The sequence below is a fragment of the Chitinophagales bacterium genome, assembly GCA_013816805.1.
Taxonomy (GTDB): domain Bacteria; phylum Bacteroidota; class Bacteroidia; order Chitinophagales; family UBA10324; genus MGR-bin340.
Genome location: JACDDS010000007.1, coordinates 1 through 115,343, shown reverse-complemented (window position 1 = coordinate 115,343; position 115,343 = coordinate 1). Strand labels below are relative to the sequence as shown.

The 115,343-nt window shown below is 38.5% G+C and carries 92 protein-coding genes, 1 tRNA gene and 2 pseudogenes (1 of these 95 running past the window's edge); 39 read left to right on the top strand and 56 right to left on the bottom strand.

Annotated features, from left to right (window positions below):
- The 6 genes from H0W62_07705 to H0W62_07680 all read right to left on the bottom strand — a co-directional run.
- Window positions 1-131 carry the beginning of a 16S rRNA (uracil(1498)-N(3))-methyltransferase gene (locus H0W62_07705; protein MBA3648419.1) on the bottom strand. 574 nt of this gene lie to the left of the window's left edge, so 131 of the gene's 705 nt are visible here — the first part of the coding sequence; it begins with the start codon at window positions 129-131; its stop codon lies off the left edge, out of view.
- Between the two features lie 19 nt (window positions 132-150).
- Complete coding sequence (pckA, locus tag H0W62_07700; protein ID MBA3648418.1) at window positions 151-1,770, bottom strand: phosphoenolpyruvate carboxykinase (ATP); 1,620 nt, start codon at window positions 1,768-1,770, stop codon at window positions 151-153.
- A 188-nt stretch (window positions 1,771-1,958) separates the two neighbouring features.
- Window positions 1,959-3,245, bottom strand: coding sequence for an Ig-like domain-containing protein (locus H0W62_07695; protein MBA3648417.1), 1,287 nt, complete (start codon window positions 3,243-3,245; stop codon window positions 1,959-1,961).
- Window positions 3,246-3,298: 53 nt separating this feature from the next.
- Window positions 3,299-4,798 (bottom strand): RagB/SusD family nutrient uptake outer membrane protein, encoded by a 1,500-nt coding sequence (locus H0W62_07690; GenBank protein MBA3648416.1) that lies wholly within the window; start codon window positions 4,796-4,798, stop codon window positions 3,299-3,301.
- 18 nt (window positions 4,799-4,816) lie between these two features.
- Window positions 4,817-7,789, bottom strand: coding sequence for a TonB-dependent receptor (locus H0W62_07685; protein MBA3648415.1), 2,973 nt, complete (start codon window positions 7,787-7,789; stop codon window positions 4,817-4,819).
- Between the two features lie 398 nt (window positions 7,790-8,187).
- Window positions 8,188-8,460 (bottom strand): SemiSWEET transporter, encoded by a 273-nt coding sequence (locus H0W62_07680; GenBank protein ID MBA3648414.1) that lies wholly within the window; start codon window positions 8,458-8,460, stop codon window positions 8,188-8,190.
- Window positions 8,461-8,578: 118 nt separating this feature from the next.
- Here H0W62_07680 and H0W62_07675 point away from each other — a divergent pair, with 118 nt between their 5' ends.
- Window positions 8,579-9,001, top strand: a complete 423-nt coding sequence (locus H0W62_07675) for a pyridoxamine 5'-phosphate oxidase family protein (GenBank protein ID MBA3648413.1) — start codon at window positions 8,579-8,581, stop codon at window positions 8,999-9,001.
- A gap of 31 nt (window positions 9,002-9,032) precedes the next feature.
- Here the strand turns inward: H0W62_07675 and H0W62_07670 are convergent, their stop codons facing one another.
- Window positions 9,033-9,875, bottom strand: coding sequence for a neutral zinc metallopeptidase (locus H0W62_07670; GenBank protein MBA3648412.1), 843 nt, complete (start codon window positions 9,873-9,875; stop codon window positions 9,033-9,035).
- A 161-nt stretch (window positions 9,876-10,036) separates the two neighbouring features.
- On the opposite strand from H0W62_07670, the gene H0W62_07665 reads away from it, so the two are divergent.
- The gene (locus H0W62_07665; protein ID MBA3648411.1) at window positions 10,037-10,663 is read left to right on the top strand and encodes a metallophosphoesterase; all 627 of its coding nucleotides are present in this window, start codon (window positions 10,037-10,039) and stop codon (window positions 10,661-10,663) included.
- 15 nt (window positions 10,664-10,678) lie between these two features.
- On the opposite strand, the gene H0W62_07660 is transcribed toward H0W62_07665, so the two are convergent.
- The 5 genes from H0W62_07660 to ligD form a co-directional block, all read right to left on the bottom strand.
- Window positions 10,679-10,873, bottom strand: coding sequence for a hypothetical protein (locus tag H0W62_07660; protein ID MBA3648410.1), 195 nt, complete (start codon window positions 10,871-10,873; stop codon window positions 10,679-10,681).
- A 148-nt stretch (window positions 10,874-11,021) separates the two neighbouring features.
- Window positions 11,022-11,216, bottom strand: coding sequence for a hypothetical protein (locus H0W62_07655; protein ID MBA3648409.1), 195 nt, complete (start codon window positions 11,214-11,216; stop codon window positions 11,022-11,024).
- A 157-nt stretch (window positions 11,217-11,373) separates the two neighbouring features.
- Window positions 11,374-11,916 carry a ferritin-like domain-containing protein gene (locus H0W62_07650; GenBank protein MBA3648408.1) on the bottom strand — a complete coding sequence of 181 codons (543 nt, stop codon included), beginning with the start codon at window positions 11,914-11,916 and terminating at the stop codon, window positions 11,374-11,376.
- Between the two features lie 51 nt (window positions 11,917-11,967).
- Window positions 11,968-13,059 carry a hypothetical protein gene (locus H0W62_07645; GenBank protein MBA3648407.1) on the bottom strand — a complete coding sequence of 364 codons (1,092 nt, stop codon included), beginning with the start codon at window positions 13,057-13,059 and terminating at the stop codon, window positions 11,968-11,970.
- Window positions 13,060-13,339: 280 nt separating this feature from the next.
- A complete protein-coding gene (gene ligD, locus H0W62_07640; protein ID MBA3648406.1) occupies window positions 13,340-16,039 on the bottom strand; it encodes a DNA ligase D in 2,700 nt (899 codons plus the stop codon).
- A gap of 144 nt (window positions 16,040-16,183) precedes the next feature.
- Between ligD and H0W62_07635 the strand changes: the two genes are divergently transcribed.
- Window positions 16,184-17,143: an MBL fold metallo-hydrolase gene (locus H0W62_07635; protein ID MBA3648405.1), complete on the top strand. Its 960-nt coding sequence runs from the start codon at window positions 16,184-16,186 to the stop codon at window positions 17,141-17,143.
- Between the two features lies 1 nt (window position 17,144).
- Here H0W62_07635 and H0W62_07630 read toward each other — a convergent pair whose 3' ends face one another.
- From H0W62_07630 to H0W62_07605, 6 genes and pseudogenes are all read right to left on the bottom strand, one after another.
- Complete coding sequence (locus H0W62_07630) at window positions 17,145-17,519, bottom strand: hypothetical protein (GenBank protein ID MBA3648404.1); 375 nt, start codon at window positions 17,517-17,519, stop codon at window positions 17,145-17,147.
- A 38-nt stretch (window positions 17,520-17,557) separates the two neighbouring features.
- A complete protein-coding gene (locus H0W62_07625) occupies window positions 17,558-18,835 on the bottom strand; it encodes a glucose-1-phosphate adenylyltransferase (GenBank protein ID MBA3648403.1) in 1,278 nt (425 codons plus the stop codon).
- A gap of 89 nt (window positions 18,836-18,924) precedes the next feature.
- Window positions 18,925-20,352: a glycogen/starch synthase gene (locus H0W62_07620; GenBank protein MBA3648402.1), complete on the bottom strand. Its 1,428-nt coding sequence runs from the start codon at window positions 20,350-20,352 to the stop codon at window positions 18,925-18,927.
- 39 nt (window positions 20,353-20,391) lie between these two features.
- The gene (locus H0W62_07615) at window positions 20,392-21,789 is read right to left on the bottom strand and encodes a Tat pathway signal protein (GenBank protein MBA3648401.1); all 1,398 of its coding nucleotides are present in this window, start codon (window positions 21,787-21,789) and stop codon (window positions 20,392-20,394) included.
- 114 nt (window positions 21,790-21,903) lie between these two features.
- Window positions 21,904-22,469 (bottom strand): annotated as a pseudogene (locus H0W62_07610) (MarC family protein).
- A 225-nt stretch (window positions 22,470-22,694) separates the two neighbouring features.
- Entirely contained in the window at window positions 22,695-22,841 is a 147-nt protein-coding gene (locus H0W62_07605; protein ID MBA3648400.1) for a hypothetical protein, read from the bottom strand.
- Window positions 22,842-22,927: 86 nt separating this feature from the next.
- Here H0W62_07605 and H0W62_07600 point away from each other — a divergent pair, with 86 nt between their 5' ends.
- The 3 genes from H0W62_07600 to H0W62_07590 all read left to right on the top strand — a co-directional run bounded on the left by H0W62_07600 (window position 22,928) and on the right by H0W62_07590 (window position 25,953).
- The gene (locus tag H0W62_07600; protein MBA3648399.1) at window positions 22,928-24,292 is read left to right on the top strand and encodes a peptidoglycan synthetase; all 1,365 of its coding nucleotides are present in this window, start codon (window positions 22,928-22,930) and stop codon (window positions 24,290-24,292) included.
- 6 nt (window positions 24,293-24,298) lie between these two features.
- Complete coding sequence (locus H0W62_07595; GenBank protein ID MBA3648398.1) at window positions 24,299-25,069, top strand: 3'-5' exonuclease; 771 nt, start codon at window positions 24,299-24,301, stop codon at window positions 25,067-25,069.
- A gap of 146 nt (window positions 25,070-25,215) precedes the next feature.
- Window positions 25,216-25,953 carry a polyprenol monophosphomannose synthase gene (locus H0W62_07590; GenBank protein MBA3648397.1) on the top strand — a complete coding sequence of 246 codons (738 nt, stop codon included), beginning with the start codon at window positions 25,216-25,218 and terminating at the stop codon, window positions 25,951-25,953.
- Window positions 25,954-25,964: 11 nt separating this feature from the next.
- On the opposite strand, the gene H0W62_07585 is transcribed toward H0W62_07590, so the two are convergent.
- Window positions 25,965-26,609, bottom strand: a complete 645-nt coding sequence (locus H0W62_07585) for a hypothetical protein (protein ID MBA3648396.1) — start codon at window positions 26,607-26,609, stop codon at window positions 25,965-25,967.
- A gap of 167 nt (window positions 26,610-26,776) precedes the next feature.
- Between H0W62_07585 and H0W62_07580 the strand changes: the two genes are divergently transcribed.
- The 3 genes from H0W62_07580 (at window position 26,777) to H0W62_07570 (ending at window position 34,945) form a co-directional block, all read left to right on the top strand.
- Complete coding sequence (locus H0W62_07580) at window positions 26,777-27,370, top strand: NAD(P)H-dependent oxidoreductase (protein ID MBA3648395.1); 594 nt, start codon at window positions 26,777-26,779, stop codon at window positions 27,368-27,370.
- A 390-nt stretch (window positions 27,371-27,760) separates the two neighbouring features.
- Entirely contained in the window at window positions 27,761-32,602 is a 4,842-nt protein-coding gene (locus H0W62_07575) for a translocation/assembly module TamB (protein ID MBA3648394.1), read from the top strand.
- A 27-nt stretch (window positions 32,603-32,629) separates the two neighbouring features.
- Complete coding sequence (locus H0W62_07570) at window positions 32,630-34,945, top strand: BamA/TamA family outer membrane protein (protein ID MBA3648393.1); 2,316 nt, start codon at window positions 32,630-32,632, stop codon at window positions 34,943-34,945.
- 49 nt (window positions 34,946-34,994) lie between these two features.
- On the opposite strand, the gene H0W62_07565 is transcribed toward H0W62_07570, so the two are convergent.
- Window positions 34,995-36,368 (bottom strand): dipeptidase, encoded by a 1,374-nt coding sequence (locus H0W62_07565; GenBank protein MBA3648392.1) that lies wholly within the window; start codon window positions 36,366-36,368, stop codon window positions 34,995-34,997.
- A 103-nt stretch (window positions 36,369-36,471) separates the two neighbouring features.
- Between H0W62_07565 and H0W62_07560 the strand changes: the two genes are divergently transcribed.
- Window positions 36,472-36,545: transfer RNA gene (locus tag H0W62_07560), tRNA-Ala, on the top strand.
- Between the two features lie 14 nt (window positions 36,546-36,559).
- Here H0W62_07560 and lpxB read toward each other — a convergent pair.
- The 3 genes from lpxB to surE are packed head-to-tail and all read right to left on the bottom strand — an operon-like array spanning window position 36,560 to window position 38,746.
- Complete coding sequence (gene lpxB, locus H0W62_07555) at window positions 36,560-37,660, bottom strand: lipid-A-disaccharide synthase (protein ID MBA3648391.1); 1,101 nt, start codon at window positions 37,658-37,660, stop codon at window positions 36,560-36,562.
- Window positions 37,660-37,971 carry a hypothetical protein gene (locus H0W62_07550; protein ID MBA3648390.1) on the bottom strand — a complete coding sequence of 104 codons (312 nt, stop codon included), beginning with the start codon at window positions 37,969-37,971 and terminating at the stop codon, window positions 37,660-37,662. Before H0W62_07550 ends, lpxB begins: the two co-directional genes overlap by 1 nt.
- The gene (surE, locus tag H0W62_07545) at window positions 37,955-38,746 is read right to left on the bottom strand and encodes a 5'/3'-nucleotidase SurE (GenBank protein ID MBA3648389.1); all 792 of its coding nucleotides are present in this window, start codon (window positions 38,744-38,746) and stop codon (window positions 37,955-37,957) included. The genes H0W62_07550 and surE overlap by 17 nt, the downstream gene beginning before the upstream one ends.
- A gap of 181 nt (window positions 38,747-38,927) precedes the next feature.
- Between surE and H0W62_07540 the strand changes: the two genes are divergently transcribed.
- Entirely contained in the window at window positions 38,928-39,569 is a 642-nt protein-coding gene (locus tag H0W62_07540; protein MBA3648388.1) for a sterol desaturase family protein, read from the top strand.
- Between the two features lie 269 nt (window positions 39,570-39,838).
- Complete coding sequence (locus H0W62_07535) at window positions 39,839-40,270, top strand: YqaE/Pmp3 family membrane protein (protein MBA3648387.1); 432 nt, start codon at window positions 39,839-39,841, stop codon at window positions 40,268-40,270.
- A 66-nt stretch (window positions 40,271-40,336) separates the two neighbouring features.
- Here H0W62_07535 and H0W62_07530 read toward each other — a convergent pair whose 3' ends face one another.
- Together H0W62_07530 and H0W62_07525 are read right to left on the bottom strand one after the other, a co-directional pair.
- A complete protein-coding gene (locus H0W62_07530; GenBank protein MBA3648386.1) occupies window positions 40,337-41,101 on the bottom strand; it encodes a leucine-rich repeat domain-containing protein in 765 nt (254 codons plus the stop codon).
- Window positions 41,102-41,223: 122 nt separating this feature from the next.
- Complete coding sequence (locus H0W62_07525; GenBank protein ID MBA3648385.1) at window positions 41,224-43,521, bottom strand: OmpA family protein; 2,298 nt, start codon at window positions 43,519-43,521, stop codon at window positions 41,224-41,226.
- 340 nt (window positions 43,522-43,861) lie between these two features.
- Between H0W62_07525 and H0W62_07520 the strand changes: the two genes are divergently transcribed.
- Complete coding sequence (locus tag H0W62_07520; GenBank protein ID MBA3648384.1) at window positions 43,862-45,904, top strand: thioredoxin domain-containing protein; 2,043 nt, start codon at window positions 43,862-43,864, stop codon at window positions 45,902-45,904.
- 187 nt (window positions 45,905-46,091) lie between these two features.
- Here H0W62_07520 and H0W62_07515 read toward each other — a convergent pair whose 3' ends face one another.
- From H0W62_07515 to tsaE, 5 genes are all read right to left on the bottom strand, one after another.
- The gene (locus H0W62_07515) at window positions 46,092-46,271 is read right to left on the bottom strand and encodes a PrsW family intramembrane metalloprotease (protein MBA3648383.1); all 180 of its coding nucleotides are present in this window, start codon (window positions 46,269-46,271) and stop codon (window positions 46,092-46,094) included.
- A 74-nt stretch (window positions 46,272-46,345) separates the two neighbouring features.
- Window positions 46,346-46,846 carry an RNA polymerase sigma factor gene (locus tag H0W62_07510; GenBank protein MBA3648382.1) on the bottom strand — a complete coding sequence of 167 codons (501 nt, stop codon included), beginning with the start codon at window positions 46,844-46,846 and terminating at the stop codon, window positions 46,346-46,348.
- 205 nt (window positions 46,847-47,051) lie between these two features.
- Window positions 47,052-47,945, bottom strand: a complete 894-nt coding sequence (locus H0W62_07505) for a MerR family transcriptional regulator (GenBank protein MBA3648381.1) — start codon at window positions 47,943-47,945, stop codon at window positions 47,052-47,054.
- A gap of 221 nt (window positions 47,946-48,166) precedes the next feature.
- On the bottom strand, window positions 48,167-49,396 hold the full coding sequence (locus H0W62_07500; protein MBA3648380.1) for an alanine dehydrogenase: 1,230 nt from the start codon (window positions 49,394-49,396) through the stop codon (window positions 48,167-48,169).
- Entirely contained in the window at window positions 49,393-49,809 is a 417-nt protein-coding gene (tsaE, locus tag H0W62_07495; GenBank protein ID MBA3648379.1) for a tRNA (adenosine(37)-N6)-threonylcarbamoyltransferase complex ATPase subunit type 1 TsaE, read from the bottom strand. Before tsaE ends, H0W62_07500 begins: the two co-directional genes overlap by 4 nt.
- A 160-nt stretch (window positions 49,810-49,969) precedes the next feature.
- Between tsaE and H0W62_07490 the strand changes: the two genes are divergently transcribed.
- Window positions 49,970-51,244, top strand: a complete 1,275-nt coding sequence (locus tag H0W62_07490; GenBank protein MBA3648378.1) for a DUF5103 domain-containing protein — start codon at window positions 49,970-49,972, stop codon at window positions 51,242-51,244.
- Window positions 51,245-51,322: 78 nt separating this feature from the next.
- Here H0W62_07490 and H0W62_07485 read toward each other — a convergent pair whose 3' ends face one another.
- From H0W62_07485 to H0W62_07465, 5 genes are all read right to left on the bottom strand, one after another.
- On the bottom strand, window positions 51,323-52,405 hold the full coding sequence (locus tag H0W62_07485; protein ID MBA3648377.1) for a PorT family protein: 1,083 nt from the start codon (window positions 52,403-52,405) through the stop codon (window positions 51,323-51,325).
- Between the two features lie 72 nt (window positions 52,406-52,477).
- Window positions 52,478-53,035, bottom strand: a complete 558-nt coding sequence (locus H0W62_07480) for a hypothetical protein (protein MBA3648376.1) — start codon at window positions 53,033-53,035, stop codon at window positions 52,478-52,480.
- Window positions 53,036-53,045: 10 nt separating this feature from the next.
- On the bottom strand, window positions 53,046-54,236 hold the full coding sequence (locus tag H0W62_07475) for a hypothetical protein (protein ID MBA3648375.1): 1,191 nt from the start codon (window positions 54,234-54,236) through the stop codon (window positions 53,046-53,048).
- A gap of 20 nt (window positions 54,237-54,256) precedes the next feature.
- Window positions 54,257-54,742, bottom strand: a complete 486-nt coding sequence (locus H0W62_07470) for a sigma-70 family RNA polymerase sigma factor (protein MBA3648374.1) — start codon at window positions 54,740-54,742, stop codon at window positions 54,257-54,259.
- Between the two features lie 125 nt (window positions 54,743-54,867).
- Window positions 54,868-55,191, bottom strand: a complete 324-nt coding sequence (locus H0W62_07465; GenBank protein ID MBA3648373.1) for a hypothetical protein — start codon at window positions 55,189-55,191, stop codon at window positions 54,868-54,870.
- 333 nt (window positions 55,192-55,524) lie between these two features.
- Here H0W62_07465 and H0W62_07460 point away from each other — a divergent pair, with 333 nt between their 5' ends.
- From H0W62_07460 to H0W62_07440, 5 genes are all read left to right on the top strand, one after another.
- The gene (locus H0W62_07460; GenBank protein MBA3648372.1) at window positions 55,525-55,833 is read left to right on the top strand and encodes an STAS domain-containing protein; all 309 of its coding nucleotides are present in this window, start codon (window positions 55,525-55,527) and stop codon (window positions 55,831-55,833) included.
- Between the two features lie 53 nt (window positions 55,834-55,886).
- Window positions 55,887-57,149, top strand: a complete 1,263-nt coding sequence (locus H0W62_07455) for an adenylosuccinate synthase (protein ID MBA3648371.1) — start codon at window positions 55,887-55,889, stop codon at window positions 57,147-57,149.
- Window positions 57,150-57,293: 144 nt separating this feature from the next.
- Entirely contained in the window at window positions 57,294-57,797 is a 504-nt protein-coding gene (locus H0W62_07450) for a hypothetical protein (GenBank protein ID MBA3648370.1), read from the top strand.
- Window positions 57,798-58,344: 547 nt separating this feature from the next.
- Window positions 58,345-58,857, top strand: a complete 513-nt coding sequence (locus tag H0W62_07445) for an inorganic diphosphatase (protein MBA3648369.1) — start codon at window positions 58,345-58,347, stop codon at window positions 58,855-58,857.
- 21 nt (window positions 58,858-58,878) lie between these two features.
- The gene (locus H0W62_07440) at window positions 58,879-59,508 is read left to right on the top strand and encodes a hypothetical protein (protein MBA3648368.1); all 630 of its coding nucleotides are present in this window, start codon (window positions 58,879-58,881) and stop codon (window positions 59,506-59,508) included.
- An 83-nt stretch (window positions 59,509-59,591) separates the two neighbouring features.
- On the opposite strand, the gene dprA is transcribed toward H0W62_07440, so the two are convergent.
- The gene (dprA, locus tag H0W62_07435; GenBank protein ID MBA3648367.1) at window positions 59,592-60,695 is read right to left on the bottom strand and encodes a DNA-protecting protein DprA; all 1,104 of its coding nucleotides are present in this window, start codon (window positions 60,693-60,695) and stop codon (window positions 59,592-59,594) included.
- Window positions 60,696-60,801: 106 nt separating this feature from the next.
- Here dprA and H0W62_07430 point away from each other — a divergent pair, with 106 nt between their 5' ends.
- Entirely contained in the window at window positions 60,802-64,041 is a 3,240-nt protein-coding gene (locus H0W62_07430) for a M1 family metallopeptidase (GenBank protein MBA3648366.1), read from the top strand.
- Here the strand turns inward: H0W62_07430 and rsmG are convergent.
- Genes rsmG through H0W62_07415 form a run of 3 tightly spaced genes read right to left on the bottom strand, consistent with a single transcriptional unit; the run spans window position 64,038 to window position 66,417 of the window.
- Entirely contained in the window at window positions 64,038-64,691 is a 654-nt protein-coding gene (gene rsmG, locus H0W62_07425) for a 16S rRNA (guanine(527)-N(7))-methyltransferase RsmG (GenBank protein ID MBA3648365.1), read from the bottom strand. The two genes, H0W62_07430 and rsmG, sit on opposite strands and share 4 nt — an antisense overlap.
- 26 nt (window positions 64,692-64,717) lie before the next feature.
- Window positions 64,718-65,323, bottom strand: a complete 606-nt coding sequence (locus H0W62_07420; protein ID MBA3648364.1) for a sigma-70 family RNA polymerase sigma factor — start codon at window positions 65,321-65,323, stop codon at window positions 64,718-64,720.
- Window positions 65,314-66,417: a glycosyltransferase gene (locus H0W62_07415; protein MBA3648363.1), complete on the bottom strand. Its 1,104-nt coding sequence runs from the start codon at window positions 66,415-66,417 to the stop codon at window positions 65,314-65,316. The genes H0W62_07420 and H0W62_07415 overlap by 10 nt, the downstream gene beginning before the upstream one ends.
- A 190-nt stretch (window positions 66,418-66,607) precedes the next feature.
- On the opposite strand from H0W62_07415, the gene tgt reads away from it, so the two are divergent.
- Complete coding sequence (gene tgt / locus H0W62_07410; protein MBA3648362.1) at window positions 66,608-67,735, top strand: tRNA guanosine(34) transglycosylase Tgt; 1,128 nt, start codon at window positions 66,608-66,610, stop codon at window positions 67,733-67,735.
- Between the two features lie 113 nt (window positions 67,736-67,848).
- Window positions 67,849-68,931 (top strand): LptF/LptG family permease, encoded by a 1,083-nt coding sequence (locus H0W62_07405; GenBank protein MBA3648361.1) that lies wholly within the window; start codon window positions 67,849-67,851, stop codon window positions 68,929-68,931.
- Between the two features lie 23 nt (window positions 68,932-68,954).
- Here the strand turns inward: H0W62_07405 and dnaB are convergent, their stop codons facing one another.
- Both dnaB and H0W62_07395 read right to left on the bottom strand, forming a co-directional pair.
- Window positions 68,955-70,484 (bottom strand): replicative DNA helicase, encoded by a 1,530-nt coding sequence (gene dnaB, locus H0W62_07400; GenBank protein ID MBA3648360.1) that lies wholly within the window; start codon window positions 70,482-70,484, stop codon window positions 68,955-68,957.
- A gap of 176 nt (window positions 70,485-70,660) precedes the next feature.
- Window positions 70,661-71,914, bottom strand: coding sequence for an ABC transporter permease (locus tag H0W62_07395; protein MBA3648359.1), 1,254 nt, complete (start codon window positions 71,912-71,914; stop codon window positions 70,661-70,663).
- Window positions 71,915-72,135: 221 nt separating this feature from the next.
- On the opposite strand from H0W62_07395, the gene queA reads away from it, so the two are divergent.
- Together queA and H0W62_07385 are read left to right on the top strand one after the other, a co-directional pair.
- Entirely contained in the window at window positions 72,136-73,185 is a 1,050-nt protein-coding gene (gene queA, locus H0W62_07390) for a tRNA preQ1(34) S-adenosylmethionine ribosyltransferase-isomerase QueA (GenBank protein MBA3648358.1), read from the top strand.
- 69 nt (window positions 73,186-73,254) lie between these two features.
- On the top strand, window positions 73,255-73,947 hold the full coding sequence (locus H0W62_07385; GenBank protein ID MBA3648357.1) for a 2-C-methyl-D-erythritol 4-phosphate cytidylyltransferase: 693 nt from the start codon (window positions 73,255-73,257) through the stop codon (window positions 73,945-73,947).
- A 99-nt stretch (window positions 73,948-74,046) separates the two neighbouring features.
- Here H0W62_07385 and H0W62_07380 read toward each other — a convergent pair whose 3' ends face one another.
- Complete coding sequence (locus H0W62_07380) at window positions 74,047-74,268, bottom strand: DUF2795 domain-containing protein (protein MBA3648356.1); 222 nt, start codon at window positions 74,266-74,268, stop codon at window positions 74,047-74,049.
- A 104-nt stretch (window positions 74,269-74,372) separates the two neighbouring features.
- The gene (locus H0W62_07375) at window positions 74,373-74,921 is read right to left on the bottom strand and encodes a cob(I)yrinic acid a,c-diamide adenosyltransferase (protein ID MBA3648355.1); all 549 of its coding nucleotides are present in this window, start codon (window positions 74,919-74,921) and stop codon (window positions 74,373-74,375) included.
- Window positions 74,922-74,992: 71 nt separating this feature from the next.
- Here H0W62_07375 and H0W62_07370 point away from each other — a divergent pair, with 71 nt between their 5' ends.
- Window positions 74,993-75,388, top strand: a complete 396-nt coding sequence (locus H0W62_07370; protein MBA3648354.1) for a DUF423 domain-containing protein — start codon at window positions 74,993-74,995, stop codon at window positions 75,386-75,388.
- A gap of 83 nt (window positions 75,389-75,471) precedes the next feature.
- On the opposite strand, the gene H0W62_07365 is transcribed toward H0W62_07370, so the two are convergent.
- The 3 genes from H0W62_07365 to H0W62_07355 all read right to left on the bottom strand — a co-directional run bounded on the left by H0W62_07365 (window position 75,472) and on the right by H0W62_07355 (window position 80,253).
- The gene (locus H0W62_07365) at window positions 75,472-77,451 is read right to left on the bottom strand and encodes an OmpA family protein (GenBank protein MBA3648353.1); all 1,980 of its coding nucleotides are present in this window, start codon (window positions 77,449-77,451) and stop codon (window positions 75,472-75,474) included.
- 103 nt (window positions 77,452-77,554) lie between these two features.
- On the bottom strand, window positions 77,555-78,556 hold the full coding sequence (locus H0W62_07360; GenBank protein ID MBA3648352.1) for a PorP/SprF family type IX secretion system membrane protein: 1,002 nt from the start codon (window positions 78,554-78,556) through the stop codon (window positions 77,555-77,557).
- A gap of 212 nt (window positions 78,557-78,768) precedes the next feature.
- Window positions 78,769-80,253, bottom strand: coding sequence for a lipopolysaccharide biosynthesis protein (locus tag H0W62_07355; GenBank protein ID MBA3648351.1), 1,485 nt, complete (start codon window positions 80,251-80,253; stop codon window positions 78,769-78,771).
- Window positions 80,254-80,439: 186 nt separating this feature from the next.
- Here H0W62_07355 and H0W62_07350 point away from each other — a divergent pair, with 186 nt between their 5' ends.
- Genes H0W62_07350 through H0W62_07340 form a run of 3 tightly spaced genes read left to right on the top strand, consistent with a single transcriptional unit; the run spans window position 80,440 to window position 83,192 of the window.
- Window positions 80,440-81,039, top strand: a complete 600-nt coding sequence (locus H0W62_07350; GenBank protein ID MBA3648350.1) for a methyltransferase domain-containing protein — start codon at window positions 80,440-80,442, stop codon at window positions 81,037-81,039.
- Between the two features lie 6 nt (window positions 81,040-81,045).
- Window positions 81,046-82,065 carry a glycosyltransferase gene (locus H0W62_07345; protein MBA3648349.1) on the top strand — a complete coding sequence of 340 codons (1,020 nt, stop codon included), beginning with the start codon at window positions 81,046-81,048 and terminating at the stop codon, window positions 82,063-82,065.
- Window positions 82,066-82,070: 5 nt separating this feature from the next.
- Window positions 82,071-83,192: a glycosyltransferase gene (locus tag H0W62_07340; protein MBA3648348.1), complete on the top strand. Its 1,122-nt coding sequence runs from the start codon at window positions 82,071-82,073 to the stop codon at window positions 83,190-83,192.
- A 19-nt stretch (window positions 83,193-83,211) separates the two neighbouring features.
- Here H0W62_07340 and H0W62_07335 read toward each other — a convergent pair whose 3' ends face one another.
- Both H0W62_07335 and H0W62_07330 read right to left on the bottom strand, forming a co-directional pair.
- The gene (locus tag H0W62_07335) at window positions 83,212-84,522 is read right to left on the bottom strand and encodes a glycosyltransferase family 4 protein (GenBank protein MBA3648347.1); all 1,311 of its coding nucleotides are present in this window, start codon (window positions 84,520-84,522) and stop codon (window positions 83,212-83,214) included.
- Window positions 84,523-84,598: 76 nt separating this feature from the next.
- Window positions 84,599-87,136, bottom strand: coding sequence for a YfhO family protein (locus tag H0W62_07330; protein ID MBA3648346.1), 2,538 nt, complete (start codon window positions 87,134-87,136; stop codon window positions 84,599-84,601).
- A 178-nt stretch (window positions 87,137-87,314) separates the two neighbouring features.
- Between H0W62_07330 and H0W62_07325 the strand changes: the two genes are divergently transcribed.
- Window positions 87,315-88,247 (top strand): NAD-dependent epimerase/dehydratase family protein, encoded by a 933-nt coding sequence (locus H0W62_07325; protein MBA3648345.1) that lies wholly within the window; start codon window positions 87,315-87,317, stop codon window positions 88,245-88,247.
- Between the two features lie 182 nt (window positions 88,248-88,429).
- Window positions 88,430-90,457, top strand: coding sequence for a carboxy terminal-processing peptidase (locus H0W62_07320; protein ID MBA3648344.1), 2,028 nt, complete (start codon window positions 88,430-88,432; stop codon window positions 90,455-90,457).
- Window positions 90,458-90,552: 95 nt separating this feature from the next.
- Here the strand turns inward: H0W62_07320 and H0W62_07315 are convergent.
- Window positions 90,553-90,957 (bottom strand): annotated as a pseudogene (locus tag H0W62_07315) (DUF3052 domain-containing protein).
- A gap of 188 nt (window positions 90,958-91,145) precedes the next feature.
- Between H0W62_07315 and secDF the strand changes: the two are divergent.
- Window positions 91,146-94,298, top strand: a complete 3,153-nt coding sequence (gene secDF / locus H0W62_07310; protein MBA3648343.1) for a protein translocase subunit SecDF — start codon at window positions 91,146-91,148, stop codon at window positions 94,296-94,298.
- Window positions 94,299-94,561: 263 nt separating this feature from the next.
- Here the strand turns inward: secDF and floA are convergent, their stop codons facing one another.
- Window positions 94,562-95,536 carry a flotillin-like protein FloA gene (gene floA, locus H0W62_07305; GenBank protein MBA3648342.1) on the bottom strand — a complete coding sequence of 325 codons (975 nt, stop codon included), beginning with the start codon at window positions 95,534-95,536 and terminating at the stop codon, window positions 94,562-94,564.
- A 3-nt stretch (window positions 95,537-95,539) separates the two neighbouring features.
- Window positions 95,540-96,007: a hypothetical protein gene (locus H0W62_07300; protein ID MBA3648341.1), complete on the bottom strand. Its 468-nt coding sequence runs from the start codon at window positions 96,005-96,007 to the stop codon at window positions 95,540-95,542.
- Between the two features lie 76 nt (window positions 96,008-96,083).
- On the opposite strand from H0W62_07300, the gene H0W62_07295 reads away from it, so the two are divergent.
- The 4 genes from H0W62_07295 to H0W62_07280 are packed head-to-tail and all read left to right on the top strand — an operon-like array spanning window position 96,084 to window position 99,810.
- Complete coding sequence (locus H0W62_07295) at window positions 96,084-96,545, top strand: 23S rRNA (pseudouridine(1915)-N(3))-methyltransferase RlmH (GenBank protein ID MBA3648340.1); 462 nt, start codon at window positions 96,084-96,086, stop codon at window positions 96,543-96,545.
- Window positions 96,546-96,601: 56 nt separating this feature from the next.
- Window positions 96,602-97,219, top strand: coding sequence for a rhomboid family intramembrane serine protease (locus tag H0W62_07290; GenBank protein ID MBA3648339.1), 618 nt, complete (start codon window positions 96,602-96,604; stop codon window positions 97,217-97,219).
- Window positions 97,220-97,271: 52 nt separating this feature from the next.
- Entirely contained in the window at window positions 97,272-98,291 is a 1,020-nt protein-coding gene (locus tag H0W62_07285; protein ID MBA3648338.1) for an aminotransferase class V-fold PLP-dependent enzyme, read from the top strand.
- A 37-nt stretch (window positions 98,292-98,328) separates the two neighbouring features.
- Window positions 98,329-99,810: a hypothetical protein gene (locus H0W62_07280; protein ID MBA3648337.1), complete on the top strand. Its 1,482-nt coding sequence runs from the start codon at window positions 98,329-98,331 to the stop codon at window positions 99,808-99,810.
- Between the two features lie 51 nt (window positions 99,811-99,861).
- Here H0W62_07280 and H0W62_07275 read toward each other — a convergent pair whose 3' ends face one another.
- The gene (locus H0W62_07275) at window positions 99,862-101,532 is read right to left on the bottom strand and encodes a M1 family metallopeptidase (protein ID MBA3648336.1); all 1,671 of its coding nucleotides are present in this window, start codon (window positions 101,530-101,532) and stop codon (window positions 99,862-99,864) included.
- Window positions 101,533-101,600: 68 nt separating this feature from the next.
- Between H0W62_07275 and H0W62_07270 the strand changes: the two genes are divergently transcribed.
- Window positions 101,601-102,848: a metallophosphoesterase gene (locus tag H0W62_07270; protein MBA3648335.1), complete on the top strand. Its 1,248-nt coding sequence runs from the start codon at window positions 101,601-101,603 to the stop codon at window positions 102,846-102,848.
- A gap of 150 nt (window positions 102,849-102,998) precedes the next feature.
- On the opposite strand, the gene H0W62_07265 is transcribed toward H0W62_07270, so the two are convergent.
- From H0W62_07265 to H0W62_07250, 4 genes are all read right to left on the bottom strand, one after another.
- The gene (locus H0W62_07265; protein MBA3648334.1) at window positions 102,999-103,403 is read right to left on the bottom strand and encodes a response regulator; all 405 of its coding nucleotides are present in this window, start codon (window positions 103,401-103,403) and stop codon (window positions 102,999-103,001) included.
- A gap of 293 nt (window positions 103,404-103,696) precedes the next feature.
- Window positions 103,697-104,302, bottom strand: coding sequence for a calcium-binding EGF-like domain-containing protein (locus tag H0W62_07260; protein MBA3648333.1), 606 nt, complete (start codon window positions 104,300-104,302; stop codon window positions 103,697-103,699).
- Window positions 104,303-104,371: 69 nt separating this feature from the next.
- The gene (gene rpiA, locus H0W62_07255; protein ID MBA3648332.1) at window positions 104,372-105,052 is read right to left on the bottom strand and encodes a ribose-5-phosphate isomerase RpiA; all 681 of its coding nucleotides are present in this window, start codon (window positions 105,050-105,052) and stop codon (window positions 104,372-104,374) included.
- Between the two features lie 47 nt (window positions 105,053-105,099).
- Entirely contained in the window at window positions 105,100-106,278 is a 1,179-nt protein-coding gene (locus tag H0W62_07250; GenBank protein ID MBA3648331.1) for a thioredoxin family protein, read from the bottom strand.
- Window positions 106,279-106,574: 296 nt separating this feature from the next.
- On the opposite strand from H0W62_07250, the gene H0W62_07245 reads away from it, so the two are divergent.
- Genes H0W62_07245 through H0W62_07235 form a run of 3 tightly spaced genes read left to right on the top strand, consistent with a single transcriptional unit; the run spans window position 106,575 to window position 115,126 of the window.
- A complete protein-coding gene (locus tag H0W62_07245) occupies window positions 106,575-106,922 on the top strand; it encodes a hypothetical protein (GenBank protein ID MBA3648330.1) in 348 nt (115 codons plus the stop codon).
- A 60-nt stretch (window positions 106,923-106,982) separates the two neighbouring features.
- Entirely contained in the window at window positions 106,983-113,594 is a 6,612-nt protein-coding gene (locus H0W62_07240) for a hypothetical protein (GenBank protein ID MBA3648329.1), read from the top strand.
- Window positions 113,594-115,126, top strand: coding sequence for a T9SS type A sorting domain-containing protein (locus H0W62_07235; GenBank protein ID MBA3648328.1), 1,533 nt, complete (start codon window positions 113,594-113,596; stop codon window positions 115,124-115,126). The genes H0W62_07240 and H0W62_07235 overlap by 1 nt, the downstream gene beginning before the upstream one ends.
- Window positions 115,127-115,343 lie beyond the last annotated feature (217 nt).

The window sequence follows — 115,343 nt, the reverse complement described above, 5'->3', positions numbered from 1 at the left end:
TATTTTGCGCCCTTACCGTCGGTAGCTAATATTATATCACCGGCCTGGTGGCGCAATACTTTTATGCAATGGAACGATTCTTCCTTATCAAAATAAAGGTGATGGCCCTCTTTTAAAAAAGCGTAGAACAATTCCAAAGGTCAGGTAAATTTATTTTGTTGCTTCGCTCATTATTTTTGGAGCGGCTGCCAGGGTTTCAGGCTTTGCTGTTGCTGCAAACTTTTCAAAGTTTTTAATAAATTGATTTGCCAGCGAATTTGTTTGCTCATCATATTCATTCTTATCTGCCCACGTATTGCGCGGGTTCAGGATTTGATCCGGCACATTAGGACATGAGGTAGGATATGCCAAACCAAAAACAGAGTGAACTTCATAATTTAACTTTTCCAGATCTCCTTTTAGGGCCTCAGTAATCATAGCTCTGGTGAAAGACAGTTTCATTCTGGAACCTATGCCGTAAGGTCCACCTGTCCAGCCGGTATTTACAAGCCATACATTTGCATTGTGCTTTTGCATTCTTTCCGCAAGCATCCCTGCATATTTATTAGGATTTAATGGTAAAAATGGAGACCCAAAACACGTAGAAAAAGCAATTTTTGGTTCTGTAATACCTGCTTCTGTACCGGCAACCTTTGCAGTATAACCACTCAAAAACCAATACATAACCTGGCCGGGCGTGAGCTTTGAAATAGGTGGTAAAACACCAAAGGCATCACAGGTGAGAAAAAAAATATTTTTAGGATGCCCACCTACCGACGGCTTTACCGCATTATCAATAAACTCAATTGGATAGGATACACGTGTATTTTCTGTTACAGAAATATCATCGTAATTAACTCTGTTGGTACCGGGATAAAAACGGATATTCTCCAGTAATGCTCCCCGCCGGATTGCATGATAGATCTGCGGTTCTTTTTCTTCAGTGAGATTTACACATTTAGCGTAGCATCCGCCTTCAAAATTAAATATACCCTCATCACTCCACCCATGCTCATCATCTCCTATCAAACCCCTTTCAGGATCTGCACTTAAAGTGGTTTTTCCTGTTCCTGATAATCCAAAGAAAATGGCAGTATCCCTTTCTTTACCAATGTTTGCCGAACAATGCATTGACAGGACATTGCGATCCTGAGGCAGGATGTAATTTAAAACCGTAAAAATCCCTTTTTTTATTTCCCCGGTATATGCAGTGCCGCCAATGAGAATTATTTTCCGGGTAAAGTTAAGGATCGCAAAATTTCCTGACCGGATACCATAACGTTTCGGATCTGTCTTATAAAAAGGGGCATGAATAATTAACCAGTCAGGCTGAATGGATTCCAATTCATTTTGTGAAGGACGTAAAAAAAGATTTCCTGTAAATAAAGCAGCCCATGGTAATTCAGATATCACCCTCACATTTAGACGATACTTGGGATCGGCGCAGGCATAAGCGTCTTTAACATAGACTTCCTTTTCTTGAAAATACATTAATAATTCCTGGAGAAGTGGTTCAAAATTCTGTTCAGTAAAAGGTTGATTCACTTCTCCCCAGTATACCGTTTCCTCTGTCACTGCATCCTTAACAATATATTTATCTTTCGGAGCCCGTCCCGTAAATTCTCCTGTATCGATGGTAAGTGCATTGCTGTCTGTTAATTGCCCGAGGTCTTTCTCAATTGTCCGGTCAATCAGCTCATCCTGGCTCCAGTTCCAATTCACGGTTTTTAAATTCTTAAAACCATACTTCGATAAACCTTCTTTATAATTAGCTGCTGCAGTTTCCGGCATCGGTTAAATTTTGGTTAAGAAATGTGATACACAAATATAGAATACTAAGTGTTACTTTATAAAAAAAGGATAAGGATTTTTGAATCTCCTTGATGATAAGGAAAGGGGTTCTTTTTTGAATATCTAAGAAATAAAAAAGGTTTCCGGCAGCAAACCGGAAACCTTAATAATCGTTTTTTATTAAAATTTTATTTTCCTGAACTATACATCTGAGCAATCTCAGCGTCAGTTATAACCTTATGATATATACGAACATCATCTAATAATCCTTTAAAGTGATTGGCATTCGGGCTGGCATAATTTCCGAAAGGTGTATCATTCCAGAATGTAGTAGTTCTATCTGCCGCAAAACCAAAAACGAAATCGGTACCCAAATCCGTTGCATTCGGTTCAAATTCTAAACCGGTAGCTGTTTGTAATGGGTCACCTGCGGGCCATAAGTGTAAATCATCTGTTTCCGTTAATGCGCCATTAACATACATCTTACGTATTTCAGTACTAGCGTCAAAAGTGATAACTATATTCGCCCATTTCCCTACCAACAGCCCGGTGAAACCCCCTTGAGAAGATAAATCGGCCTCAGATAAGATACCTTGCCATCCACCATGTGATGCATCCTCTCCATTGCCATCTACATAAAAATCATTTGCTACTGTAGGAGTTGGTGCTCCCGTAACTGCATAGGAAGCTCCAAACTTACAGAAATTAAAAGTAGCCCCGCATTCTATTTCAAATCCCCTGAAAAAACCAGCTCCCATAACAAAATTCCCTTTCAAAAAAGGAATACTATCAGAAGAACGATGACCTAATGTATCACCATTGATCCAAAAGCTTAAGGTGAAAGTACTGGTATTCTCAAGAGCCGGTCCGCCGGGTATTTCAATAATACTGGTACTGCCATCAAAGGACGCTGCCTGGCCTGCAGTGGTATTTCTTCCTGCCACATAATTGACAGCAATGGATGCAGAAGCATTATATCCGTTTCCACTGGCGTCATTTGCGTTTCCTTCGAAGTTCCAATAAGCTACTTCTCCTACAGGTGCATATGCACCTAACGTAGTAAAAGTTCTTGTGGTTTGCACAAAGGATACTCCATCGGTAGATTTTATTCCAGCTCCAAGGGTCAGCGTATAAAGATTACCACTTCCCAAGTTTGTGGAAGGAGTAATCCTGATAGTATTTCCCGTGGTAGAAGTAGATGTTGCAATAGTGGAATCATCCGATTGGCGGATGAGAGTTATATTTGACGAATTAACTGTTGAAGCATCTACATTAGTTGAAAAAGTAACAATAAATATTGAATTTGGATCTACTCCGGTAGCACTTGATGAACCATTAAGATCCGTACCATTTGCAGTGATGCCAGTAAGTGTAAATTCTGCTGTATTGTTATTATCTTTTTTACAGCTCATAATGGCAGTGAGAACGATTGCCATCGCCACCATAGTAATTAAACTCCATTTCTGTTTTTTCATTTTGATTTTTCTGATTTAGATTAAAAATTGGGTTGTTATGAAATTAATTGATGTTACCATCCCGGATTTTGCTCCAGGGTTCCTTGAGAAATATCTATTTCAATTTGAGGTATTGGAAATAATTCATTTTTTCCTGCCATAAATCCTAAGTTTCCTAATACCTGAGCAGCCTTATTGGTTCGCACTAAATCCCAAAAACGATGTCCTTCCATTGCCAGTTCATATCTTCGCTCATTAATAATAATATCCCGCAACAAATCTTTATTGGTTTCAGTAATATCCGGTAAATTGCTTGTATTACTCCCGCGAGCCCTGGCCCTAACTTCGTTCAGGTATGTTAAAGCCTGTGATGAATTTCCGGTTTCATTTAACGCCTCAGCAGCCATCAAAAGTACATCAGCATATCGAATAAGTTTTCGATTATCTCCCCAGGTAGCCGTAGTGCCGGAGCTTGGTACAAATACTTTTTGATTATAGCATTCAATTTCTTTGACTGTTGTTTGAGTCTGATCAGTGTAAGTTACATCGGGGGTACTCCCGTCCCCAAGAATTGTGATTCCATCCAGCACTTCATTAAGAAAAATAATTGTGGCATCTTTACGCGGATCATCGGGCGAAAATGAATTCATAAGGTCAATTGACGGACGATTAAATCCCCACCCAAGATTAGGAGAGCCACGAACGCCCTGGGTATTCGCATACTGATTACCCCCTTTTTCAGGACCTTCCTGCCCAATTGCTCCTACCTCAAAAACAGATTCATTGTTGAACTGTCCTTCAATGGAAAAAATATGTGAAAAATCTGGGTCAAGAGAATATAATCCTGAATTAATTACAGCCTGACTGTAATTAACAGCGTTTGTAAAATCATTTTCAAACATATATACTTTGGCAAGCATTGACTGAGCTGAACCTTTGGTTGCTCTTCCTATATCTGGCGGGCTGTACTGAGTTTTATCAAAAAGGTGGTCGATGGCAAACAATAGATCCGCTTCAATAAGGGAGTATGTTTCTTCTCTGGAGGAGCGGGCAAGGGTTAAAGGAGGAGTTATAGAAGTAATTAATGGGACACCGCCCCAGGCTCTTACCAAATCGAAGTAATATAACGCTCTTAAAAATTTCGCTTCAGCGATGTACCTGTTTTTTAACCCCTCGTCCATCTGTATAGCCGGAACTTTCTCTATTACAACGTTTGCACGCTTAATACCTTCATACAATGCGTTCCACCATCTGTCGAGACCGTCCTGGCTTGTTGTGATTGTAAAATTATCATAAGGGCCAATGGTTGAAGCCTGATCCGACGGATTACTGCCTTTATTAGCATCATCACTCATGATATCAAGAATAGGATATCCTCCCGAATTGAAATACCAGTTCCGCAGGGTATTGTACACCGCATTGGTTGCCAGCAATGCTTCATCGGCATTCTCGGGAAAATTCTGTTGTGTTAAATTTCCCTGAGGCACCTTATCGAGAAAACTGTTACATCCCAGTGGTAACAAAGTTAAAAGAAAAAGGCCTGTTTTTAAAAAGTATGTCAGTAACTGTCTCATCTTAGCTTTTCTGCTTAATTAAAATGTAAAGTTAACACCAATAGAGTAAATTGAAGTTACGGGATAACCCCCAAAGTCAATACCGCTGGAAAGGACGTCTTCAGTTGCCACTTCAGGTGAATAGCCGGTGAATTTTGTAATCGTGAAGATATTTGTTCCGCGCAGGTATATTCTTGTTTCTCTCATTTTTATCTTTTCAGAAATCGTTTTCGGAAGGGTAAATCCCAAAGTTGCAGTCCTTAAACGAAGAAAAGAGCCATCCTGGATAAACCTGGTAGAAGGATCGTAATTAATGCCGCCGGAGGAAGGCCTCGGCTCATAATTGCTTGTACCCTCTCCGTGCCAGTAATTGGCTGAATGCTGTTCAAAATTATAGAGGTCAGGCCTTACGGCTTCCTTTGCATTATAAATTTTATTCCCGGCCTGGCCCTGGAAATCTAAGGATAATGTAAATCCATAATAAGAACCTTCCAGGCTAAATCCATAAATAAAGGTAGGTATGGGTGAACCTATAAAGGTGCGGTCAGCACTATTTATGACCCCGTCATTGTTCAAATCAACGTACTTCAGATCGCCTACTCCTGCTAATGCCTGGTGAGGGTAAGAGCTTAATTCACCTTCATTCTGAAATATTCCATTCACTTCATAACCATAGAAAGCTCCAATAGGATGACCTATACTGCTTAAAGTTACCGTTTGGCCATTCCCTAAATTTCCTCCAATTAATACAGAATCTACACCGCTATTTCCTCCTATCGTTATTACTTCATTATGAACCGTTGAACCCAATGCTCCAACTCTGTAATGGAATCCGCCAAGGTCGTTGCTATAGCCTATCGTAAATTCAAATCCCCTGTTCAGAACTGATCCCGCATTATAACGAACCTTAACTCCCTCCCCATTGCCAAAATAACCAGGGGTTGATAATTCAACCAGAATATCATCAGTAACGCGATGATAATAATCAAATTCGGTAGTAAGGTGGTTTTGAAGCAAGCCGATCTCCAGTCCAATATCAGTTTGCTTCGTGCTTTCCCATTTTAAATCGGGATTGCCTGTTTTGCCAAAAGTAGAACCAGGTAAGAGTATTTCATTAGTTCCGAATACTGCACCAATGCCATTAGATACTAAAGCATATTGATCCAAATAACTGATTTTTTCATTTCCAATAATTCCCCAGCTGGCACGCAATTTTAAATTTGTGATCACTGGAATAGTTTTCATGAACTCTTCATTTATGATGTTCCAGCCTGCAGCAAATGACGGAAACATGCCATATCGGTTACCATTCAAAAATTTTGAAGAGCCATCCCTGCGATAGGTTGCTGTTAAAAGGTATTTATTGTGATAGCTGTAATTTATTCTGAAAAGATATGAAATCAGGGAGTAGTTTAAATTAGGATCAACGCCGTTATTAATGGAAGTAGGTACTATGTTATCTGCATTCAGATACCAGAGGTTTTTGGTACCTCCTAAGATATTTTGACCAGAAGCACTAATGAACTCCGATGAGGAATTTTGCGTGGTATATCCTGCCAATACATCCACTGAATGAATGCCAAAGCTCTTCTTGTAGTTAAGAGTGTTTTCCCAGAGCCAGGTGAGACTGTGGGAATTTCCAACAAAAAGATCATTTATCTCATTTTGCTGCTGAGGAGATACAAAAAATACAGGTGTAAACGTCCTATTTTCATGGTAATTTACATCTACTCCAAAGCTGCTGTGGAAGGTAAATGCTTTTAAAAAATTCACATCACCAAATACATTTCCTACGGTTCTGATTCCTCTTTCAAAATCATTTGTATAGGAAATAGCTGCAAGCGGATTTCCGACGCCGGGAACTTCAGAGTAAGTACCATCAGCATTAAAGGGAGCTATCGATGGCTGCGCACGATATACAGCATAGGTTGCATCAGCAGTATTTTGCCTGTCGAATGGTGTAAAGGTGAGGTTATTTCCAACTTTAATATTCTTTGTGATGTTAAAGGAATTATTCATCTGCAGGGATAGACGCTCATAATTAGAATTTTCAATGATGCCCTGCTGATTAAAATAGCCAACAGCCACATAATAATTGCTTTTATCGGTAGCGCCCGAAACTGATAAGTGATAATTCTGCATAGGGGCTGAATGAAAAATCAGAGATTGCCAGTCGGTATTAGGGACTACATCCAGGTTATTGTAGGTACCCGGCGTAATTTGATTTACATAGTTAGCGAATTCAGCCCCATTCAGGAGATCAATTTTCTTTGCAAGGAATTGCTGACTGTATTCGGCTTCAAAGTTAATGGTTGCGGGCTGACCTGCTTTTCCTTCTTTGGTAGTAATAATTATGACTCCATTTGCTCCTCTCGAACCATATATAGCCGTTGCAGATGCGTCTTTCAAAACTTCCATGGATTGTATATCCCCAGAATTTAAGAAGGAGACATCGTCCAGTATTACGCCATCCACCACATATATTGGAGAAGAATTATTGAAAGTTCCAACACCCCTGATGCGTACTATAGGATTAGCGCCTGGCGCACCGGAAGTGCTGGTTACCTGTACACCTGAGACTTTACCCTGAAGGGCTTGCAAAGGCGATTGAGAAGTAACCTTTGTAAGATCTGCACCGCGAACCGATGAAACGGCACCTGTAAGATCACTTTTCCGTTGCGTGCCGTAACCAACCACAACAACATCGCCCAAGAGCTTTACGTCGGCTCCAAGTATTACATTCACAACATCACGGTCGTTTACCTCTACTGTTTGAGTCTCATAACCAATATAAGAAAAGAGTAATACATTTTCTCCAGGAGCTAGTTCAATGCTGTATTTTCCATCCAAATCGGAGGAAGCCCCTTTAGTAGATCCCTGAATAATAACCGTAACACCTGTTAAGGGTTCCCCATCATCCTTTGCTGTAATGGTACCCTGAACTATCTTATTTTGGGCACAAAGGGAAAAAGAAATGAAACAACCTAAAATTAGAAGTAAAGTTCTTTGCATTTATAGAGGGTTAGGTTAGGAAGTATTTCAACAAAGGTATTGTAAGCTCTATTATTTGGATTTATAAAAGATATTGATTGTTCCCGAATGGATCTAAGCTACCTGTTGTAATTCGTAAAACTGTGTAAGGTGAAATTAAGGGATTATCGTAATATTCCAAAGCAGGTGTCTACCTTTCATTAATTTATAGTAAGCTTTGCAAATATAATGTGGGAAATGATTGTTTTTCTAAACATGATCCCGAAAATAATATCCATCCGGGAATGATGCATTAAGCTTTATAGCATATTAAAAAAGAATTCAGTCCGAACCCACTTCTACAATTACCAGGTAACCTTTATTGAATAAAAAATTGGAAACTATTTATTATTTGGTAACGTCTTTAACATTATTAAATCTCATTTTTTGCCAGAATAAACAAAACGTAAAATCATAAGCGTTATGTTCACTAATAATGAAAAACAATTGGTAGCTATAATGGGAATATCCTCTTTTAAAATTCCATAAAAAATCCAGAGTATAAGACCGGCCATCAGAATAACCAGCATAAAAACAGAAATTTCTTCTGCCTTTTTTTCTTTATACGTTTTAATCACCTGTGGTAATAAAGAAGATGCAGTAAACAGGCCTGCAACAATACCAGCGCCCTCAACAAGAAAACTATTGGACATAAAATCTCTTATAAATTTAAATAATATATTTCAGTCCAAAGGCACAAATGGTGCCATTAGAAAAAACAATATTTCTAAACATTTCAATGAATGGAATGTTTTGTACGAAAACTAATTTATGGCTGAAAAGACTTTAAATGATATCAGTGAAATAGTGAGTGACATGGATATTTGCATGCTTTCATCTATTTCAAAAGGTGAAATTATAAGCCGTCCAATGTCAAATAACGGCGATGTGGAATATGATGGCAACTCCTATTTTTTTACTTCGGAAGAAACGGAAATAGCGAGAGATATTTCTACTAATCCCCAGGTAAACCTGGCTTTTTCAGACACAGACAATCAGGTATATATTTCGGTGAGCGGAATAGCAAAGCTGGTTTCTGATAAATCAAAAATGGAAGAACATTGGGTGGATGAGCTGGAGCAATGGTTCGAAGATGGTATCGATACTCCGGGCATTGTGATGATTCATGTAGATGCTAAAAAAATAAAATACTGGGATAATGATAAGGAGGGTGAAGTAAAGCTTGAAAATTAATTACAAGCAGTAAACAATAATCAGCTATTAACTACTGCAGATCAGGAGAATCAAAAGTGTTACCTTGCCGGATGTCCCCGGTTTCATACCCTTTTTTAAACCAATAAGCTCGTTGTGCAGACGTACCATGCGTAAAAGCGTCCGGTACTATATATCCCCTGCTTTGCTTTTGCAGACGGTCGTCTCCAACGGCACTCGCAGCATTCAGGGCTTCATCCACATCGCCCTGCTCCAATATATTTCCTTCATTTACATAATGTGCCCAGACTCCTGCAAAAAAATCTGCCTGCAATTCCAGCATCACCGATTTTTTATTATATTCTTTATCACTGAGCGTCTGTCTCCAGCGCTCCATATTTTCCGAGGTGCCTAAAAGCGATTGAACATGATGGCCTACTTCATGGGCCACAACGTACGCAACTGCAAAATCGCCGGGAGCGTGAAAGCGATCCTCCAATTCCTGGCAAAAAGAAAGATCAATATAAACCTTGTGATCCGGTGGACAATAAAAGGGGCCTGAGGAAGCGCTGGCATTCCCGCAACCGGATTGTATAACCCCATTAAATAAATCCAATTTAGGATCTGTGTACTGAATTCCCTCTTTGGAGAGTAAACTGTGCCACACATCTTCCGTTTGGCCAAGCACTGCTGAGACGAACCTAGCAAGCGTATCCTGTTCGGCCTGTTGTTCGGCACTTAAAGGAGCATTGCCACTTCCAGACAATACATCATTTAACTGTGAAGGATCACCGCCTAATAGAAAATTCAGCACGAGAACCACAACTCCAACTAATCCACCCCCAACTGCCAATGGTCCTCCGCCGCCACGGCGATCTTCAACATTAGAGCTTGTTCTTAAACCTTTCCAAAGCATTTGATATTATTTAATTTAAAAGATAACCTGTGCAATCCATTAGCAAAACAAGCGAATAAATTTTGTATTATAGTTATACCATGGTTACTTTTCTCATCCAAAAATCGTGACTAATTATTTTACTTCTATTTTAAACTAATGATCATATTAAAATATTCCCGTTGAAATTTGTAACCATTTCAGATACTCATGGCTATCATCAATATATAAAACTTCCAAAAGGGGATGTACTTATACATGCCGGTGATCTAACTGCTAACGGAACTGAAAGCCAGACAATTAATTTTTTAAGCTGGTTTGCAAAACAGGATTATAAGTACAAAATATTTATTGCCGGAAATCACGATTTTTATTTTGAGAAACAACCTGTATCGAAAATCAAAGACTTAATACCTGAGGAAATTATTTATTTACATAACAGCAGCGCAACTATTGAAGGAATTAAATTCTGGGGTTCACCAGTTACTCCATGGTATTATAACTGGGCTTTTAACTTATACCGGGGTGCACAAATCAGGAACCATTGGAAATTGATTCCGGACGATACTGATATCTTAATAACTCACGGGCCCATCTTTAATATTCTGGACGCAAATGTAAAAGGGGAGCATATCGGATGCCGAGACTTGTATCACCGCATTCTGGAAGTAAAACCTAAAGTCCATATTTGCGGTCACATCCATGAGGCCTATGGTGTAAAAGAAAAATTTGGGATAAAATTTATTAATGCAAGCATGCTCAATGAAAAATATCTATTGGTAAATAAGCCAATTATATTCGAAATATAACCGGCAATGAATTACTCAAGCATCATCTTTTATAGTGCGAACCAATCCGATACCGGCAATAAAAAAAATTAATCCAAGCATACCATAAATAGTAAGTGCTCGAACATCCCTGCCATTACCGGAGCCATTTACAAACAATACTGCAGCATAGATCAACCCGATGATTCCCAAAATAGTTAACACAGCTCCAAATAATCTTTTTAAATTCATAGTATTGACTTAAATAGAGTTTTTTAGTAATGAACCATTTCTCAGGAAGGTTAAATCCAAAAACAATCCCGGAAATTTATTTCATAATATTAGAAAATCCTATTACTTATTGGTAATAGGATTTTCAGGAAAACTATTTTACATAAGATTACTCATTTCTTTTAGCACGGATATCGGACACCACCTTCTTGCCTTTCTCAATGCCATCTTCCACCAGATTCTTTGCCTGGTTTGCTTTGCCTCTAACATTTTCCATTAATTGGTCTTTATCGTCGGTGGCAAGATAATAACCGATGCTGATGCCTGTAGCTAAACCAAAGAGAAATGAATTATTGATTTTCATGTTTAGAATTTTAAAGTTTAAAATGATTATACAGCGTTTTCTGAAGAAGGTGAAATTACTAAGTATTGATTAATGTTAGAAAAAATCATCACTTACTGGGTAAAATACAATTGCCCACATAAAGATTTTACATGGGCAATTGCAAAAAAGATAGATCTTAATATTCATACTCCCCTTCTTTCTCTCCATCTTCCACCAAAACATCAATATTAATCTCATCTGATAATTCAGACAGAAGTTCATCCGCTTCCTTCTCTTCATCTAATGTTTCCTGAAGTAAGTCTTCGGCTTCTTCATATCCCAAAATAGATGCGTAGGTGCGTAGTGTCCCATAAGTGGCAATTTCATAATGCTCTACTTTTTGACAAGCAGCTATGATTGCCGCATCTCTTACGGGTCCTTCTTCCAAATCTTCCGTAAGTTCTTTGCCTTCTTTTATTAAGCCAGCCATAGCCTGGCATTTTTTACCAGAAACTGGTTCACCAATAATATCGAAAACCTCTTCAAGGCGATCCAACTGATCTTCCGTAACATCTATATGATCCTCAAGAGCATTTACCAGTTCTTCGCTTTCCGCCTTATCGGCCAGATTTTCCAAAGCACGAACCAAAGCATTTTCAGCCCAATAAATATCTCTCAATTCATTATAGAATAATTCTTCAAATCCGTCGGCATGGCCTTTACTTCGACCGCTTAGCATATTTAAAAAATTTTTCATGATTAAGAATTTATCTGTTAATAAATGTTAGTATTATCTGGAACCTCCGCGACCTCCACCTCTGTTTCCACCCCTACCACCGCCTCTGCCACTTGAAGACTGGCCCCTTCCGCCACCATGAGATGCTTCACCTCCCATACGTGCTATCTCACGTACACGGGATTTTGGCATACTGGCAAATCCACGCTTTTCACCACCACCGCCACCGTTTCTTCCTCTGCTGCCTCCGCCACTATTTCCACCACGACCGCCGCCACTTCCACCTCTGCTTCCTGTTCCACCATCTCCCCTATTGCCACCGCCACCATTTCCACCTCTGCCGCCACCTGATTCTTCTCCACCTCTACCACGGCCACCGCCACGATTGCCACCTCTTCCACCACTATGTGAAGCTTCACCACCCATACGAGCTATTTCGCGCTGACGTTCAGGATCCATTCCTGCAAAGCCACGTCCTTCACCACCACCACCTCTGTTACCCCCGCCGCGATTTCCTCCACGACCACCACCGCCTTCATTTCCGCCCCTGCCGCCTCCGCCTCTATTTCCTGCACCGCCATTTCCGCGTCTATCACCACCATTTCCTCCACGGTTTCCACCTCTGCCACTTCCATGAGATGCTTTTCCACCTCTGCGTGCTATTTCACGCTGACGCTCAGGATCCATTCCTCCAAAACCACGTCCCTCACCTCCTCCACCTCTATTACTGCCGCCGCGATTTCCACTACCTCCACCACGATTTCCTCCACGGCCATTACCACCCCTTCTATTATTATTGTCTTCATTACCTCTGCCATCATGACCACTGCGGGAAACTTCACCACCCATGGGTGCTATTCCACGCTGACGACCCGAATCCATACCCGCAAAACCACGTCCGCCGCCTGATTGCCGACCTCTTCCACCACGTTCATCATCTTCTTCCTCATCATCGTAATCATCATCCTCATCATCTTCATTGCTGCCTCTGTCTTCATAACTGTCTTGCGAATCATCATCCTCTTCTTCCTCTTCATCATAATCATCTTCATAACGATCTTCGTAATCACCAGCAAAATCTTGCCTGCGTGATTGTGACCTGGAAGAGGATCCTTGCCTGTTCCGGCCATTGTTTGAACGTCTCATTGGTTATTGATTTATTAAAGGTTTATAATTATCTTAAGGATTATCTACTCTTCAATTGCAATGCCACCTCTATTATCTTTGTGGAATTGGCTAAGCACATTTATTTTGTGGAATGATTTCTACGTATTTCTTAATATAATATCATAGGAAATGAAGAATAGATTCCCCGAATTTACGGCCAGGGATTAGTAAATTTTTTCGGGTAAAGACTATTACATTTCAATTGTAATTGCAGGAGCTCTTTCCTGATATCTATAAATAATATACTGAACACAAACTGCTAAAGAGATTTCATTTTTTCAAGAACTTTTGCTATGTCAATCCCTTCACCAAACACTCCTTTAAACAGGTCTCCTGTGTTTTTTATTCTATCCATAGTATTGAATATCGTAAAGTCTTGTATTTTCAATCCGGGCTTAATTTCTTCCCAGTTTAATGGAGTAGATACAGTTGCGCCCGGTTTAGGCCTGAGCGAATAGGGAGCTGCAATAGTTTGAATAGCCCGATTTTGCAGAAAATCAAGATAAATTTTTCCCTTTCTTTTAGAAGGTGTTCTTTCCAGGCTGGTAAAACCGGTAATTTCTTCATGTACAAATGTTACAATAAGCTCCGCCAGCTGTTTTGACTGCTCGTATGTATAAAGCGCACCTAACGGAATATAAATGTGAATGCCGGTGGATCCGGAAGTTTTAGGAAAAGACGGCACTCCCAAAGCATCAAGCACTTTTTTTACCACATTTGCTGCTTCAATTACTTCTTCGAAAGTGTTGATATCCGGGTCTAAATCAATTACGCACCAGTCAGGATTGTCGGGGGAAATTGTACGGCTATGCCAGGGGTTCATTTCAATACAGCCCAGGTTAGCAATATAAAGCAATGAGGCCTCATCGCTGCAGACTAAAAATGTTTTGGTCCCGTCCTGCGATGTATTTTTATACTGATGGGTAACGATCCAGTCGTCCACTTTACCAGCCACATTTTTCTGATAAAAACTAGGGCCTTCGATTCCGTTCGGATGACGGTTTAAAGACTGTGGCCTGTCTTTCATATAGGGAAGCATATATGGCAAGACTTTATAGTAATAGTTCAGCATGTCACGCTTCGTAACTTTTTCTTTTGGCCAAAACATCTTGCCCAGATTACTAAACTTAAGCTCGTGACCATTTATAGTTAGTAACTGTGATTCGTCCGTATCATTTAAAAGATTATATTTTTTCCTGTTTCCGGGTTCAACAATTCTTTTTTGTTTTGAAGGTTTTGATGCATTTACTAGATTAGTGGTGTGAACAGGTTGTTCATCCACTACCTCCCTAGCCTTTTTATCTATCCTTAAGCCCTGGAAAGAGGGATGCCTCATAACCCCTTCCAGTGTAAGTTCCTGGTAACGCACCTCACAAACCACTTCAGGTTTTACCCAGGTAATTTCTGCTTCAGGTGGATTCGGGCGAAACTTAGAGGGTCTGTTAACTTCAGGCACCGTCCTGAACGGACATATTTCAGTTTCCAAAGGCTTAAGCTTTTTTAATATTTCCGTTCTCATCTTTTCAGTATAGCCCGTGCCAGCCTGCCCTATAAATTTTAATTCACCATTTTCATGGACCGCAAGAATAAGGGCACTGAATTGCTTAGTGGTATCCTCATTACGGGTATAGCCTGCGATAATTGCCTCATGGCGTTTTCCTGATTTTATTTTCAGCCAATTTTTAGTACGATTATTTGGTACATATTCACTGTCTGCTTTTTTAGCGATAATTCCTTCGATTCCAAGTTTTTCAGCGGCGGCAAAAAATTCTGTACCGCTCGTTTCAAAATTTTCGCTTAAGCGGATAGAATGATGTTCTGGCATTATCTGACTTAGGATATTCCGCCGTTCCGTTAAAGGCAAGCTCATTAAGTCAATGCCATTCAGCCATAATATATCAAATGCATAATAAATAAGCTCCCCATTTTTATCCGTTGTCCAGTTTTGCAACAATTGAAATTCTGCAAGGCCTTTTTCATTGATCACAGCAATTTCCCCGTCAATTACCGCTTTAATAGACCATGTTTTCATGGCATTATAAACGGGGTAAAACTTATCGTTGAATGAATGGTTGTTTCTCGACCTCAGCTCTGCTTTTCCATTATTCAAATAGGCAAGGGCACGATAACCATCCCATTTAACTTCAAATATCCAATCCGGGTCATCAAAAGGCTGATCAACCAGGGTAGCCAGCATTGGTTTGATATCCACAGGCATTGATGATTTTTTCTTCTTTTCTAATGAAAAAAGAATGCTTCGGACTATTTCTTCCAAATCAGTATTTTTTTCTAACGGGACATTGGGTTGATTTACTCCTGATTCATTTTCCTTCAATGTGCCGGCGGAGGCACGGTTACTGATCCATTGTTTAGCTTTTTTATCTGCTGCAACCTCATTAAGAGTTTTATGCGAGATAACCGATTCTTCCTTCTTAGTAATATCGGTTTCTGCGGAAAACTTGTCTTTTTTCTTTATCAAAAGCCATGATCTTTCTCCACGCTGGGGAGCTTTCACAAGCACAAACTCACCCTTCAGTTTCTTGCCTTTCATATTAATTGCCAGCGAACCACCAAAAAACCCTTTCATTAAAATTTTTTCCTTCTCAGCTTTGGTACTTGATTTTTCTGCTGGCTCATACGTTCCATGATCCCAAACAATTACAGTTCCTGCACCATAATTTCCTTTGGGAATTATACCCTCAAAATCCTTATAATCAAAAGGATGATCTTCCACAAGCATTGCAAGACGTTTATCAGCAGGGTTTATGGAAGGACCTTTTGGTACCGCCCAACTTTTCAAAACACCCTTTATTTCAAGCCTGAAATCATAATGTAAATGGGAGGCCTGATGCTTTTGAATAACAAAAATTAACTCATTATTGGATGCAGGTTCCTTAGCCCCTGAAGGCTCCGGTGTTTTTGAAAAAGACCGCTTCTTCTTATATTCTGTAAGACTCATAATGTTTACTTATCTAAAGATGAATTTCAAATATTACTCCATCGCTCCAAAGGCTAAATACCTGCTTATTGATCTGTATCAAAATCAGGAATAACAATTGTGTATCAGACGATCATTCAAATTCTGCCCGATAAAATATAATCCATGGCTAAAATATTTCAAAAAAAAGAAAAGTATCCGCGCTGGTTTACAGTGGCTCCTGATATATGGGGTATGAAAGACATTTTTGTCAACATTTTCATGATATACAACAGAGTTGAAAATAAATGGGTTTTAATTGATACCGGCATTCCATCAACGGCCAAAAAAATCCGGGTTATGGCTGAGTATCTTTTTGGTTCCGAGGTATCTACTCCATCCGCGATCGTTCTTACTCATGGACATTTTGATCACATTGGCTCCTTGATCGAACTCGTGAGAGAATGGCAAATTCCAATTTATGCGCACCATTTGGAAGCACCTTATTTAACAGGCAAATCTTCCTATCCACCGCCAGATCCTTTTGCCGGTGGGGGAATCATGACCCTTATGTCTTGGCTTTTCCCCAAAGGTCCTATCAATGTATCAGGATTTCTGCGCCCACTGCCAGATGATGGATCTGTACCCGGATTGCCTGAATGGAAAAATATCCATACCCCAGGCCATGCGCCAGGTCACATAAGTCTTTTCCGACCAAAAGACAAGGTATTGATTTCCGGGGATGCAATTGTAACCACGAAGCAGGAATCTGCCATTTCAGTAATGCAGCAGCGAAAGGTGCTGTCAGGCCCACCAAGATACTTTACTCCTGACTGGCAATCAGCGCAGGAGTCTGTAAAATCACTTATAGCATTAGAACCAACTGTATTAGCGGCCGGTCACGGAATACCAATGAAGGGAATGATGTTAAAACAATCATTAGATTATTTACTTAGGAACTTCCGGAAGATTGCTGTTCCCAAAGAAGGGCGTTATGTGGATAGTCCCGCTAAAATGAATGATAAGGGCGTACAGTACATTCCGCCTTTTAAAATAACCAAAACGGTTGCAGAAAGTTTAATTGCAGTTGGGGCAGGTATATCGTTGGGCATCCTATTAACACTCATGGATAAAAGGAAAAATTGACTTAATGTTTCCTTCTGCCTGTTACACTTTTATAAGGAATTCTCTGGCTAAAAACAACCACAAGCAATTCAGTAAGTCCAAGTAATAGATGGGGCAGATATACTTTCTCATGAAAATTAAATATCCAGGGGGAAGCCGCGAGAAAAATACCGTTTAACAGATCGAGCAGCAAATGCGCCTGCATAGATATAGTCTTTATTAAACCTAATTCATAATCAGTAAGTAAACTATAGACTATAGTAGCTATTCCTAAAGAAATAAAAATCCATGACTCGGCCCCATTCCGGTCAAAATCAAACAGGAATGGTAAAGCAATAAATAATGCTGCTACTGCATAATCCAGTAAACCGTGAACCCTGGTCGGAATAAATTTCATAGGAATTAATTAAAAATGTTAACGATAACCTGCACGTTCTATACCAATCCGAACCTATCGGGTATTACAGCGCCTTTTTTAACCACTACTATTCCGTCCTTCACCGTAAGGGTATCAATATCCATATCCGGTAGATGTGGACTTCCCTGAATATGCACATCGTTACCGATAAAGCAATCTTTATCGATTATGGTATTTTGAATGTAGCACCTATCGCCAATACCCATTATAGGAATACCTTTACGGATGGAGCTATTGATAGATTCGAGTGATTGAAAAGTATCATTCCCGATAATGTAACTGTTAACAATTACGCTGCCTTCTCCAATCCGCGAACGTATGCCTATTACAGAACGCTCCACTTTGGCAGCGCGAACAATACTGCCTTCCGCAATCATAGAAGCATTGATGGTAGTACCAGAAATTTTTGCAGGCGGGAGCATGCGACCGTGCGTATAAATTACCCGGTTAACATCGAACAAGTTGAATTGAGGAATTTCATCAGTAAGAGCAAGATTTGCCTCATAAAAAGAACGGATGTTACCAATATCCGTCCAATAACCTTCATACTGGTAACTTACCATCTTATAATTCCCGATAGATTGAGGTATAATCTCTTTCCCAAAATCGGTAGCTTCCTTTTTTTGAAGAAGCAGGTCAGAAAGAACCTGCCGGTTGAAAACATAAATTCCCATAGATGCCAGATAGAGTCTACCCTGGCCTTTCATTCCTTCACTTACTTCCGATTGCCAATCGGGTAAAAGTTCTGTTTTAGGCTTTTCAATAAAGGAATCAATGAACCCCGCATCACTGGTTTTCATAATACCGTATTCAGGGGCATCCTTGTCATGAACCGGTATGGTAGCAATGGTTATATCACCGTTCATTTTTTTATGGTGATCAAGCATGTCCATTAAATTCATCTGGTACAACTGATCACCGGAAAGTATCAGGACGTAATCAAAATCATGGTTATTGATATGATGCATTGACTGCCGAACAGCATCAGCGGTTCCCATAAACCACATTGGATTATCCTGGGTTTGTTCAGCCGCGAGTATATCCACAAATGCTTTACTGAAAGCGCTGAAGTGATAGGTGTTTTTAATGTGCCTGTTAAGGGATGCTGAGTTGTACTGTGTAAGCACAAACATGCGCTGAATACCCGAGTTGATACAATTGGAAACAGGTATATCAACTAACCTGTATTTGCCGGCAATAGGTACCGCGGGCTTTGCTCTGTAGGCTGTAAGGGGAAATAATCTCGTTCCGGCTCCCCCACCTAATATGACTGCAATCACTTTTTCCTGTTGCATAGTAAGCGTTTTTATATTCTCTTAATGTAACCCTCCCATCTTTAATTTAACAGCTTAACAATACACTGCATTCCGATTCAAAAATCAATTTAAACATCTTTCTTTAGACTGGAATACAAATCCATATACTCACCTGTTACTTGTTCCCATGAATGATCAATATTCATAATTTGCTTTTTTATTTTTTTTATCTTGTCCTCATTAATGAATAATGCCTCAGCTCTTTTTAATGCAAGAGAAATATCCGGAAAGGAGGTACTGGTAAACCGTATACCAAATCCTTCTTCTTCCAAATCAAGAACCGTATCTATTAAGCCGCCAGTGCTTCGCACAATAGGAACAGTACCATAATGCAGGGCATATAATTGATTTAATCCGCATGGTTCCATACGTGAGGGCATCAGCAGAAAATCTGCACCAGCATACATCAGGTGTGCAAGCTTTTCATTGTATCCAATATAACAATTGAAATTTTCAGGCAGTAATTCTCTGAGCACCTTTAAATCAGTTTCGTACTGTTTAACACCACTTCCCAGAACCAAAAAACTGATATTACCCTTAAGCTCAGAAACAGACTGGCGGATACTTTCGGCCAGCACATCACCGCCCTTTTCCGCAACTAATCGTCCAATAAAGATTACTAAGGGTTTCTTCAACCCGGATTGCAAATGAAATTCTTTCAGCAAGGCCTTTTTATTTTTTGTTTTGCCCTTGGTCACACCTGCAGAATTGTATGTTTTTTCTATCCAGGAATCTGTTTCAGGATTCCAGATATCCGCATCTATACCGTTAAGAATACCTGTTGATTTATCTTTTTCGCTTACGATCAGCGATTCAAGTGTAAAGGCATCATTCCTCAACTCATTAAGATAATTTGGTGAAACGGTGGTGAATTTCCAGCAGCATTTAATTGCGGCGGCCATGGGATTAATGGTGTTATTCCACTCCAGTAAACCTTGTTTCCAATTATCATAATGTGGAATTAAATGTTGCTGTTCTTTTAAAAAATAGCCCTGATACTGGCCATTGTGTATGGTGAAAACGGTCGGTATTTTACTCAGCATATCATAGCTGTAACAATAATTCATCATAAAAGGAATCAATCCTGTATGGTGATCGTGGCAGTGGATTACATCGTATTGATGTTCAGCATGACTAAGCCAGTCGACAACGGCAATTTGAAAACCGATATGACGCTCCAGATCATTACTATAGCCATACGGCAGCTCTTCTTCCAGTAAACCCGGAATTTCTGTGACAAAAAGGTCAAATCCTAATGTCCCATTTTTCTCTTTAAGAATCCGGTACTGATAGCTAAGTGTACCAAGTGGAAAGTTGCCTTCAAACACTGTTTCCCAATCGTGTTTCTTAATAAATTTATTATTATAATAAGGCATTATCAACCTTGCAACAGCTCCTGCCCTGTTTAAATATTTCGGTAATGCTCCGGCAACATCTGCAAGTCCACCAACCTTTGCAACCGGATAACATTCTGCACTTACATGTAATATTTCCATAGTGATTAAAAGCAGTTGTAAAATCAGATTTGTAACTAGCTATTGTTCCAGCCATCCGCCGGTAAATCCTGCCTTCTTTAAACCCGTTACTATATACTTATTTTTTTTCATCAGATCCCAAATCAAGCCACAACGATAATTTTCAAGCTGAATAACAATAGGACCTTCATCTATACCTAAATAATCCACATCAACCCATCCTTGAATACCGTCTTTGCTTAAAAAACTCAGGTTGAAGGCATCCTTAAAGCCATATCTGTCGTATATTTTATCTCCATATTTACGGTACATGTTTTCCAATGCGGGTATGCAAATTTCCGGTGCAAATGCAACCGAACCACCCGTAGCTGTAGGAGCAATAGTACCATCATCCACTATATTGCCTTTGGCAGCACCACGGGCAGCATAATCCATAAAAGATATATTTGGATTTACGTTATTGGAATTACCCGGACCATCACAAGCTGTTAATCCCCAAATTGTTTCGCTGTAGCCATCAAACCCAGCCGGATTATTACTACAATAAGTGCGGTTTGAGTAGGTCGCCCTCCTGGAATTTTCAAAATAATCGATCCCTTTGCTGCGCATAAAAGAATCCCTGATTCCCCTGAAATCAATGTACATCTGTGAATATTGATGTGCGAAGAGGGGACCAAAATTGATCATATCCTGTCCATTAAATTTTGCCCACAAATAGGTCTTTGTCCATTCTTCCCATGCAGAAGGCGGTACCGGGTACGTTGGCGATCCAAGTGCCAGTATGTATAGGATCATTGCTTCATTGTATCCTTTCCACGAAACATCCAGAAATCCACTTTCCGGATGCCAGCCCATGCTCATAGTTTTTCCTCCATTCATAGCCCAATTCCATTGTACACCTCTGTAAAGGGAATCTGCCAATTCACGAATTTCACGCTCTGTATCATTTTCTCCGTCAAAATAGGTTTGGCAGGAAAGAATTCCCGCCATTAATAATCCTGTATCTATAGTGGATAGCTCTACGTCCTTAAAACGCAAACCTGTTTTCATATCAATAAAATGATAAAAAAACCCATGGTTGCCGGTAATGCCTGCCTTTGAATCCCCTTTTGGAGCATTTGCAAAAAATAGCAGGGTTTTTAATGCCCGTTCAGCCCCCTGCTGTCTGCTTATATAACCGCGATCAATACCAACCAGATAGCATGTAAGTCCAAAACCCGTAGCTGCTATACTGGAAAAGCTCTCTGTAGGCCAACGGTCGGGAATATTTCCGTTTGATAGTTCTGCAAGATCCCAGAAATAATGGAATGTATGGAGAGAAAGTGAATCAAGAAATGAAGAATCAACCTTTTGCGTGCTATCTTCAGCAACTAATATATTGTTACGGGGTGCTCCCCCATTACATGAGTCAACTATTATTGATATTGTAACGACGCTTAAGGTCAGATAAAATTTCATTTATGTAATTCCTTATCTTATTTATAAATTACTTTCGATCGGATAAATGTAATGCATGCCCATGTGATTGTTATGAATGGGATAACTTAAATAAATTAATAAACGCACCAACAGTCAATACGCATTTATCTTAAAGAGCTTTACCGCCAATGCAAGTAACACTACTCCGAAAATTTTCCGTAAAATGTCTATTCCTCCCTGGCCTAGCAATTTTTCCAAACGGTAAAGATTTTTAAGTGAAAAGAATACAATAACAAGGTTTATCAGGATACCAATAATGATATTGCTTACCTCTTCGTACTGAGCGCGCAGTGATAAGAGAGTAGTTAATGTTCCAGCACCCGCAATTAATGGAAAAGCAATCGGAACAATTGATGCTGCCGCTGATGTTTCACCCCTAAAAAATTTATACCCAAAATCATTTCAAGAGCAAGAAAAAACAGGATCAATGAACCGGCTATTGCGAATGATTTAACGTCTAAGCCAATTAATCCGAGGATAGATTTCCCGAGAAATAAAAAAACAATCATAATAATGCCGGAAGCAACAGTAATCTTTCCAGCATTTAATCTGCCTGTTTTTGCTTGTATGTCAACCAGTACCGGAATGGAACCGGCCACGTCTATTACAGCGAAAAGAATCATGGTAATGGCACCAATATCTTTCACGTTAATATTCATTGAACTTCTTTTGCGTAAATATGCCGAATATTTTCTGCTCTACTCCCTCACAGCTCATCTCGGTGATTCATTATGCATCACCTTATATGTGAGTTATATTATTAAGTGTAAACAGCTAACGATTAACGCAAGGTTTACTTCTGCTACTACAGCAATGTGGGTACTTTAACCAAGTGATAGGATTAGGAATAGATTCAGCGCGGTCTTTGTTTAAACTTGCTGAAGTTAGCCATGCGACGGCGTTGCCCGTTCTGTTTGAGATATAGATCCAGGGCATCCCATTCTTTGCGTACCGCATGAACTGATAATTGTTGCACCTATAACAAGCACAAGAAATGCTATACGCTGCAATAATGAAGGTTTATTTATCATACCGTTATTTAAAATAGAAACTTTGTTTGTTGTACGTGTTATTTTAACAAAAATAAAGCGAATCATTGTGTTCTCAAAATTGACTGATGAAAATATATTTTATCGCCATTGGCGGAAGTGTAATGCATAATCTTGCAATCGCTTTAAAAATGAAAGGATATGAAGTCCAGGGTTCCGATGATGAAATAATTGAGCCTGCCAGAAGTAACCTTTCAAAGTATAATTTATTACCCGAAACTGAGGGTTGGAACGAAAACAGGATAACGGAAAACATTGATGCGGTAATATTAGGAATGCATGCAAAACCTGAGAATCCTGAATTACTTAAAGCAGTGGATTTAGGTTTGAAAATTTATTCGTATCCGGAATTCTTATATGAACAGGCAAAAAATAAGACCAGGATAGTAATAGCTGGAAGTCATGGAAAAACTTCCATTACCGCTATGATCCTTCATATTCTTAAGAAAAATAATATTGATGCAGACTATATGATAGGTGCGGCTTTGCCTGGTTACGAACTCACAGTGCGACTTACAGAAAAGGCACCAATTATTATTCTGGAAGGTGATGAATATCCTGATTCTACTCTTAATCAGCAACCAAAGTTTCTCGTTTACAGACCACACCTTGCATTGATCAGCGGTATATCCTGGGACCATATTAACGTATTTCCCACGTTTGAAAATTACGTGGAGCAATTTGAAAAATTTGCTTCGCTAATACCTGTAAACGGAACAATCATTTATAACAATGAAGATTCTCAGGTTGCAGATATTGTAAGCAACCTTAAAAGCAACATTCATAAAATTCCTTACTATACTCCTTCTTTCAAAATTGACAAACATCAGACTTTCTTTATAGACAGGAACCAGGAAATACCACTTCAGATTTTTGGAAAGCATAATCTTCAGAACCTGGCCGGGGCAATAGAAGTTTGTAAAGCGTTGGGAATTAGCGAAGATAAATGCCTGGCATCTATCGGTGATTTTAGAGGTGCTGCAAAACGGCTTGAATTGTTAGATCAAAATAATGAAGCTGCAGTATTTAAGGATTTTGCACATTCTCCTTCCAAGCTAAAAGCAACTATAGCAGCCGTAAAAGAACAATTTCCGGATCGCAGGCTTATCGCCTGTTTCGAGTTACATACTTACAGCAGCCTGAACAGCATTTTCATTAAAGAATATGAGGGAACCATGAAAGAGGCAGATATTAAAATAATTTTTTTTAACGAGCATACTTTTAATCTAAAACAGCTGGTTCCGTATGATCCGGATTTTGTAAGAGAATCATTCGGCGATTCGTCCATTCAGGTTATCACCGATACAAATGTTTTGGACGAATATCTTCGTTCTGTTAAATGGAAAAAAAGCAATTTACTGATGATGAGCTCAGGGAATTTTGGGGGGTTAGATTTCAAAGAGTTAAGTACATTTGTCATGAAGAATGTGTAAAAAATAATGGATCTTAATTTAAAGCGTCCCCTTGCATTTGTTGACCTTGAAACTACCGGAATTAACTTCGTCAAGGACCGGATTATCGAAATAGCGGTTTTAAAAATTATGCCCGATGGAAACATTCATGAAAAGCAAACCCGGATCAATCCAAAAATACCCATACCAAAGCATGTGACAGCTATCCACGGCATAGGCGACGAACACGTTAAAGACGCCCCATTTTTTGAGCACATAGCAAAAACATATTTTTTATTTCTGGATGAATGTGATTTAGCTGGCTTTAATTCCACGCGTTTTGATTTTCCAATTCTGCTGGAAGAATTTCACCGGTGCGGGGTAATTTTTGATGTCTCAATGCGTAAGTTTATCGACGTGCAGCGTATCTACCATAACCTTGAAAAAAGGACCCTGGGAGCAGCTTACAAATTTTATTGCAGTAAAGACCTCACGGATGCCCACGGCGCGATGGCAGATGTGAAAGCAACCTTTGAGGTATTAAAAGCTCAATTGGACCACTACATGGAAGATTTAAAAAACGATATTGATTTTCTTCATGAGTTTTCAAAAGACGGCGACTTTGTAGATCTGGGGAAGAGGATGTATTTCGAAGACGGCATGGAGATGTTCAATTTTGGAAAGCATAAAGGAAAAAAAGTTGAAGAGGTTTTCAGGGTGGAACCCAGCTATTTTGACTGGCTTATGAAGGGAGAATTCCCGCTTGACTTCAAAAATAAAATTTCAGCGATTCGGGAACGTATGCGAAATAATAAATAATCGTTTACTTACGTATTGTCTGGTTTTATCAATCTAAATGCTGTTTACTTGGCTGAGTCAGATACTAAACATAAATTGCCGCATGACTTAAATATACTCCAAAATGTATCCTGATCAAGTCAGGTTACGTTAGATTGAGGAATACCATCGGATTGAAAAATACCATTATTACCATACCGACTTATAACGAGCGGGAAAATATTTCCCGGATGATCGGTGAAATTTTTTTTCTTTATCCTGAAGCCAATGTATTAATTCTCGATGACGGATCTCCGGATCAGACTGCAACTGCTGTAAAAAGCCTTCAGAAATCATATCCTGATAAACTTTTTCTCCTCGAACGAAAAAATAAACAGGGACTCGGCACTGCATATATTGCAGGATTTAAATGGGCCATTGAAAAAGGATATGAGTATATATTCGAAATGGATGCTGATTTTTCTCATCCTCCCAAAGACATACAGCGGCTATACGAAGCCTGTGCTTACCAGGGATGTGATGTAGCAATTGGTAGCCGGTATACACGTGGGGGTCATGTAAAGAACTGGCCAACAGGTCGCGTGTTTATGTCAAAGTATGCATCTATGTATGTTCGGCTCGTTACCTGGATGCCTATTTCGGATACTACGGCAGGTTTCATTTGTTACCGGAAAAAAGTACTGGAAGCAATAGACCTTGATAAAATAAAATTTGTGGGTTATGCCTTTCAGATTGAAATGAAGTATGCCTCCTGGAAGCTGGGCTTTAAAATTAAGGAGGTGCCCATCACATTCACTGATCGCATAAAAGGTAATTCGAAGATGAGCAAAGGTATTTTTAAGGAAGCGGTTATTGGAGTTTTAAAAATGAAGTGGAATGGAATCTTCCATTCATACACTAAATAGTTGTAGATAACTTACTGATTCTTGATGTACTCGTACATATCTTTTTCCTTTATTATAGGGTGCAGTCCGGAAAGATTTTCGCCGTTTAAACTCAATTTAAAATCTTTAAAAAATACTGTACCAAAAGTCGGACTTAGTGTAAATAAAAAATCGTTTTCAGTACTGTCATCAATAGGAAAAGAGGAGATCTGATCAGAAAAATAAGTATGGACTAATAAAATACTGTCAATTGGCTGAGGTTCAAAAATTAGTAAACCTTCATTGTCAGTTTCAGCTGCCTGAACTCTGTCTTTACTGATAACTTTACATTGAATATATTTCAATATCATTTTATTCTTATCCTGAATCTGAATAGCAATATTGCACCGGCGCGAATGCTGATGGTGTTCCAAAAGGAAATCACTACCTGGCCAGGGTTCAGAATTAAAAATTACCTGATTGCCTGTCAATTGCCATTTACCGTTCCCCTGGCGGTCAAGGGCGCCATAGGAAAAAAAGAAATCAAAAGTATGGTCAGCATGCAGCACAAAGCCTGAACCCACTTCCCTTACTCCTTCCAAATCATACTCCCCTTCCAGGTTCTTTTCATTCAGCTGTGCCATTGTTACCCCGGTACCAGTAAATAAAAATAGCAGAATAGTTAAAAGACACTTCATGTTCCACTTCATACCATAGAGTCAGCTGCAAAATAATATTCTTTATTAAGCAATAAACATTATATCATTTCTATATTCAATTTAAACCGGAGAATAATTTTGATCATATCTTTATCCTTAATCATTGCCGACTTTAATAGGTGCTGTAAACCGCTGAAAGCTTTTACATGAATATTGCCATTATTTCTGCCAGTATCAGAGAACATGCTTCCACACGCCGCGTAGCTGCACATTTACTACAGCAAATGAAATCTAATTCTCATCTGCATCCGGAAGTAATTGACCTTGCTGTTTATGATTATCCCATCTGGAAAGAAGTATTTGATAAGGAAATAAATCCACCAGCGATGTGTGTAGAACTGCATCACAAGCTGCTGGATGCTGATGCTTTAATTTTTGTAACTCCTGAATACAATGGCAGCTATTCTCTCGCTTTAAAAAATATGATCGATTACTTTAGCATTAAAGCATTTGAAAAAAAAGCGATTGGTGTAACTGCCGTTTCCACAGGCGCGCTGGGAGGAATAAGAGCCGGACTACACCTTCAACAGCTTATTCTTGCAATTTATGCTATTCCGGTACCGCAAATGCTGCTGGTACCTCAAATCAATCACCGTTTCGATGAAAACGGCAATCTATTAGATGCAAGCTTTGAAAAAAATGTAATGGCATTTCTGCGTGATTTTATCTGGCTCGCCCAGGCTATTCACACCAGGAAAAATATTGAATTAAAATCCGAACCGGACTATAAGCATGCATAAACCGATTTCTGCCTAACCTTGTAATGCTTTTTACATTTTAACACACAGATGCCAGGAAACTAATTCCCTGTATTTAACCTCCACTTTTTATTTATTTCAAAACTTCACATATTATTAATCCGGTAATTCCAGGAATTTAGGGAATGCCAATTCTTAGGCATAAAAATTTCTTACACGAAATGTACTTTTGGCAGCGTTACCTCTCTAAACAATTTTCTTATTAAAAGACTTCCTAAATATGCCCGGATAATAATAAAGTCATTATTATGGCTTTTTGCTTCTCTATTTGTTTTATTTTTTGCACTTATTATTCTTTTACAAACGTGTTTTTTTCAAAATTTCATTGTACATCGCCTTACTGGCTATCTTTCCAATAAACTTCATACAAAAGTGGAATTGGAAGAAATAAACCTTTCATTTCCGAAATCTCTTTATTTTAAAAACTTTTATATTGAAGATGACAAGAAAGATACACTGCTTTTCGCAGGAAAGGTTTTTATAGATATTGATATGATGACCTTATTTAAAAATGCTGTCATCATCCATTCCTTTTCCCTTGAAAATGCTACAGTACATATTAACCGGACATTGCCGGACAGCAGTTATAACTTTGATTTTATTGTAAATGCTTTTTCTTCAGATTCTCCTGCACCAGTCACTGCCGATTCAGCCGGCACGATGAATATTATTCTCGATAATGCATCTTTTAAAGATGTGCTCTTTACCTATCATGACTCAGTTAGCGGTAGCAATATGGATGTAAAGATCGGATCACTTAGTGCTCCGTTTCGTTCATTCAATTTTAATGAAAAAAAATTTATTGCGGGCGACCTTGAGATAAAAAATTCAAATATATCCATCGTAAACACGTTGCCTGCATCTTCCGCTTCCGCACCTGCTTCCTCTCCCTTTGAATATCAGATAGGGGCAAAAAAAATCCTTGTTAATAATGTAAATTTTTTCTATGCTGATTCTGCCACCCATATACGAACAGCTGCAGCAATTGGCATTTGTGAAGTGAGACCTGGGACTATAGATCTGGATAAACAAATCTTTAAATTTGAGAAGATTGATCTTGAAAATTCATCCGGGTATTTTAGCTCAATTAAGGATACGTCTGTTTCAACTACGGTTTCATCAGCGGATAGCACTGTTCCATTAAATATTTCTGTTAAGGGGCTAACCTTAAAAGGATTCAACTATAGTTATGATATACGAAATGCTCCTTTTGTACAAAATGCGGTAGACTATAATCATCTTGGGCTAAAAGATGTAAATACGCAGATTCAGGATATTTCTTTTGAAGGAACAAATATTTCTGCAAACATTAAAAATCTTTCTGCGCAAGATAAAAGTGGTTTCGAACTGAAATCATTAACCGCCTTAATAAGCATGACTGAAACAGGTTTTTCGATGAAAAATTTTTTGGCTGAAACCGGAAGCAGCCGCATAGGAACAGATGTTGCAATTACCTATCCGTCGATTGAATCAATAACCAATAATCCCGGTGAAATGGGTATGGCAGTTACTTTAAAAAACAGCCGTCTTTCTATACGTGATCTGTTAATGGTATATCCTGCTCTAAAAGAAAATCAATATGTTGTTCCAAACCAGAACCGCACCATATTTTTTTCAGGACAGGTAAAGGGAAAGCTTAACAACTTCTCATTTTCAAACTTCGACGTCAGACCTGCTTATAACACAGAGTTAGCAGCCTTTGGATCCGTGCGGGGGTTACCTGATGTTAATCATGCTTTATTTGATATAACCATTTCGAAGCTTTCATCAACTAATGCTGATGTAGCTTCCTTATTACCTGAAAATAGTTTGCCTCCGACACTCGATTTACCGGAAAAATTTTTGATTACCGGAAATTTCAAAGGCTCAGTCTCCGATTTTCATTCTTACCTCACACTTTCAGGCAGCGATGGCAGTGCTTCAGCTGAGGTAACCATGAAGCCTTCAGGTGGTAAGGTCAGCCACTACAGCATTACTGCCAAAACTGATGACTTTTATCTGGGCCAAATTATAAGGCAAAAAGAAACCATCGGTACCATTACAATGCAGGCCGATATAAATGGTGAAGGATTTTCATTGGAGGATTTAAATACCACCATAAATGCAACAATAAGCAAAATAGATGCCCTCGACTATACCTACCATAACATTACTATAAATGGAAAAATTGCAAATCAGTTTTTTAATGGTGATGCTTCCATTAATGATTCTGCAATTGCTTTTAAGTTCGCAGGAGCAGCAAGTCTTAATCAGAACGATCCCAATTATAATTTTGATCTGGATGTGGGCTATGCAGACCTACGGAAATTAAATTTTTATAAGGAGGATCTTTTATTCTCAGGTAAAATTAATGGCGACTTTACAGGAAACGACCTGCGCACTCTTAATGGAAGCATTCAAATGGATAATGGAATCCTGGCTCACAACGGCATCAAGCATCCACTGGGGCCGGTATATTTGGATGCCAGCACACGTGACAGCATGTTTAACCTTGATTTACTCTCCGCCATTCTTTCTGCACACTATCTTGGAAACATTCCGCCTACACAGGGAATATCTGCTCTTATCCAGCATTTTAATTATTATTTTAATAAGGATAATTATATCGCTGCGGATACATTTGGAAATCCGAGGGTTGATTTTGCAGCCTCCATATTTGATCAGCAAAAATTAATTCCGGTTTTTGTTCCCGGTTTTCAGTCTCTTGACTCTGTAAATTTAGAAGGCGAATTCCGAAGCAATCAAAAGTTTCTCAATATAACAGGTATATCGCGTGGAATGGTATATAACAATATACGGTTTGATTCCCTGAATCTGAGTGCAAGGTCAGATGCCGAACAATTTACCTACCTGGTAACTTTGCGCAGTATTTATGATTCAGGATATGTACTTCAACACCCGGCTTTGTTTGGTTCTGCACGCAATGACTCCATTAATGCCTTCGTCAAATTTGGCAGGGACCCCGAAAATCCATCAATGTATTTAGGTGGTTCACTTACTCAACAAGACAGTAATTACAAATTTCATGTTAATCCCAACCGGCTGATAATTGCAGGTGAACAATGGCAAGCCCCGGATGACAATTACGTGTCTTTTGGAACAAAAGGGTATTACGCGCACAATTTTCAGCTTTCTAATGATACCAGCTTTGTGTTAGTAAACAGCAGTAAAGAACTTCCAAATGCTCCAATGGAAGCCACCTTCAAACAATTCAATCTCGGCAAAATTTTAAGCTCTTTGGTAGATACTTCAAAAAAAGTGAGCGGAGTTGTTAATGGAACGGTGCTGATTAAAGATTTTAAAACATTTGGCTTTACTTCAAACATTACTGTTGATGATTTGGGTTATAAAAGAACGCAGTTTGGCAATCTTTCACTTGTTGCAAATAATGAAGGAGCAAATCAGTACAATGTTAATTTAAAGCTGCAGGGAATGAGAAACGGGTTATTGGTAGATGGAAGCTACCGTACCGGCAGTGCAGATGCAATTGATTTTACTGTAAAAATGGATAGTTTAAATATTACATTATTAGAGCCATTTCTCTCTGCATATGTTAAAAATATGAAAGGAGGCATGAAAGGAAATTTTAAAATAACCGGTTCTGCAGCATTACCAGCCATAAGAGGTTCAGCACAGTTTGATAGTGCTGCTGTACAGCTGGTTGCTACTAATGCCCCCTTACTATTCGGAGATGAACCCATCACATTTGATGAGACAGGAATTCACTTTCATGAGTTGACTTTATATGATTACTACAACCATACCGGCAGTGTTGATGGTGATATGTTTACTACAGATTATAAGGACTACAAATTTGCACTGGATATCATCACAGAAAATTTCATGGCAATCAGTGCCAGTAAAAAAATTAATCCTTTATTCTTTGGTATCCTTAATCTCGATAGCAAAACAACAATCAGGGGTGACCTTCTCCGGATAAAAATTGATACCCGGGCAAGAATCAGGGAAGGTACTAACCTCATATACGCTTTATCAAACGCTGATACTACCATAAATTCAGAACAAGGAATTGTAGAATTTGTAAACGTTGGCAGTCAGCTTGATTCTTTGCTTGCAATAAGAAAAGATACTGTTATAAAATCCTTTACAGGTCTCGATATAACAGCAGCTATTGATGTAGATGATTCTGCAAAATTTAAAGTTGTGGTAGATGCTGATGCCGGAGATAAGCTAACTGTTCAGGGCCATGGCTCTTTAAACTACGATTTAAACCCCAGTGGAAAAATGTCCCTTACGGGACGTTTTGAAGTATTACGCGGTAATTACTCCCTCACGTTATATAATTTTTTGAAAAGAGATTTTCAGGTAAAACCCGGTGGTTCGATAAGCTGGAGCGGTGATCCAATGAATGCTGATATAGACCTTACTGCTACCTATACCTCCCGAACCTCTCCTTCTGCCCTGCTGGAAGAAGGGGTTTCATCAGGACAGGAAGCGGTGCCGCAGTATAGCCAGGAACTAGATTTTGAAGTGGATCTAAATCTTAAAGGAAGCATGCTGCATCCCGGCCTTAGTTTTGGAATTGACTTACCGGTTAATCAGCGAGGGGCTGCAGGGGGGGCAGTGTATCAAAAACTTTCGCAATTAAATTCACCGAGTTATGAACCGGAGCTAAACAAACAGGTTTTTGCATTATTGGTCTTAAATTCATTTATACCAGCAGATCCCTTTGCCTCGTCAGGAGGTGGTAGCGGTGGAGGTTATGTTGAAAATTTTGCACGAAAAAGCGCCAGTCAGCTGCTCACCAGTCAATTGAATCGCCTTTCGTCAAGTTTTGTAAAGGGTGTTAATCTCAATTTTAATCTTAACTCGTATAATGACGTAACGGCTACGGGAACGCAGGCCGTTACGACTTTGGACGTAGGACTGAGAAAAAATCTTTTTAATAACCGATTGCAATTTTATGTAGGAAGCCATTTTCCTATCAACGGCACACAACAGAGCGGAAGCGCTGGTACCTTAAATGGCGATTTTTCGCTCGAATACCTGATAACATCCGATGGAAGATTCCGGACGAGCGTTTTTAGCAGGCAGGATTATGGAGATATTTTTGAAGGTCAGGTTTTAGAGACGGGTGGTACTTTTACATTCACAAAGGATTATAATAAACTTGCTGATCTGTTCAGAAAGCAAGTGGCAGAAGATGCTTCCATTTATAAAAAGAAGAAAAAGGAAGCAATTCAGCAACCTTGATTATTTCACAAAAATTATATTTCTCTAATGCAGTATGGCAGGTTTTTGATGCTTATAGGGATTGTAGTAAGTATTGGATTTTCATCCTGTAGCATTAATAACCATTTACAGGCAATAAATCCACTTTACACCGGCGCTGAATTAAACATAAATAAGGGCAGCAATCCTACGATACCCTCTGTTATTGATACAAAACTAAAAGAGGCTATTCTACCAAAACCTAACAAGAAAACTCTGGGTACGCAGCTGCCTTTATATTTTTACTATCATACCCGGGATCCGAAAAAGAAGAAAAAAAAAGGCTGGCATTACTTCTGGAAATATAAGGTAGGTCAGGCTCCCGTGCTTATGAGCTCTGTGCATCCTGACCATGTATCCCGGCTTATGGAAAACCGGCTATCAACTAATGGTTACTTTCATTCAACTGTTACCTATAAAATTAATGTGAAGGATAGTCTCAGAGCCAGCATTGTTTATACAGCAAATGTTGCCCCTGCTTATTACTTAGATGCTCTTGAATATCCTACGGATACTACGCAGCGACTCCAAAAAATAGTTGGCGCCGCTGCATCAAAATCATTTATCAGGACCGGAGACCGCTATAATCTTGATATTATTAAAAAAGAACGCGAGCGAATTGATAGCATCCTGAAAACTGAAGGATACTTTTATTTTAACCCGGATTTTTTATTATTTCAGGCTGATACAAATATAGGGAACCATCAGATTAATTTATGGCTACGACTAAAAAACGGTTTGCCAAAGGAAGCTACAAATATGTATCGCGTGAACGATATTTATTTATTTCCTGAATACAACCTGCATCTAAATGATACTTTGTCAGGAGATACTGTAAGAGTGGATAGTATTTATTTTATTTCCGCTTATCATGAGTTCAAGCCTAAAATAATTGCTAACCAGGTTTATTTTTCAAAAAATAAAATATATTCTGCAAAGGATTATGATCTTACACTTAGAAGGTTGATCGGTTTGGGGACTTTCAAATATGGAAATATTAAGCTGGAGCCTTCATCTATCGGTTCCGACAGTTTGCTTGATGCAAGGATCTATCTGACGCCTTTTGCGAAAGGATCTATAAGAACGGAGGTAGAAGGCGTTACAAAATCAAGCGGTTTTACGGGCCCTGGCCTAAGTGTTACTTTCCGTAACAGGAACTTATTCCATGGAGCAGAACAATTTTCACTCAAGTTTGATGGAAATTATGAGGTAAGTCTTCGCGGAGGACAACAATCAAGTGCATTTCAATTTAGCGTTTCCCCTCAATTGCAATTTCCACGCTTTCTCGTTCCGTTCCCGACAAAACAGGGTTCGAGTGTATTCGTACCCCGCACCAATATAGGAGCTAACTATACAATTGCCGTAAGAACCGGTTTATTTACCCTGAATTCTTACAGTGCCAATTTTGGATATGTGTGGAAAGAAACCTTAACCAAACAGCATGAATTAAATCCTATTGCTATTACCTATGTCCGCCCAAGCAATGAAACCGATTCTTTCAAAGCACTGATCAAATTATATCCATCCCTGTTGCAGCAATTCGAACAGCAGTATATCCTTGGAAGCAATTATACTTACACCTTTACAAACCAGGTTTATCCATGGATTCGAAACCCCGTTTTCTTCCAGGGCCGTATCGATCTGTCAGGGAATATTATCTATGGCCTGCAATCGGTTACATCCGCTAAAAAGGATACCAGTAATGCCTACGAAATTTTTAATAATCCATATTCCCAATTTACTAAGGTACAGTTGGATTTCAGGTATTATTACCGGTTAGGAAAGGTAACAAAATTGGTAAGCCGGCTCTTTGTGGGTGTTGGTCTGCCTTATGGGAATTCTAATGTAATGCCCTATTACCAAAGCTTTTCCAGCGGGGGGGCCAGCAGTTTACGCGGATTTCAGTTTGCCTCTGTAGGTCCCGGGGCATCAATTCCTATTCAATTACAAACCGTAAACATCTTTAACCAGGTTGCCGATATGAAGCTTGAAGCGAATCTCGAATACCGGTTTCCCATCATCAGCTATTTAAAGGGAGCATTATTTATGGATGCAGGAAATGTCTGGAATATTCGCCCTGGTAGTTTAGGAGAAGATGCTGTATTTAAGCTGAACAATTTTTTCAATCAACTTGCTGTAGATGCCGGTGCAGGATTAAGGCTGGATATTACCTATTTTGTAATTCGTGTTGATGTAGGTTATCCGCTTCGATATCCTTTTTTGAATTGTGGCCAGCATTGGGTTTTTCATCCATACGATAGCAGCGATCCTACCTGCGTAAAACCCAAACCAATAGTATTCTTTGCCGTGGGTTACCCTTTCTAATAATTAATTTAACAGAGATCCGATACCCCTGATTTGTATCATTCTATACTTATTGCTTTCGGTTCATTTCTGCAAAGTATTGATAAAAAAAGGGGATTGTTTCTATCCCTTTATAGAAGTTTGCAAGGCCATAATGTTCATTTGGTGAATGTAAAGCATCACTATCAAGGCCAAATCCCATTAAAAGAGATTTGATCCCCAGGATTTTTTCGAATGAAGCAATTACCGGTATACTTCCACCCTCAAAGGTAGGAATCGGGATTTTACCAAATGTTTTCTCTATGGCTTTTCGGGCAGCCGCATACGCTATAGAATCAGTCGGCGTTACAACCGGCTCTCCGCCATGGTGGCGATTTATTTTTATCGTAACAGATTTAGGGGCGATGGATTCTATATGTTTTGCAAAAAGGTCGGAAATTTTATCGCTGGTCTGGTTTGGAACCAATCGCATTGAAATTTTTGCAAAGACCTTTGAGGGAAGCACCGTTTTAGCACCTGCTCCTGTATATCCTCCCCAGATTCCATTACAATCAAGGGTTGGGCGAATAGTAGCCCGCTCCACGGTGGTATAGCCTTTTTCACCTTCTATATCATTAATACCCAATTCCTCCATGTATTGCTGCAGGTTAAATGGACGTTTCGACATTTCGGCCCGTTGCACCTCACTGTATTCAATTACATCATCATAAAAATGAGGTATTGTAATGTGGTTATTTTCATCCTTAAGCGAGGCAATCATTTTAGCAAGAATATTAATCGGATTTGCAACAGCACCTCCATATGTTCCTGAATGCAAATCACGATTGGCAGAAGTAACCTCCACTTCCATGTAACTCAAGCCACGCAGGCCGATTGTAAGAGAGGGACAATCCATTGATATCATGGAGGAATCAGAAACTACAACTACATCAGCAGTTAATTTGTCCTTATTTTTAACCAGGAAATCATTTAAATGTGCAGATCCAACTTCCTCCTCCCCTTCGATCATAAACTTGATATTGCATGGCAGCGATTTTGTTTTCATCATAATCTCAAAAGCTTTCACATGCATATACATTTGACCTTTATCATCACATGAACCACGTGCATAAATTTTTTCTCCCCGAATCTCGGGTTCAAACGGAGGAGTCTCCCATAAATCATACGGATCAGCAGGCTGCACATCATAATGACCATATACCAGTACAGTGGGCAACTGCGGATCAATAATTTTTTCTCCATATACCACAGGAAACCCTTCGGTATGAATGAGCTCTGCATTATCTGCACCAGCATCTGAAATTTTTTTCCTCACATATTCTGCTGCTTCAAATACATCATCGCTGAACTTTGGATCTGCGCTGACAGATGGAATGCGAAGCATTTCAAATAATTCACTCAGGAAGCGATCTTTATTTAAGTTGAGATAGGGAAGAACATCCATTTAAAAAAATTTTGACAAATATAATTGTTAGATGTTACAGTAGTTAAAATGATAAATGCGATTTCCCGCATTTTAGCAATGATTATATTTGCATGCTACAAAAGGGGATATAGCTCAGTTGGCTAGAGCGCTTGCATGGCATGCAAGAGGTCAGGGGTTCGACTCCCCTTATCTCCACAGTTTTTTCTTCATTAATTCTGCAGCATTTCAAGTATTGCTGCTGCTGTCTTTTGGGAAGCACCCATTCCTCCAAGTTTGTTCTTTAGCATTTCGTAATCTGATAAAATACGATTACGGTAGTTATTGTCCTCAAGCAATCTTTTCAATTCAAATTTAATATTTTCATAGTTCGCCTGATGCTGAATCAATTCCTTTACCACTTCCTTATCAGCAATTAGATTTACAAGGGAAATGTATTTTATACTTACCATCTTCCTTGCTAAAAAAACAGAGACCGGATTTGCTTTGTAACAGACGACTTCAGGAACATTGAATAAAGCTGTTTCGAGTGTTGCTGTTCCCGAGGTAACGATTGCCGCCATGGCCGTAGCCAATAGGGAATAGGTATCATTAAAAATTATTTCACACCTCGATTTTTGAATAATGGATTGATAAACCTGCTTTTCCACAGAACCAACTCCTGCTACAATGAAACGATAACCGGGAAAGTCTTTAATGACGCTGGTCATTACAGGTAATACTTTTTTTATTTCCTGTCTCCTGGAACCAGGCAAGAGGGCCACTATTTGCTCATCATCTTTGGCTCCCTGATTTTTATTTGATTCAAAGCCTGAAAGGGCGTCTAGTAATGGATGCCCTACAAATTCCACTTCATGACCCCATTTTCCATAAAAGGATTTTTCGAAAGGAAGAATTACAAACATCCTGTCCACATATTTTTTAATCTTATTAACGCGTGATGCTTTCCACGCCCATACCTGCGGTGAGATGTAGTAAAAAACTTTTAGTCCCATGTTCTTTGCAAATTCGGCTATTCGTAAATTAAAGCCGGGATAGTCAACCAGGATCAGCGCATCAGGTTTCCAGCTAATAATATCTTTTTTACAGAGCTCAATAAATCCCATTATTTTATTCAGGTGAGTTAATACTTCAAAAAAGCCCATGAAAGCAGTTTCACTGTAATGCTTTGTAAGATGTACTCCCTGGTTCTGCATTAAATCGCCTCCAAAACCACGGAATTGCACTTGAGGATTAATGAGCCTTATCTGTTTAACAAGGTTAGAAGCGTGAAGATCACCCGATGCTTCTCCGGCTATAATATACAGCTTCATTAAAAGAATTTAAAGAGAATAATAAGAGCGCCATATAAAAAAGTTGCGCCCAATATACCTTTTACGTTTCCATATCTTTGGTTCCACAGGTTGAGAAAAAAAACAGGGAGATTTGCCAATACTGAAAGACTTAATACGGCCGACATCTGGCTTTTATTAAAAAGTGTATCATAATACTCTGATAAACTATACTGATCGGAAAATTCATATACCCAGAACAACAGAAATGCAATTATAGGGAACGTTAATCCCAGAAAAGCTCCAAAATAAGGATTATCGTAGCCAGCAGTTTTTCTATTTCGCTTCTCCATCAAAGTGCAACTCATTAATGTATGGAATGGCCTGATGAGCCGTAAGATCGAACTGCACCGGCACTATAGAAGTATATCCGTTAGCGAGAGCCCATTCATCCGTATCTTCTCCACTGTCTTTATTAACAAACTTCCCGGTGAGCCAGTAATATTTTTTTCCACGCGGATCAATACGTTCTGAGAATTCTTCTTCCCATTTGGCTACGGCCTGCCGGCAGACCTTAACACCTTTATAATGTGCTTCAGTAATATTTGGAATATTCACATTTAGTAAAATATTTTTTGGCAAACCATTCTTCAATATCCGTGGTGTAATGTGACGAACCACTTTTTTAGGCAGGGTAAGATCTGCCTCAAATGAATAATTAAGGTAAGAAAAGCCAATGGCATCAATCCCTTCGATTGCAGCTTCCATAGCTGCCGACATTGTTCCGGAATAAATTACATTGATGGAAGAGTTGGAACCGTGATTAATGCCTGATACGCACAGATCCGGTTTCCCTTTAATTATTTTATCTACGGCAACCTTTACACAATCTACAGGCGTACCACTGCATTGGTAAGATTCCACATCGTCAAATATTTTAATATGTTCAAGGCGGAGTAAATTGTCAATAGTAATAGCATGTCCCATTCCGGATTGAGGACTATCGGGAGCCACTACTATTACTTTTCCAAAATGTCGCATCTCTTCCACTAATGCATTAATACCAGGGGAAGTAATGCCATCATCATTAGTAACAAGAATTAATGGTTTTTGCTTTTTTTGAATCATATTCTTACCTTAATACCTTTTGCAGTATTTACTTAAAAGTTGCTATCATTTCAATTATCAGATTAAAAGCAAAGAAAGGAAAGCAACTGCAAAAACCACAGGAATTCATTCCTTTTTATACGCGGTGTACAAGAAGCATCCCTAACATACAATTTTCATAGTATCTTTGCGTATTGCTTCTATGGAATTTAAAATTAAGAATAAAGGACAAGCAACCATTTTTCACTCAAGACATCTTGAAGTACTGACAAAAACCAGTCCTCAGGTGATCTTTAGTATCTATATTCCATTGATTATTGCAATGATAATATACAGTATTGCAGTTCTCCACATTCAATGGTACCAGGCCATGGGGTTCTATTTTAGTGGAATGTTTTTTTGGACGTTATTTGAATATTTGATGCATCGTTTTGCATTTCATCATCATTCAGAAAATCCAAAAATGCAAAAATTTCTTTACACCGCTCATGGCGTTCATCATGAGTTTCCGAGAGACAAAGAGCGTTTGTTTATGCCCCCTGCCCCTTCTTTAATCATTGCTTCCTTGCTATTTTCGGTATATTATTTTGTTTTTCAGAATAACGCTTTTCCATTTTTCCCAGGTTTCATTACTGGTTATCTTATTTATGGCTCCATGCATTATGCCATACATGCCATGGCTCCACCATTTAAATTTATGAAGCCATTATGGAAATATCACCACCTGCATCATTATAAAGTACCCGGTAAAGGGTTTGGAGTTTCTTCCTCGTTTTGGGACCATATTTTCAGAACAGTTCCCAATGACCAGGGAAAATTTATAAATCCCGAAGAAACGATTTGATAATTTTTCTGCTAAATTGCGGCATTGCCTTTGTAAAAAAATTATAATCCAGGTATTGAATTTTCTAACCAAAAAAACAGAAACCAATGAAAAACAAAAATTACTTACTTGTCTTTATTGCTTTTAGCACAGCTGTATTATTATCCTCTTGCGCACGGGATTACGACCTGAAATTTGTGGGTAACTATCATCCTGATGTTACTCCTCTGAAAAAGGCACAAACCACGGTTGCTAAAAACAACACACGGGACGAAAACAATGCAGCATTAATGCCTGCTCCCATTGATCCATTAATATTGACTGCTTCAACAGAGGAAGTTGTAACTCCTTTAAGCATTCCCCAGCAAACGCAAATATTTAACGATGCTGCAAAGACAGATTTAAAAATCGGTTTTAATAATGACTTACCAGTTGCACAACCCGCAGCACCCGAAGCACAACATCTGAACAGAGCCAATAATCATGATGTTACAGCCCACCATGGCGCATTACAGATCTTAAAAGATAAACTTAAAGCTGCCGCAACAACCACAAATGCGAACAATAAAGTTCTGTATGCCATTATTTCGATTTTTATTCCTCCTCTTGGTGTGGCACTTTATGAGCAGGGAATAACTTCTCATTTCTGGATTGACCTGATTTTAACTTTACTTTTTTTTATTCCCGGGTTAATTTACGCGCTCATTCTCATCTTAGGATAAAACTTAGTGATTAAAAAAAATAAAACCCTGCAATTTGCAGGGTTTTATTTTTTTGACTATATCCTATTATTGCATAATAATCTTAAAATGCAAATGGTTTCTGGAATACAAACAGGAAGGCACAAAAGTAGTTTGATCAACATAAAGCGTTTCAAGTGTTCTTACGCTGCATAATGATTGCGGCAATCGAAGCAGCGTTCCGCTTCTTGAAACATCCAATTCCACTAAGCCAGTAAGGTTTCCAAATTGAGGTGGCAGATCGTCCAAAGCATTTTTTCCAATATATAAGAACTTCAGGTGGTATAGCTTACCAATTTCTTTAGGTAATGACAATAACAGATTATTATCAAGGTATAGGAATTCAAGGTTAGATAGATTACCTATCGATGCGGGTAAATATTTAAGGCTGTTGTAAGAAACACGCAGATCGGATAAGTTAATGAGTGACCCAATAGATGATGGCAATGAATCGAGATTGTTAAACTGTACCGAAAGGGTTTTTAAATTTTTCAAATACCCAATTTCCGGAGGAAGCTTTTTCAATTTATTAGCAGTTAAGCCAAGCCTTTCTAATTTATGGAGATTGCCTATTTCCGGAGGTAAAGAATCCAGCTGGTCATGAGCCAATACCAGGATCTTTAGATTCGTGAGCTTTCCTATTTCAGAAGGCAATGTATGTAATGTCTTATATTCAATTTTTAACCGCTCTACCTGCAACGGTTCATTAAGTGCCTTATCAAGAGAGGTGTAAGTATGATAGGTAGAGCACGACTGCAACAGCATTATTATTACGTTGCATACGAAAAAGGCAGATAAAGAAGTAAGCTTCAAATTCTTGATTGTGACATACATCCAACACAGGCTATCTGATGTAACGTTTGCAGAATGAATTCTTGCTATTATTCTACCTTAAAAAAACTGCGCTGTTTTCAGCAACGCAGTTTATTCCATATCTAATCTTCAATGAGTATAATTTCAACTCTTCTGTTTTTTGCCCTTCCTGCAGCAGTTTTATTTGTAGTAATAGGTTCCGTCAACCCAAATCCTTTTGCAGCAAGCCGTTCAGCACCTATGCCTTTACTGATGAAGTAATCCCGAACTGCTTCGGCTCTTCTTTGAGAAAGATCCAGATTGTAATCCGGCTTACCTACATTATCTGTATGGCCATTAATATTCCATTTTGTATATGCATATTGATTCATAATCTCAGCAATTATATCGAGCACAGCATAAGATTTTTTTGTGATGATGGCCTTACCCGTTTCGAATTGAATAGCCTGTGCACTCAACTTAATTTTCTGCAAAACTTCTTCTTTTATAGGCGGACACCCGTGGTTTGCCGGAATACCAGGCTCATCGGGGCATTGATCATCCTTATCGGCCACTAGATCGCTATCGCGGTCGGGACATCCATTGGTGCTTACAGGGCCTATTTCGGTTGGGCAGGCATCACTTTTATCCGGAATTCCGTCTCCATCTGTATCGGGACAACCACCAAATTGAGGCAAGCCTTTCTGGGTCGGACATGCATCCACCTTATCAGGAATACTATCTCCATCTGTGTCAGGACAACCATTAAATTCGGCTAAGCCTGGTGTATCGGGACATTCATCCTTAGAATCAATAACGAGATCCTTGTCTCTGTCAGGACAACCCTGAGTTTCTACAGGCCCTGGTTCATCAGGACAAGCATCTGCTGAATCTACAATGCCATCATTATCACTATCCGGACAACCTTTAAACTTCCACAACCCAGCCTTATCCGGACATCTATCCAGTTTATCTGAAACATTATCATGATCGCGATCACGAGGTTTTCTTTCTGGTATATTAATCTTTATACCGGCGTATAGATCAAAGGAGGTAAGGTCTTGAGCAGTGGCAAGCCCTAATATGTTGTCAGAACCAATAAATACAGGACCGCCCCTTAAAGCAATTCCAACCCTCGCCTTTGCTTTTCCATAATCAATAATGGAAACAGGGATGCTGGCTTCAAACCATTTAGATTCATAACGTGGAGTTATTGAATAAACGCTCGGTCGTCTTACACCAGCCTTTTTTCCATAACTAAAACCCTGAACAACGGTTGCATTCACATAAAAATCTTTATAAACATTTACATCTGCCTGCACACTAACTGCAGAAGGCATCTGCATTTCAAATCCAAAATCCGAAAATGATTGAGTAGAATCGCCAAAAGCCAAATAGCTCAGCTTATGATTAAGGTCCTGCTGGCTATGGAATTTTTCAAAGAACCAATTACGATAATTTGCGCTGTCAGTAACCAAATGGTAGCTACCGGCATTTTCTTTAAATTTAATTTGACCCATATCGATCAGGGAAGCTCCCAAACGCAACCAATAGCGGTTTTTATCGTGATCCCAATGTCTATTCCCATCCATTTCATAAGTCCACTGTGAAGAATCACGGAGGAACTCATAAGTAAAGCCAAGATTCCACCCATAACCTCTTCCCTGGATAAGATCATTATAATTGTCAATCGACTGGTAAACAGGAAAATCAACCATCCCATAATCAATATGAGCAGGTTCACTTCCTCCTATAATTAAATTATTCTGATCCACAATCCTGTATGGAATAGTTGCTGAGTTAACATATCCACCTGCAGCTCCCTCCAAAAGTTTAAGGGATACTGCACCACTCAACAATTGATTGTTCCCTTTATATAAATAGGTACCGAAGGAAAGTCCGTATTCGATCCATCCAAGTGCATCTACATTTAAATCTCGAATTTCAAGATTCTGATTGAACAGTTCATTATTTTTTAATAAGTCGTAAGCATTTTGAGCAAGGTTGGAAGAAACATTTCTTGCACTTGCAAAAGTTCGTCCCTGCATGGTAAAGGCGACTGCATATCTTTCTTTGAATCTCACCATTGCCGATGGTCCCATAAGCGTTCCGGATGCAGCCATAAACTGAAGGGAATTGGGATCAGAAGCATTATACTTTGTAAGATAATTTTTATCACCAATCCGGTTAACGATATTTTTTATACCAAAGAAGCTAAGGTCCCCTTTTGGTATGTACAAAAATGAATTTTCGAAGGAAGCATCTCCTGAAGCCACATTAACATCCCAGCTTAATTTAGAAGTGAGCATTGTGCCGGGGTTTAATGCTATACCACTAACGCCCGCATAGTTGCTATTGCTTATTCCAAGCCATTCCTGTCCGTAAGAGGTAAAAGTGAATATACATGATAAGATAATCAGAAGTAGTAGCGTTTTATTCATGGTTGATTTTTAAAGTTTACAAAGCAAGACAGAATCCGGCAGTAAAAAAAGAAAGATTTTTCGATGCACACCAATTATTTTGTTGACACCGAAGTGCAGCCCGATTAAAAAAGAGACCAACTTATGTTATTCAGCAGTGATTGATGCTGATAAATGAACAGCAAGAGCATTTTAAATTATCTACAGCTCTTACATCAAAGCCTGATCACACCTTTGTTATCAGCTATATGTTTATTTTTAAACAGTTTTCTTTACAACCGTGCAATCACCGATTTTATTATTGTTTTTTATAATTATAGCATCAGGAACTTGTTTTCATGGTCAAATACAATCAGATAATATGGCCACATTGAAAGACACTTCACATCCTTTCACTAATCATCTAATACATGAAACAAGTCCTTACCTGCTGCAACATTCGCATAATCCTGTGGACTGGTATCCATGGGGAGAAGAAGCTTTGAAAAAGGCGAAGGATGAAAACAAGCTGCTGCTAATAAGTATCGGGTATTCCTCCTGTCACTGGTGCCATGTAATGGAACATGAATCTTTTGAGGATACTGCCACGGCAAGGTTAATGAATGAAAATTTTATTTGTATTAAAGTGGATCGTGAAGAGCGACCAGATATTGACCAGGTGTATATGAATGCAGTGCAGTTAATAAGTGGCAGCGGTGGCTGGCCGTTAAATTGTTTTGCTTTACCCGATGGCAGGCCGATTTATGGAGGCACTTACTTCCCTACTGCCAGCTGGAAAGAAATTCTAACCAAACTTTCAGCACTATATAAAAATGATCCGGAAAAAACCACAGGTTATGCCTCTCTTTTAATAAACGGCATTAAGGAAAGTGATCTGGTACAGTTAGATACTTCGAAACCTGATTTTACAGCAGATTCACTTAAGAGGTGTGTTAGTGAGTGGAGTAACTCTTTTGATACTAATGAGGGCGGACCCAACCATGCACCAAAATTTCCATTGCCAAATAACTATCTTTTTTTACTGAAATATGCCTACCTGCAGAATGATAAAAAAGTAATGAAGCAGGTGAACCTGACATTGCATAAAATGGCTCTGGGCGGAATTTATGACCAGATCGGAGGCGGGTTCGCACGTTATTCAACAGATACAGACTGGAAAGTTCCACACTTTGAAAAAATGCTTTATGATAATGCACAATTAGTTTCCCTTTATTGCGCTGCCTATCAGTTAACAAAAGATCCGCTTTACAAACAGGTTGTATATGAAACGCTGGAATGGATTCAGAGGGAAATGACGTCATCTGAAGGCTGTTTCTATTCAGCTTTAGATGCAGATGCTGAAGGGGAGGAAGGTAAATATTACGTTTGGAAAAAAGAGGAACTGCAAAATCTTTTAGGTGATGATTTCAGTCCTTTTGCAGATTACTACAACGTTAATGAGATAGGGTATTGGGAACATGGTAATTATATTTTAGTACGAAAAGATTCGGATGAGGGTATTGCAAAACGGTGGAACCTGAGTAACCATGATTTTGAAAGTAAGATAGTTGCCTGGAAGAAAAAACTTTTACAGCAAAGAGAAATGCGGATCAAGCCGGGCCTTGATGATAAGTCACTTACATCATGGAATGCAATGATGATTCAGGCATATACTGATGCATATGTCGTATTTAAAGAGGAAAATTTTTTAAACGCAGCGCTGACCAATGCACAATTTATTTTAACGAAGCAATTGAAACAAGATGGCAGTTTGTTTCACAGCTATAAAAATAACCGGTCGTCAGTTAATGGTTTCCTGGAAGATTATTCATTTTCAATTGCAGCTTTTATAGCATTGTATGAAGCGACTTTTGATGAAAAATGGCTTCAATATTCCAGAAACCTTGCTGAATATACCATGATGCACTTTTCAGACACCAGCCAGCCAAATGGCATGTATTATTTTACTTCCGATCTCGACCCGGCCCTTATTGCCCGCAAAACGGAAACAAGTGATAATGTGATTCCCGCTTCCAACTCCGTAATGGCTCATAATCTTTTTTTACTCGGTAAGTTTTTTGATCGTGAACACTATATGGAGCATTCAGGGCAAATGCTGAATACAATGAAACCATTTATTATAAAATATGGAAGTGGTTATTCTAACTGGGCTTTACTGATGTTAGAATATATCTCAGCTTCTTATGAAATAGCCATAACAGGACCGGATGCTGTGCGAAAGCGTAGAGAATTTGGAGATTATTTTATACCGAACAGCATTTTTTTCGGTTGCATTAAAACGAGTGACTTACCCTTATTAAGGGATAAATTTATTGAAGGAAAAACTTTTATTTATATCTGTGAAAATAAAACGTGTCAATTGCCTGTAACAGAAATACATGAAGCTCTTAAGCAAATAAAGTGACCTTTTCATTTTATACCATTTTTATTCTGCCTTTCAAATAAAAAAGAATATAGTAAAGTTTTTATGCCTTACCTGATTCTGAAAAGTGAATGTTCCTGGTGAATACGAATAGCTTTGAATGAGAATTGAATTCCAAAAATGATAGATACAAGAGCACCGGATGCCATCATGGATATATTGTGAACCATTAAACAGAATCATAAATACCATGCATAATTATTGCAAATATCGGCCCCGTAAACAAAAGTAAAATGGAATTACGTTCAAACTTTGCCAAACCAATATAATAACCCAAAATTACTGCAACAACTGCATGGGCGGGCACTCGCGGAGTAACTGCAAGAGCCAATAACATTAAAAAATTCACAGAAATAGTTATAGGCGAAAGATATTACTTCAACAATCAAAGCAGCAGATGATTATTGTAACACTCGCACTTAATTAGTATTTCTGAACTCTTTGCTTTAATTCACGCCTTGCAAAAAAGATCCTGCTTTTTACAGTGCCTAAAGGGATATTGAGATATTCAGCAATTTCATGATACTTATATCCTTCATGGTGCATCATAAAAGGAATACGCAATTCATCATTAATTGCATGTAAAGCATCATCCATCTCTCTGAATATCAGTTTTGATTCACCGGAATTATAGGCTGTTCCGGCATGCATATTTATAACAAACTGGCTTTCAGACTCATCATTTACAATTGTTCTTTTAGAAGCGCGTCTGTAATTATTGATAAAAATATTTCTCATTATGGTATACATCCACGCTTTAAGATTTGTATTGTCCATGAATTTATCTTTATTAACCAAAGCACGGTAAATAGTTTCCTGAATAAGATCTTTCGAATCTTCTATGTTCTTTGTAAGTGTATAAGCAAATGAATTTAGTGAATTAGAAAAAAGAACCACTTGCTTGTTAAATTCTATTGTAGACATTGGATTTGCTTAAGTTTTAAATAGAGTACAAAGAAATATGTTTTGTTTAATGATTCCAAATGAATAGTAAACAAAATTAAAATATTTAATCCATTTATTTAAGCAGTACTCTTACTGAAATCTTATTTACCAGCATTATTCTGATTAAAAAGTTTTGTGTAATAAATTGTATATATACTATCAACACATTTTCATCCTGATGTGCTCATAGGGCGCTATCTTCGGCCTTATAGTGGAAGTCCTTTATCTCAGAAATTTCCTTAAAGATTTTAATATTGGCAGGTAAGTTTTTTTTATAGTATACCATGCGAAAGCCGGATAAATATATTTTACATTTTGGAAAAGCTTTTGATAATTTCGAAAGGTATGAGGGAATTTTTTCCTCATAAGGAGAAGAAGTGAAAATACCAAACATGAAATTCGGTTTAAAAAGTGAACAACTTCTCACTAAGTCCTCTATAGGGACATTCTGACCTAAATACAGTACATGTACAGACCTTTTTTTTAATATAAAATGCAGATATAATAAGCTCAATTCATGTAGTTCTCCTTCAGGTAGAAATAAAAGAGCTTTCGATACCGCCTGGTGTACAGGATCCGTACGATCAATCGCTGAAATAAGTTTCTGACGAATGAGGTTTGAGATAAAATGTTCATGCGAAGGATTGACTGTGTTTATCTGCCACATTACTCCTATTTTGCGCATAAGAGGGAATAGAATCCTTTCAAAGGTGATTTCAAAGCCTAATTCAACAATATTAAGATTGACTATTTTCTCGAATTTGAACTCATTCATCTGCACCATGGCCAGCACCAGAGCATCCATTTGATTATGGTATTCAAAGTCAGTATAAGAGATGTTTTTAACTTTTTCTTCCATTTCTGCAACGCTCATTTGGGTCAGTCTGGAAATTTTAAACCCATTGCGATTCAGAAAAGAAATATTTAGCAAAAGCCGGAGCTCATCATCATTGTATTGACGGATATTTGTTTCTGTTCTCAGTGGCCTGAGAATTCCGTAACGCTGCTCCCAAATCCGAATGGTATGTGCCTTAATTCCTGAAAGGGCTTCTAAATCTTTGATCAGATATTTCGCCATAATATACTTTCAGCTAAAAGATTTTAATTACTAACCAGAACTGGAATCAGTAACAGCTATAATAACGGGAAATGCTTTCCTTACTAAATTAACAATCAGAGTGATACTTTGTTTATTATTAAGGATTTTGAGTTCACATACAGCAAAAACATAAGGAGGAATGTAAGAGTAGTCCCGAAATGAATACTGCCGGCCATGAGTTTAATTAAAGTATCCGGGATTTACATTCCTGCAGTAAACAGAAGATTCAGGTCTGTATATTTCATATCAAACTTTTCACTTATGTGACGGTTGGTCAGTGTCCCCTTGAATATATAAACTCCATTGCGGATATGGTTATGGACATGCATCAACTTTTCAAATCCACCCAATCTACCGGCTTCCAGTAATGTGGGCGTGAGGACATTGCTGATTGCCTGAGAGGCAGTCCGTGGAACCCGTGAGGGAATATTTGGAACACAATAATGAATTATGTCATATTTTTTAAAAATCGGATTATCATGTGTGGTTATTTCAGAGGTCTCAAAACATCCTCCCTGGTCTATGCTAACATCAATAATTACTGATCCGGGTTTCATTTTTGATACCATTTCTTCTGTAACCAGGACGGAAGTCCGACCCGATTTACTATGCACCGCTCCCACCGCTACGTCTGTTTTGCTTAGCGCCTTGGCCAGTACATCCTGCCTTATTATTGAGGTAAAGACCCGCGCCCCTATATTTCGCTGGAGGCGTCTTAATTTATAGATGGAGTTATCAAAAATCTTCACTTCGGCACCCAATGCAAGAGCTGTTCTGGCGGCGTTTTCACCTACTGTCCCTGCACCAAGTATTACCACACGGGCAGGAGGAACCCCTGCAATGCCACCGAGTAAAATTCCTTTGCCATGGTGCATATCACTTAATAATTCAGCTGCGATATGTATAGCTGTGCTGCCTGCAATTTCACTCATTGAAGAGACCAGTGGAAATGTATCTGCTTCATCTCTTATGTATTCATAGGCAAGGGCAGTCACCTTTTTCCGAAGCAATGATTCAATATATTCCCTGGAAAGTGTTGGGAGATGTAAAGGGGATATAATGATTTGGTGCGCATGCAAAAAATGAATCTCCTGTGCAGAAGGAGGGGCTACTTTCAAAATAAGGCTGGCCCGAAATACATCCTTAGTATTATATCCAATTTCTGCACCTGCTTCGGAGTAATCCGAATCTGAAATACGTGCCCCTTCACCCGCTTTTGTTTCAACTAATACGCGGTGTCCGTTACCAATTAATATGGAAATGGCCCCCGGTGTCAAGGCTACCCGGTTTTCCTGGAAAAATTTTTCTTTAGGTATGCCAATAAATAATTTCTCGCTGCTGCGGGCAACCTCCAGCACAGATTCCTTTGGTGTAAGCCCCAGGCTTGTCTTTAACTCTTCAGATAATTTTACTTTTCGTTCCCCGCTCATGAACTCGTTATAGTGATCTTTCTTTTTTCTTTATCACATTCAATTTTTATGAAAACAGTGTCTGAGGGCAACAATATTTTAATCAACTGCGGCCATTCAATAAAGCAATACTCATTCCCCGCAAGATACTCTTCTATCCCAATATTTAATACCTCAGAAATACTATTTAATCTGTACAAATCAATGTGGGAAATGCGTCCCGTAGCATAATATTCGTTAACAATTGGAAAAGTGGGGCTGGTAACCCTATCCTTCACTCCCAGCATCCTGCAAAGAGCGCCGATAAGTGTAGTTTTACCGGATCCCATTTCTCCTGATAAAGCAAAGATTTTTTTATTCGGACAAAATAAAAAAATTTCAGAAGCTAGGTCAGGCAATCGTTCAAGGGATGATAAGCTGAAATTTTTAGTCATATTTATAATCTTTGAGAAAATAAAGAAAATCTATCTGACTGAACGAAATTGATATAGTTTTTTTATCATTTCTATCAAGAATTCACCCTTTATTAAACAATAATATTCCCGTTACAGAAAATTTTAACCGGCAAACGTAATGAATTATTCATTTTTTTTCATGCAAAGCAGGAATAATCTGGCTATTGTTTTGATTTTGCTCTTTAATGCTAATTCAGCATTAGCCAATGATCCTGCTGTTTTTAGGGATCAAATATTTACTGCTTCAGTTCGTACAGTACAACTATATGTGAATCCTCTTCCTCTTTCAGATGCCGTTATCCCTCTTAATGGGCCTTCACAACTACATCTTGCTTTCGATGATTTGGAAGGTGATAAAAAAAATTATTTCTACACCCTGATATTATGCAACTACGACTGGACACCATCAGACCTTAATCCTTTCGGTTATTTGGAAGGATTCCAGCAGCAGGAAATTATTACATTCAGTTTTTCATTCAATACCTATCAGCATTTTACTCACTATGATTTGCAATTCCCGAATGCAGACATCAGGATAACAAAATCGGGAAATTATGTTCTTAAGGTATACGCAGATAACGATCCGGGCAAAGTGGTTTTAACAAGGCGATTTATAGTATTTGAAAGTAATTTGCAGGTAATCACAGATGTACATCAGCCTTTGAGTGCTAAATATTCACGGACACACCAGGAAGTAGATTTTTCGCTTAACTATAGTGGAATGTCAATTTCAAATCCACAAAATGACATTCATGTCCTTCTGATGCAAAATTTCAGATGGGATAATGCCATCTCCAATTTATCCCCGCTCTTTCAACGTTCCAATCAACTGGATTATAACTATGAAATGGAGAATGCTTTTGAAGCGGGAAAAGAATTCCGGAATTTTGATACGCGTACTATTCGATATCGAACGGAGCATGTGAAAGAAATAAAGACAAGTAATGATGTCACGGATATTTTACTTTTTTCTGATGAGGTGAGGGCGGGGACCCCTTATTTTTTCAGACGGGATATAGATGGCAAATTTCTTCCTGCTACACAGGATTATCCTGAAGAAGCTTTACAGGCAGATTATGTATGGGTGTACTTCACACTGCCATTTGACTATCCCGTAAAAGAAGGTAAAATTTACCTGTTCGGAAAGTTTACGGATTGGCAGCTATTACCTGATTTTCAAATGCAGTGGAATCCAAAACTATTTGCTTACGAAGCTAAGGCCTATTTAAAGCAAGGTTATTACGAGTATGAATACATATATTCTGATAATAATGGAAATGCCGAAACAGATTTAATAGAAGGCAATTCATATGAAACCCAAAATACTTACCAGGTTTTCGTTTACTACCGTCCGTTTGGCGCAAGATATGACCAGGTGATTGCTTATAAAGCAACTGATTCTTTTAATAAGTAATAGCCATTTAAAGATTACCGGCAGGACTTTAATAATAAATCCGCGGAGGAGTGCGGATTTATTATTGCCTATTCCTGTTTAAAATTCGAAGGCAAGACCCACCGACCATGGGTATGCTTCCGGAGCAACATCTTTTGCAAATAAAGTAGATAAGCTCACATTAGTATATAAATTAAACCAGCCATAACCGATTCTGCCGGTAATTCCATAACGGAAATCATTTAAATTGAAATCATCGTGTTGCTTATTCTTATCACCTGAGGTCGTTTTTGTTTTTGTATGGGCCCCCAGCAAATATTCACCAAAACCTCCTGCACTGATGTGGAATGATTTATTTATATCGTCCGGATTAGTTTCAAGCCGCAGCATTACAGGAATACCGACATAGGTTGGCGATAATTTATTCTTTTTCAATGGCTGCTCACTGCTTACAAATACTACAGAATCCACTCTCGGCACCAGCACATTAGTAAGGTCATTAAACTTGTAGCTGTTAAATTCGAAGAAAATTCCATAGCTCAACCAGAGATGATAGCTGATCAGGTTAATTTTCTGATTTATTAAATGAACATCAACTACCCAGGATTTGCCAGTATTTACTTTGAGAGGTGAATAATTTGCAGTTAAATTTGAAACACCATTTCGCCCGGAGTAATTATTTAATCCTACATCAAGCAACAGGTATTTTGTTTCAATATTTTTAAGATGATGAGATTCTTCATTATCAGTACAATCAGTTTTATCTTTATAAATATTCACGTGCTGTTCATCCTTGTTATGATTATCGCGCACAATAATATTCCATCTTCCCACCTTTACTTCTGTTGAATCGTTATTTTCATTATCCATATCCGGCATTAAAAAAGAAGTGGTGTCTTCTTCATTCTGATCGCCAGTAGAACCCGGGGGCATAGGTGGCATTGGGGGCACTTCAAATTGTATATCAAAGTCGCTACCACTGTCTCGATTTTGGTCCTTTAATTCTTCCTTCATTTTTGCAAGCTGATCCTGGAGCTGAAGCATTTGCTGTTGAAACTGCACTTTCCATTGCTCCATTTCCTGCTGGAATTGCTGCTGTTGCTCCGGGGTCCATACCTGCTGAGAAAATCCCACTGCAGGAAGTAACAAAAACATCCAGGCTGTTAATAAAACACTTTTCATGAGATACATTTATTGATTGTTAAATAATGTAAAGAGGGTGAATAAATAATCTTAAATATGGGTTAAAACTTTTCAGCTTTTATTGAACCAGTCATAAAATGGAAGTCCATGTTTCCAATCATCGGAGCCACGCCGGTGCCTTTTAAATTCCTGAGCAGGCGGAGGGGGTGGCGGAAATATTTTAGGTATGTTAAAATCATAATGGTGGTTAGGCGGGGGCACTCTGAAAAAATCAGGAGATTCTTCTTTCCATTGTCTCAAATCCCACTGAGGTATCTCAAAATCCTTAATTGCATCTTTCCATTTTTCAAGATCCTCCCGTTTTGGTATAAAAAAGTTGCCTTCATCAGCCTGGTCGTCCGGGGAGAAAAGATAACTCCTGCCGTCAGGTAGTATCCGTGCGTGAAATTTGCTCCCGGGAATATTGAAATCCCTTTCTTTTAATTGCCTGCTTAGAAATGATATGGATTCCTGCAGAGACTTTAATTGATTTTGAAGCTGCTCCTGCATACTTTGCAGGTCTTTCTGCAATTGATCAAACTGTTTTTGCGACAGCGTAGTTGCCGGTTTCTGACAAAAAACCAAACCCGGTAGCAACATGAACAATAAGTATATAAAGGCCTTTTTCATAGTTAAGTTTTTAATGAGTTGATGTTGATCGTTTATTTCTCTTTTTGAAAAATTTATGGTAGAAAGAAAATTTCTCTGTATCGACACTTACTGCAACAGGGTTTTTAGTTTTGATTTGCATAGTTTCATCCCTGGCTTCACTGTTTTTTATCAATTCACCACGCCCGGTTATACGTAATAGCTCTTCACCAACAAGAGATGCAATGGATAACCATCCCATCACATTTGTATTTTTGTTGGAATTGCCCAGCTCATTATTGCCGGATTTACTTTCATTGACAAAAACATAATAAGGTGCTCTGTTCATCCGGCTCTGTACGGGAATAGTATGAGGTTTCGCTACGGGCATTTTCAGTAAATCTGAAGTAAAAACAGCAGCATATTCATCACGTTTTTCATTAAAATCAGGTTGCTGATTTCCCGCTGTCGAATAATGCTTTGGGTCTTTATGAACCACTGAAGCAATATTTACTGATTTTTTAATTTGATTCCTTTTTACAATATTCTGGGAATTATCTACATCCTTTTTTAAGTTGATATCTGTATTACCCTGAGCGATTTTATCATTCTTATAATTCTGCATTATTACAGCAGAATCCGATTCTTTTTGATTTTTAGATTGATTCATATGAGCTATATCTCTACTGCTTTCCTGAAGAGAGTGAGTGGCTTTATTTCCCGCTAATGGAACAGATGAAATATTGTCTTTCCAGCGTACGCCTTGCATCATAAATAAGAAGAATATAACTGCGGCTACAGCGGCTGTAAGGATATACCGGATGTTAATAGTGATTATCTTTCTTTCTCTATGCTTCAACGATTCCTTATCCGGAAAAGAAACTTTACTATCTGAGACTAACACCGTGGCCTTGTATGCATGCATCACGGGCTGAAATTGCGGGTATTGATTTAAGAAAGTAATTACATCTGTATATTCCGATGAAGACAAACCCCCATCCACAAAACGGACAAAATATTCGGGATAATTTAATGTAGTAATTCCCTTTTGCAGTGTTTCTTTTTTCAAAAAGACAATAGATTCATCCGCCTTTAAAATAGTTTCATCAAAAGCATTAAGATCTGACTCCAGTTCAGGGTATTCTTTTAGAAAAAGCCTGAGCTCATTTTCTTCCTCATTTAACAGTTCACCATCAATGAACCGAACCAGGTATTCCTGGTAATTTTTATGGTTAACTTTCATCTTTTACAATCATCAATCGGTTATAAAGCATTTTCGGTTCTCACTAAAAAATTTTTTAAAGTGGTACGGGCCCGGAAAATATATACTTTCACCTGCGACTCGTTTAATCCCGTAATAGTTCCTATTTCCTCATAGCTATACCCTTCATAATCTCTTAGCAGCACCACCGTTTTCTGCATTTCCGGTAATTTCGTTAAGCCAAATTCTAACGCTTCTTTCGCACCTGTGTACTGATAGCTGCTGCCTTGCACATCCATATGCTCTTCCGTAATATCTGCGTCATTTTTTCTCTTTCTGTACTGATCAATCATATTATGATAAGCAACAGTGAACAGGTAAGAGCGGCATTTATCATACTCTACACTTAAATGGTTTTTCCATAATATTTCAAATGCATTCTGCACTACATCCCGGGCATCTTCACTGTTCTTCATATTTTTCAAAATGAAGCGATATACCCTGTCAGCAAACAGATCGACGCATTTATTGTATTCCTGGGCCGTCATCGGTAATACGACAGTTTTTGGTTCACTAATAATTTCGCTATTTGGGAATTCAAACAGCTTACCTGTCGCAAAACTTTCCGGTTATTTTCAACTAAGTTGGTAAACCTCTTCCCCAAGGGTTAAATTTAATTTGAAATCAATCCTGATGATTCTATCAATTCTTTTTTCTTCTTACGGTCACGGCCAGCCCCTTTTTCTGCAGCACCATGCTGTTTAGCAGGTATGTTTTGGGCTATTAATTGTACAAAAGATGGTAACGGTGTAATAGTTAATAGAAAATCCTCCGTTTCCTGCTGCACCCTGTCTAATATTAAACTATGCTCTTCAGCAACTGGATAAGAAGTCATTATAAAATTAATTTCGTCGCTTTTCCTGACTGCTGATTGTGCATTTGCAAAAGAAATTGACAAGAAAATGATTGCTAAAGCAGGTATTATTATCTTTTTCATCTTGTATTATTTTAAATTCAATGGTTGGACGGCAGTATATATAAAAAAGTTACAAGACAGCATACTTTTTTCAAAAAGCTAAGGCCCGGTAGTATTTTATGTTTTAATATTACTTTGTAATGAGTCTAAAGGACTTTATCAGCTATTTACATTTGTCGATCCCTTAATTTCTATAGGTTTGCAGCAATTTTTTACTTCCAGCAACAACATCTTGAAACAGGGATAAAATTTCCAAAATTTCTAAAGAATTTCACTATCAAACAACTATCTTCAAAAAAAATTAGGGTAATAATGCAGTATAATATCCATCGCGTGGATAATGCCATAATATTTATGGTAGAAGGAAAAATCTTAAGTGAACAACAAACGGCTGTCCTTCGTGAGCGAATCGAGAAAGAATTGATTCTCAATCAAAAAAAATTTATACTTGATTTAAAAAGTCTTCAGTTTGTTAACAGTGTTTGCCTTAATTTCTTGATATCTGCAAAAATTAAAATTGCTGAAAAAGGGGCCCAGGTAGTATTATGCAATGTTTCTGATCAGTTAAGGAAGTTGCTTGTAATGACTAAACTCGAACACTATTTTCAAATTGCCAGCAGAACAGCTGATGCTCTTAATTTATTAAACCAATTGGCACTTTAGTATCCCCTATTAAATATCTCTTAGTTTAGGCTATTCTTAATTAAAATTTTATTATGGCCGTTGATGTTTTACTGGGGTTACAATGGGGGGATGAAGGAAAAGGAAAAATCGTAGATTATCTTGCACCAAATTATGATTTAATCGCTCGTTTTCAGGGTGGTCCTAATGCAGGGCATACACTGAATATTGCGGGTAAGCATATTGTATTGCGCACCATACCTTCGGGGGTGTTTCACGATAGGCCTTGTAATTTAATAGGTAACGGGGTGGTGATAGACCCTGTTGAGTTTGTAAAAGAAATAACAGAGCTCACTAACATTGGCATTGACCTCAAAAAAAAGCTTAAGATTTCAAAGAAGGCGCATTTGATTATGCCTACTCACCGCCTTCTGGATGCAGCTTCCGAATCTGCAAAGGGTACGGAAAAAATTGGTTCTACATTAAAAGGGATAGGTCCGGCTTACATGGATAAAACGGGCAGGAATGGCTTGCGGGTTGGAGATCTTTTTTCGCCGCTATTTAAAAACCAATATGATCAGCTTAAAAGGAAACATACTGATCTGCTTCACCTATACCATTTCGAAAATTATGCAATTGACCTTGAACAAAAATGGTTTGATGCTATTGAGGTACTTCGAACATTTGAAACCGTGAATGGAGAATACTTTATAAATGAACAGTTACAGAATGGAAAGAAAGTTCTTGCTGAGGGAGCTCAGGGATCCATGCTGGATATTGATTTTGGAACGTATCCTTTTGTAACTTCTTCTAATACTATAACCGCAGCAGCTTGCACCGGTCTGGGTATTGCCCCTGCTGTTATTGGTGAAGTTATTGGGGTGATCAAAGCATATTGCACGCGTGTGGGTGAGGGACCTTTCCCGACCGAGCTTAAAAATGAAACCGGTGATTTACTGAGAAAGGAAGGCCGGGAGTTCGGCTCTATAACGGGCAGACCCCGTCGCTGCGGTTGGTTAGATATTCCACAAATAAATTATACCATTATGCTTAATGGCGTATCTCAGCTTATAATTACCAAGGCAGATGTATTAAATATTTTTGAGGAAATAAAAATTTGCGAGTCCTATAAAATTGAAGATGAGATTTCTGCTGAATTGCCATTTAACATTAGTAACGTAGAAATTGAACCATTATATACTACTTTACCGGGGTGGAAATCGGATCATAGTATGAAGCATAAAAATCAGTTGCCCGCTACGCTTATAGACTTTATTGAGTTTATCGAGGTTAAAACGTCAAAAAAAGTCTCTATGGTTTCCATTGGTGCAGAAAGAGACCAGCTGGTTATACTATAACTTATTGCTATTAACCCTTGTTTCAAATGTAGAACCCACACGAAATTACCAAGTACAATGGGCTGATTGGATTTGTTACTTTTTTAAAAATAAATTTGAAAATTTCAAATCTTAATTTAAAATTTACGATCTAATATATTTGTCATGAAATCCAGCACAAACAAATCATCTTCTTCAAGATCAGCGAGAAAAACTACCCCGAAATCTGCCACTCAAAAAGGTTCAAAGCCGGTAAAAAAAGCTGCTTCAAATAAAAATTCAAAAAAAGATAGTTCCGATAAATCAGTTAGTAAAAAAACTTCACTAAAAAATAAACCCACCTCTACCGTGGAATCAGATATCAAAAATAAATCTGGAAGCAAAACTCCATCAAAGGCCGGTAAGCAAACTACTTCTCAAGCAGGCACCCGTTCTCAACAATCTAAAAATTCATCCTCTGGACCTGCAGGAACAAAAAATAAAAAAAAGAAGGAAAACAGGGATGATGATTTAAGAGAATTTAATGATGATGAACAAATGCTGAAGAAAACATTAAGAAAACAAAGTGATGATGATCAGGACGATGATGAATCACCGGAAGATGGTTTTAAAGTGGAAGAAGAATTTGACACAAAGGCAGGTTCCGATGACGACGATGATGATCTGTAGAACAAAGTCCTGCCTTTGCCCAAAGGTTTCAGTACAAACTATAATTATATCGAACTAAGAAATTTTAATTTCTAAAGCTCCCGATACTCAGTAGACCTGATCATAATTTTATGCTGACGAAAATTTCTTTCAAGCTTTTTCCAAAATTTTTTCCACCACGACTTATCGAGAACCTGGCTCAGAACTTAAAAAATAATCAGTTCGTCCTGTACCATTTTACCCCGGTGATCCCATAATCCCTCTACAGGTGAATGCCGGTAAATGGTTACTCCTTCAAACATCTCTATAAGTTTTTTCCTTAACCTTATAAACCTGGTTCCTGGAAAAGGCTGACCTTCGTTATCGCTAAGAGGAATAAACAGCTGAATGAACTACATACTCCGATTATATTTTTAATAAAACTAAAGTTGCAATATTTAACTGTACCTATTCATTTAGGTTGAGGACAAAGTATCAGTCTTTTTTACGCGAATATTTAGTAACAACCATAAATCTCTATTTCTCATAAATAGACAGGTTTAAGATTAATTTAGGCTTTACTTTCAAAATGAAACTACCAGATACTTTTGCAGATCAGACTAATAATGTGAATGTAATTATTGAAACTCCAAAAGGGAGTCGTAATAAATATACATATCACCCTGAAAGCGGTTTATTTCAATTAGGAAAAATCCTGCCTGCCGGTCTCGTGTTTCCATTGGATTTTGGATTTATTCCAGAAACAAAAGCAGAAGATGGTGATCCAGTAGATGTGCTGGTGATAATGGAAGTTCCGGGATTTGCAGGTTGCTTTGTAGAATGCAGGATAATAGGTGTTATAGAAGCAGAGCAAACAGAGCGCAACCATAAAAAAGTAAAGAATGACCGTTTGCTGGCTATTCCTGTAGACTCAAACCAATTCGCTAAAATTAAAACCATCGATGATTTGGATAAAACCTTTTTAAATGAGATTATTGAATTTTTCGTTCAGTACAATGAAATGGGCGGCAAGAATTTTAAGCTTCAGAATATCAGTGGTCCTGATGTTGCCCTTACGCTGGTAAAAAAACAAATGACTTAAACCGTATTTATCTTAAATAGAATGAAAGATGCAAATAATAGGAAACCCGGAGTGCCCCTCCCACGAAAAGGAAAAAATCTTACAATAAAAAAAAACATAAACCTTGCCTCTGCAGAAGAAGCGTCCCGTGTCTATAACAAGGTTAAGGATCGCCTTGCCGATATTAATAACTGGGACCAATGGTCGGGCAAGGGTTCCGGAATATTTACTTTAACTGATCCGGAAGGAACGAAAAAAAACAATTTACCAGCGATTGGGGATTACATTAAAATTAAAATCCCTGCCCCCAAGTCCGCCAATAGCGATGGATTTGATTGGGTCAAGATTGATAAGATTGATTCTAAGAATGTAAAGGATACAGATGAGCGCTATATTATTCAGGTACACCCATCTCAAAATCCGTTAAACAAGAATAACGAAGTTTCTCATTTTCTAGATAGTGACGCCACAAGTACTTTTATAGTAAGCAGAAAAGGCAAACAAGTGGCAGCTGAAATTTACGGAAGGAATGAGCTACCTAATGTAGAAAAGGCACAAGGAGTATTTAACAAATTACGGAACATTGTGGTAGGATTATTTGCTACCGCCGGCCTTGCTAGAATTCAGTGGGAAAAGTTAGCAGCCGGACTTCTTGAATTTGATAATAACTAATATGATTGACCAATAACAACTGCTTTCTCAACCTAATTCATATTCAAAATTTTACTGTTTAATCAAATCATTAAATAGTTTTCTCAGGCGAGCCTATACATTTTTCCAGGAAGCGAAATCACCATTCCTTTAAATTCTAAATTCAGCAGACCCACTGCAAGCTGGCTTCCGAATAAACCAGACTGCTGACTTAATGCATCTACATGCAGAGAATTATTTCCATCCAGCAATGAAAGCAGCTTTCTTTCATTTTCATCCAACTCTATAAAAATTTGCTTTTGTTTCGGCGAATGAGATTTTTTTTTATCTACCCACCCAAGAAAAAATGCGATATCTTCAGCACATTCTACCAGGTTAGCTTTATTCGTTTTAATAAAATAATTGCATCCCTCAGAATATTTATCTCCTACCCTGCCTGGAACTACGAAGACATCCCGGTTATAGGAACTGGCAATCTCTGCTGTAATTAACGCACCTCCCTTTACTGCTGATTCAACTACAATTGTTGCATCACATAAGCCCGCAACGATTCGGTTCCGTTTTGGGAAGTTTTCCGGCTCAAAGCTATCTATGCTTTTAAATTCTGTGACTAAGCCTCCTGCTTCCAGCATTTTAATAGCGGTGGCTCGGTGTTGATTCGGGTATATCTGGTTTAATCCGTGCCCTAAAACACCTATGGTAGGAAGGTCAAATTGTAATGCAATTTTATGGGCAGCAATATCAATTCCATAGGCCAATCCGCTTACTATAGTTGCATTATAATTTTTTAAACCGGAGATTAATGATTCACACATGTTCTTTCCATAATCAGAGGCATGCCGTGTTCCTACAATAGCTATCATACGCTCACTATTCAGGTTCATGTTACCTTTTGTATATAACAGGATGGGTGAATCAGTTAGGCCTTTTAACCTTGAGGGATACCCATCATCAAGATAAAACAGGGGATTGATCTTATTTTTTTCAATAAATAATATTTCTTTTTCTGCAGTATTAAAATCATTAAAATGCAAAATGGATTTTGCCCGAACCTCATCAATACCGGGCACTTTTTTTAAATCAAATTTTCTTGCCTTAAAAACTTTTTCCGGATCTCCCAAGTAGCTCACCAGATTTTTTGCCAGTACATCACCGATGTTCGGTATCAGCGTGAGTGCTATCTGGTATAGAAGATGTTTTGATTGCATAAGCCGTTCTCCATTGTAAAATAAAAAAATTGCTGGAGCATTCTAAATGGTCAACATTGAGGTTTCGATCGGCTATAATTTTTTACATTCGTCTTTTCTATAATTTATGATGAAAAAAAATGTACTTATAGCAATTTTTCTTTTAACAGCAATGCAGGGAGGGGCTCAGTATTCCAAAACTGATTCTTTAAAAAACAATTTATGTAACGGAGATAATCAACTGTACTGGAAAAACAGACTGCCCTTTCCGGGCTATTGGCAGCAGGATGTTTATTATGAAATTGATGCTGATATAAATGAGAAAACAGGAATTATTGACGGAAAGGAAAATCTCACTTATTGGAATAATTCACATGATACCTTAAGCTTTGTTTATTTTCACTTGTATCAACAGGCATTCGTAAAGGGAGGTTATATTGAAGATCTAAATATTCACAATAATTTCAAACAGGTATTTGGAAAATACGAAGCGGCTGGCTTAGGTGAAATAATAGAATCTATCCAAATAGCGAAGAAGGATTTAAAAACTGAATCTGACTTTTCAGTGGTAAAAGTCTATCTAACAACGCCATTGCTACCCAATGATTCCACGGTTTTCAGCATAAAATTTAAAACTTATTTCGATAATGGCACTCAACGAAGGCGTATGAAAAAATTTAGCGTCTTTGGCTTCACCCATTATGATGGTGTTCACTGGTATCCCCGCATTTGCGTATACGATCGGAAATTTGGCTGGGATACTGATCAGCATCTCGGTAAGGAATTTTACGGAGACTTTGGAACCTATGATGTTCAGCTGTCATTTTCTTCTAACTATATTGTCGGAGCCACAGGTGTACTTCAAAATCGGGAAGAATGTTTATCAAAGGAGCTACGTGAAAAACTGGATTTAAAAAACTTCGCAGATAAACCCTGGGAATCCAAACCCTCTAATATTATTCCTTACGATTCTACTCACAGAAAGACGTGGCATTTTTTTGCTCAGAATGTACATGACTTCGCATGGACTGCAGATCCTGCTTATAGATTAGCTGAAGCACAAGTGGAAGTTTACGATCCTGAAACAGAAAACACCCGTGTAGTAAATTGTGAGGCATTTGCTGAGGAGCAACATGCAGCCGGATGGCAAAATGCAGCTCTCTATACAGCTAAAGTAATCGATGTTTATTCCAGCAGCTTTGGAGCTTACAGCTGGCCTAATTTAATTGTTGCTGATGCGCGCGATGGTATGGAATATCCGATGCTCACGCTTGATGGTGGTTATTCTCCGAATTATTTTGACCTGATAGCTCACGAGGTAGGCCATGAATGGTTTTTTGGACAGGTTGCAAATAATGAAACTTACCGCGCTGCCCTTGATGAGGGATTTGCCCAGTTTATAGAATCGTGGGGATTAATTCAAATTTTCGGCGATACGCTGCCTCATCTGAAAAAGAAAGAAAATTATTATGATCACTTTAAAAAGCAAATCTCCATAAGGGATGGCGAGGTATATCTGGGTTATTTACGCGAAGCATCCCGAGGAACAGATGAGTCCATTAATCAGCATTCAGATGCCTTTAACGGTGCATTGAAGCATGGCGGCGGATATAGCCAGGTATATTTCAAGACAGCAACCATGCTATGGAATTTACAGTATGTTCTTGGCGATTCATTATTTCAGGCTTCCATAAAACACTATTTCAATCAGTGGAAATTTTGCCATCCTTATTTCGAAGACTTTCGAAACAGCATTATTCAATTTACCCATGTGGACCTTAACTGGTTCTTTGATGAATGGATGGAAACAACAAAGACAATTGACTATGGAGTTAAAAAAGTGAAACATAAAAATGATGATCACTACTCAGTAATACTTAACCGGAGAGGCAGAAGTCAAATGCCGGTTGATCTTGAAATAGAAGCAAAAAATGGAAATAAATATGCGTATTACATACCAAATAATTGGTTTCAAAAATCTACAACAGCTACTGTGCTGCCAAAGTGGTACGGGTGGGACAAACTGCATCCTGATTATCGATTTATAGTAAGCATACCTTCAGGGATCAGGAACATAACTATTGATCCATCTTTCAGAATGGCAGATGTATATATGCTGAATAATTCAAAAAAAATTCCGGTGCAAATAGCCTTTGACTCGCAGATCAACAACTTTCCATCCTGGAAAAATTATCAAATGCTCTGGAGGCCAGACATTTGGTACAATGCCATTGATGGAATAAAAGCCGGATTGCATCTGGAAGGCGACTATTTTGGAATTATTGACAAATTTTCCCTGACTGCCTGGTATAACACCAGATTATTACCCAATGGCTTTTATAATTATCACATAGAAGATTCTCTTGCGGAAAAAACGAGCCGCCTCTCTTTTAACTTTTCCTACAGCAGTAATACTCACCGGTTTATAAAGAATTCTTCTGTAAATTTTTCTTTTGAATTTCTTGATGGACTATGGGGCGGAAGTGCCGGCTTTACCATTCAACCTAACCTGCAAAATCTAATAGGAGTTGAATTTAAGTCTATGTACCGTGCCAAACAACATGACCTGCAATACTTGCTTTATCCTGAACAATGGAAAGCTGATGAATGGAATAATACAGCAAAAATCAGTTATGAGCTTAAGTACCAATATTATAAAGGAACCGGCGATATAGGAATTGTATTGCGTTCATCGTCTCTGTTCAGTGATTATCAATATTCCTATGCTGCTCTTACGGTCATTAATCGAAATCATTTAGGTCTGTTAGACTTTAGTACACGTTTTTTTGCAAGGGCAGGAAGTGGCACACCTGCTCTTGAAAGTGCATTATATTTAGCGGGTGGAAGTCCGGAAGATTTAATGGAAAATAAGTTTGTAAGAAGTAAAGGGTTTGTTCCTGATAAATGGCTTGGATATGGTTCTTCCATTAACCATTTTCAGCAGGGCGGCGGCTTAAACTTAAGAGGGTACGCCGGATATTTGGCTCCGGAATTAAGTGATGATCAGCAAAACTATCTACTGTACTTTGGTAACACTGGTATCGCAGTAAATGGAGAAGTTGATTTTGATAATTATATAAAGGTTGCCCCGAATTCAGTAAAAAACTGGCTCAAAGTAGATACTTATATTTTTGCTGATGCAGGATCGATGGGATACCATAAAGAATCAGGACAATTCAATATGAGTTCCTTTTATATGGATGGAGGCGTGGGAATTGCTGCAACTATAAAAAAATGGGGCCAATTTGAAAAAATAAAACCCCTTACCCTTCGCGCAGATTTTCCGTTGCTTATAAACCATCTTCCCGCTTATGAGAGCAGTTATATAAATTTTCGATGGGTTATCGGAGTTGGAAGATCCTTTTAAATTTTATTTGAAAAATATACGATGAACTTCTCTTCAAAATATTTTTCGCTAAAATAATGGTTGATGGAGATTGTTTCAGGCTTCATTGGCATCTGACTCAATTCAGCTTCTAAATTGCCTCCTTTAAGAAATATCCATCCATTGTGTTTTGAATTGCGGCTTTGATTGGAGATTGAGTTTTTGGTCCATTCATAAAGGGTGCGTAAAGGTGCCACTGCCCTGCTTAATATGAAATCAAATTTTCTTTTTATTTCTTCTGCTCTTATTTGTTCGGTAGAAATATTGCCCAATCTTAATTCCTGAGCAATAGCATTTACAACCTTGATTTTTTTCCCTATCGAATCGACTAAATGAAAATTAACTTCAGGGAAAAGGATGGCGAGAGGTAATCCCGGAAAGCCGCCACCAGTTCCAGCATCCAACAAAAAGGTTCCTTTGTTGAAAGTCATAAATTTTGCAATTGCAAGTGAGTGCAGGATATGTCTTTCATATAAATGATCAATATCCTTTCGTGAAATCAGATTAATTTTTTGATTCCATGTCTTGTATAGCTCACCGGCTGAAGAAAATTGTTGCTTTTGCAATAGGGTTAACCCGGGAAAATATTGCTCTAAAACCTTCAATGGTATTTGATTTTCATACTCCTCCATTGTTTTTTCAAGATTTGTTTCAATTTTCACATTCCTTCTTTTTGCGGGGAAAGTATCTGGAATAGTAAATTTTTTGCCCGAAATAATTGTGCTTTCACCGTACCTAAAGGCAGCTTCGTGGTAAGAGCAATTTCTTCATAGGAAAATTCTTCAAAAAACCTCAATTCAATTAACTGGCGGTATTTAGGGTCCATCTTTTCTACTATATCTCTCAATAGCTGATTTCGTTGATTTCTAATGTATCGTTCTTCCGGATCTGCAGCATTACTTTGTACGTCAATAATATAGGTTTCTCCTTTTTCGTTCTCTGCTGTGTCATGAATAGAAAATGTTTCAATTTTTTTCTTCCTGATAAAATCAATACAGTTGTTGAGTGCTATCTTATAAAGCCAGGTACTAAAGGCAAAATCAGGTGTATATTTAGAAAGATTGCTGAATGCCTTACCAAACGCTTCAATGGTCATGTCGTTTGCATCGTCTTCCTGCCGTACCATTTTTAATACTAGAAAATAGATCGAATCCCTGTAACGGGCCATTAAGCGGGCATAAGCGCTTTGATCACCTGCCAGTGCACGATTAACCAATTCAAAATCTTCCTGGGCCCGGTCTGAAAAATTGGGATTCACTGCCATAATACTTGCTTGTTGTTAAAAATACCGGGCAACAACTTAAAATAGTAAAACAGGAATAAAACATCTAATACCGGGAACCACCTAAAAAGGTCATCTTCATGGAGACGCCGCATACAATAAAAATAAATTACTCCTTCTACGCATAAACGGGTGAAAAAGATAGCGGCCAATTCCAGATAAAAATCACTATAAATCAGCAGTAACAATGTTAACGAATAAAACATTACATGGCTGAATGAAAAAAATAAAAGTAAAATCTGATGTTTCTTTTTATAATATTTTGCAGTGCTTATATGGCGTTTCTTCTGGTTCCAGTATTCACTCCAGGTACTCTTTGCTTCACTATACATAAAGGATTCAGGATTCAATTGCACTGCAGTATTGTTTCTGTTGGCAGCGGCATTTACTAAAAGATCATCATCTCCTGACAACAGACCAGGGTGCTTAGGATAAATGTTGTGGTCGAAAAAAAGTTTCTTCCGGTAGGCCATATTTCTCCCTACCCCCATATAAGGAATACCCGAGAGTGCATAAGAAAAGTATTGGATAGCATTAAAGAAAGCTTCAAACCGTATAAATTTATTAAGTAAACCTTTCCTCCTCTTATAAGGAGCATATCCCAAAACAATTTCGTTGCCGGTGTTAAAAGCTTTTGCCATGCTTAGTATCCAATTATTCCCTACAACAGAACAATCTGCATCGGTTACCAGTATGGTTTCAAATTTCGTTGCCCTAATGCCAATAGTTAAAGGATATTTCTTGCCCTTCATAATAGTAGATGATTGCCTGATATTTCGCACTACCAATTTGTCATATTCAGCTGAAAGGTTCATTAAAAATATTTCAGTGTCATCATCTGAATTATCATTAACCACTATTACTTCAAAAAGAAAATATTCCTGGTTAAGGATGTCGATTAAGTTCCGCCGTAAATTGTGGGCACCATTACGGGAACAGATCACTATGGAAACTGGCAATAAGGTGCTTTCGTGATTATATTTAATGTTAAAATCAGCTACACGACGGTAGAAAAAAATGAAATAGAAAATTCGAATCAGGGTAACTATTAAAAGTGTAAACAGCAGATGTTCCAATCTTAAAAATTATAGATGTTTTATAACCCGCTTATCTAAGAGTGACAATAGCTTATTAAATAACTTCTACTGCATTGGTTTGATCGGCCAAACGATGGGCTGGGTCCATATTTTAATATTGAATGTATCACTTAGTTTTGGCGCGGAAAAATAAATAGAATTACGTTTCCAGCAATTATATAGTCGCAGTATGCTGTTTCACATCCGGGCAAAAGATTCACAATCAAGGGCACGTGCCGGTACCTTAACTACAGATCATGGAGCCATAGAAACGCCCATTTTTATGCCGATCGGAACTACGGGCGGAGTGAAAGCGGTACATTTTCGTGAATTAGAAGAAACTATCGGAGCACAAATTATACTTGGAAATACATACCACTTGTATTTGCGACCTGGGTTGGAAGTTATTCATGAAGCAGGAGGCCTGCATAAATTTAACGGCTGGAAAAACCCTATTCTAACGGATAGTGGCGGTTACCAGGTGTTTTCGCTGAGTGATCGAAGAAAGATTGTAGAAGAAGGTGTACGGTTCCATTCTCATATCGATGGGTCAAAGCACCTGTTTTCACCGGAAAAAGTAATTGATATACAGCGTGTGATCGGTGGTGATATATTAATGGCATTTGATGAATGTATTGCGTGGCCTTCTGAATATGCTGAAGTAATTCAATCCATGGATCGTACACATCGCTGGCTAAAGAGATGCCACGACCGTTTTATAAACACGTCGCCATTATATGGATTTAATCAATCCTTCTTTCCTATTGTTCAAGGTGGCACCTTCCATGATTTAAGAAAACGTTCTGCTGAAATGGTAGCCTCTTTCAATTCTGATGGGAATGCAATCGGAGGATTATCAGTTGGCGAGCCTGCCGAAGAAATGTATGCAATGACGGATTTGGTTTGCCGCATTTTACCTGAGGATAAACCCAGGTATCTTATGGGTGTTGGAATGCCGGCAAATATTCTTGAATGTATTTCTCTTGGCATCGATATGTTTGATTGCGTAATTCCGACACGCAACGGAAGAAACGGAATGATTTTCACTAAACAGGGGATAATTAACATCAGAAATAAGAAGTGGGAAAAAGACTTTACCCCATTAGATGATATGAACAATTTTGTAAGCCAAAATTATTCCAAGGCTTTTTTACGTCACATGCTTATGTCGGGTGAAATACTTGGTTGTCAGATTGCGAGTGTACACAACTTATGCTTTTACCTGTGGCTTGTAAAAGAGGCTCGCAGGCAAATTTTACAAGGTAATTTTATGAGCTGGAAAAAATTGATGTTGAAACAGGTAACAGTACGTTTGTAGTTCTTAAAATTATTTTTGGCTTCACTAGATGCAGCTATAGAAAAAAAACTCCGCATTCATAACCATTCGTTTTTAATGATTTGCATTTCACACTCGCTGCCAGGTTGTAAAAAATGATACTGAAAAAACTCGATATCTATATCATTAAGAAATTTCTGGGGTCGTATTTGCTGACTCTTCTTTTATTTATAATTATTGCTATCGTCTTTGACATCACCGAAAAGCTGGAAAACTTTTTAGATCAGAAGATTTCTTTGTCCACTATTATTTTCACGTATTACCTGAATTTCATCCCATACTTTGCCATTCTGTTTACCCCGCTTTTTTTATTTGTAGCGGTTATATTTTTTACTTCCCGCATGGCATCCCGTTCCGAAATTATTGCAATACTCAATTCGGGAATAACTTTTAACCGAATGCTGTTCCCCTATTTTATTGCCTCTGCAATGGTAACTGCCCTGAACATCTATGCAAATCACTGGTTAGTACCGGATGCAAATAAAACACGAATCGCCTTTGAGAATCAATACATCAGTAAGCAGGCAAATAATTCGGACCGCAATATTCATGAACAGGTTGCTAAAGGAGAATTTATTTATATGGAAAGCTTTGATTTTTCAGATAGCTCGGGATATAGATTTTCCTTTGAAAAATTTGACGATGGCAAGCTACTGTACAAGCTCCGTGCAGACCGCATTGTATGGCGTAATAAAAGCCAGGAGTGGGAATTAAAAAATTATGCAGTGAGGATCAACGATACTATGAGTGAAAAACTCTGGTTCGGAAAAGATACCTTGATCCGGTATAATATAAAGCCAAAGGATTTTCAGCAAAATTTGAAAGAAATAACAACGCTGAATGCGAAGGAATTAAATGATGTAATAGTGGATATGAAGCTGAAAGGGGCCGATAATGTAGCTTTTTATGAAGTTGAGAAATACCAACGCACCTCTTTTCCATTTGCCATATTCGTTCTCACGCTCATGGGAGTTTCTTTGGCATCCCGTAAGATACGCGGGGGAATTGGCTTACACCTTGGGTTAGGCATAGCCCTGAGTTTTATATATATTCTTTTCCTGCAATTCTCAAAAACCTTTTCTACTAACGGTAATCTGCCTGCAATTATCGGAGTATGGTTGCCAAATATAATTTTTGGCGCCATAGCACTCTTCCTATACCGGAAAGCGCCAAAATAAGGTACATGAAAAAGTTACATTAATTACCATGGCACAGGCTCATGCGGTGGTTTTAATTCTTCATCCTCATCCATATCATCCATACGCGATTTAAGTATCCGGATTTGCCCTTCCACATTTCCGCGGAATGAATCCATTTCGGCAAATTTTGCAAACCGGTCAATAAACTTAACAGGAATTGTAGCAAGCGAGCCATTGCGATGCTTGGAAATTATAATTTCTGCTGTCCCTATAGTAGAATTTCCTTCTGCATCCTGGGTGATCTTATAATATTCAGGACGATAAATGAAAATTACCATATCTGCATCCTGCTCAATAGCACCTGATTCCCTAAGGTCAGAAAGTTGGGGGCGTTTATCTCCTCCCCTTGTCTCCACGGATCTGTTGAGCTGTGATAAGGCAATCACAGGTATGTCCAATTCCTTTGCAATACTTTTTAGTGCACGGGAAATATTACTGATTTCCTGTTCACGGTTACCCTGCTTATTATCAGTAGTGCCACTCATCAGCTGTAAATAATCAATAATGATCAGCTGAATATCGTGCTGCATTTTTAAGCGGCGTGCCTTTGCCCGCAATTCAAAAATATTTATCGCAGGAGTGTCATCTATAAAAAGCGGCGCTTCAGACAGCGTTTCCACTTTCCTGATCAATTGTTCCCATTCATAATTTTCCAATTGACCACGGCGGATTTTTTCTGCAGGAATTTCTGTTTCAGCAGAGATCAAGCGATTCGTCAGCTGTATTGATGACATTTCAAGAGAAAAAAAAGCGATCGGTTTTTTAAAATCTACTGCTGCATTGCGTGCCATGGATAAAACAAATGCTGTTTTACCCATACCTGGCCGGGCTGCCACCACTACCAAATCAGATTTTTGCCAGCCACTGGTTACACGATCCAGCTGAACAAACCCGGATGGAATTCCTGTAACCGAATCTTTGTGATCCTTTATTTTCTGCAATTGTTCCAGCGCCTTGCTTACAAGGGAACTGATCGGCGAATAGTTTCGGCGAAGGTTCTGATCGGTAATTTCGTAAATTCCCTTTTCGGCTATATCCAGTAATTCAAATACATCAGTAGTATCCTCAAAAGCTTCCCGCACAATCTCCGAAGAAATACGAATCAACTCACGCTGAATAAATTTCTGAGAAATAATCCTTGCATGATAATCCACATTGGCAGCCGATGCAACCCGGTTGGTAAGCCCGGTGACAAAATAGGCTCCTCCGGAATCTTCCAGTTCACCACTCTTGCGAAGCTCTTCAGTAACTGTTAAGATATCTACCGGTTGTGTACGCAGAAAAAGACGCTGAATAGCCATGAAAATTTTCTGATGGGCTTCAACATAAAAGCTTTCAGGTTTAAGAATGTCAATAACCAATGAGAGCGCATCTTTTTCAAGCATTAATGCACCAAGCACTGCCTCTTCCAGATCGCGCGCCTGAGGCGGAACTCTACCGAAAACAAAACTACTGAGATCAGCTGGTGATCTGCGCCGCATTGACCGGGCTTTTCCTGAGACCTTATTTATATCATCTATCGATTCGGACATGTAATTTTTAAAGGGGAACAAAGAAAATTAATTAGAAAATACAGAACGATGAAATCAATATAAAAAGTTGTGAACACGTCCACAGCTGTTGATAACTTTGACAGAAAGAGAAATAGCTACTGTAGTATTAATACGGTTATGAACTTCATAATTAATATATAGTGAAACCTGAGGGCTTATTTAAATCTAATAGCATCTACAGGGTTCAGGCGGGCAGCGGACAAGGCCGGCCAAAAACCGGAGATTAAACCAATTACGGATGCAATAATGACACCACGCATTGCATTTGTAAAATCAAGAACAAGGTCAAAATGAAGTGCAGCAGACAATCCCTTCACTGTTATAAAAACTAAGATTAATCCAAACAGTCCGCCCACTATAGAAAGAATTACTGCTTCGATTAAAAATTCCAGCATAATAAAATAATTTTTCGCTCCTAATGCTTTTTTTATCCCGATAAGGTTTGTACGTTCCCTAACAGAAACAAACATAATATTGGCAATACCAAAACCACCCACCAGAATTGCAAATCCCCCGATAATGATAGCTACCCAGTCCAGCACTCCAAATAAGCTGGTTATCCTGGAAGACAGAATACTCATCTGGTTAAGGGCAAAATTATCTTCGTGAGTTGGTGACAACCTTCTTACTGCACGCATCACTCCTCTTATTTCATCCTTCAATTCATCGAGTGTTACGCCGGCCTTGGCTTTTACTAATATAGAAGGCTGAACGTCGAAACCATTGACCTGTACTTTTGAAACAAGATATTGATAGGGTATCATTGCCAAATTATCATTGCTGGTATTAATAATACTCTCGCCATCTTTTGCAAAAACCCCAATGATGGTTAATTTATCTCCGTACAGTTCTATTTCTTTTCCTGTTGGATCAGATTTATCCGGGAAAAGCTGATCAGCTACTTTATACCCAAGAACCACCTTACGATCTCCTCCAAGGTTTTCACCCGGAGTAAAATAACGACCATATAAAAAATTGAGATCCTGTATGTGGTTATAATCCTGAGATACGCCGTTTACAGTAGAGTTCTTTACATTCCGATCCCTGTACTGAATTACGGGGCCCTGTAACCATATAGAAATTGCAATTGCATCGGCACCTGTTAAATGGTCCTGAAGCTGTTTCATTTCATCATACTTAGCATAAGGACGGTTAACATATTTCCACCAGGGATAATCATTTGAGAATTCCCATGGCCATTTTTCTACATAAACTACATCACTTCCAAACTTGCTTAGCCCTTGTTGTATGTTACGCTGTAAAGAATCAACAGAAGAAAAAATAGTGATCAGGCAAAAAATACCAATTGCAATTCCTAGCAGCGTCAAAAAGGTTCTCAGCTTGTTTACCCTTAATTCCCGAAGAGCAAGGGCAACAGATTCATTGAATATTCTTAAAACAATTTGCATGTGGCGACAAACCTAAAACTAAATAGATATAAAATTATAGCAAAGTAAGCCCAAGTTCAAGCAAGAATATGAACAGGTAGCTTAAAAGAATTTCCCTGTGAAGTGAAAAATTATATCTTTGCAATCCGTTTTTCAAACCTATAAACATCGTATCTATATTTTTTCACGTGTTTCCAGCTTTTGAATAAACTTTTAATAAACCGTAATTTATTGAAAGTACCATGAAACTATCTCAATTTCGCTTTGACCTTCCTCAGTCGCTAATTGCTCAAAATCCATCAAAGAACCGTGATGAATCACGGATGATGATTTTAGATCGAAAGACCGGTAAAATAAAGCATAAAGTTTTTAAAGACATCCTCAGCATTTTCGGTGAAAAGGATTGTCTTATGTTAAATAATACAAAAGTATTCCCTGCACGGCTATACGGGCGTAAGGAAAAAACAGGTGCCAAGATCGAAGTATTTCTGCTTCGTGAACTCAACCATCAAATGAGGTTGTGGGATGTGCTTGTAGATCCGGCAAGAAAGATACGTGTAGGTAATAAGCTCTATTTCGGAACAGATGGTTTACTTGTTGCCGAAGTGGTAGATAACACTACTTCAAGGGGAAGGACTATCAGGTTTTTATTTGATGGCACAGATGATGAGCTTAAAGAAACACTGTATTCATTAGGGGAAACTCCAATACCTAAATACATTAAGCGAAAGCCGGATGAATTGGATAAGGAGCGTTACCAAACAGTATATGCAAAAGTAGAAGGTGCTGTAGCGGCGCCTACCGCTGGTTTGCATTTTAGCCGTGAGCTGTTAAAACGTCTTGAGATTAAGGGAGTAGATCTTGCTGAAGTTACACTCCATACCGGTCTTGGCACATTTCGGCAAATCGAGGTTGAAGATCTTTCTAAACACAAGATGGATGCTGAGTATTTTAAGATTGACCAGGAGACCTGTAATATAATTAACCGCGCTATAGATAATAAAGCCAGAGTTTGCTCTATAGGCACTACTACTATGCGTGCCGTTGAATCTGCAGTATCTGCGCATAAATATGTAAAGCCTGCAGAAGGCTGGACCAATGTTTTTATTCACCCTCCTTATGAATTCAGCATTGCAAACTGCATGATAAGTAATTTTCATATGCCTAAAACCAGTCTTTTAATCATGGTCTCTGCTTTTGGAGGATACGATCAGATTATGGAGGCATATAGAGTTGCAGTGAAAGAGAAATATCACTTTTCTACATATGGTGATGTAATGCTTATTATATAAGAAAACCCTAATAAATTATATAACATCGAAGATATTTCCGATCTTTAAAACGCTTTCACATTTAAGAATTTGAGCGAAAAAAAGTTCGTGCTTGTTGCCGCTGGCGGCTTTGGAACACGCATGCAATCAGAAATACCAAAGCAATTTCTACTGCTGGCAGGAACACCAGTTATTGTGCATACTATTAATGCATTTTCTAATGCCTGGAAAAATCCGGAATTTATAGTTGTACTTCCTGAAGAGGAAATGGCTCGCTGGGAAAAAATCAGGAAAAAGTTTTTGAAAAAGGCCTCTATACATATTATTAAAGGAGGTGCAACGCGATTTCATTCAGTTAAAAACGGGTTAAAAATGATTAAGGAAAATGGGATAGTGGCTGTTCAGGATGCGTGCCGTCCATTTGTGACGGAAAAACTGCTAACCAGATGCCTGGCAACAGCAATGGATAAAGGCAATGCTATACCAGCTATTGATCTGCAGGATTCTATCCGTGAAATAATGAAAGATGGTTCCCGTTACCTTAACAGGAACAGGTATAAAGTAATTCAAACCCCGCAATGTTTTAAGGTTGAAGTGTTGAAAAACTCCTACAGGCAAACATTTTCAGAAGAATTTACAGATGATGCCTCTGTAGCTGAAGCGGCAGGTGTAAAGATAAATCTTGTGGATGGCGACCAAATCAATTTTAAGATTACCACTAAGCACGATCTGGTAATAGCAGAAAGATTAATTGGAAACAGCTTTGGCAATATGTCCAATTAATACGGAGATCTGTCTTTTTTACTTTCCCAATTTGGATGAAAAAGATCCGTTTTCACTTTGCAGTTACTACAAAAAACGTAAATTAATTTGAGAATCTAATCAGTACTCATCTTCATTAAAAAAGAAGTCATCATGGGTAGGATAATCCGGCCAAATATCATCTATACCTTCAAATAGCTCCCCCTCGTCTTCCAGTTCCTGTAAATTTTCGATGACCTCTATAGGTGCACCGGATCGAATGCCATAATCAATTAATTCATCCTTCGTCGCGGGCCAGGGCGCATCTTCCAGATATGAAGCCAATTCAAGAGTCCAATACATATTATAGGGGAAATCAAATTTCCCGCAAAAATAACCGAATAATCAACAAAGCAAAATTTTTTGCAATAACTGTAAAATAGGATTAGAAATTTTTATGAAAGTCTCTACAGGCGCGGTTTCCAGGGTATTTCCTCACTCCCTGTGTCCTGGGTAATTTTTCTGGAAAGCACAAATAAATAATCTGACAATCGGTTAATATACTGTAATATAAGTGGTTCCACTTTTTCTGCTTCGTTTAATTTAACTATTAAACGCTCTGCTCTTCTGCATACACACCTTGCAATATGGCACGCGGAATTAACAGGATGACCTCCGGGAAGAATAAATGATTTCATATCGGGCAAGGTAAAGCTCATTTCGTCCATCTCATTTTCCAGCAACTGCACATCGGTATTATGGAGGTCCGGAATTTTCATACGTGATTTTTCAGGATCACTTGCAAGTAAAGACCCTATGGTGAATAAACGGTCCTGAATTTCTTTCAACATATCTTTATGATGGTCACCATTCACCTGATCACGAAGCAGCCCTATCCAGGAATTCAATTCATCAATAGTTCCATATGCATCAATTCTCAGATGGTGTTTACCGACCCTTGTGCCGCCAATGAGCTGGGTGGTACCTGCATCTCCCTTCTTAGTGTAAATTTTCATAAATAGTATTGAGAAATTAAAGGTAATATCTTTGAAAATCAACAATTCACTCTAACGTTAGCCAGTCAAATATGTCGAAACGTTTTCTGATTGCAGGTGCATTCTTTGCATGCACTGCTGTAATGCTTGGTGCATTTGGAGCGCATGGATTAAGCAGTCAGTTAGGCGATAGCGATCTGCATGTGTTTCATACTGCTGTTGAATATCAGTTTTATCATGCCCTATGCCTGTTGTTTATAGGATTCTTCAGCCAGCAGTATATCACAAAACTGATCACTATTGCTGGAAATCTTTTTATTGCAGGTATTATTTTATTTTCCGGTTCGCTTTATATACTCTCTATAGCTGCGCTCATCTGTGCATCCAAATTTACCTGGATTGGGATTCTCACTCCTATTGGAGGGTTTTTTTTTATTGCAGGATGGATTCTAATGTTGTATTCTTTTTGGAAAATCAAATTGCCTTAGATCAAATCAATATCACAAAAATTATGGTGTGGCAGTTCTAAGTTTCCTGCAACCATAAAAGGATGGAAGCATCAATAAGACTGTTACTGATTTTTCTGATCTTCACTCGGGTTGCCTTGCTGATAAATTAATTCTCTACCAGGAATAGATCCAACAATTTTGAATTCAGTACGTCTGTTAAGTGCCCGCCCTTCAGGATTGTCTTTTCCATTTTTCAATTTATTGGGTGCTACAGGCTGGGTAGGGCCATAGCCTTTAGCGATCAAACGGTCAGAGGTAACTCCTTTACTTTCCAAATAATTTACCACACTTTGAGCACGGGAAAGTGAAAGCTTCTGATTGTATTTAAGAGTTCCTTTACTATCTGTATGGGAAGCAATCTCTACTATAATGCCGGGATTGTCTTTAAGCAAAGTAACAAGTGTATCTAAAGGAGGTAATGATTCCGGACGTAAGGTTGCTTTAGCAAAATCATAAAATACATTCTGTATACGCACGGGCTGTGATGTAATTTTTTTCATCAGTAAATCAATACGCATGGTATCACTATAATCCCTTTCTGCAACAGTAAAATCAGCTGACCCGGTGAGATAGCCCTGCTTTACAGATTTAAGTGTATAGAATTTTTTTGGCTGAAGATTAAAATAATACAGTGAATCAGCTTTAGATATCATGGCAGCACCTACTTGCTTCTGATGATCATCCACTAAAAACACTTTCGCTCCTGCAAGTGGCTGTCTTTTTTCTGCATCATATACATTTCCTCTTACAACATACCGGATAACATTCGGGTATTCTACACTCCATATATCATCACAGCAAGTTTCACTTTTCAAAGCTATAGTTCCGGGCCGGTTAGAGACAAGGTATCCTGAGTGCTGATTTTCATCTATTACGTAATACATATCATCAACACTTGAATTTAAAGGTACTCCTGCGTTTACAGGATCGGTCCATTTCTTATCCGTAAACCGGGTCTTATAAATATCAAATCCCCCTATTCCTATAAGGTCATTAGAACTAAAATATAGTGTCGATGTTTTAATGTCGAAAAAAGGTGTTATTTCATCACCTTTCGTATTAATATTTCTGCCAAGATTTACAGCTGTAGAAAATTTTCCTGTTTTATTCTCGAAAGCAGACATCCAAATGTCAAGTCCGCCGGACCCTCCGGGCCGATCAGAAGCCCAATATAGAATATCGCCTGTGGATGATCTGCCTACAGCAGGTTCTGTATTATTTGCATCGGGATAATTAACATTTTTATCCAGGGAATCCGGATCGCTCCAGACACCGTTTTGATATTCGCTCATATAGATGTTACATTTCATTTTCATACCCGCGCCCAGATCGCACTTTGTAAAATAGAACCGTTTTCTATCAGGTGAAAAAGCGCCATTCCCTGTATGTTGCTGGTCAGAATTGAAAGGGCCGGGAAATGCTACCGCTTTCTGAAAGTTATTTCCCACTTTTTTAGCTTCATAAAATTCTGAATACTGTCCATCTTTTTGCATTGCATCTACCACAATAGCAGAATCAGATTTCAGCGAAGCAAACAATAAAGCAGAATCGCCCAAAGAAACCGGGGCATAATCGCTGAAAGGATTATTCACTGATTCATTAAGGTGAATGATCTTAACGGAATCAGGTTTTTGTAAAAGCTTCAAAGCAAGATCGCATCCTTTGGACTCTGTCTGCGCTCTTTTCTTATAGGGTGCAAATTCATTATCCCTAGTATCTTTTAAGTTGCTGGTGAAGTCATCAAAAGCTGTTTTTGCTAAATCATATTTACCATTATATTTTAGAGCCAAACCATAATAATATTTTGCCAATGGATAATTAACGGCATTGGCATCTACCAGCTTTTTGAAGTAATTTTCAGCTTGTGCATAATCCCGCAGGTATAATTCAGACATACCCATTTGATAATTCGGGTATTCAGCGTCCGGAGTTTTTTTAAGCATTACCTGGTAATAATCTACGGCATTGTAATAACTGCCCAAGTTAAAAAGATAGTCTGCTTCCTTTTTACTCTTTTGCGGATTTAACTTTTGAACAGCCACTTTTTGGGCATACCCCTTTTCACACAAAAAAATTGTAAATATCAGCAGTAAGAAAAGATTCATAAATCGCATAACCATGGAGTAGTTTCGGTTAAAATTTATTCTAGTATCTGGGACAAAACATAACGGGCTGATCAAGTGTAATATTACCAAGGCATCCTGTATACATCAGTGAAATTTCAAAAGCACTGTTTCCGCTTGCTATATTATGAAGGGAAGAAGTATTGATATCATAGCTTAATCCCAACCGCACACGTTTATATTCAAATCCTATTTGCGGAATGATTGCATCCTTTATTCGATCATAAACTCCGGCATACAAATGAACATCGGGTGTAAAGGCATAAGCTAATCCCAGACCGAGGTTTGTCTCTCTTGCCTTGGACTGCATCAGGTACAGTGCCTGTGGAATAATGCTAAGCTTGTCTGTAACGCCAATCCGTAAACCTCCGTGAATGGTGGTTCTTAAATGCAAGTCATTTGTTCCGCTCAGAAAAGTCTCCTTCGGAGTGGTAAGATGGCTCTGAGCATCGCCCAGAAAAATATCAACTGCATGAGTAGGACTATAAGAAAGATATATACCTGCATTAAAGTCGGCATACCCGAATTTATCATCTATATTTTCTCCATTTGAAAGAGCCGGATCGAAAGAAGTACCATTAAACTGGGTTTCAAAAGTGAGTTTGGAAGGATCAATTCGTTTTTGCACATATCCTCCCTGCACGCCTAATGAAAGATTAAATTTATTATCGGCAAAACCATGCTGATAAGCAATAGATCCTAAAATGCTGAGATTGGTTAAAGCACCCTCTCCTGCCTGGTCATTTATTACTATTACGCCCAGTGATAAAATCCCGCTTTTAATAATTTTTGGTAAAACATTATTAATGTCAAATGAAATTGATGGTGTCTTATAAGGAATGGATACGCTTTTCCATTGGTTACGGTACATAACGCCGACACGGTAGTTGCAGTCATTGATTCCCGTCAATGCAGGGTTAAGTGAAAGGGGTGAGGAATAAAACTGAGAATAGTGAATATCCTGGGCAAAGGATAAAGAACAGTAGGCAAAAACGAGTATAAAAAGAGGTGTAAATTTTTTCATCGGCAGAATTTTTTCAATCATGAGTACTCATTGGCTGACAAATTCAGGAATTAAATCTAATGATGGATGTTTTTATACAATAAATTATTCACACCTGCTGGAAATTAACAGTCAACCATTCAAATGTAAAAATTTCAAGCTGAAGATTAAACTTTTTTCCTCTCTGTTTTTCTATTTGCTAAGGCAATTTTTGATAATTAAGCCCAGCTTTTTCAAAGCTTCGATCTTACAATATTTATGATATGGTTAAAGGAGCTATCAATGTCTGGAGAAGGTTTTATCCACACAATTAGTGCTAAAAATACCCCAGAGACAAATACAGACTTGTATACAATATTCCAGAAAATATTATGAAGGGGAGGAAGAAAAGAAGCGAAAATCAATATTGCAGTTGCCATCATCAAACCTTTGAGGTAATCTGCCGTAATTGGATGCATTCCGTATTTATAATATAGAAAGACAGACCGAATGGTATTGTATGAAAGAATTGATATACCGGTGGCAAGTGCAGCACCTAACATGTCGTATCTCGGTATCAGCCACCAATAACTTAAAAAGGTTACCGCTATCAGGTAAAGGTTTGTGAATAATATAAAACGAAAATGTTTTGAAGTTAAGATGATCTCACCATTGTTGCCGGTGCCAAGATCAAGCAGCCGTGATAATCCTAATATAAAAAAAACCCATTTTCCCTGAGCATAGGATTTTGGCAGAAATGAAAAAAAACTATCCAGGTTCACCCAGATTAATATAAAAATAAATGCACCAATTAATAAATTATTAATGGCAGTTTGAGAGTACATATTCTTGATTTTCCTAATGTCATTATTTTTCCATGCCTCTGAAAAAATAGGAACTACAATTTGTGTAATGGTTCGGGATGGAATAATGATAATGGTAGAAATAGTTACCACTACACCGTATATACCTACACTTACCAATCCGGATAATGCACCAAGCATAATCAAATCAATATTGGTAATAAAGATTCCGGATATAATGGTTAAAAACATGAACCCGGTATATCCTGCCATTTCCCGTGCAAAAGGCCGGGTTAAAAAACCGGAAAATGTACCGAGAAAGAGTTGTTTCCTCCATCGCAGATATAAGAGCATGGTAAGCACCTGCACAGCATAACCGCCCACGATTAGCATGACAAAAAACTTAAAATCAATGTATTTAAATATATAAAGTAGAATAGCAATGGAGTTACATATCCTGACCAACAGTTCCCGGATTATTGTCGGAACTATCGTTTTATACAGCGAACGGGAATATCCGGACAGTATTTCTGAAAAAAGTAAAAGTCCACCAATTGGCAATACGTACAGAATATATTCATTAAATAATTCTGCTTTAGCATGATAGAAAGACTTTATAGGCTCCTGAAAAATAAAATAAGCAAGAGAGAAAATAATCAACCCGGCAAAACCGGTAGTGAACAAGATCACCAGGAAACCATGGTGTTTTTTATCCCTTGAATTGAAGTAAGGGAAATAACGCAACGTTGTATATACAATACCAAGTGTTCCCAATTGGGAGAAAACAACGGCTGCACTAATTAACATCTTTACAAGCCCAACATCCTCTACCGTAGCAAAGCGCGGTAATAAATAATTGAAATTAATGAACCCCAAAGCCACCCCGGCATATGCCGCAATGGCTGAAGGAACGCTTTGACGTTTAACTATTCCCATGGTTGTTCAATCGGAACGTTAAAAGATAACGCAAAAAGGAGATAAAGCATTTTTTAAGACGAGTTTTAGTTTTATCAATTGCAACCCTTGTAATAGCTCACTCATAATATTATTTATTACCCGTATGAAAAAACGCTTTTTGCTCTATCTTAGCCTCATCTCAACTAGAGTACAAATTACTATTGAATGATTCCTCAATTTTTATTGGATAAAATAAATAACGGTGACAAAATATGCATTGAGCTAGGATGCGGACCTAATAAAAAAGAAGGAAAAATAGGCATAGATAAGTTAGCGCTACATGGAGTTGATATTGTGCATGATGCTGAGAATGGATTAATTTTTCTCCCTGATTCGTCTATAGATGAAATTAGTTCTTCCCATTTTCTGGAGCATATTTCAAATTTCGAATTTTTAATAAGTGAAATTCACCGGGTATTAAAACGGGATGGACTTCATATTGCAGTTGTTCCACATTTTTCCAATCCTTACTATTATTCAGATTATACTCATAAGCGTTTTTTTGGGTTATATACTTTTGATTATTTAGCAGATAATGACAGTGCTTTAAAACGGAAAGTACCTGGATTTTATTCAGCTGATAAATTCCATATAATGGAAAGAAAATTAAATTTTAAATCCCCATTTACCATCCGCCATTATTTCAAGCAGATAGTTAAAAAAATTGTAAATCTAAATAATGGTATAAAAGAATTTTATGAAGAAAACTTCTGCTGGTTGTTTCCCTGTGCAGAAATAATATTTGTGATGAGACCCGTAAAGTAAAAATGTATGGAGGGCCCTTTAGTTTCTATTATAACACCTACGTATAACCATGCACGTTTCCTGGATGCCTGTATTCAATCTGCCTTAAATCAGACTTATTTAAATTGGGAGATGATCATCGTAAATGATGGAAGCACCGATAATACAGAACATATTGCAAAAGCATATACCACTAAGGATTCCCGAATCAAACTCTTCACGCAAAAAAATAAAGGTGCATTTAAGCTGGTAGAAACCTACAATTTCGCCTTAGATAATACAAATGGAAAATACATAGCAATCCTGGAAGGTGATGATCTGTGGGAATCCCAAAAACTCGAGCTCCAGATTAAGGCTTTGGAAACCGATGAAAATATAGTACTTACCTGGGGACGTGCAAAAGTTATTGATGCCGACCAGACAAAAATAGATTCTGTAGAGCCGGATATGCACGAAACTCAGAGTATCCTTTTCGATAATACTCCTGCAGGAAACTTACTTAAGGTACTTTACTTCAGGAATTGTATTCCTGCCCTTACTATTGTGATCCGTAAATTCATATTATTGCAAATTGGGGGTTTTAAGAGCGGGAAGAACCTGCCGCTGATCGATTATCCGACTATTCTTGAGTTAAGCTTGAAGGGTAAATTTTACTTTGATGAAGCCGTTTTAGGTGCCTGGAGAACCTACGGGAACCAGGTTACCAAAAAATTCACCGTAGAAATTTTTAAAGGCCTTGCAGCATGCGCTATTGATCATTATAAAAAAAATAAAAATAATGACATCGTAAGTCAAATTGATTTCAATTCCATAGAGAGGTCTTGGGATAACCTGATTTTAATTGCATATGCCCGATCGGGGCGATATAAATTATTAAGAAAAGATTTTTCCGGTGCGCGCAAAGATTATCTGAAATCCATTCTTGCACCAGGTTTAACTAATGTCATCTGGCGGGCACGCTCCGCTGTTGGCTTTGTCTTTAGCTTGTTCCGGCTTAATGTGGAGGGTTTTGCAAAAATCCTTGGAAAGAAATCCTATAAAATATAATTTATTTGAAAGTTCTCTTTCTTACTGCCTGGTATCCATCAACGCAAAATTCATCTGCCGGTCTTTTCGTCAAAGAGCATGTAAAAGCAATTAAATTTTCAGGCGTAGATATTACAGTCCTATTTATTAATGTAAGTGAAAGCCACCGGCTTTATGAACATTATACGGAAACCTTTATAGATGAAAACGGAGTATTAACAATACAAATAAATATTCTTTCACGCTATTGGAAAAAAGTATATGCCATAACGCCATTCCTGTTCAGGCTGGCAAAAAAGGAAATTAAAAAACTTGAAAAAGAAAAAATCATTTTTAATTTCCTGCATTCAAATGTTATAAGCCCGTGTGGCATAATAGGATACTGGCTTTCAAAGGAATTGGAAATTCCACATATAATAACAGAACACTGGACAAAAGTGGATCGGTTTTTTACCAAAAATATATTTTTAGCAAGTGGATTACGTGCCTACAATACTGCAAAAGCTGTAACGGTTGTTTCCGGATATCTTAAACGCAACCTTATAAAATATATATCAGATGGAAGCAAAGTGCACACTATTCCAAATGTTATTGATGAATCTATTTATTACTACAAACCAAAGCCAAACGACCATTTAAAAGTTACATTTTCGGCAATAGCTAACTGGGCAGGAAATAAAATACCCTCTCTTTTTATAGATGCATTAGAAAAGGTTCAGCAGATAACAGAAAGGCAAATAGTCTTAAATATTGCCGGTACCGGGAATAAGCTGACCGAAGCACTTAACAAAAGAAATCTTGCCATTTCTGTTAACAGGCTTGGAATCCTCTCAAAAGATGAAGTGGGCGATCTGTTGAGAGCTTCCGACTTTTTTGTTCACGCTACCTTATTTGAAACATTTTCGGTGGTAGTTGCAGAAGCGCTGTCAACTGGTACTCCTGTAATAGCGTCAAACGTTGAACCGATTCCTGATCTGCTTCAAAACAAGCAGTTAGGTTATCTCTGTGAAAACAACCTTGAAGATTGGATCAATAAAATAAATAAAGCAATTACTACAAATTACAATCACGAGTACATTGCCGGTTTTCATAAAAATCGTTTTTCCCTTAAAAAAGTAGGAGCTCAGTTTAAACAATTATATGATTGATTTAAATGATTACACCACGTTAATTTCCTGAGGTTGTTGTTTCCCGGAGCAGAATACTTAATTCTTCTGTTAGTTTTCTCCTGGAATATTTTTCTATACCAGAACTTTGAATTGATAAAGTTCCAGCACGGTATTTAGCATACAGATGAACCAATTGTTGTTTCAGGGCTTCCTTGTTATAGTAATCATTTACTACACCGGCTTTGGCATCGAGAACTATTTTTCCTGCATCACCATCCTTAGGGGCAAAGCATAAAATAGGTCGTCCGGAACCGAGGTATTCAAAGAGCTTGCCTGTAATAATTTCTCTGGCAGTTGGTGTATTATTTACAGAGAGCAATAATACGGATGCTGCTTTCTGAATCTTGATTACTTCATTATGCGGTACATAATTTTGTAATACAAGAAATCGATCCAGCTGGTGTTTTGTGATGTCTGAAAGAATGAGTGGATCAATAATGCCCACCAGCTTTATCTCCAGGTCATCTTTTAATTTGGGGAATTCAGTTGTCAGCTCGGCTAAAGCCTCCCATAAAATATTTGGATTTTGAGTAGGAAGAAATGTTCCGGTATATACCATTGAAAATTTATTACCAGTCCTTTCCTCTGCTATTCCCAAGAAATCTTCTTCATCATATCCATTGGTGATAACCGAAATTTTTCCAGGTACAATTTTCTCCATATTTTCTTTCATGGAAGGAGAAACTACTATAACACGGTCCGCCGTATCCAACACTTTTTTTTCCAGAGCGCGATGTTTATCCATCACCCTTTTATTAAGTTGCAGGTTTAGGAGAAAATAATACGAGCTCCACGGGTCCCTGAAATCAACAATCCAGGGCAACCCGGTTTTTTTTTTCAAGGTTAGTCCGATCAATTGTAAGCTATGTGGAGGAGAGCTGGTAATTATGGCATCAACCGGATTTTTTTTTAAATAGTCTGTTAAAAACTTCACTGAGGGCCTGATCCAGAACTTACGTGGATCAGGTATTAATAAATTTCCCCTGATCCACGCCGCTGCCAGCTGTGACTTTGAACTTTTACCTGAAGACAAACCAGTATTTGGAGTAATCCGGTCTTCCTTTTCTTTCCTGTAAATAAATTTGTAAAGAGCATAGGGTTCCCAAATTTTTTTCTTTATTACTTCTACATCTTTTGGGATTTCATTTTCAAGTGAAGCATCGATTACCGGGTATTCACCATTCGCAACTGTATAAACAACAGGCTGCCATCCGAATGAAGGCAGGTATTTTACAAATTTCAACCACCGCTGCACTCCCGCGCCGCCACTAGGAGGCCAGTAATAGGTGATGATTAATACTTTTCTCATTAATTAAGAAAGGTTGAATACGCAGATAATAAAAAGGAATGCCATTCAATAGTGGAAATAAGCCCGAAAAAGAGTCTTAGGTTTGATTCCTATTTCGGGTTCTGTATTTTAAAAATTCCCGCAATCCCGCTCCAGTAAGAAGTAAAAGAACTAAAACTGAACTTGCATAGGCAACTTTTTCCCCGACATAATAAGAGGCAGGCTCAAACTTAAATTCTATAGTATGGCTTCCGCCTGGAATGCGCATTCCCCGCAAAATGTAGTTACACCGGAAATGATCTGTCTTTTTTCCATCCAGATATGCATTCCATCCCGGCTGATAATAAATTTCGGAGAATACAGCAACACGATCCTTTGAAGAAGTGGATTTATAGATTAAATCATTGGGCTCGTACTTTTCTAAAACTATGGAGGAGGTTAAATCATCGACAGGATTATAACCGCTTAACTGGGAAGAATACCGTTTATCAATAATTGCGGTAGTCGCAGGATTAAAATCATTTAAAGCACTCATTTCCTCATCAGCATCCTGTACTATTTTAATGCTGTCTGCAAACCAGGCATTATCGAGGGCCCCCGGATTAGGTTGAACCTGTTCACCCTGATCTTTAGATGGAACAATAATATATTTTGCATTCAGCATATTCAGAACAGAAATGTTAGGTCCCAGGTTTTTCTTCGCAGCCAAATCCTTACGATCAAGCTGATGCTCTATAATTTCCTGATAGCGCCGGAGCTTGGCAGCATGATATCCTCCTACACTTTTATGAAAATAAGAAGTGTGCGAATCATTCCAGGTGTCAGAAGCGAGATTTAATACTCTGTAGTCTTTTGAGCTTTCTTTCAGTATAAACTGATCTACTGCAGTGGGCTGAAATTCTTCATTATACTGGTTTTGATTTGTGAAATTATCGGCAGTCAAATACCTTTTCCCTACTGTAAAAAGGTCAATAAAAATAAGCAGTGTAATTCCGCCCATAAAGATATTCTTCTTAATACGGTCATTTACATACAACCAGATAACTGATGCAGACAATAAGACAAATACAAACGATCTGAAAGCATCAGTCCGCAGCGCATCCTTCCGATCGGATATAAGAGCGTTTATAACTTCCTGCTGGCTCTGGTACCTGACATCACTATTGCCGGTAAAGCTGAAAAAGGAGGTTCCGAACAAAGCAAAAAATAAACACAGTCCACCAACAATATAAAAGCTCCATTTCAATTTTTGAATTACCTCCTGCCTGGTAAAATCTCCGCGAATAATTTTCCATAGTACCATAATTCCCATGAAAGGGAATGTAAACTGCACCAGCACTAAAATCATTGCAACTACTCTGAATTTATTGTAGCCAGGGAAATAGTAGAAAAATAAATCAGAAAACCACATCATATTTCGTCCCCACGAAAGCATAATAGCAAGAACTGATACAGTGAGCAACCACCATCTCCACCGGTCTCTGATAAGAAACAGACCCAGTATAAACAGAAGACAAAAAATTGCTCCCACATAAACTGGTCCCCCTGTAAATGGTTGATCTCCCCAATAAAGCGGTTCGTGTTTCAAATAGGAATCTCTTTGATCCGGCGGCAGGTTTGCCGAATTTATAAGCTTGCTCCATTGAGAGTTTGCTGAAGCTTCCGATCCTGAGACGCCACCAAAAAAGTTTGGAATAAGCAATGTAAAAGTTTCCATTTTACCATAGCTCCACTGATATGCATAATCTTTATCCAGCCCGCCGGTGGATTGCTTATTTGAAGAAAGTTCGGATGGGCCACGAATGGTGGAAGGCACATAATCCTTTGTAGACCATAACATGGATAAATTGGTGAGCACTGCAAATGTGGCTGCTATTGCAGCAACACCTGCAGAAATTAATAACCTCTTAAAATCTTTTTCCCTGATTGCATAGATCAGCTCTACGATCCCGTAAACAATCATGAGAAGCATAAGATAGTAGGTAATTTGAAGGTGGTTTGCATAAATCTGCAGTGATAAGGCTACGGCTGTAATAATGCCACCCCAAACATATCTGCCATTTCGCAGCATAATGATTCCCGCAACAGCTAGCGGCAGCAAAGCAATTGCATGCATTTTTGTATTGTGGCCGGCTGCTATAATAATTAAATCATACGAGGAGAGTGTATAACCAATAGCTCCGGCTATCGATAACCATGGTGTTATGCCCACAGAAATCATTAAGAAGTAAAAACACAGAAAGGCAAGAAAAAATAACCGGGCGGGATGAGGGAAACCCATGTATAGCAAATCATCAAGGTATTGCAGAAGATTTCCTTTGTAAAACACGGTAATCTGGTAAGCCGGCATCCCGCCAAACATGGAATTCGTCCATAAAGCTTCTTTACCCATCTGTGCACGGTAATCTGATAGCTCCTTTGCCATTCCTTTGCCCTGAACTATATCACTCTGAAAAAGGACTTTATTGTCAAAGATCATAGGTGAAAAATACAAGCACGTGATAATAGCGAAGAGGATTACTGCCGCAGCATGCGGCAGAATCTTATTAAAAACAGCGATCTTAATATCAGGCGAAATCGTTTTTCTCTCCGAGGATATCGGTACTTTTTGCTTTATGCCGGCTTTCTCTTTCATGAATGGTTATAGTAAGAGGCGGTAAAAATAAAAAAATTGATGAGGCCAAGATTTTTATCGAAACAATCAATGGCTTTCATACTGTGTTATGGTATTCCATCTGACAAGATTAAATAGACGATTAGCTGGCTTTTGGTTTTGTACGACTTAGTTACATTTGTCACCTTTACTTTAAAGTATGAATGATACAATATTGGTGATAGGTGCATGTGGTCAAATAGGATCAGAATTAACACTTGCCCTGAGAAAAATTTATTCTAATGTAATTGCTGCAGACCTTAAAGAGCCATCCGTAGAGTTAAAAGAGTCAGGCCCGTTTGAACGGCTGGATGTGTTGAGTAAATCAGCTTTATATGAATTGATTAAAAAAAATAAAGTGAGTCAGATCTATCATCTTGCGGCTATACTTTCAGCCACGGGAGAAAAAAATCCTGAATTTGCCTGGCGTGTAAATATGAAAGGCTTAAGGCAGGTCCTGGATGCCTGTATTGATAACGCCATAAAGAAATTATTCTGGCCCAGCACAATAGCTGTATTCGGCCCTACGTCTCCAAAAATTAACACGCCCCAATGGTGCGTAATGGAACCCAATACTATTTATGGTATCAGCAAGCAGGCAGGGGAAAGATGGTGTGATTATTATTTTCAGAAGAAAAAACTGGATGTACGCAGCGTTCGCTATCCGGGGCTTATCAGCTATAAAACTGCCGGAGGCGGAGGGACCACGGATTATGCCATTGATATATATTTTGAAGCAAAAAAAAATAAAACTTTTACTTGTTTCCTGTCAGAAGATACGCGCCTGCCAATGATGTACATGCCAGATGCTATTCGTGGCACCATTGAAATTATGGAATCACCAATCGAAAAAATCAGGTTACGCTCGTCCTATAATATTGCATCTATTTCATTCACTCCAAAAGAACAGGCATTGTCTATTCTTAATTACATGCCCGATTTCAACATTGAATATGCCCCTGACTTCCGGCAAAATATTGCAGCCGGCTGGCCTGAAAGCATAGATGACACTGAAGCCAGAAAAGACTGGAACTGGAAACCACAATTTGATCTGAATGAAATGACTCAGGATATGCTTCTCAATATTCAATAAGCTTCTGACAAACCCTGTAAAAACCGAACTGTTTTTGCCAATTCTGAGTTATTCAGCATGATGTATTTTTGCTCTGTTAACTATATTCAATGTCAAAACTTTCAGTAAACTTTAAGCGGACAGCAGTTGTATTTTCTGTCATCGCTTTCTCACTTTGTATTTTGTATTTTTCATATGCCGGAATGGAAAAACCGGCAGCGGATAACCGCCAGCTGATCAGCCTTATCATGAATGGATTTAATGCGGTTCATTATGCCCCCCAACCGGTTAATGATGCATTTTCCGGGAAAATCTTTTATGAGTTTATTAAGAGGATTGATTACAATAAAAAAATCTTCACCCAAAAAGATATTGATCAGTTAAGTAAATACAAGACTTCTATTGATGATGAACTAAATGACAGTTCGTATGAATTTTTTGACGCTGTAATGAATCTCTATAGAAATCGTATTGATATGGCATATCGTTACAGCAAGCTGTCCATTGAATCACCTTTTACCTTCAGTGATGATGAAAGCATTGAGACGAATAGTGATAAGCTTTCTTTTGCCCCCGATTCTAATAAATTAAAAGATGAATGGAGAAAATATATGAAGCTGCAAGTGCTTCAGCAATTGAACGATAAATTGGTATCGCAGCAAAAGGCGATGGAAAAATCTGATACTGTAAAAGCAAAATCATTCGATCTGCTGGAAGAAGCATCGAGGGCTATGGTCAAAAAAAACAATGAAGAATTTTTCAGCAGGGTGCATGAATTAGAAGATAACGACTTTATGGCGGTATATCTTAACTGTATAGCAAATATTGAAGATCCGCATACAGAGTATTTTCCCCCGATTCAAAAACAAAATTTTGATATCCAGATTTCAGGTCAGTTAGAAGGTATTGGAGCTCAGCTTCAGCAGCGGGATGGTGAAATTAAGATAACAAGCATCGTTCCCGGAAGCGCGTCCTGGCGTCAGGGTCAGTTAAAAGCCAATGATGTAATACTAAAAGTTGGCCAGGGCAATGCGGAGCCTGTTAGTGTGGAGGGAATGCGTTTGGATAAAGCCATTCAGCTCATACGCGGTAAAAAAGGAACAGAAGTACGGCTCACGGTTAAAAAACCAGACGGAAACCAGCTTACAATTCCCATTATCAGAGATATTGTAGTGATTGCTGCTACCTATGCTCAATCCGTAATTATAAATTCTGCATCCCAAAAAATTGGTTACATCAAGCTACCTGAGTTTTATGCACCTGTTGATAGAAAAGGCGGCAGAAGCAGTTCGGATGATGTTAAAAAAGAATTGCAAAAATTAATAGCTGCAGATGTATCAGGAATTATTCTTGACCTGCGTGACAATGGAGGGGGTGCCCTGGTTGAAGCGGTAAAGATTGGAGGCCTCTTTATCAGCAGTGGCCCTATTGTTCAGGTACGCCAGCGTGAAGGAAAACCGAATGTGATGTCCGATACTGATCCCGCTGTAGTCTATAGCGGGCCTTTAACGGTTATGGTAAATGAGAATAGCGCTTCTGCGTCTGAAATTGTCGCAGCGGCTCTTCAGGATTACCATCGCGCAGTAATAATAGGAAGTGACAACACATACGGAAAAGGAACGGTGCAAAATCTTTTCGACCTTGATAATCTTGTTTCACGCCAGCAGAACAGTTTGCCCGAACTCGGCACTTTAAAAATTACCATTCAGAAATTTTACCGTATTAATGGAGGGGCTACACAGCTGAAAGGAGTGGTTCCTGATATTATTCTTCCTGATCCGTATGCTGAAATTCCCAATGGTGAAAAGGAAGATAAATATGCTATAAAGTGGGACGAGGTTACACCTGCCAGGTATGAGCCATGGAATGCCACATATAGTCTTGAGATTCTGAAATCTCAAAGTGAGAAACGTCTTGCTGCTAATCCTTCGTTTCAATTAATTAAAGAAGAAGCAGATGATTTCAAGGAACAAAGCGAGCATACCAGTTATTCACTGAATTATAAAAAATTCACCCAGCAACAAGCGGAACTTGACCTGAAACAAAAAAAATACGACGCGATCAACGCCGATAGTGAACTGCTGAAAGTTATGAATCTGGACGTGGACCTTTCAAGGGTAAATGCAGATTCAGTTACAGCAGCCAGCAATACACAATTTATAAAGAACCTAAAGAAAGATGTTTATTTAAATGAAGCTACCCAGGTTGTATTGAATATGAAACAGGAATAACAATTTAATTTCAATTCTATCCATAAGAATCCAGAGCACGAGAATCTTATGAATAGTTATGGAAACCACCTGAATTGTAAATTTCAATAAAATTATCATCTCAGGCCTTTCCTTTTAACCAGCTTCAATCCTGACCATTTTTCATCTACAGCACATACTTTCACGTCAACTAATCCCATTGACAGCTCCAATTCCCGAATGTAGTTTTCAGTAACATCCGAAATGATTCCTGATGATTTCCTGTATCAGGAAATCCAGATTATTCCATCAGGGCATAATCCGTGGTAAAAGAGAAGGCAGCATACTTCTAATTCTTTCAGGTTATTTGTAAAATAATGAATCAGGTTCAAATTGTATTCTGTATTGCCGGCCACCTTTATTCCTTCGGGCAAACTACCTAACAGGTAAAAATAGTTTTCAGGATGATTTATTAGAGCAATTTTATAATCTTCTTTAATCCCTAACTTTTTTACCAGAGGTGTTTTTGAGTAGCCGGCCATTATTACTATTTATGAGATAAGGCTATTTATATCAAATATGATTGTTCTTGTATCTTATTGATCTTTTCCGTTTTTTTATTCCGGTATTAACTCTATAGGATCTTTGATATTCATGGTCAATTCCTTTCCCCAACTCGTAGATTAATTCTATATTTGCCCTCTTCAAAAATTTTAAACCACTCATAATTATGCGAGGAAAAGGATTGATCACGTTTTTTTCAATAGCGTTGATCCTGATTTGTCTATACCAGTTATCCTTCAACTTTGTAACAAGCAATGCTGAAAAGAAAGCTCAGAATTTTGCAGAAAACAGTGTACTAAATGGTAAATCTATTGGGTCTGCTCTGCCTGCTAATAATGCAGTAGTGAAAGATTCTTTATTACTGCAGATCAGAAAGAAGCGTCAGGTTTACCTTGACTCCATTTCAAACCAAACCATTTATAATATTGGTATTGCAAAATATACCTATCAGGACTGTAAAGATCAGCAATTAAATCTTGGCCTCGACTTGCAAGGTGGAATGAATGTCGTGCTGCAGGTTTCTATTGCAGATCTTATTAAAGGGCTTGCAGATAACAGCACTGATCCAACTTTTATAAAAGCACTTGAACTGACAAAAGTTAAACTGCGTGCACAGCCGGAAGCAGACTTTGTGACTTTATTTGGCCAGGCCTGGAATGAAGTAGCTCCAAACGGAAAGCTGGCTTCAGTTTTTTCTACCAGGTCGAACCAAGATAAAATTAAATTTAATTCAACCAATGAGGAGGTCTTGAAATTTATTAAGACCGAAGAATCAGGATCATTTGACCGTACGTTTAATATTCTCCGTTCGCGCATCGATAAGTTTGGCGTAACACAGCCAAACATTACTGCACAACCCACTACAGGCCGCATTATCGTAGAATTACCGGGGGTTGATAATCCGAAAAGGGTGCGAAAATTACTGCAGGCAAGTGCTATTCTTGAATTCTGGGAGACTTATGATAACCAGGATTTTCATCCATATCTGGAGGCAGCGAATACTGCTCTTAAAAACCATCTCTCTCTTTCAGATACTACGGCAAAAAAAGATTCATCTGACAACCCGCTGGTGAACGGTGGATTGAATGCATCCAATAACCCTTTACAGTCAGTTTCCGATAGTGATAAATCTTCTGAATTAAATGCATCCGCTATTAAGGATACCGGTTCATTAACAAATAAAGATACCAGCGCCACGGCTGCGGCCGATGCACAACGAGGTGCAAAGGATAATCCTCTTTTTACAATTTTATCTCCGAACTTATATCAGGATCCTGCAGATAACCAGGTTAAATGGGCTCCAAGTCCCATGGTCGGAAAATGCCTCGGCAGGGATACTGCCAGGGTTAATGAATATCTGCAGATGGATTTTATTCGCGCAAATTTTCCCCGCGACGTTAAATTTTTGTGGAGTGCCAAGCCCTATGATGCTAAGAATAATGTCTATGAACTGTATGCAATTAAGAAACCTGTTGGGACTGATAAGGCTCCCCTCGAAGGAGATCAGGTAACCAGTGCAAGGCAGGATGTGGATCTTAATGGCAACCAGGAAGTTTCCATGTCTATGAATAACCAGGGCGCAAAAACCTGGAAGATAATGACCAGTAAAAACATCAATAAATACATTGCAATAGTACTTGATGATTACGTCTATTCTGCTCCGAAAGTTAATGGTGAGATTCCTAACGGAAGGTCTTCGATTACGGGAGGATTTAGTGTAGATGAAGCAAAGGACTTAGCTAATATCTTACAGACAGGAAAGCTGCCGGCTCCTGCCAGCATTATTGCAGAAGATGTGGTAGGTCCATCACTGGGACAAGAATCTATTCAGGCTGGTATTCGCTCTATTGTTATTGCCTTTATTGCAATCCTTGTATTTATGGTGCTTTATTATGGCTCCTCCGGGATTATTTCTGATATAGCTCTTTTCTTCAACCTCTTTTTTATTGTAGGGGTACTTGCATCCTTAGGCGCCACGCTTACGCTGCCCGGTATTGCAGGTATTGTTCTTACTATGGGTATGGCAGTGGATGCGAATGTTCTGATTCACGAGCGTATAAAGGAAGAATTAGCTAAAGGGAAAAACCTCGCTAAAGCGGTATCTGACGGTCACACCAAATCTTACTCCGCTGTTTTCGATACGCATTTAACTACTCTCATCACCGGTTTAATACTTGCTTACTTTGGCTTAGGCCCTGTATTAGGCTATGCCACTACTTTGAATATCGGTGTAATTATGACCCTGTTCACAGCTGTGTTCCTGGCGCATCTGATTTTTGACTGGATGCTAAAACGTGGTATGAATATAAAGTTCTCCACTCCCGTAAGCAGGTTTAACCTTACCAACCTTAATATTCAGTTCGTAAATAAAAGAAAATATGCGTACATCATTTCCGGTACACTTGCTGTAATCGGTTTAATCTCCATTTTTACTAAAGGGTTCGATTATGGTGTTGACTTCAGTGGAGGCAGATCCTATATCGTACAATTCGATCAGGATGTAACAACAGAAAGTGTTAAAGCGGAACTTACCAATGCATTTGGAGGAGTAGCGCCTGAAGTAAAAACGTATGGAGCTAACAATAAGGTAAAAATAACTACCGGATATAATGTAAACGAAACCACTTCGAGAGCTGATAGCATTGTAAATGCGAAACTATTTTCGGGGTTACAAAAATTTGTAGGGAATGAAGATTATGATACTTTTTTAAAGAAGAATCAATTGAGCTCACAGGTAGTGGGTCCGAGCATTTCTGCGGATATACTTCACAGCGCGTATAAGGCAATCTTGTTTTCTTTAATTGGGATATTTCTCTACATCCTGCTCCGGTTCCGTAAATGGCAGTTCGCGCTTGGTGCAATTATCTCCCTTGCGCATGACGTATTAATGGTGATGGGTGCCTATTCGTTGTTACATGGCATTGTGCCTTTTTCTTTAGAAGTCGATGAGTCATTTGTTGCGGCATGCCTTACTGTAATGGGTTACTCAGTAGCAGATACCGTAATTGTTTTTGACCGTATCCGCGAATTTTTACGTGAGCATCCGCTGATGGATACTAAGAAGACAATAAATGACGCCATCAATATGACGCTGAACCGAACAGTTATCACCTCCTCTACCGTGTTGCTGGTACTGCTCATCCTGTTTATTTTTGGAGGTGACGTTATACGGGGATTCTCTTTTGCACTCTTGCTTGGTATTTCATTTGGGACCTACTCTTCCATTTTTGTAGCTACGCCAATTGTGGTAGATCTTACCAGGAAGAAAGTATTAAAGGCAGAAACACCTCAGTCAAAGCGGCCCGTTCCTGTGAAGTAATATTATTTTAAAAAAATCTATATATTTAAAAGGCTGTCTCAATGGGCAGCCTTCTAAATTTTAATAAATTATCCACGGCTGGGGAAAATGGATAATTACTGTTAAAAGTTAATACAGAATGAAATACACTTTTAACTGAAGAAATGTATATCGTTAAATATATCACACAGGAATATCCTTTCGGGAAAGCTTTATATTATTAGGTGATAACAGTACTTACCATGAAAAAAAACATGATGTGGCTTTATTTGTAATAAGCGGCGTCATTCTCTTTTGTCCTGAGGCCCCCCGATTGATTCCCTCATTTTTGTATCCGCTTGTATATTTTGCATTTTATAGTAATCCATAATTCCAAGATGGCCGCTTCTGAATGATTCAGCCATTGCCTGTGGTATCATTGCTTCTGCTTCAATTACTTTGGCACGCATTTCCTGTGCCCGTGCCTTCATTTCCTGCTCTTGAGCAACGGCCATTGCTCTACGCTCCTCGGCTTTTGCCTGTGCAATATTCTTATCGGCATTTGCCTGATCCATTTGCAGCTGAGCGCCAATATTTTTGCCCACATCAATATCTGCAATGTCAATTGACAATATTTCAAAAGCTGTTCCGGCGTCTAATCCTTTCGCCAAAACTACTTTGGAAATTAAATCAGGATTTTCCAAAACATCTTTATGTGAGGCCGAAGAGCCAATACAACTTACAATGCCCTCTCCTACCCGGGCAAGCACTGTTTCTTCACCAGCACCACCTACCAATTTATTAATGTTAGTCCTCACCGTAACTCTGGCTTTAGTAATAAGCTGGATGCCATTTTTTGCTACTGCGGTTACAGGGGGAGTGTCGATAACTTTAGGATTAACGGACATTTGTACGGCTTCAAAAACCTCTCTGCCGGCCAGGTTAATGGCAGTAGCCATTTTCCAGTTAAGCGGAATATTTGCTTTATCAGCAGAGATCATTGCACGTATAACCTGGTTCACATTTCCGCCAGCGAGATAATGCGTTTCAATTTCATTAGATGAAACCTTAAGGCCAGCTTTGGTTGAGTTGATAAGCGCATTTACTACCAGTGAAGGCGGCACTTTACGAATGCGCATAGCAACCAGCTGTCCGATTCCTATAGGTGCACCTGCAACCCATGCAGTTATCCATAGGTTCAGCGGTACAATATATAAGAACAGGAAAATAGCGATGATAACAACTGCTGCCACTACAGCCAGGAAAATAGTTTGATCCATGGACTACAATTTCATTTTTATGAAGATTTTATTCATTGAAATCTTTATTACTTCGATAGGTGTCTTTTCATCGATATATTCACCCATAGATTCCACCTCATAGGTAGTATCATTAAACAATGCTTTCCCTATGGTTCCGATTTTAGAAAGGGCAATTCCAATGTCGCCCACCTTAATTTTCTCTGTATCTATTAAATTCATTTTTCCATGCTGAATAGTTTTAAGAGTAATCACATTAAAAAGACCTGATTTAAATCCGAACATAATAGAAAGAACAGTAAATAAAGCAGTTGAAATCAATGTAATTGTTCCGGACACAATTCCGAAAGTACCGTAAGCCAGAACTACTCCTGTAACCATTGACATTGCGCCGATGGCTGCAAAAATGGTAATACCGGGAATAAAAAATACTTCCAGAAAAACAAGTATCCAACCAGCTAACAATATTAAAATTACCTCCCACCAGCTCATCAAATGGAAATTTTAGCAAAGATACTGGAGAAAGAGATGATAACTAAGCACCGACCTTGTATTCTATATTTGTCCCGTGAAAATTAAGTTACTTGCTGTTTCCAAACTGCGCGATTCAAATTTAGATGCTATATTTTCAAGTTATATGAAAAGGTTACAGCATTATAGTGAATTTGAATTTATAAATATTAAACCTCTGAAGGCTAAAGACATTCTTGACCAAAAAAGATCTGATGCGGAATTAATCATTAAAAAATTATCTTCCGATGATTTTTTGGTATTGCTGGATGAGAAAGGGAGAGAATTTACATCGTATCAGTTCGCAGCCTGGATGGAAGGAAAAATCAACAGTGGTCTTAAATCTTTAGTTTTCATAATAGGAGGCACATATGGATTTGACGAAAAACTAAGCAACCGGAGCAATGAAAAAATTTCTCTCTCAAAATTTACACTACCTCACATGCTCGTAAAAATAATTTTTGCAGAACAGTTATATCGAACCTTTACCATTCTTAAAAATGAAAAATATCACCATTAGTGCAGAAACTTTAATGATATTAGTTATGATTTTTAATATTATTTCCTGTTTATAATATGGGCATCGTTATCCTGATCATATTGGTAAATGCGGCGGCTTCATTCGCGGCTTTTAATTCTGCCGACCTTATGAACCGATTGCTAATGCGACCCTACGCGATAAAGAATTATAATCAATGGTATCGTTTTATAACCTCCGGATTTATTCATGCCAACTGGACCCATCTACTTTTCAATATGCTCGTATTTTATTCTTTCGGGCAGGCAGTAGTGAGCTACTATAATTATTACTTTGGAAGTCATGCTACTTATTATTTTATAATTCTTTACCTCGGAAGTATGGTTACTGCAGATTTACCGACCTACATCAAGCACCGGAATGATTCCTGGTATGCAAGTCTTGGAGCCTCAGGAGCTGTTTCTGCGGTTTTATTTACCTCCATTCTGATTAATCCCTTAGCAACTGTCTACTTTTATTTTTTTCCAATGCCCGGAATTGTGATGGGCGTTTTATATTTGATTTACTCCTGGTACATGGCAAGAAAAGGAGGTATAGATAATATTAACCATGATGCGCATTTTTATGGAGCTCTATGCGGTATCATCTTTACTTTATTACTCAGGCCTGCTTTTGGCTCGGAGTTTATTGGCAAATTGCTGCACGTAAGTTTCTAACATTATTTAGTTTACAGAATCATTTTGCATCCCAGGAAATTCAACAAAAAAAATGATTGATTTAAGAAGCGATACAGTAACGCGGCCTACTAAAGCAATGCTTGAAGCAATGGTGAATGCAGAAGTAGGAGATGATGTTTTTGGGGAAGATCCCACCATTAATGCACTGGAGGAAAAAGCATCGAAGATGTTCGGGAAGGAGGCTGCACTCTATTGCCCTTCCGGAACCATGACCAATCAGCTTGCTGTAAAGAATCATACTCAGCCTGGTGATGAAGTGATCATTGAACGGACCAACCATGTTTATTTTTACGAAGCGGGAGGCATCGCTTTTCACTCCGGCTGTTCAGTAAGGCTGATACATGGAGACCGGGGCCGCATAAAACCACAGGATATCCTTGACAATATCAATCCCATAAATGATCATCACACAAATACACGCCTGGTAAGCATTGAGAATACCGCAAATCGGGGAGGCGGCAGTTATTATACGCTGCCAGAAATGATCGCGCTGGGTAAAACAGCCCATGATAACGGCCTTAAAATTCATCTGGATGGCGCGCGCATTTTTAATGCTTTGGCAGAATTAAATATAGCGCCGGCCGAACTAGGCCCTCAATTTGATTCTATCTCTGTATGCCTCTCAAAGGGATTGGGATGCCCTGTGGGTTCACTACTATTAAGCAATAAAGAATTTATTAAAGGTACCCGCAAATACAGAAAAATATTCGGCGGGGGAATGCGACAAGCCGGACTTTTAGCAGCAGCCGGGATTTATGCTCTCGACCATCATGTTGGCCGGTTAAAAGACGATCACCGCAAAGCCAAAGCAATTGGTGCCTTTTTAGAAACAGCTTATTATACGGACTGGATGCTTCCTGTGGAAACAAACATTATTATTTTCAAGCTGAAAGATGAATTTTCTGCGGAGAAGTTCACGGCACTATTAAAAGAAAGCGAAATTCTATGTATTCCTATTGGAAAAAATCAGGTACGTATGGTTACACATCTTGATGTAGATGATTCCATGGTTGAAAAAGCAATTAGCATTTTATCCCGGGTTAATCTTTAAAATCCGCTAAATTCCTTCTCTGTTAAACTAGTTACCAATGCCTAAAATTCCACTATGGGTACCCTTTATTTTATTGGTGGGAATTTTATTGATTCATTTTTTTTTTCTGAATGCTGATCCGGATATTAATCTTTCTCTAAGCCGCGATGCTTTTACTGATGAAGGCCTGAATACGAGCCAGCTGCGAAACTATATTAATCATGGTGATTTAGACATGACCGAATGTGACAATTTGATTAAGACACCACTATTCAATCTCCTGTTATACATTCCGCTGAAATTTGCCGGAACCCATCTTATTGTAGCCAGGCTAACGGTTCTCCTTATAGTCCTTACAGTAATGTTTATTTCTTGCCGGAACAACTATTACAGAACTGTAATGGTAATATTTTGCTTTACCACATTGATACAATATTTCGTATTCCAGTACAGCCATTTCAGCCTAAGCGAAATGATGAGCACATGCTGGAATTTTTTATCTGTCTATTTTTTATTCAGGCTGTTCACGATTGAGCAAAAGAAGTTATTTCATTTATTATGTTCTGTCTTGTTCAGCGCATTTTCTTATTATACTAAAATCCAGTTTTTATATATTGTATTGTTAGCTCCAGCATGTGTTTCTCTTATATATATACTGGAAAGAAAAAAATTACTTACTGCCGAAAACGTTTCCAGGAATATTTTCCTGACGGTATCTTTCACGCTGCTATTTATCACATTTTATATGCTGTGCTGGTACCTGCCTTTTAACAGGCCCTTCAATTATATGCTACAAAATGAAGCAACCGACAAGTACGCTGCAATTGCAGGAATTCCTAAAATTATGTTGAGCAATATCAAAAATTTACTGCTGAATCCACAGGGAAGGTTGTATAATGCCTTGTCTTTTATCACTGTTATCTTTGGTTTTTTTCTTTGGAAAAGATCAGTTCACAGTCAGTTTAAGATACTGTTTCCGCTCCTTCTGGTATGGCTTCTGCTGGAGTTGCATAAGCTAACAATGACCTATCTGCCATCCCGTTATTTAGTCAGCTATTATTTTGTTGCGGGTCTTTTATCAAGTGTAGTTATTGCTGAATTGATCTTCCATTTGCAAAACGAAAAGAAGTTTTTTCTTTCTTTTTCAAGGTTTATCGGCGGTTCATTGCTAATACTTTTCACAACAATAAATTTATACGAACTGGGTCAACTTTACCATCGCCGTACTTATGCCATTCGCGACATTAATAATTATTTTTCCACCTCTTTTAAAAAAAATAGTGCAATAATGATCGGACCATGGGCTCCTTCTTTAGGTTGGGAAAGCGATGCTATCACAAAACCCGTATGGCGTAATTTTATGAATGATAAAAATATTTTCAACGCAATTCATCCTGATGTAATTCTTTCTGAGCCTGATGAGGAAGAGTCTAACCATGCATATGTTTCTCAGGGAATCAGATTAGCAGAGTACGCTGATTCTATCCGAAGTTTTCAGGTCGGCAAATGGAAAATTAATGCCTACTGGATAAAAAAGTAGCCTCCATTCCTAAAGAGCATTTAATGAAGAACCACAATCATTAAATAATATTCATTTAACTTTTTCCTTTTTTACATAATACCTGTCACTGTTCACATCAAAATCTTCTGCTTTTAATTTTGGGAAGGTTATCGTTTGCCAGTCACTGGTAGAATGAATTAGCATGTATTGCCTTACCATTTTACCCAAATAAAAAGAAGAGGCACTCGTTACTTCCACAGGCATATTAAACGATCCTACATCTGTTTTCCAACGGTAGGTAAGTCGAAGCTTTTTTCCTTTCTGCCTGGTTTTATATTCCAATACTGGAGGAGCCGCGTAGTGAAGGTACTGATCAAAAAAAGCGGTATTATCTTTTCCTGAAACCTCATTAATAAAAGCAATTAACTGATCCGAAGTAATGGTCTGTAATTTAAAATGCTGTTGAATTTCATAAAGGATATTAAAAAACAAAGAGTCATTATTAACAACACTTCTGAAAGTGTGAAGCATCCAGGCCCCTTTATTGTATAAATCTTTATCCTTTGCATCATAATTAACATTGTAAGGCCCGATATTAGGTTGCTTGTCCACGATTTTCCATCGTTGTGTTTTAAGGTAATCAATGGAAGCATTGTAACCTGCATTGCATTCGATAAATAATGCCTCGGCGTATGTGGCAAACGATTCATGAATCCACATATCTGCTGCATCCTTTACAGATACATTATTGCCCCACCACTCATGAGCTGATTCATGCACGATTATATAGTCAAAGCCTTGCTTATTATTTGTATAATTATTCCCATAAGAAATTGCTCCCTGGTGTTCCATTCCCCAATAATTTGTTTCCACCAATGCATATCCATCACGCCAGAAAGGATACCGGCCAAAATATTTTTCATAACAGGCCATCATCAATTTCACTTGTTGAAAGTGCTCCTTAGCAGCATTTACATTATCCGGAAGCACATAGTAATCCAGCTGTAAAGTGTCTGAACCACTTAAGTAATAGTCACTGAAATGAGAATAGCCGGCAATGTTAACTGTAACATTATAATTATTTATAGGATAGCTGACAAACCATTGCCATTTTGTAGTGCCGTTTGCCTCAGGCGTGGTATCACGAAGGTTTCCATTGGAGATGCAGCTCAAGCCCGTTGGTACGGTAAAAGTGATCTGCATGCTATCTGGCTCATCGCTTAAATGATCTTTACATGGCCACCATAGCGAAGATCCTGTTCCTTCACATGCCACACCTATCCAATCCTGGTTTTTCGCATCTTTTTTCCAGACAAAACCACCATCCCACGGCGGTGATTTTGCTACTTGAGGAACGCCCGAATAATATATTGTCAGCAATTTTTTTTCCAACACTTTTTGTATGGATGGAAATTTAATAAATACGGCATTTTGATCTCTTCGGTATTTCAGATTCTCATGGTTGAAAACGATACTGTCAATTTTTATTTTATGAAACAGGTCTATCTGCATAGAATCAAAATCGGCCAATACATCGAAATATATAGTGTTATTTCCCTTAATGGAATGGCGTTTTATATCTATACCCATCACTAAATCATAAAATGTTACATCGTAACAGGAACGGGCAGGAGTAAGCATTCCGCGTAAAGAATCTGCATGAGTAAATGGATTTAAGGAATCGGCTTTTACCTGGGAATAAGTGATACCAGGGTAGAATGAGACAGTAACTAAAGTGAAAAATAATAGGATAAATTTCATGGTCTACAATACAATAGTCTTTCTCCCGTCAATATTACTGACATTTGCCACGCTTTTTATCTGAAAGAATGAGTCGTTATATTCCCATTTTCATTTTCGCTTCAGTAATTTTTATAATTGATATTTATAGCTTTCAGGCCATACGGCACGCAATTACCTTTTCATCTGCCGGACTGAAACGCTTTGTCACTATTACATATTTTGCCATTACGGCTTTTACCGTCGGAAGCATATTTTTCTTTAGTCTTTTTTATAGCCTTTTCAATTTGCCGCAAACTTTACGTGTTATATGGCTTGGTGCACTAATCATTTTTTATCTGCCTAAAATACTTCTGATACCTTTTTTACTCATTGATGACCTGCGGCGCGGGTTACAGTGGATGGCAATTAAAATTATCCCATTTAAAAATATTAATGCCACCCGAAATATTTCCCGTTCTAATTTTCTTACACAGATGGGGTTAGTTGTATCGGGATTATATTTAAGCGGCTTAATCTATGGTGTATTCCGGGGTGGCTATAACTACCAGGTGAAAAAGATTTCGCTGTTGCTTCCCAACCTTCCCGAAAAATATAACGGATTAAGGATTGCTCAGATCAGTGATATTCACAGCGGAAGTTTTACCGTGACTTCACCTCTGGCACACGCTGTAAAACTGGTTAATAAACAACAGCCGGATTTGGTATTCTTCACAGGGGACCTGGTTAATAATTCTTCAGACGAGATTTTGCCTTTCATTTCCATTTTTAAAAATATTAAAGCCAGATTAGGTATTTATTCCATTCTGGGAAATCATGACTATGGCGATTATAGCTCATGGCCTACCGAAGAAGCCAAACGCGAAAATCTTCATCAGCTTGTCAATGCTCATAAAAAGCTAGGATGGCATTTATTGCGAAATGAGAATGTATTAATAGGAAACCCTGAAGAACAGATTGCAATCATTGGTATGGAAAACTGGGGAACAAGATTTCAGAAATATGGTGATATGGCTAAGTCATATGCTGGTTCAGAGAAAGCTAAGGTAAAATTGCTATTGAGCCATGATCCGACACACTGGGATGCAGAAGTTTCAAAAGCCTATAAGGATGTAGACGTTACATTCAGCGGTCATACACATGGCTTCCAAATGGGTATCGAAATTCCCGGGTTTATACGTTGGAGTCCCTCACAATATTTTTACCCACATTGGGCAGGGTTATATCAGGAATTAAATCAATATCTTTATGTCAACCGCGGATTGGGATTTCTAGCGTATCCTGGACGTCTGGGGATTTCACCGGAAATTACTTTAATAGAATTAAAAAAAACATAACAATACTGTAAAATCTAAGTTAGCTTTTTTACTAATATCTACACGGGTATAATGGCCGAAGCCTTATTACTTCTATTCCAATTTTCCTGTAATTAATAATGTGATTGAGTTTTTAAGGTTAATAGAAGCGGTGCTCTAAAGCTCCATTTACTATAACGTTCCAATTACTTTTCTTAACCAAAAACGCGTTAATCCTTTCATCAGGTAAATCCAGTCATTAAAGGTAAAGGGCTTAATAACATAGCAGTTTGCCCCGTTTATATATGCTTCTTGTATGTCTCTTTGACTTGCAGACGTGGAAAGAATTAAAACCGGAAGTATGTTTAAGAAAGGATTACTTCTGATTTCTCTTAATGTTTCCAATCCTCCTTTGCGTGGCATATTTAGATCCAATAAGATTAGGGGCGCGTGTCTTTCCGTATGTAAATTTCCCAAACCATGCAGCATATCTATCAGATACTGTCCATCTGGAACATGCTTTAGTCCAATATGAGGATCCACAACATCAAGAGCTTCCATCACAAACGCAGCATCATCCAGATCGTCATCAGCCATTATAATATTAAAATTTCGCGACCGGTAAATATTATTAATGTAAAATTTTAATGAGTACTTGAAGGAACAACCTTTAGCACACACACATTTTTATAGCGAAAAGTGTAATGGAATGTTTAACGGTTTCTTAATAGTTCGGCCCATTGTATTTTTAATTTAACATTTGTCCTTACAATAGTGAGTGAATCCTATGGTTCATGTGAAACATCCGCGGGCATAAAATTGTTTTACTTATAACGATTCTATTTATGCAGATGAATTGATTGGAACAGCATTTTGAGATTGATTAAATTTCAAAAATTCCATATTACGGCTAATGTAATTGACAAAGATTGAACGGAAGAAATTAATTCAATCGTCTGAGGAAAATCTGTATCATAAGATATTGGAGTAAAATAAAAACCTCCCATAATCTGATCCTGATAACCTTCACTTTGATCGTCATCCACGACTGAAATACTCCAGCCCTGATCAATATTGGAAAGCGTATAAGGAAGATCATTTGAATAGCTTAGAGGAGCTATTGCATTATTTACTACTTCACTTTTGTAATAAGAAAATACCGTAGCTGGTCCGGGGTTTAACAATATATAAGGATCAGGATTAGAACGGTCCGATGCATCCCACATATTATCGCTAAAATCAGTGAGGGGAAACAGGCTTACTTCTATTCCGGTTATGGTTAAGGAAACCGGAGTCAATTTGGTTTCACAATGAAAGCCAGCGTACCCCTGGGGACAATTACAGGAACCGTTTAGACAGGTACCACCGTTCAGGCAGGACGTTCCATAGCAGGCATCTGTTGTTAAAGTGTTGTCCTTGTCAGAGCATGCAAAGACAACCAAAATCATTACTATCACACCTATCCGTGGCAGGTTTTGATGTATTGGAAAATTCATTATGTAATTATAAGCCACAGCGTTTGATACTTCCCTCAACTTTAATTTTTTAATTCTCTTGACTATCCATCATTCAATATCATTACGTTTCATTGTTTTTAAATTGCCATCCGTATAACCCACAATTATTTCATCGGCCATCTGAAGAAACAAACCATTCTCAACAACACCGGGGATATTATTAATTTTTGTATGAAGGGTTTCAGGATCGTTTATTCGTGAGAAATGACAATCGATAATATAATGACCGCTGTCCGTGACAAAAGGTATTTTACCGGCATACCTTAGCTTAGTGGTGCAATCGAGTTGCAACAGTTTTTGTTTTGTCACTTCCCACCCGAAAGGAATCACTTCTACGGGCAAAGGAAATTTTCCAAGCTGCGTTACCAGCTTTTTTTCATCCACTACTATTACATAAAATTTACTTGCAGCTGCAACGATTTTTTCATGCAGGAGTGCCCCTCCTCCGCCTTTAATAAGATTAAATTCCGCGTCCGCCTCATCCGCACCATCAATAGTAATATCAATGCTCTTAACCTCAGCAAATGAAGTAATATTAATCCCTTCACTTTTTGCCAGGGTCTCTGATTGCAGTGAAGTGGCAATGGCTTTAATTTGAAGCCCTTGCTTCACCATGGAACCAATTTTGATTATTGCATATTTCGCTGTTGAGCCAGTACCGAGACCTACTACCATTCCGCTCTTTACATAATCTACTGCTTTTTCTGCAGCTAATTGTTTGGCATCCATAGTTACGGAATGGGCAATTCGAAAAAATATTATCTACTGTAGAATATTTATTTATTTCCGCCTTTAGCGGATTTTATTTTCCCAAGCAATTCTTCTGTAGATGCCGTTTCCTGGTTTTCGCTTTTCCCCTGGTCAATGGCCTTCTGTGCCCATTTTTCAGCTTCATCTGAGCGTCCACCCTTAAAGAGCAGCGCGGCATAGGTATCCATAATATAATAATCTTTTATATCGGGATTGATCTTATCCATCCAGCTCAAAGCCTTTTTTACACAGGTTGGGTCATCACATTTTTCATAGATGGTCCATGCTACCTGGTTAAGGGTCTCCTGGTCCATTCCCTTTTTATTAAAATATTCATCAAACGCTTCTACATACTCTTTCCAGTGATTTTCACCTGCATAAAATGAGGTGCTAACATACATCTTATAGTCATCCTTTTGGTCGGGCGCCATATACTGGTCTACCATTGCGAGCGCATCTTTCAAGACTTTTTCATCGTGAGATTTATTAGCCTGCTGGCTCATTTTACCGACCAGGTTTTGAATAATATCTTCTGTTTCTGCACCGTAGAGCTGATGGTATTTTTCATAATTAGTCAGAAAGAATTGCTGATACTTTCCGGGCGCATTAAAAACAGATAACACGGCCCAGCTAACTTCTGAAAATTTATCGCTTTGATCATCAAGGTATTTTTCAACCATATCCTTATCCGGCATGGTTCCTTTAATCCCGTTTGCGGTAAATGCTTTTTTATAAAAATCAGGGAACCCCGGATCGATAACCCTGGAGTCATAAGCCATAACCTTTGCTGTTTTTATAGCAAGCGCTTCGCGGAATGGTTTTAAGAATTCATCTTCTTTCGGGTTATATCCTACAAATTTTGATACCAATTGCCCCTGTGGATTAAATAGTAATACGGTAGGATATGCGCGCACTTTAAACTTCATGGCCAGGTCAACACCATGTCCATTCTCGCAGTCAGATTTATAAGCAACGTAGTTGGCATTAATGAAGGTTGCAACCTCGGCATTGCCATGGTATTTTTCCTTATCCATCATCTTGCAGGGTCCGCACCAGGCGGTATATGCATCCACCATAATATATTTATTTTCAGCAGCGGCTTTAGCAAGCACCTGGTCCCAGGTACCATCTAAAAAATTAACATCCTGAGCCAACAGTCGTACCGCACAGCCTGACAGCAGAAAAAGAAAAAATAATTTTTTCATGAGTATTATGATTAAGATTTAAAGGTATTAAAGAAAACTAAAATAAAATTCTAAAGCAATAATTTGATTAGGGTTGAGAAAGTCAATCAGCATGTTATATTTTGATATGAAGTTTTTTATTCATGAAGTTATTGATCAGTCGTTGAAATTCACTGCAGTGTATGCATTAGGAATGGTATGCCCTGTTATATAAAGATAAATTAAACCACTATCTTAAATTCATGCAGCCGCTATTGAAATTTGGTTTTGTTACATCAATTATATATTTTTAGTACTCCATTTTAATTAACCTTACTATGAAATTTTTCTCCACACTCTGTGCGCTTTTTTTAAGTGTGCTTTTTTCAAGAGCCCAAACCAAGATCCTCGATTCTTTCATCGACTGGCCATCCGGCAACCTCACTGTATTTCTTTCAGATAGCCTTCCAGTACAATCGGTACAAATACTCATCGGCTCAGCTCCGGACAGCAGTGATCTATCCAATCAAACTTTCAGTTTAGGAACCAATTTGACCGAAGCAGACAACATGCTCATCCTACCAATAGGTTCTTTTTCTCATGGTGACTATTACATGGATATTTTAGTTACCGTGGAAGGTAATACTGTAGCTGAGATGGAATATAAGGCGACATATTCCAACTAGTCACGGTTATACTCTCATTCTTTTGTTTCTCTCCTTTTTTCCATAAGCTCAACTCCCTCCATGAAAAAACTATTACTGTCCTCACTTCTTTTTTCTCTACTCTTTTCCATTTCATCAAATAGTTACTCACAGCAAAACTTCTACTGGAAACCACAAGGTAGTTCTACCAGCATGAAGATAAAGAGCAATTACTGTATCGGCAGCTGCACCGGTGCAGTAGCAACGGTGTTTCCGACTTCTGTAGATACCATACTTTTCAATGGAAGTTGTGCTACAACCAATGCGGTGATGGATACTAATATAACCGTTGGGAAAATAACCATGACCTCAGCCTACACCGGCACCGTTTCTCTTAATACAGGCAAGACCCTCACCTTTGATATCGGTAGCCTGAAAGGGGGCACCTTCAGTGGTGGCAGTGCTACCATCAACTGCAATAGCTCATTTACTATTGACGGAACCGCTTTCGCCAGTACGTCCGGTACCATGACCCTAGCAGGTGATGTAACGCTTAAAACCGGAAGCTTCACCCACAACAGTGGTAAAGTTGTTTTCAAAAAAGCCTCAAACACTACTACCGTTATCAATTCATCAGCCAACACTAGTCGCTACATCTTCTATGATGCTGAATTTACTGCTCCATCACAAACAACACAGTTTACTATTAAGAACATTACCCTTGAGGTGGATCATAAGCTGACACTTTCTGGAAGCAATCAACTCTTTTTGAACACCACCACCAGCTCAACCATTGAAGTACCGGGTAATATTTTAAGTTCCAACACAGCATCCGTGGGAGGTGGAACAGTCACTATCATTGTCAATGGCACGGGTACCCAAACTATTAATGATAACCAGGGAAGTAGCATCTCGGGGAAGCTTCCAAATATTCAATTTAATAAAACAGGAGGAACGGTAACCTTAATGGGGAGAATAGGTATGGGTGGAAGCACCATGTGGGAGTATATCGCAGGAACAGTCAATGAAGGAACCTCACGGGTGATGTGCTACTACAATAACACCTTGAAGAATAGTTCATCCGGTACCATGAAGTTCTACGACCTGGAAATGTTTGGCTTAGGAGGAATACACACTATTTCCGGTACCGTACAAGTAGCTGATACATTCGTTACCTCGCAAAGCGCTGACTGTATCATCAATGGCGGAACTCTTAAAATATTGAAGGATATTAAATGGAACAATACGTCATTAACTTCCATAGGGAATACGACTTTCAAATTCACCGGTACAAATGCTCAGGCTATCTATGGTGCAGTATCACCACAGTTGTATAAGATGGTGGTGGATAAAAATGGGGGACAGATAACGTTGCAGAAGGCAGTTTCAGTTTCTAATAATTTGGATTTAGTCAATGGTTATATTATTACGGACACAACCAATGTTTTAACGCTAAGGAGTGGAGCAACAGCCACTAGTGTTTCTAATAGTAGCTTTGTCAAAGGACCGGTCATAAAGATTGGGAATACTTCGTTTACATTTCCTGTGGGGAAGGGAAGTCTCTACAAACCAATTGCGATTACTGCACCGTCATTGACCACCGATGCTTTTAGAGCTGAATACTTTAATACGGAACAAAATGTAAGTATTAAAAAAGATTCATTAACCTATATTAGTAAATGTGAGTATTGGATGTTGAAAAGGACGTTAGGCACTAGCTTAATTAAGGTAACTCTGTACTGGGATAATAGTACTTGTGATATTGTAACTACACCCTCATTAAGGATTGCAAAATGGGATGGAGGAAAATGGAATAATACCGGACCTGTGGTGGTAACAGGTACAATATCGAGCGGCAGCATGCAATCAAACAATTCAGTAAATGCATTGAGCTATTTTACGATTGGCAAACGATCATCCGCGGTCTATGCACACGCTGGAAACGACGCAACTATTTCCTTAGGTTCCTCGGTTACTCTTGGCGGCACTCCAGCCGCTACCGGGGGCATATCTCCATTTACATATCAATGGGTTACCTCTTATGCGCTGGATAATGCAAGTGTATCAAATCCGCATGCCATACCGTTTTCCACCATTCAATATTACTTACGTGTCACTGATGCAGATGGTTCCATAGGATTCGATACGGTTAAAGTAACGGTAACTGGTTTCGATATTAAATCTGTCAAGAGATTCCCTTTGCTTGCGCAAGGAAATATTAGTAGTTCCAATTGTATTATTAATGTAGAAGGTGCTGTAGGTTCAGGTTCATCTGTGGATAGTGTTTATGCCAGCGATTCAATCTTAATTAATACATCTATCGTAAATTTGGCTTTGCGTCATGCCGATACTGCAAGAACTAAAATTTCACAGCTTTCCGCGACATCCATATCAGCTATCTTAAACAGTCAAACTTATTCCTCTGGCATTTATAGGATTACCGGAAATGCTACCTTGACTGATACTTTGAAGTTACAAGGTGATATAAATTCGTATTTTATTTTTGATATAAATGGATCGTTATCGGTAACTTCCGGAACCATTAAATTAATAGGGATAAATTTTAACCAGGTTTATTTTAGGGTTCGCGATGATATCACCACATCTGGCACTTCTGCTTTAAATGGGATATTTCTTTCAGGTGGAAATGCAAACATTTCTTCATTTAACGGGAATTTTACTTTGGCTACAGTGGGATATATTGCAATTAGTGCATGTGGATTTTATTTCATTGCCATCTTAAATCCAAATCTTGCTCCTCAGTCGCGAAAATGTGAAGACTACCTAGGAAATAACGGAGAAAATATAACAAAGGGTGATATTGGATTAGGTACAGGTAAAGGAGTTGACGCAGGACCTCCAACGAAGGCTCCTGCTATGCACCCGGATTTAGTACGGTATCCGGGAGGAAGTATTTCAAATTGGTGGAACTGGAGAACCGGCTGGTTCCGTGGTTACAACAATCCGCTTTATAATACCAGTTATAATCCTTACACTTTTACCACAGCTTCCTCAAGCGGTGATGCACGAACCTTTTACGATCCTTTTCCGCTCCCCGATTTCGCCCAGGATGGTTTACCCTGGGATAATAATTCAGCTTCGCCGTTGCCAAATACCTTACAGGATTTACGGTTCCTGACCGATGGAACTGCTGCCATTCCCATTTTTGCTCTTAACCTCGTGACCTCAGATAGCGGTACACAGGTTGGAGAATTATTCAAGGCACATTGCCTTGGATTGGCAGTAAGATATGCTGAGCTAGGAAATGAATTTTATCTCGATGGAATGGAAACCAATATACGTTTCGAAACCGGAACCGATAATTATGCAAAATCGGCCCACGGATGGAGCACATTGATAAAAAAGTATTTTCCCGGTATTAAAACCGCTGCGGTTGCTGCTACCACAAAACTATCTCCACCCTCCGAACGAAGAAACGAATGGAATAATCATCTTTTTGTAAACGGATATATGGACAATATTGACGCCCTTACCTTTCACGTATACCCTCCTACAGGGCTCGATAAATCAATTCCTGGAATCTCATCAGAAAACTTGGACGACTATGATTTAGTAACTTTATGGAACACAGTACTTCCTATAGTTTTTAGCGAACCATTCGTTGCTTTCCAGGATCTGGAAGCTTATGACCCCGTTAACGACCTGCAGGAACAATTTAAATTGCTTACTGATTATAATAAAGAAGGCTGGATTACAGAATTTAATTTAGATGATGGAACATATAACCTTGCCGGGCGCTGGGCACACAGCCTTTTTGTTGCTGCAATGGCATTACGGTTTCTTAACGATACACAAATCACTCATGTTACTTTCCATACCATGATAGCCGATGCAACAAAAGGCGGATTGTTTGAGGATGACAATGGTTTTGGCTCCTCTGGTCCTGCAACTGTTAAATATGCCCTTGCGGCAAGCGGTGCAGGCATAAGGTACATTGGCTTAGCGGCAAAAAATGCACGTACAGCAAGAGAAATAACTGTTCCCGGCGCCACGCAGAATAAAGATAAAGATGGTAATTATTATCCCGGCGTTTATGGTTGGATGTTTAGCAGTACGGCGGATGAAAACCAAGAGTATTCTATTACCGACAGTAATATAGCGGTAATTTTAAACCTCACCGGGGCCAGCACCTTTATTTATACTAGTGGATTATATCCTTGCGGCGGGCAGTATGTTCAAGCTACGCAGGATCCCGGTTATACCACTTCGTTAAATCCCCTTGGGTTTATTACCGGTCATTCAGGAGAAATAAAGGAGACCACGGCATCTCTGGGAGCCTCTCCTTCGTCATTTATTATCTTACCTGCTTATAGCATAACCTTAATCAAAAACTCGCTCGATAACTTACCATTTACTTATCAGCTTACGCCGAATATACAAGTTTCCAACACTTCCGTATGCCCTGGGGATAGCGTTACCCTCTACCTTAGTGGGGGAACCGAGTACTTCATCAATCCTGCTCCCGCTTCCATCACCTATAACAAACCGACAGCAACGGCCATTCTAAAGCCTGGTGCTACCACTACTTACAGTGTTGGTGCTACAGGCTCGGCCTTTGCATCAGGCCTTTCCATTGATCTTCAGATTCAGGTAGGCATGGCGCCTGCTTATACTGTTAATTCTCCTTCTACCATCTGTCCTGGTAATGCAGTAACCTTATCCGAATCCGGGGCGGCGTCAGGCTCTAAATTTAATTGGTACCCTTCGGTGGATATGTATGTTCCATCAAGCAATCCGCTTGTGCATACCAGTGAAGGCACATCGGTAGAGGTACATCCCCAAACCACCACTACGTACGTCGTAAACGGCACCGATGGCAAATGTTACTGTAATGAACAAACGGTTACGGCTTCCGTATACCCTAAGGCAGATGCAGGACCTGATGTATATGTATGTTTAAGAAATCAGGATGATAATCATCCGCAGTTAGGTGGCACAATCTCATATCCTTCTCAAACCCTGGTTTGGTCCGGAGCACATTCTCCTTATCTGAATTCCACTACCACTGCGAACCCTAAATTTACACCTCCTACCAGCAGTTCAGGGGACTATACATATAGCTTAACTGCCACTCCTCCCGGTTGCACCGCAACTACTGACCAGGTTACCGTTCATGTGCTGGATTGTTGCACTGGTAGTAATGCTTATTATCCATTTTCCAATGATTATCTTCAAACGGGTCAAAGCGGAAGTAACTATTTAACAGCATACGATCTAGTCGAATTTTTAAACGGCACTTATACTTACTTTACCACTAATGGTATATCCCTGGATGATGTGGCAGAAATTAAAAATTACAGCAACACCATAACTATAAACGGGCTTTTCTTAATTAATCTAAATCTTACACTGGATAACTGCTCCAATATTTCTTTTGGTCCCGGCGCAAAGATTATTATAGAGCCGAACTGCCAGCTAACGGTCTCCAACGGTACTCAGTTGAAGGGGGCCTGCAGCGGCATGTGGGACGGTATTGATATAGAAGGGAATCTACGGAACGATGATGGTCTTATTATAAATAAAAGTGGCAGCTCCTCAAGCCCCATTATCAAGGATGCCACCACAGCCATCTTTTCAACAAAAGATTCCAGAATGGTTATCAATTCTGCAACCTTTCAAAACAACAATCAGCAGTTACATCTTGAAGATTACCGGTTCGGCTTTGATGCCTCGGTCACTTCCAATACTTTTAGCGGAAGCAGCAATGCCGGAAGTGCAATATATCTTGAAGGCATTTCTACTTTTATTTTTGGCGATCCTTCAAATCTGAGTTTAGCCAATACTATAAATTCGGCAAGCATTGGCATAGAAGCTATTAACAGTAATGTCCAAAGCTACGGCACTGTCATTAACATGAGCAGCAGTAACCCGGTAAGCACTTATGGAATTAAAATTATAGGAGGCGATGGTTCCAAAGTCAATAACAATACTATTGGTTATGGAAGCTCTGTAACTAACTATACTTCAGGTACTACGGGCCTTTATCTTGAAAACGCAACAGATTTTGATGTGGAACAGAACGAGATGGACGGCGTTAATAAAGGCCTAACATTAAGTGGTTCAGAAATCGATGGAGATGCTCCAATTTTTTGTAATAGATTCTTTAAAAACCACTATGGATTTGCATTAAGCAATTTGGCTAATGCAGGAAATATTGGCAGCAGTCAAAAATTTTCAAGTAATAGCTGGGAGCCCGCATCTTTTTACGATGGTACAAATGCGTGGCAAACCTATTCCAGTAGTTCTAATGGAGGATTGACCAGGATTTATTATCCTCATAGTGGAAGTCCCTGCGATAATTCTATATATATAAATAGTTACAATTACTATACGGGAGGTACAGTCGATCAATATCAGATAAAAGGAAGAGAAGCTAATTCTACTGCAACAAGTGAATGTTCAATGTCTTGTCGAGAAGAAGAACCATTTGATGAAAATTTTGGATCTCAAACTTTTAAAATCTATCCAAATCCTGCAGATAAGTCGTTTATAATAGAACTTTTGCAGCCTTACGATTCTGAAATCGTTCTTTTAGGCTACGATTTATTAGGAACGATAGTTTTGAAGACAACGATTCCAGCAGGTCAGCGATCTCTTAGAGTGAATACACAATCCATTGCTTCTGGCTGTTTAGCAATTAATATTTCTTCAAATAACCCATTAAAGACAGCAAAAATTTTAATAATTCATTAATGAAATTATATTCTAAAATTTCAATTGTACTTGTATTGGTGATATTCTGGAAATTTGCCTGTTTTGCTCAAAACGAATACAATCAATGGATAGACGGCTTTGGTTCGGGAATAGATTTCAATTATGAACCACCTCAGGCAATAACTTTTCATACTGGTAATAATTATATTGACGTTACGAATTCAAGCCTTTGTGATACGAACGGTCAGTTGATGTTTTACACCAATGGCTTTGGTATATTCAATAGAGATCTTCAAATCATGGAAAATGGCGATAGCTTGAATATTGGCGATTATTTAAGTTATGGCTATGATGCATTGGCAATACCCGATGGGACTATGATAATACCATTTCCAAATGATCCAAATAAATACTATATCATTCATACTGATCTTAACTATATCAATGTGCCACCATATGGAAACTTATTAATCAGCACACATTTATTTAGCGATGTAGTAGATATATCCGGAAATAATGGCAATGGGGTAGTTATAGAAAATCAAAAGGAAATTGTCATTTTAGAAGATACCCTTATCAACAATGGAGTGGAAGGAGTTAAGCATGGTAATGGACGGGACTGGTGGCTAATTTGTCATGAATATGGAACAAGCAGATATTATAGGTTTCTAATCGATAAAGATGGAATTCATGGTCCATACAGTCAGGATATAGGTATGTCTTATAACGGTATAAATGCTGGTGGGGGAGGTGTTTTTGGAAATATGAAATTTAACCAGCAGGGAACCCATTTTATTAAAAACAATGGAGATTCGACCGTATTTGAGCTGTATGATTTTGACCGATGCAGCGGAGAATTAAGCAATAGAAAGCAAATTAAAGTAAGTGATACTCTTTATCAACTCGAAGGACAATCGTTCTCGCCATCAGGACGATTTGCATACATTAGCGCCAATCATTGGAATTATTTATTTCAGTTTGATCTGCAGTCAGCGGATATTGAAACGAGCAGAATACTTATTGATAAGTACAATGGTTTTCTAAATCCATTACCGGTTAATTTTTACAATCATGCACTTGCACCTGATGGTACAATTTATATCTGTAGCTATGATGGTAATCATTCACTGCATGTTATTAATTCACCTGATTCAGCAGGAAAGAAATGCAATTTTGTACAAAATCAATTTGTTATTCCGAATACCCTTTACTATAACGCTTGGGCTAGTGGATTCCCAAATATGCCCAACTATCACCTTGGCGCTCTCGAAGGCAGCGCCTGCGATACAACCTTTACGGCACTACCGCCAATAAATGATGTTGCTTTTACCCAAAGCATTTATCCCAATCCCTGCTATAAGAAAGCGCAACTCAGCATAACAGGAGTTAACCATGAAGTGCTTATCAGCATTTATAATACCGTAGGTAATTTAATCTATGGTACCACCCTGCAGCCGGTTAATGGTTTTGTTCATGCTTTTATCAATCTTATGGATCAACCAGCAGGAGTTTACTTGCTTAAAGCCGAAACGGATCGGGGAGAAATCACGGAAAAGATATTGAAGGAATGAGGAGTTAAGATCTTTTACCCTCCGCCGTGTCTCCGCGGTAAAGCATTGAGTTAAGCGCGGGACCTTTAGATTTGTTTTTAAGACTTTTTATAGGGTGTTCCTGAAAATGATTTTGCCTTAGGGATGGGAATAGATTTTTATTGTCTTCGAGTGTCATTTTTTCTTTTTTATTCTATCATCATCGTTGTAATTGTTTTATACAGCTTCTTTTTTTGAT

Coding starts and splice junctions, on each gene's coding strand:
- pckA (MBA3648418.1), bottom strand. CDS start 1,770: ATGCCGGAAACTGCAGCAGCTAATTATAAAGAAGGTTTATCGAAGTAT.
- H0W62_07695 (MBA3648417.1), bottom strand. CDS start 3,245: ATGAAAAAACAGAAATGGAGTTTAATTACTATGGTGGCGATGGCAATC.
- H0W62_07690 (MBA3648416.1), bottom strand. CDS start 4,798: ATGAGACAGTTACTGACATACTTTTTAAAAACAGGCCTTTTTCTTTTA.
- H0W62_07685 (MBA3648415.1), bottom strand. CDS start 7,789: ATGCAAAGAACTTTACTTCTAATTTTAGGTTGTTTCATTTCTTTTTCC.
- H0W62_07680 (MBA3648414.1), bottom strand. CDS start 8,460: ATGTCCAATAGTTTTCTTGTTGAGGGCGCTGGTATTGTTGCAGGCCTG.
- H0W62_07675 (MBA3648413.1), top strand. CDS start 8,579: ATGGCTGAAAAGACTTTAAATGATATCAGTGAAATAGTGAGTGACATG.
- H0W62_07670 (MBA3648412.1), bottom strand. CDS start 9,875: ATGCTTTGGAAAGGTTTAAGAACAAGCTCTAATGTTGAAGATCGCCGT.
- H0W62_07660 (MBA3648410.1), bottom strand. CDS start 10,873: ATGAATTTAAAAAGATTATTTGGAGCTGTGTTAACTATTTTGGGAATC.
- H0W62_07655 (MBA3648409.1), bottom strand. CDS start 11,216: ATGAAAATCAATAATTCATTTCTCTTTGGTTTAGCTACAGGCATCAGC.
- H0W62_07650 (MBA3648408.1), bottom strand. CDS start 11,916: ATGCTAAGCGGTCGAAGTAAAGGCCATGCCGACGGATTTGAAGAATTA.
- H0W62_07645 (MBA3648407.1), bottom strand. CDS start 13,059: ATGAGACGTTCAAACAATGGCCGGAACAGGCAAGGATCCTCTTCCAGG.
- ligD (MBA3648406.1), bottom strand. CDS start 16,039: ATGAGTCTTACAGAATATAAGAAGAAGCGGTCTTTTTCAAAAACACCG.
- H0W62_07635 (MBA3648405.1), top strand. CDS start 16,184: ATGGCTAAAATATTTCAAAAAAAAGAAAAGTATCCGCGCTGGTTTACA.
- H0W62_07630 (MBA3648404.1), bottom strand. CDS start 17,519: ATGAAATTTATTCCGACCAGGGTTCACGGTTTACTGGATTATGCAGTA.
- H0W62_07625 (MBA3648403.1), bottom strand. CDS start 18,835: ATGCAACAGGAAAAAGTGATTGCAGTCATATTAGGTGGGGGAGCCGGA.
- H0W62_07620 (MBA3648402.1), bottom strand. CDS start 20,352: ATGGAAATATTACATGTAAGTGCAGAATGTTATCCGGTTGCAAAGGTT.
- H0W62_07615 (MBA3648401.1), bottom strand. CDS start 21,789: ATGAAATTTTATCTGACCTTAAGCGTCGTTACAATATCAATAATAGTT.
- H0W62_07605 (MBA3648400.1), bottom strand. CDS start 22,841: ATGATAAATAAACCTTCATTATTGCAGCGTATAGCATTTCTTGTGCTT.
- H0W62_07600 (MBA3648399.1), top strand. CDS start 22,928: ATGAAAATATATTTTATCGCCATTGGCGGAAGTGTAATGCATAATCTT.
- H0W62_07595 (MBA3648398.1), top strand. CDS start 24,299: ATGGATCTTAATTTAAAGCGTCCCCTTGCATTTGTTGACCTTGAAACT.
- H0W62_07585 (MBA3648396.1), bottom strand. CDS start 26,609: ATGAAGTGTCTTTTAACTATTCTGCTATTTTTATTTACTGGTACCGGG.
- H0W62_07580 (MBA3648395.1), top strand. CDS start 26,777: ATGAATATTGCCATTATTTCTGCCAGTATCAGAGAACATGCTTCCACA.
- H0W62_07570 (MBA3648393.1), top strand. CDS start 32,630: ATGCAGTATGGCAGGTTTTTGATGCTTATAGGGATTGTAGTAAGTATT.
- H0W62_07565 (MBA3648392.1), bottom strand. CDS start 36,368: ATGGATGTTCTTCCCTATCTCAACTTAAATAAAGATCGCTTCCTGAGT.
- lpxB (MBA3648391.1), bottom strand. CDS start 37,660: ATGAAGCTGTATATTATAGCCGGAGAAGCATCGGGTGATCTTCACGCT.
- H0W62_07550 (MBA3648390.1), bottom strand. CDS start 37,971: ATGGAGAAGCGAAATAGAAAAACTGCTGGCTACGATAATCCTTATTTT.
- surE (MBA3648389.1), bottom strand. CDS start 38,746: ATGATTCAAAAAAAGCAAAAACCATTAATTCTTGTTACTAATGATGAT.
- H0W62_07540 (MBA3648388.1), top strand. CDS start 38,928: ATGGAATTTAAAATTAAGAATAAAGGACAAGCAACCATTTTTCACTCA.
- H0W62_07535 (MBA3648387.1), top strand. CDS start 39,839: ATGCCTGCTCCCATTGATCCATTAATATTGACTGCTTCAACAGAGGAA.
- H0W62_07525 (MBA3648385.1), bottom strand. CDS start 43,521: ATGAATAAAACGCTACTACTTCTGATTATCTTATCATGTATATTCACT.
- H0W62_07520 (MBA3648384.1), top strand. CDS start 43,862: ATGGCCACATTGAAAGACACTTCACATCCTTTCACTAATCATCTAATA.
- H0W62_07510 (MBA3648382.1), bottom strand. CDS start 46,846: ATGTCTACAATAGAATTTAACAAGCAAGTGGTTCTTTTTTCTAATTCA.
- H0W62_07505 (MBA3648381.1), bottom strand. CDS start 47,945: ATGGCGAAATATCTGATCAAAGATTTAGAAGCCCTTTCAGGAATTAAG.
- H0W62_07500 (MBA3648380.1), bottom strand. CDS start 49,396: ATGAGCGGGGAACGAAAAGTAAAATTATCTGAAGAGTTAAAGACAAGC.
- tsaE (MBA3648379.1), bottom strand. CDS start 49,809: ATGACTAAAAATTTCAGCTTATCATCCCTTGAACGATTGCCTGACCTA.
- H0W62_07490 (MBA3648378.1), top strand. CDS start 49,970: ATGCAAAGCAGGAATAATCTGGCTATTGTTTTGATTTTGCTCTTTAAT.
- H0W62_07485 (MBA3648377.1), bottom strand. CDS start 52,405: ATGAAAAGTGTTTTATTAACAGCCTGGATGTTTTTGTTACTTCCTGCA.
- H0W62_07480 (MBA3648376.1), bottom strand. CDS start 53,035: ATGAAAAAGGCCTTTATATACTTATTGTTCATGTTGCTACCGGGTTTG.
- H0W62_07475 (MBA3648375.1), bottom strand. CDS start 54,236: ATGAAAGTTAACCATAAAAATTACCAGGAATACCTGGTTCGGTTCATT.
- H0W62_07470 (MBA3648374.1), bottom strand. CDS start 54,742: ATGACGGCCCAGGAATACAATAAATGCGTCGATCTGTTTGCTGACAGG.
- H0W62_07465 (MBA3648373.1), bottom strand. CDS start 55,191: ATGAAAAAGATAATAATACCTGCTTTAGCAATCATTTTCTTGTCAATT.
- H0W62_07460 (MBA3648372.1), top strand. CDS start 55,525: ATGGTAGAAGGAAAAATCTTAAGTGAACAACAAACGGCTGTCCTTCGT.
- H0W62_07455 (MBA3648371.1), top strand. CDS start 55,887: ATGGCCGTTGATGTTTTACTGGGGTTACAATGGGGGGATGAAGGAAAA.
- H0W62_07450 (MBA3648370.1), top strand. CDS start 57,294: ATGAAATCCAGCACAAACAAATCATCTTCTTCAAGATCAGCGAGAAAA.
- H0W62_07445 (MBA3648369.1), top strand. CDS start 58,345: ATGAAACTACCAGATACTTTTGCAGATCAGACTAATAATGTGAATGTA.
- H0W62_07440 (MBA3648368.1), top strand. CDS start 58,879: ATGAAAGATGCAAATAATAGGAAACCCGGAGTGCCCCTCCCACGAAAA.
- dprA (MBA3648367.1), bottom strand. CDS start 60,695: ATGCAATCAAAACATCTTCTATACCAGATAGCACTCACGCTGATACCG.
- H0W62_07430 (MBA3648366.1), top strand. CDS start 60,802: ATGATGAAAAAAAATGTACTTATAGCAATTTTTCTTTTAACAGCAATG.
- rsmG (MBA3648365.1), bottom strand. CDS start 64,691: ATGGAGGAGTATGAAAATCAAATACCATTGAAGGTTTTAGAGCAATAT.
- H0W62_07420 (MBA3648364.1), bottom strand. CDS start 65,323: ATGGCAGTGAATCCCAATTTTTCAGACCGGGCCCAGGAAGATTTTGAA.
- tgt (MBA3648362.1), top strand. CDS start 66,608: ATGCTGTTTCACATCCGGGCAAAAGATTCACAATCAAGGGCACGTGCC.
- H0W62_07405 (MBA3648361.1), top strand. CDS start 67,849: ATGATACTGAAAAAACTCGATATCTATATCATTAAGAAATTTCTGGGG.
- dnaB (MBA3648360.1), bottom strand. CDS start 70,484: ATGTCCGAATCGATAGATGATATAAATAAGGTCTCAGGAAAAGCCCGG.
- H0W62_07395 (MBA3648359.1), bottom strand. CDS start 71,914: ATGCAAATTGTTTTAAGAATATTCAATGAATCTGTTGCCCTTGCTCTT.
- queA (MBA3648358.1), top strand. CDS start 72,136: ATGAAACTATCTCAATTTCGCTTTGACCTTCCTCAGTCGCTAATTGCT.
- H0W62_07380 (MBA3648356.1), bottom strand. CDS start 74,268: ATGTATTGGACTCTTGAATTGGCTTCATATCTGGAAGATGCGCCCTGG.
- H0W62_07375 (MBA3648355.1), bottom strand. CDS start 74,921: ATGAAAATTTACACTAAGAAGGGAGATGCAGGTACCACCCAGCTCATT.
- H0W62_07370 (MBA3648354.1), top strand. CDS start 74,993: ATGTCGAAACGTTTTCTGATTGCAGGTGCATTCTTTGCATGCACTGCT.
- H0W62_07360 (MBA3648352.1), bottom strand. CDS start 78,556: ATGAAAAAATTTACACCTCTTTTTATACTCGTTTTTGCCTACTGTTCT.
- H0W62_07355 (MBA3648351.1), bottom strand. CDS start 80,253: ATGGGAATAGTTAAACGTCAAAGCGTTCCTTCAGCCATTGCGGCATAT.
- H0W62_07350 (MBA3648350.1), top strand. CDS start 80,440: ATGATTCCTCAATTTTTATTGGATAAAATAAATAACGGTGACAAAATA.
- H0W62_07345 (MBA3648349.1), top strand. CDS start 81,046: ATGGAGGGCCCTTTAGTTTCTATTATAACACCTACGTATAACCATGCA.
- H0W62_07335 (MBA3648347.1), bottom strand. CDS start 84,522: ATGAGAAAAGTATTAATCATCACCTATTACTGGCCTCCTAGTGGCGGC.
- H0W62_07330 (MBA3648346.1), bottom strand. CDS start 87,136: ATGAAAGAGAAAGCCGGCATAAAGCAAAAAGTACCGATATCCTCGGAG.
- H0W62_07325 (MBA3648345.1), top strand. CDS start 87,315: ATGAATGATACAATATTGGTGATAGGTGCATGTGGTCAAATAGGATCA.
- H0W62_07320 (MBA3648344.1), top strand. CDS start 88,430: ATGGAAAAACCGGCAGCGGATAACCGCCAGCTGATCAGCCTTATCATG.
- secDF (MBA3648343.1), top strand. CDS start 91,146: ATGCGAGGAAAAGGATTGATCACGTTTTTTTCAATAGCGTTGATCCTG.
- floA (MBA3648342.1), bottom strand. CDS start 95,536: ATGGATCAAACTATTTTCCTGGCTGTAGTGGCAGCAGTTGTTATCATC.
- H0W62_07300 (MBA3648341.1), bottom strand. CDS start 96,007: ATGAGCTGGTGGGAGGTAATTTTAATATTGTTAGCTGGTTGGATACTT.
- H0W62_07290 (MBA3648339.1), top strand. CDS start 96,602: ATGGGCATCGTTATCCTGATCATATTGGTAAATGCGGCGGCTTCATTC.
- H0W62_07285 (MBA3648338.1), top strand. CDS start 97,272: ATGATTGATTTAAGAAGCGATACAGTAACGCGGCCTACTAAAGCAATG.
- H0W62_07280 (MBA3648337.1), top strand. CDS start 98,329: ATGCCTAAAATTCCACTATGGGTACCCTTTATTTTATTGGTGGGAATT.
- H0W62_07275 (MBA3648336.1), bottom strand. CDS start 101,532: ATGAAATTTATCCTATTATTTTTCACTTTAGTTACTGTCTCATTCTAC.
- H0W62_07270 (MBA3648335.1), top strand. CDS start 101,601: ATGAGTCGTTATATTCCCATTTTCATTTTCGCTTCAGTAATTTTTATA.
- H0W62_07265 (MBA3648334.1), bottom strand. CDS start 103,403: ATGGCTGATGACGATCTGGATGATGCTGCGTTTGTGATGGAAGCTCTT.
- H0W62_07260 (MBA3648333.1), bottom strand. CDS start 104,302: ATGAATTTTCCAATACATCAAAACCTGCCACGGATAGGTGTGATAGTA.
- rpiA (MBA3648332.1), bottom strand. CDS start 105,052: ATGGATGCCAAACAATTAGCTGCAGAAAAAGCAGTAGATTATGTAAAG.
- H0W62_07250 (MBA3648331.1), bottom strand. CDS start 106,278: ATGAAAAAATTATTTTTTCTTTTTCTGCTGTCAGGCTGTGCGGTACGA.
- H0W62_07245 (MBA3648330.1), top strand. CDS start 106,575: ATGAAATTTTTCTCCACACTCTGTGCGCTTTTTTTAAGTGTGCTTTTT.
- H0W62_07240 (MBA3648329.1), top strand. CDS start 106,983: ATGAAAAAACTATTACTGTCCTCACTTCTTTTTTCTCTACTCTTTTCC.
- H0W62_07235 (MBA3648328.1), top strand. CDS start 113,594: ATGAAATTATATTCTAAAATTTCAATTGTACTTGTATTGGTGATATTC.